100 protein-coding genes and 2 pseudogenes (1 of these 102 running past the window's edge) are annotated in these 115,343 nt (G+C 72.7%); 66 read left to right on the top strand and 36 right to left on the bottom strand.

Translation table 11 applies throughout. The features are described from left to right. From ACFOX0_RS19825 to ACFOX0_RS19840, 4 genes are all read right to left on the bottom strand, one after another. The coding region (locus tag ACFOX0_RS19825; RefSeq protein ID WP_377548068.1) for a non-reducing end alpha-L-arabinofuranosidase family hydrolase at positions 1-763 on the bottom strand (763 nt) is incomplete at its 3' end. A 372-nt stretch (positions 764-1,135) separates the two neighbouring features. Further along, on the bottom strand, positions 1,136-2,707 hold the full coding sequence (locus ACFOX0_RS19830) for a putative Ig domain-containing protein (RefSeq protein ID WP_377548071.1): 1,572 nt from the start codon (positions 2,705-2,707) through the stop codon (positions 1,136-1,138). 251 nt (positions 2,708-2,958) lie between these two features. Beyond that, positions 2,959-3,342 (bottom strand): VOC family protein, encoded by a 384-nt coding sequence (locus ACFOX0_RS19835; protein ID WP_377548074.1) that lies wholly within the window; start codon positions 3,340-3,342, stop codon positions 2,959-2,961. 164 nt (positions 3,343-3,506) lie between these two features. After that, positions 3,507-4,316: a metalloregulator ArsR/SmtB family transcription factor gene (locus ACFOX0_RS19840; RefSeq protein ID WP_377548076.1), complete on the bottom strand. Its 810-nt coding sequence runs from the start codon at positions 4,314-4,316 to the stop codon at positions 3,507-3,509. Positions 4,317-4,415: 99 nt separating this feature from the next. On the opposite strand from ACFOX0_RS19840, the gene ACFOX0_RS19845 reads away from it, so the two are divergent. The 3 genes and pseudogenes from ACFOX0_RS19845 to ACFOX0_RS19855 all read left to right on the top strand — a co-directional run bounded on the left by ACFOX0_RS19845 (position 4,416) and on the right by ACFOX0_RS19855 (position 6,895). Beyond that, a complete protein-coding gene (locus ACFOX0_RS19845; protein ID WP_377548078.1) occupies positions 4,416-5,984 on the top strand; it encodes an MFS transporter in 1,569 nt (522 codons plus the stop codon). A 260-nt stretch (positions 5,985-6,244) separates the two neighbouring features. Next, positions 6,245-6,451: pseudogene (locus tag ACFOX0_RS19850) on the top strand (MerR family transcriptional regulator); the annotation flags it as partial. A gap of 108 nt (positions 6,452-6,559) precedes the next feature. Further along, the gene (locus ACFOX0_RS19855; protein WP_377548401.1) at positions 6,560-6,895 is read left to right on the top strand and encodes a hypothetical protein; all 336 of its coding nucleotides are present in this window, start codon (positions 6,560-6,562) and stop codon (positions 6,893-6,895) included. Between the two features lie 115 nt (positions 6,896-7,010). On the opposite strand, the gene ACFOX0_RS19860 is transcribed toward ACFOX0_RS19855, so the two are convergent. Next, the gene (locus ACFOX0_RS19860) at positions 7,011-8,075 is read right to left on the bottom strand and encodes a tannase/feruloyl esterase family alpha/beta hydrolase (protein ID WP_377548080.1); all 1,065 of its coding nucleotides are present in this window, start codon (positions 8,073-8,075) and stop codon (positions 7,011-7,013) included. A 225-nt stretch (positions 8,076-8,300) separates the two neighbouring features. On the opposite strand from ACFOX0_RS19860, the gene ACFOX0_RS19865 reads away from it, so the two are divergent. Next, positions 8,301-8,777: a GNAT family N-acetyltransferase gene (locus ACFOX0_RS19865; protein WP_377548382.1), complete on the top strand. Its 477-nt coding sequence runs from the start codon at positions 8,301-8,303 to the stop codon at positions 8,775-8,777. Between the two features lie 174 nt (positions 8,778-8,951). Here the strand turns inward: ACFOX0_RS19865 and ACFOX0_RS19870 are convergent, their stop codons facing one another. The 5 genes from ACFOX0_RS19870 to ACFOX0_RS19890 all read right to left on the bottom strand — a co-directional run bounded on the left by ACFOX0_RS19870 (position 8,952) and on the right by ACFOX0_RS19890 (position 13,871). Then, positions 8,952-9,947, bottom strand: a complete 996-nt coding sequence (locus tag ACFOX0_RS19870) for an NAD(P)-dependent alcohol dehydrogenase (protein ID WP_377548082.1) — start codon at positions 9,945-9,947, stop codon at positions 8,952-8,954. Next, positions 9,948-10,610, bottom strand: a complete 663-nt coding sequence (locus tag ACFOX0_RS19875) for a DUF2306 domain-containing protein (protein WP_377548084.1) — start codon at positions 10,608-10,610, stop codon at positions 9,948-9,950. 119 nt (positions 10,611-10,729) lie between these two features. Next, on the bottom strand, positions 10,730-11,401 hold the full coding sequence (locus tag ACFOX0_RS19880; protein WP_377548087.1) for a response regulator: 672 nt from the start codon (positions 11,399-11,401) through the stop codon (positions 10,730-10,732). Next, the gene (locus tag ACFOX0_RS19885) at positions 11,398-12,531 is read right to left on the bottom strand and encodes a sensor histidine kinase (protein WP_377548089.1); all 1,134 of its coding nucleotides are present in this window, start codon (positions 12,529-12,531) and stop codon (positions 11,398-11,400) included. Before ACFOX0_RS19885 ends, ACFOX0_RS19880 begins: the two co-directional genes overlap by 4 nt. 20 nt (positions 12,532-12,551) lie before the next feature. Continuing rightward, a complete protein-coding gene (locus ACFOX0_RS19890; protein WP_377548091.1) occupies positions 12,552-13,871 on the bottom strand; it encodes a COG1470 family protein in 1,320 nt (439 codons plus the stop codon). A gap of 160 nt (positions 13,872-14,031) precedes the next feature. On the opposite strand from ACFOX0_RS19890, the gene ACFOX0_RS19895 reads away from it, so the two are divergent. The 22 genes from ACFOX0_RS19895 to ACFOX0_RS20000 all read left to right on the top strand — a co-directional run bounded on the left by ACFOX0_RS19895 (position 14,032) and on the right by ACFOX0_RS20000 (position 41,304). Further along, a complete protein-coding gene (locus ACFOX0_RS19895; protein ID WP_377548093.1) occupies positions 14,032-14,655 on the top strand; it encodes a response regulator transcription factor in 624 nt (207 codons plus the stop codon). Between the two features lie 147 nt (positions 14,656-14,802). Next, the gene (locus ACFOX0_RS19900) at positions 14,803-18,483 is read left to right on the top strand and encodes a hypothetical protein (RefSeq protein ID WP_377548095.1); all 3,681 of its coding nucleotides are present in this window, start codon (positions 14,803-14,805) and stop codon (positions 18,481-18,483) included. A gap of 4 nt (positions 18,484-18,487) precedes the next feature. Continuing rightward, entirely contained in the window at positions 18,488-19,111 is a 624-nt protein-coding gene (locus tag ACFOX0_RS19905; RefSeq protein WP_377548097.1) for a DUF4255 domain-containing protein, read from the top strand. 24 nt (positions 19,112-19,135) lie between these two features. Next, the gene (locus ACFOX0_RS19910) at positions 19,136-21,136 is read left to right on the top strand and encodes an ATP-binding protein (RefSeq protein ID WP_377548099.1); all 2,001 of its coding nucleotides are present in this window, start codon (positions 19,136-19,138) and stop codon (positions 21,134-21,136) included. A gap of 283 nt (positions 21,137-21,419) precedes the next feature. Further along, complete coding sequence (locus tag ACFOX0_RS19915; protein WP_377548102.1) at positions 21,420-22,193, top strand: eCIS core domain-containing protein; 774 nt, start codon at positions 21,420-21,422, stop codon at positions 22,191-22,193. A 43-nt stretch (positions 22,194-22,236) separates the two neighbouring features. Continuing rightward, a complete protein-coding gene (locus ACFOX0_RS19920) occupies positions 22,237-26,028 on the top strand; it encodes a phage tail protein (RefSeq protein ID WP_377548104.1) in 3,792 nt (1,263 codons plus the stop codon). After that, positions 26,029-26,565: an SUKH-4 family immunity protein gene (locus ACFOX0_RS19925; RefSeq protein ID WP_377548107.1), complete on the top strand. Its 537-nt coding sequence runs from the start codon at positions 26,029-26,031 to the stop codon at positions 26,563-26,565. It begins immediately after the preceding gene. A 24-nt stretch (positions 26,566-26,589) separates the two neighbouring features. Further along, the gene (locus tag ACFOX0_RS19930) at positions 26,590-26,706 is read left to right on the top strand and encodes a WD40 repeat domain-containing protein (protein WP_377548385.1); all 117 of its coding nucleotides are present in this window, start codon (positions 26,590-26,592) and stop codon (positions 26,704-26,706) included. A gap of 200 nt (positions 26,707-26,906) precedes the next feature. After that, complete coding sequence (locus ACFOX0_RS19935) at positions 26,907-28,229, top strand: WD40 repeat domain-containing protein (RefSeq protein WP_377548109.1); 1,323 nt, start codon at positions 26,907-26,909, stop codon at positions 28,227-28,229. Between the two features lie 156 nt (positions 28,230-28,385). After that, positions 28,386-29,921: a phage tail sheath family protein gene (locus ACFOX0_RS19940; RefSeq protein ID WP_377548111.1), complete on the top strand. Its 1,536-nt coding sequence runs from the start codon at positions 28,386-28,388 to the stop codon at positions 29,919-29,921. A 25-nt stretch (positions 29,922-29,946) separates the two neighbouring features. Then, positions 29,947-30,390, top strand: coding sequence for a phage tail protein (locus ACFOX0_RS19945; protein WP_377548112.1), 444 nt, complete (start codon positions 29,947-29,949; stop codon positions 30,388-30,390). A gap of 4 nt (positions 30,391-30,394) precedes the next feature. After that, positions 30,395-30,850: a hypothetical protein gene (locus ACFOX0_RS19950; protein WP_377548114.1), complete on the top strand. Its 456-nt coding sequence runs from the start codon at positions 30,395-30,397 to the stop codon at positions 30,848-30,850. Further along, a complete protein-coding gene (locus tag ACFOX0_RS19955) occupies positions 30,847-31,005 on the top strand; it encodes a DUF6760 family protein (RefSeq protein ID WP_377548116.1) in 159 nt (52 codons plus the stop codon). Before ACFOX0_RS19950 ends, ACFOX0_RS19955 begins: the two co-directional genes overlap by 4 nt. A gap of 4 nt (positions 31,006-31,009) precedes the next feature. Continuing rightward, complete coding sequence (locus tag ACFOX0_RS19960; protein ID WP_377548118.1) at positions 31,010-33,661, top strand: hypothetical protein; 2,652 nt, start codon at positions 31,010-31,012, stop codon at positions 33,659-33,661. Positions 33,662-33,785: 124 nt separating this feature from the next. Beyond that, positions 33,786-34,223 (top strand): phage tail protein, encoded by a 438-nt coding sequence (locus tag ACFOX0_RS19965; protein ID WP_377548121.1) that lies wholly within the window; start codon positions 33,786-33,788, stop codon positions 34,221-34,223. 4 nt (positions 34,224-34,227) lie between these two features. Beyond that, positions 34,228-34,998: a CIS tube protein gene (locus ACFOX0_RS19970; protein ID WP_377548123.1), complete on the top strand. Its 771-nt coding sequence runs from the start codon at positions 34,228-34,230 to the stop codon at positions 34,996-34,998. Next, a complete protein-coding gene (locus ACFOX0_RS19975; RefSeq protein WP_377548125.1) occupies positions 34,988-36,820 on the top strand; it encodes a VgrG-related protein in 1,833 nt (610 codons plus the stop codon). Before ACFOX0_RS19970 ends, ACFOX0_RS19975 begins: the two co-directional genes overlap by 11 nt. Before the next feature lie 13 nt (positions 36,821-36,833). Beyond that, positions 36,834-37,115 (top strand): PAAR domain-containing protein, encoded by a 282-nt coding sequence (locus ACFOX0_RS19980; protein WP_377548128.1) that lies wholly within the window; start codon positions 36,834-36,836, stop codon positions 37,113-37,115. 5 nt (positions 37,116-37,120) lie between these two features. Beyond that, the gene (locus tag ACFOX0_RS19985) at positions 37,121-37,531 is read left to right on the top strand and encodes a GPW/gp25 family protein (protein ID WP_377548387.1); all 411 of its coding nucleotides are present in this window, start codon (positions 37,121-37,123) and stop codon (positions 37,529-37,531) included. Then, positions 37,531-39,486 carry a putative baseplate assembly protein gene (locus ACFOX0_RS19990; RefSeq protein WP_377548130.1) on the top strand — a complete coding sequence of 652 codons (1,956 nt, stop codon included), beginning with the start codon at positions 37,531-37,533 and terminating at the stop codon, positions 39,484-39,486. The genes ACFOX0_RS19985 and ACFOX0_RS19990 overlap by 1 nt, the downstream gene beginning before the upstream one ends. Before the next feature lie 31 nt (positions 39,487-39,517). Continuing rightward, on the top strand, positions 39,518-40,042 hold the full coding sequence (locus tag ACFOX0_RS19995; protein WP_377548133.1) for a phage tail protein: 525 nt from the start codon (positions 39,518-39,520) through the stop codon (positions 40,040-40,042). Further along, entirely contained in the window at positions 40,039-41,304 is a 1,266-nt protein-coding gene (locus ACFOX0_RS20000; protein ID WP_377548136.1) for an NADase-type glycan-binding domain-containing protein, read from the top strand. The genes ACFOX0_RS19995 and ACFOX0_RS20000 overlap by 4 nt, the downstream gene beginning before the upstream one ends. Here the strand turns inward: ACFOX0_RS20000 and ACFOX0_RS20005 are convergent. After that, positions 41,219-44,131, bottom strand: a complete 2,913-nt coding sequence (locus ACFOX0_RS20005; RefSeq protein ID WP_377548138.1) for a BTAD domain-containing putative transcriptional regulator — start codon at positions 44,129-44,131, stop codon at positions 41,219-41,221. The two genes, ACFOX0_RS20000 and ACFOX0_RS20005, sit on opposite strands and share 86 nt — an antisense overlap. 793 nt (positions 44,132-44,924) lie before the next feature. Between ACFOX0_RS20005 and rph the strand changes: the two genes are divergently transcribed. After that, positions 44,925-47,525, top strand: coding sequence for a rifamycin-inactivating phosphotransferase (rph, locus tag ACFOX0_RS20010; RefSeq protein WP_377548141.1), 2,601 nt, complete (start codon positions 44,925-44,927; stop codon positions 47,523-47,525). A 9-nt stretch (positions 47,526-47,534) separates the two neighbouring features. On the opposite strand, the gene ACFOX0_RS20015 is transcribed toward rph, so the two are convergent. The 4 genes and pseudogenes from ACFOX0_RS20015 to ACFOX0_RS20030 all read right to left on the bottom strand — a co-directional run bounded on the left by ACFOX0_RS20015 (position 47,535) and on the right by ACFOX0_RS20030 (position 49,682). After that, a complete protein-coding gene (locus ACFOX0_RS20015; protein WP_377548143.1) occupies positions 47,535-47,972 on the bottom strand; it encodes an arsenate reductase ArsC in 438 nt (145 codons plus the stop codon). Positions 47,973-48,037: 65 nt separating this feature from the next. After that, the gene (locus ACFOX0_RS20020) at positions 48,038-48,517 is read right to left on the bottom strand and encodes a GNAT family N-acetyltransferase (protein WP_377548390.1); all 480 of its coding nucleotides are present in this window, start codon (positions 48,515-48,517) and stop codon (positions 48,038-48,040) included. 104 nt (positions 48,518-48,621) lie between these two features. Continuing rightward, a pseudogene (locus ACFOX0_RS20025) lies at positions 48,622-49,293 on the bottom strand (aquaporin); the annotation flags it as partial. 8 nt (positions 49,294-49,301) lie between these two features. Then, positions 49,302-49,682 carry an ArsR/SmtB family transcription factor gene (locus ACFOX0_RS20030; RefSeq protein WP_377548148.1) on the bottom strand — a complete coding sequence of 127 codons (381 nt, stop codon included), beginning with the start codon at positions 49,680-49,682 and terminating at the stop codon, positions 49,302-49,304. 76 nt (positions 49,683-49,758) lie between these two features. Between ACFOX0_RS20030 and ACFOX0_RS20035 the strand changes: the two genes are divergently transcribed. Further along, positions 49,759-50,250, top strand: a complete 492-nt coding sequence (locus ACFOX0_RS20035; RefSeq protein ID WP_377548151.1) for an ArsI/CadI family heavy metal resistance metalloenzyme — start codon at positions 49,759-49,761, stop codon at positions 50,248-50,250. Positions 50,251-50,415: 165 nt separating this feature from the next. Here the strand turns inward: ACFOX0_RS20035 and ACFOX0_RS20040 are convergent, their stop codons facing one another. Both ACFOX0_RS20040 and ACFOX0_RS20045 read right to left on the bottom strand, forming a co-directional pair. Then, positions 50,416-52,170, bottom strand: coding sequence for an RICIN domain-containing protein (locus ACFOX0_RS20040; RefSeq protein ID WP_377548154.1), 1,755 nt, complete (start codon positions 52,168-52,170; stop codon positions 50,416-50,418). 319 nt (positions 52,171-52,489) lie between these two features. Further along, positions 52,490-53,515: a LacI family DNA-binding transcriptional regulator gene (locus ACFOX0_RS20045; protein WP_377548392.1), complete on the bottom strand. Its 1,026-nt coding sequence runs from the start codon at positions 53,513-53,515 to the stop codon at positions 52,490-52,492. Positions 53,516-53,652: 137 nt separating this feature from the next. On the opposite strand from ACFOX0_RS20045, the gene ACFOX0_RS20050 reads away from it, so the two are divergent. From ACFOX0_RS20050 to ACFOX0_RS20065, 4 genes are read left to right on the top strand one after another with little or no spacing between them, the layout of a single operon-like run. Next, entirely contained in the window at positions 53,653-54,903 is a 1,251-nt protein-coding gene (locus ACFOX0_RS20050) for a sugar ABC transporter substrate-binding protein (RefSeq protein WP_377548157.1), read from the top strand. Then, a complete protein-coding gene (locus ACFOX0_RS20055; protein WP_377548160.1) occupies positions 54,900-55,856 on the top strand; it encodes a carbohydrate ABC transporter permease in 957 nt (318 codons plus the stop codon). Before ACFOX0_RS20050 ends, ACFOX0_RS20055 begins: the two co-directional genes overlap by 4 nt. A 44-nt stretch (positions 55,857-55,900) precedes the next feature. Then, positions 55,901-56,662 carry a carbohydrate ABC transporter permease gene (locus tag ACFOX0_RS20060; RefSeq protein ID WP_377548394.1) on the top strand — a complete coding sequence of 254 codons (762 nt, stop codon included), beginning with the start codon at positions 55,901-55,903 and terminating at the stop codon, positions 56,660-56,662. An 8-nt stretch (positions 56,663-56,670) separates the two neighbouring features. Beyond that, the gene (locus ACFOX0_RS20065) at positions 56,671-58,635 is read left to right on the top strand and encodes a glycoside hydrolase family 127 protein (protein ID WP_377548162.1); all 1,965 of its coding nucleotides are present in this window, start codon (positions 56,671-56,673) and stop codon (positions 58,633-58,635) included. 140 nt (positions 58,636-58,775) lie between these two features. Here ACFOX0_RS20065 and ACFOX0_RS20070 read toward each other — a convergent pair whose 3' ends face one another. From ACFOX0_RS20070 to ACFOX0_RS20090, 5 genes are all read right to left on the bottom strand, one after another. Then, positions 58,776-59,234: a peptidoglycan-binding domain-containing protein gene (locus ACFOX0_RS20070; RefSeq protein ID WP_377548165.1), complete on the bottom strand. Its 459-nt coding sequence runs from the start codon at positions 59,232-59,234 to the stop codon at positions 58,776-58,778. Positions 59,235-59,363: 129 nt separating this feature from the next. Continuing rightward, entirely contained in the window at positions 59,364-61,601 is a 2,238-nt protein-coding gene (locus ACFOX0_RS20075; RefSeq protein ID WP_377548168.1) for an ATP-binding protein, read from the bottom strand. A 48-nt stretch (positions 61,602-61,649) separates the two neighbouring features. Further along, the gene (locus ACFOX0_RS20080; RefSeq protein ID WP_377548170.1) at positions 61,650-62,936 is read right to left on the bottom strand and encodes an ArsB/NhaD family transporter; all 1,287 of its coding nucleotides are present in this window, start codon (positions 62,934-62,936) and stop codon (positions 61,650-61,652) included. Positions 62,937-63,096: 160 nt separating this feature from the next. Beyond that, entirely contained in the window at positions 63,097-63,534 is a 438-nt protein-coding gene (locus tag ACFOX0_RS20085) for a CBS domain-containing protein (protein ID WP_377548172.1), read from the bottom strand. 174 nt (positions 63,535-63,708) lie between these two features. Next, a complete protein-coding gene (locus ACFOX0_RS20090) occupies positions 63,709-63,981 on the bottom strand; it encodes a hypothetical protein (RefSeq protein ID WP_377548174.1) in 273 nt (90 codons plus the stop codon). Between the two features lie 194 nt (positions 63,982-64,175). On the opposite strand from ACFOX0_RS20090, the gene ACFOX0_RS20095 reads away from it, so the two are divergent. After that, entirely contained in the window at positions 64,176-65,273 is a 1,098-nt protein-coding gene (locus tag ACFOX0_RS20095; protein WP_377548177.1) for a sensor histidine kinase, read from the top strand. Positions 65,274-65,275: 2 nt separating this feature from the next. After that, positions 65,276-65,926, top strand: a complete 651-nt coding sequence (locus ACFOX0_RS20100) for a response regulator (RefSeq protein WP_377548179.1) — start codon at positions 65,276-65,278, stop codon at positions 65,924-65,926. An 88-nt stretch (positions 65,927-66,014) separates the two neighbouring features. On the opposite strand, the gene ACFOX0_RS20105 is transcribed toward ACFOX0_RS20100, so the two are convergent. The 3 genes from ACFOX0_RS20105 to ACFOX0_RS20115 all read right to left on the bottom strand — a co-directional run bounded on the left by ACFOX0_RS20105 (position 66,015) and on the right by ACFOX0_RS20115 (position 70,775). Next, positions 66,015-67,391 (bottom strand): glycoside hydrolase family 6 protein, encoded by a 1,377-nt coding sequence (locus ACFOX0_RS20105; protein ID WP_377548396.1) that lies wholly within the window; start codon positions 67,389-67,391, stop codon positions 66,015-66,017. Positions 67,392-67,679: 288 nt separating this feature from the next. Beyond that, entirely contained in the window at positions 67,680-68,456 is a 777-nt protein-coding gene (locus ACFOX0_RS20110; protein ID WP_377548181.1) for a hypothetical protein, read from the bottom strand. Between the two features lie 303 nt (positions 68,457-68,759). After that, on the bottom strand, positions 68,760-70,775 hold the full coding sequence (locus tag ACFOX0_RS20115; protein WP_377548184.1) for an acyltransferase family protein: 2,016 nt from the start codon (positions 70,773-70,775) through the stop codon (positions 68,760-68,762). A 263-nt stretch (positions 70,776-71,038) separates the two neighbouring features. Here ACFOX0_RS20115 and ACFOX0_RS20120 point away from each other — a divergent pair, with 263 nt between their 5' ends. Both ACFOX0_RS20120 and ACFOX0_RS20125 read left to right on the top strand, forming a co-directional pair. Beyond that, the gene (locus ACFOX0_RS20120) at positions 71,039-71,656 is read left to right on the top strand and encodes a helix-turn-helix transcriptional regulator (protein ID WP_377548187.1); all 618 of its coding nucleotides are present in this window, start codon (positions 71,039-71,041) and stop codon (positions 71,654-71,656) included. Positions 71,657-71,677: 21 nt separating this feature from the next. Next, complete coding sequence (locus ACFOX0_RS20125; RefSeq protein ID WP_377548189.1) at positions 71,678-72,136, top strand: DUF3291 domain-containing protein; 459 nt, start codon at positions 71,678-71,680, stop codon at positions 72,134-72,136. Positions 72,137-72,281: 145 nt separating this feature from the next. On the opposite strand, the gene ACFOX0_RS20130 is transcribed toward ACFOX0_RS20125, so the two are convergent. Together ACFOX0_RS20130 and ACFOX0_RS20135 are read right to left on the bottom strand one after the other, a co-directional pair. After that, complete coding sequence (locus ACFOX0_RS20130; protein ID WP_377548191.1) at positions 72,282-73,028, bottom strand: SDR family oxidoreductase; 747 nt, start codon at positions 73,026-73,028, stop codon at positions 72,282-72,284. 30 nt (positions 73,029-73,058) lie between these two features. Next, complete coding sequence (locus tag ACFOX0_RS20135; protein WP_377548193.1) at positions 73,059-73,832, bottom strand: IclR family transcriptional regulator; 774 nt, start codon at positions 73,830-73,832, stop codon at positions 73,059-73,061. A gap of 166 nt (positions 73,833-73,998) precedes the next feature. Here ACFOX0_RS20135 and ACFOX0_RS20140 point away from each other — a divergent pair, with 166 nt between their 5' ends. The 7 genes from ACFOX0_RS20140 to ACFOX0_RS20170 all read left to right on the top strand — a co-directional run bounded on the left by ACFOX0_RS20140 (position 73,999) and on the right by ACFOX0_RS20170 (position 80,468). After that, on the top strand, positions 73,999-74,907 hold the full coding sequence (locus tag ACFOX0_RS20140) for an amidohydrolase family protein (protein WP_377548196.1): 909 nt from the start codon (positions 73,999-74,001) through the stop codon (positions 74,905-74,907). Between the two features lie 26 nt (positions 74,908-74,933). Further along, the gene (locus tag ACFOX0_RS20145; protein ID WP_377548198.1) at positions 74,934-75,680 is read left to right on the top strand and encodes an SDR family NAD(P)-dependent oxidoreductase; all 747 of its coding nucleotides are present in this window, start codon (positions 74,934-74,936) and stop codon (positions 75,678-75,680) included. Positions 75,681-75,682: 2 nt separating this feature from the next. After that, positions 75,683-77,197 carry a class I adenylate-forming enzyme family protein gene (locus ACFOX0_RS20150; RefSeq protein WP_377548201.1) on the top strand — a complete coding sequence of 505 codons (1,515 nt, stop codon included), beginning with the start codon at positions 75,683-75,685 and terminating at the stop codon, positions 77,195-77,197. Further along, positions 77,194-78,306, top strand: a complete 1,113-nt coding sequence (locus ACFOX0_RS20155) for an acyl-CoA dehydrogenase family protein (protein ID WP_377548203.1) — start codon at positions 77,194-77,196, stop codon at positions 78,304-78,306. The genes ACFOX0_RS20150 and ACFOX0_RS20155 overlap by 4 nt, the downstream gene beginning before the upstream one ends. Before the next feature lie 82 nt (positions 78,307-78,388). After that, entirely contained in the window at positions 78,389-79,567 is a 1,179-nt protein-coding gene (locus ACFOX0_RS20160) for an acyl-CoA dehydrogenase family protein (protein WP_377548205.1), read from the top strand. A 44-nt stretch (positions 79,568-79,611) separates the two neighbouring features. Continuing rightward, on the top strand, positions 79,612-80,052 hold the full coding sequence (locus tag ACFOX0_RS20165) for an FAS1-like dehydratase domain-containing protein (RefSeq protein ID WP_377548206.1): 441 nt from the start codon (positions 79,612-79,614) through the stop codon (positions 80,050-80,052). Beyond that, a complete protein-coding gene (locus ACFOX0_RS20170) occupies positions 80,049-80,468 on the top strand; it encodes a MaoC family dehydratase (RefSeq protein WP_377548208.1) in 420 nt (139 codons plus the stop codon). The genes ACFOX0_RS20165 and ACFOX0_RS20170 overlap by 4 nt, the downstream gene beginning before the upstream one ends. Here the strand turns inward: ACFOX0_RS20170 and ACFOX0_RS20175 are convergent. Further along, positions 80,449-81,921, bottom strand: a complete 1,473-nt coding sequence (locus ACFOX0_RS20175) for an MFS transporter (protein WP_377548209.1) — start codon at positions 81,919-81,921, stop codon at positions 80,449-80,451. The genes ACFOX0_RS20170 and ACFOX0_RS20175 overlap by 20 nt on opposite strands. Continuing rightward, complete coding sequence (locus ACFOX0_RS20180) at positions 81,918-82,760, bottom strand: IclR family transcriptional regulator (protein WP_377548212.1); 843 nt, start codon at positions 82,758-82,760, stop codon at positions 81,918-81,920. The genes ACFOX0_RS20175 and ACFOX0_RS20180 overlap by 4 nt, the downstream gene beginning before the upstream one ends. Positions 82,761-82,817: 57 nt before the next feature. Here ACFOX0_RS20180 and ACFOX0_RS20185 point away from each other — a divergent pair, with 57 nt between their 5' ends. The 13 genes from ACFOX0_RS20185 (at position 82,818) to ACFOX0_RS20245 (ending at position 96,953) form a co-directional block, all read left to right on the top strand. Then, on the top strand, positions 82,818-84,101 hold the full coding sequence (locus ACFOX0_RS20185; protein ID WP_377548214.1) for an FAD-dependent oxidoreductase: 1,284 nt from the start codon (positions 82,818-82,820) through the stop codon (positions 84,099-84,101). After that, the gene (locus tag ACFOX0_RS20190; protein WP_377548216.1) at positions 84,098-85,210 is read left to right on the top strand and encodes a cupin domain-containing protein; all 1,113 of its coding nucleotides are present in this window, start codon (positions 84,098-84,100) and stop codon (positions 85,208-85,210) included. The genes ACFOX0_RS20185 and ACFOX0_RS20190 overlap by 4 nt, the downstream gene beginning before the upstream one ends. 21 nt (positions 85,211-85,231) lie before the next feature. Then, positions 85,232-86,119, top strand: a complete 888-nt coding sequence (locus ACFOX0_RS20195; protein WP_377548218.1) for a fumarylacetoacetate hydrolase family protein — start codon at positions 85,232-85,234, stop codon at positions 86,117-86,119. A gap of 97 nt (positions 86,120-86,216) precedes the next feature. After that, the gene (locus ACFOX0_RS20200; protein ID WP_377548220.1) at positions 86,217-87,176 is read left to right on the top strand and encodes an ABC transporter substrate-binding protein; all 960 of its coding nucleotides are present in this window, start codon (positions 86,217-86,219) and stop codon (positions 87,174-87,176) included. Positions 87,177-87,217: 41 nt separating this feature from the next. Continuing rightward, positions 87,218-88,705 carry an aldehyde dehydrogenase family protein gene (locus ACFOX0_RS20205; RefSeq protein ID WP_377548223.1) on the top strand — a complete coding sequence of 496 codons (1,488 nt, stop codon included), beginning with the start codon at positions 87,218-87,220 and terminating at the stop codon, positions 88,703-88,705. Between the two features lie 18 nt (positions 88,706-88,723). Further along, positions 88,724-89,524: an ABC transporter permease gene (locus tag ACFOX0_RS20210; RefSeq protein WP_377548225.1), complete on the top strand. Its 801-nt coding sequence runs from the start codon at positions 88,724-88,726 to the stop codon at positions 89,522-89,524. Between the two features lies 1 nt (position 89,525). Then, positions 89,526-90,671: an ABC transporter permease gene (locus tag ACFOX0_RS20215; RefSeq protein ID WP_377548227.1), complete on the top strand. Its 1,146-nt coding sequence runs from the start codon at positions 89,526-89,528 to the stop codon at positions 90,669-90,671. A gap of 4 nt (positions 90,672-90,675) precedes the next feature. Beyond that, entirely contained in the window at positions 90,676-91,485 is an 810-nt protein-coding gene (locus ACFOX0_RS20220; protein ID WP_377548229.1) for an ABC transporter ATP-binding protein, read from the top strand. After that, the gene (locus tag ACFOX0_RS20225; protein WP_377548231.1) at positions 91,482-93,125 is read left to right on the top strand and encodes a thiamine pyrophosphate-binding protein; all 1,644 of its coding nucleotides are present in this window, start codon (positions 91,482-91,484) and stop codon (positions 93,123-93,125) included. Before ACFOX0_RS20220 ends, ACFOX0_RS20225 begins: the two co-directional genes overlap by 4 nt. Positions 93,126-93,155: 30 nt before the next feature. Then, positions 93,156-94,409 (top strand): flavin-dependent oxidoreductase, encoded by a 1,254-nt coding sequence (locus ACFOX0_RS20230; RefSeq protein WP_377548233.1) that lies wholly within the window; start codon positions 93,156-93,158, stop codon positions 94,407-94,409. After that, complete coding sequence (locus ACFOX0_RS20235) at positions 94,406-95,539, top strand: cupin domain-containing protein (RefSeq protein WP_377548236.1); 1,134 nt, start codon at positions 94,406-94,408, stop codon at positions 95,537-95,539. The genes ACFOX0_RS20230 and ACFOX0_RS20235 overlap by 4 nt, the downstream gene beginning before the upstream one ends. Then, positions 95,536-96,363 carry a fumarylacetoacetate hydrolase family protein gene (locus ACFOX0_RS20240; RefSeq protein ID WP_377548238.1) on the top strand — a complete coding sequence of 276 codons (828 nt, stop codon included), beginning with the start codon at positions 95,536-95,538 and terminating at the stop codon, positions 96,361-96,363. Before ACFOX0_RS20235 ends, ACFOX0_RS20240 begins: the two co-directional genes overlap by 4 nt. After that, positions 96,360-96,953 carry a maleylpyruvate isomerase N-terminal domain-containing protein gene (locus ACFOX0_RS20245; RefSeq protein WP_377548240.1) on the top strand — a complete coding sequence of 198 codons (594 nt, stop codon included), beginning with the start codon at positions 96,360-96,362 and terminating at the stop codon, positions 96,951-96,953. Before ACFOX0_RS20240 ends, ACFOX0_RS20245 begins: the two co-directional genes overlap by 4 nt. A gap of 56 nt (positions 96,954-97,009) precedes the next feature. Here the strand turns inward: ACFOX0_RS20245 and ACFOX0_RS20250 are convergent, their stop codons facing one another. Genes ACFOX0_RS20250 through ACFOX0_RS20260 form a run of 3 tightly spaced genes read right to left on the bottom strand, consistent with a single transcriptional unit; the run spans position 97,010 to position 100,157 of the window. Continuing rightward, a complete protein-coding gene (locus ACFOX0_RS20250) occupies positions 97,010-97,834 on the bottom strand; it encodes a carbohydrate ABC transporter permease (protein ID WP_377548242.1) in 825 nt (274 codons plus the stop codon). Next, positions 97,831-98,799 carry a carbohydrate ABC transporter permease gene (locus tag ACFOX0_RS20255; RefSeq protein WP_377548244.1) on the bottom strand — a complete coding sequence of 323 codons (969 nt, stop codon included), beginning with the start codon at positions 98,797-98,799 and terminating at the stop codon, positions 97,831-97,833. The genes ACFOX0_RS20250 and ACFOX0_RS20255 overlap by 4 nt, the downstream gene beginning before the upstream one ends. After that, the gene (locus ACFOX0_RS20260) at positions 98,796-100,157 is read right to left on the bottom strand and encodes an ABC transporter substrate-binding protein (RefSeq protein WP_377548246.1); all 1,362 of its coding nucleotides are present in this window, start codon (positions 100,155-100,157) and stop codon (positions 98,796-98,798) included. Before ACFOX0_RS20260 ends, ACFOX0_RS20255 begins: the two co-directional genes overlap by 4 nt. A gap of 373 nt (positions 100,158-100,530) precedes the next feature. Between ACFOX0_RS20260 and ACFOX0_RS20265 the strand changes: the two genes are divergently transcribed. Further along, complete coding sequence (locus tag ACFOX0_RS20265) at positions 100,531-101,592, top strand: LacI family DNA-binding transcriptional regulator (protein ID WP_377548248.1); 1,062 nt, start codon at positions 100,531-100,533, stop codon at positions 101,590-101,592. Positions 101,593-101,652: 60 nt separating this feature from the next. Further along, complete coding sequence (locus ACFOX0_RS20270) at positions 101,653-102,615, top strand: family 43 glycosylhydrolase (protein ID WP_377548250.1); 963 nt, start codon at positions 101,653-101,655, stop codon at positions 102,613-102,615. A 36-nt stretch (positions 102,616-102,651) separates the two neighbouring features. Here the strand turns inward: ACFOX0_RS20270 and ACFOX0_RS20275 are convergent, their stop codons facing one another. Continuing rightward, positions 102,652-103,968 carry a hypothetical protein gene (locus tag ACFOX0_RS20275; RefSeq protein ID WP_377548253.1) on the bottom strand — a complete coding sequence of 439 codons (1,317 nt, stop codon included), beginning with the start codon at positions 103,966-103,968 and terminating at the stop codon, positions 102,652-102,654. Between the two features lie 147 nt (positions 103,969-104,115). Continuing rightward, positions 104,116-105,009 (bottom strand): SGNH/GDSL hydrolase family protein, encoded by an 894-nt coding sequence (locus ACFOX0_RS20280; protein ID WP_377548255.1) that lies wholly within the window; start codon positions 105,007-105,009, stop codon positions 104,116-104,118. 142 nt (positions 105,010-105,151) lie between these two features. Between ACFOX0_RS20280 and ACFOX0_RS20285 the strand changes: the two genes are divergently transcribed. The 7 genes from ACFOX0_RS20285 to ACFOX0_RS20315 all read left to right on the top strand — a co-directional run bounded on the left by ACFOX0_RS20285 (position 105,152) and on the right by ACFOX0_RS20315 (position 113,205). Beyond that, positions 105,152-106,720, top strand: coding sequence for an NAD(P)-binding domain-containing protein (locus ACFOX0_RS20285; protein ID WP_377548256.1), 1,569 nt, complete (start codon positions 105,152-105,154; stop codon positions 106,718-106,720). A gap of 7 nt (positions 106,721-106,727) precedes the next feature. Next, a complete protein-coding gene (locus ACFOX0_RS20290; RefSeq protein WP_377548257.1) occupies positions 106,728-107,771 on the top strand; it encodes an alpha-hydroxy acid oxidase in 1,044 nt (347 codons plus the stop codon). Continuing rightward, positions 107,768-109,072, top strand: a complete 1,305-nt coding sequence (locus tag ACFOX0_RS20295; protein WP_377548260.1) for a cytochrome P450 — start codon at positions 107,768-107,770, stop codon at positions 109,070-109,072. Before ACFOX0_RS20290 ends, ACFOX0_RS20295 begins: the two co-directional genes overlap by 4 nt. Then, positions 109,069-110,343, top strand: coding sequence for a cation:proton antiporter (locus ACFOX0_RS20300; RefSeq protein ID WP_377548261.1), 1,275 nt, complete (start codon positions 109,069-109,071; stop codon positions 110,341-110,343). The genes ACFOX0_RS20295 and ACFOX0_RS20300 overlap by 4 nt, the downstream gene beginning before the upstream one ends. 44 nt (positions 110,344-110,387) lie before the next feature. Then, complete coding sequence (locus ACFOX0_RS20305) at positions 110,388-111,074, top strand: response regulator transcription factor (RefSeq protein ID WP_377548263.1); 687 nt, start codon at positions 110,388-110,390, stop codon at positions 111,072-111,074. Between the two features lie 112 nt (positions 111,075-111,186). Further along, on the top strand, positions 111,187-112,458 hold the full coding sequence (locus ACFOX0_RS20310; protein WP_377548266.1) for a sensor histidine kinase: 1,272 nt from the start codon (positions 111,187-111,189) through the stop codon (positions 112,456-112,458). 90 nt (positions 112,459-112,548) lie between these two features. Further along, positions 112,549-113,205, top strand: coding sequence for an alpha/beta fold hydrolase (locus ACFOX0_RS20315; protein WP_377548267.1), 657 nt, complete (start codon positions 112,549-112,551; stop codon positions 113,203-113,205). Between the two features lie 19 nt (positions 113,206-113,224). Here ACFOX0_RS20315 and ACFOX0_RS20320 read toward each other — a convergent pair whose 3' ends face one another. Together ACFOX0_RS20320 and ACFOX0_RS20325 are read right to left on the bottom strand one after the other, a co-directional pair. After that, a complete protein-coding gene (locus ACFOX0_RS20320) occupies positions 113,225-114,508 on the bottom strand; it encodes a serpin family protein (protein ID WP_377548270.1) in 1,284 nt (427 codons plus the stop codon). A gap of 224 nt (positions 114,509-114,732) precedes the next feature. Further along, on the bottom strand, positions 114,733-115,128 hold the full coding sequence (locus ACFOX0_RS20325) for a VOC family protein (RefSeq protein ID WP_377548272.1): 396 nt from the start codon (positions 115,126-115,128) through the stop codon (positions 114,733-114,735). Positions 115,129-115,191: 63 nt separating this feature from the next. Here ACFOX0_RS20325 and ACFOX0_RS20330 point away from each other — a divergent pair, with 63 nt between their 5' ends. After that, positions 115,192-115,343, top strand: the beginning of a protein-coding gene (locus ACFOX0_RS20330; RefSeq protein WP_377548274.1) for a YcxB family protein. 349 nt of this gene lie beyond the right edge of the window; only the first 152 of its 501 coding nucleotides appear in the window; its start codon is at positions 115,192-115,194; its stop codon lies off the right edge, out of view.

A 115,343-nucleotide genomic window follows, 5' to 3' on the forward strand; every position in this document is an offset into this window, starting at 1 on the left:
TGTCGTGGGTGGTGGCGTAGACCAGGTGCTTGCCGTTGTACGGGACGTTGGTGAAGTCCTTGAGCGAGGCCCAGCCCGACTTCGGGTTCGCCAGCGCACCGGTCGAGGTCCACCGGTACGACGACGGAAGGTCACAGGTGCCGCCCGGCGGGGGCGTCGTCGGCGGGGTGGTGGGGCCCCCGTCGTCCGCGCGGACCAGTTGCCACTGCTGGTTGGTGCCGTTCCGGTCGTCGTACTGGATCAGGTTCGCGCCGTCGGCGGTGGAGGCGCCCTCGACATCCACCGCCTTGTTGCTGTTGCGGTTGACCAGTCGGACGTAGCCGCCGTCCGAGTCGGCCAGCCGGAACTGCTGGTTGGTCCCGTTGTTGTCGGTCCACTGCTGGATCACCACGCCGTTGGCCGTCGACCGGCCGTTCACGTCCAGCACCTTGCCGGACAGTCGTGATTTCACCCGGTAGTAGCCGCCACCGGAGTCCACGAACTGCCACTGTTGCTGGTTGCCGTTGTTGCGCGTCCACTGGGCGATCCGCGCGCCGTCGTTCGTGGCCAGGTTGTACAGGTCCATGGCCTTACCGCTGTTGCGGTTGATCAAGACGTACCAGGCGTTCGGGTCCACCGTCGCCGCGGCGGCGGGCGCCGACCCGATCGCGGCTGCGGCACCGCTGATCAGCACCACCGCGGCGCCGGCGGAGACGACCCGCGGCAACCACCGGCGTCGCCGTGACGGTGGCGCGACCGATGGAGGGATACCAGAGGCAAGCATGATTCTCCTTCGATGACCAAGGGTCGGACGGTCCAACCGGAGTCGGGCGGACCGCGACCGCGACGCGTGGCGGACGCACGCGTCCAGTGTGTTAGCGTTAACAGCGGCGTCCACCTGCCCTGGTGCACGCCTCGATAACGGTCCGATGAGGCGGGCTCGCCCGGTGAGCCACCGGCATCGTCGTCCGTGACCATCGACTTTGAGCGATGGGATGTCGTTCGTCAAGGTGTGCCGCTCCGATGTCGGCGGTCGGTGCCGGGCCAGGTTCGCGGCGCCGGTGAGCCGGTGCCGGGCCGGGTGCGGAGGCCGGCGAGCCGGGGCTGTGGGTACGCGGCTGGCTGCGCGCACCCACAGCGCCAGGGGATCACCCGACTACGACAGCGTCAGCGCGGTGTCGTCGATGACGAACGAGGTCTGCGCCGAGGCGTCCTCGACGCCGGTGAACTTCAGGGTCACGGTCGACCCGGCGAACGACGTCAGGTCGGCGGTTCGCTGCACGTAGCCGCTGGCGGCGTTCAGGTTCGAGTACGTCGCCACGGTGGTCGAACCGACCTGGACGGTCAGCTTGTCGTAGGCGGTGCTCGTCGTGGTCTCCGCGGTGTCGATGTGCAGCCAGTAGGTCAGGGTGGCGCGGCAGCCGGCCGGGATCGTCACCGACTGCGACAGCGTGTCGGTGTGCGAGCGGCCGTAGCCGTCCAGCCAGGCCTTGTACGACCCGCCGTGGGCGGCCTGACCGGACGAGTTGCTGATCACGCCCGAACTCGCCGTCCAGGGCGCCGTGCCCGACTCGAAGCCCGGGTTGCCCAGCTTCTGGCCCGAGCAGCCGCCACCGGGTGCGCCGACCGCCCAGCTGAAACTGGTCGTACCGGTGGCGCCGGTGGTGTCCTTGACCGTGACGGTCGTGGTGGTGTTCTGGACCGTCGTCGGCGTGCCGCTGATCAGGCCGGAACCGGCGTTGATCGACAGGCCGGCCGGCAGGCCGGTGGCGCTGTAGGTCAGGGTCTGGCCGCTGCCGGAGGAACTGGCCCTGATCTGCAGGCTGACCGGCACGCCGGTGGTCGCGGCCTGGTTACCCGGGTTGGTCACCGTCACCGTGTTGCCGCTGCCCGGGGGTCTGGTCAGCAGGCAACCGGCGATGGACAGGTCGATGGTGTTGGCGGAGTTGAGGCAGGTCGTGAACCAGTAGACCTGCTGCCCGTAGCTCTGCCCCTGGTACGCGTGGGTGGTGCCGTCCGCGTCGACCTCGCACGGATTGTTCAGCGTGCACATCTGGCCGTTGTCGTTACCGGTGTTGTTGATGCCGACGACCTTGCCGCTGTTCAGGTCGACGATCGGTGAGCCGGAGGTGCCGTGGGTGGTGTTGCACCCACTGCTGTACCGGATCGAGTCGTGGAAGGTCCACGCGTCCTCGCGCAGGGTGGGCACGAAGCCGTTGATCGAGCAGTTCCAGATCTGCTTCCAGTAGCTCGACGGGATGAACATGCTGCTGGCGTCGACCGGGTGGGTGTCGGAAATGGTCAGCGCGTCCACGCCGTAGCTGGACCTGACGGCCCCGAACGTCGTGGTGAGCCGGTAGAGCGCGACGTCGGTGTTGGTCATCGTCGCGTACAGCAGCGTGTCGGCGCGGAGCGTGCCGAGGGAACCGCCGGAGGAGTTGAGCAGGGTGCCCGATCGGGTGCTGGACCTGTTCTGCAGCACCACCCCGGCCCCGGGCATGCCGCCCTCGTAGCAGTGTCCGTTGGTCAGCATCAGGGCCCGGTCGGTGTCCACCGAGGTGGGATACCGGACGAGAGCGGCCGAGCAGTTGTTCAGGGCGATGGTCGCGGTCAGGGTGGCCGCCTGCAGGGTGGGGGCGGGTGCGGCCGCGGCCGAGCCGGCGGGGCCGCTGATCGCGGCCGCGCCGAGCACGAGTGCGCCAAGGGTGCTGGCGATTCGTCGGAACATGAACGCTCCAGGGGGAGTGGGGGATGTCGCCATGAGCTTAGGACTGACCTTGCTCTCAATGAAGACCATGAATGGCGGCATGATTTGGTTGCTATCTGGATAACGCCGACCGGTCGGACAGATCGTGGCGAGCGCGAGGGCGGCGGCCAGTGCCAGCGCCAGCAGCGCGAGCCCGATCGGCACGCTGCGGGCGCCGGGGAGCAGCCTCCGACGGCGCCGGCCGGCCCGAGGAGAAACGAGTGCTCAGTCGGTCAGTCCGAGGTTTCCTGGGTGACGGAGAGGGTGTTGCCGGACGGGTCGGTGAACCAGGCCGCATAGTGCCCCGGCGCGTGGTGGATCGACTGTTCGTCCAGTTCCAGCCCGTCGGGCCGCTCGAACCGCACGCCGCGGGAGACCAGCTCGGCCACCGTGGCGCGGATGTCGTCGACGGTGAAGGTGAGCAGCGTGAAGGACGCGGGTTCGTGGTCCTCCTTGCCGTACAGCATGACCTCCGGGCCGCCGGCGAGCCGCATCATCAGCAGCCCGCCGTTGTATTCCTCGTGTACGTCGAGGCCGAGGACCTCCCCGTAGAACTCCTTGGCCTGCTTGACGTCCCGGACCGAATAGGTCGCCCGCGCAGGGCTCTTACCCAGCATGGTGTGCTCCATTCTCTCGGTGTCTGTCCCGGTGGCTCTCGGTGTCTGTTCCGGTGGTTCAGCAGTCCATAAGGCGGGAACCCCGGCAGTTTGGGGCCGGGAGGAACGCCGTCACGAACCGGGACGTTTTTGGTTTTCGATGTACCGGCGGACGGCGGTCGAGGTCACGGACTGACGGTGGCGGCCAGTTCCCTGCCGAGCGCGTCGAGCCAGCCCCTCGTACCGCTCTCGCGCATCTCGGGCTGCTCATGACCGTCCAGGTAGGTGTCCTGCTCGGTGAGCACCAGCGTGGTGCCACCGCCGGACGGCCGGAACTGCACGGTGGTGACCGAGATGGTCACCGCGCTCTGCTCGACCAGCAGCGCCGAGGAATAGACGATGCGCTCGGCGGGAACGATGTCGTGGTAGCGGGACTCGAAGGTCAGCGGCCTGCCCTCCGGGCTCCGGCCGCGGGTGACCTCCACCCCGCCGGGACGGAAGTCCAACTCGTGGTGTTCGGCGTTCGCCCCGGCGAACCAGCGCGCCTTGGTCCCGGGGTCGGCCCAGGCGGCGAACACCGCCTCCGGCCCGAGGGGGTACGTCCGTTCGACGGCGAACGACGAGACGAGCACGGATCGATCGGTCATGTCGAGCCTCCCAGTGCGATCGGATGGTGCGGTGAGCAGCAGGTCGAGGCGCTCCAACCGGTGCTCCCAGAGGGTGCGCCGCCGGGCCAGCCAGTCCTCGGCCCGTCGCAGCCCGGCCGCGTCGATCCGGCAGGTCCGGACCCGGCCCACCTTCTCTGTTCGCACCAGTCCGCTGTCGATCAGGACCTGCAGGTGCTGCATCACGGCGGACAACGTCATGTCGAACGGTCGGGCCAGGCTGCTGACCGAGGCCGGTCCCCGGACCAGGATCGCCACCAGCCCCCGACGGGTCGGGTCGGCGAGCGCCTGGAACACCTGGTCCAGCGACGGCTCGGGGGCATTGGTCACGTTTTCATGCTAATTCTGGTTGCGCCAATAGTCAAGCCAATGCTTAACTATTGGGGTCCGGATGCGCCAGCGATTCGTCTGATCGAACCGAGGCTTCTGATGAACGACGACGACACGGTGGGTGCCGGACGGCGCGAGTGGCTGGGGCTGGCGGTGCTGGCCCTGCCCGCCCTGCTGCTGGCCCTCGACCTGAGCGTGCTGAGCCTGGCCCTGCCGCGACTGAGCGAGGACCTCTCCGCCTCCAGCACCCAGCAACTATGGATCAGCGACATCTACGGCTTCCTGGTCTCCGGCTTCCTCATTACCGCCGGTCGGCTGGGTGACCGGATCGGCCGCCGCAAGCTGCTGCTGATCGGCGCGGTCGGGTTCGCCCTCGCCTCGGCACTGGCCGCGTTCTCCACATCGGTCTGGATGCTCGTCACGGCCCGGGCGCTGATGGGCGTCGCCGGGGCGACCCTGGCCCCCTCGACGCTGGCCCTGATCAGCAACATGTTCCGCGACCCTGAGCAGCGCGCGTTGGGCGTGGCCGTCTACGTCAGCTGCTTCATGGGCGGCGCCGCGTTCGGGCCGGTGGTCGGCGGGATCCTGCTGCAGTCGTTCTGGTGGGGATCGGTCTTCCTGCTGGGCGTACCCGTCATGGCGCTGCTACTGGTGGCCGGACCGTTCCTGCTGCCGGAGTTCCGCGATGAGAACGCGGGCACGCTGGACGCGCCGAGCGTGCTGCTCTCGCTCGGCGCGGTGCTGCCGATCATCTACGGCATCAAGGAGTCCGTCCGGTCGGGCCTGTCCGCCCTCACCGTCACCGCCCTCGTGCTCGGCGTGCTGCTGGGCGTGCTGTTCGTCCGCCGGCAGCGCCGGTTGGCCGACCCGCTGCTGGACCTCGGGCTGTTCCGCCGGCCCGCGTTCAGCGCGGCGCTGGTGATCCTGCTGTTCGCGGTCGGCACCCAGGGCGGCGTCATGTTGCTGACCAACCTGCACCTGCAGGTGGTCCAGGGCCTCAGTCCACTGTCGGCCGGCCTGTGGGGCATCGCGCCCGCGCTGGGCATGGTGGTGGGATCGATGACCGCCCCACCGCTGGCCCAGAAGTCGCAGCCGGGCACGGTGATCACCGCCGGCCTGGCCATCGCCGCGGTCGGCTACCTGATGATCACCAGCACCCCGGTCAGCGGCCTGGGCCTGCTCATCGCCGGCGCCACGGTCGTGTTCTTCGGCATCGGCCTGGTCGGCGCGCTGGCCAACAACGTCGTGGTCGGTTCGGCCCCGCCCGAGCGGGCCGGCTCCGCCGCCGCGACCGCGCAGACCAGCGGCGACCTGGGCATCGCGCTGGGGATCGCGGTCCTCGGCAGCATCGGCACCGGATGGTACGCGCGGCGGCTGACCACCGGCGGCGACGTACCGGCCGAGGCGCTGGACACCGCACGCACCAGCATCACCGACGCGGCCACGGCGGCCGCGAGCCTGCCCGGACCGGCCGGGCGTGCGCTGCTGGACGCCGCCGGCACCGCCTTCACCGACGGTCTGCACCTGGCCGCGGCGGTGAGCGCCGCTCTGGTGGTCTGCCTGGCCGTACTGGCCGCGCTGACCCTGCGACAACGCGCCGGGGCCGCAACCACCGGGCAGCCGGCCTCCGCCCGGGAGAACATCCACTCGTCAACTACCCACCCATGAATGGGTGGGCTTGTGGGTCTCTTCCACGCCGGCGACGGGGTCAGGCCACGTGTGGTCGGTTGACTGCGCCCCAGCTCTCGACACCGCGTTGGGCGATGTTGAGGGCCGCGTTGTGGCAATCGCGGCAATAAATAGATAGCGCTACGCATCACGACGGGCAGCGCATTTAGCGCGATATCCACTCACGGTACACAGATGGGTGCGGGGGGTGGTGTTACATCGTCGTACATGGAAGAATTTCGACGCACGGGGCAGGACACGTGGGGGGAATCTTGCGCATATCGGAACTGTCCCGGCGCGCCAACGTACCAGTACCGACAGTGAAGTTCTATCTCCGGGAAAGGCTATTGCCGCCCGGCATCCGGACCGCGCGTAACCAGGCCCGATATGACGAACGCCATTACCGGCGCCTGCGTCTGATCCGGGCTCTCACCACGGTCGGTGGCCTCGACATCAGTGCCGTCCGCAGCCTCTTGGAAGTCATCGACGATCCCGACGTCACACTCTCGTCGGTGTACCACGGAATTGAAAGGGCGAAGATTTCCGGGGGCCCGGACGACGCCGGATTCGACGGAATGGAAAACGCCCGCGCCGACATCGACGCGCTGGCCGACCGGCTCGGCTGGTCCGAGGACCCGACCCGACCGGGCCGGGAGTCGATGGCCCAGGTGCTCGCCGCGCTGCGCACGCTCGGGTGCGGGACGGACGTCGAGGTCTTCCTGCCGTTCGCCCGGGCGGCCGAGGCCGTCGTGGACACCGAGATGGACCTGCTGCACACCGGGGGGTCCGACGTCCGCGCGTCGGCGGTGATCCGCGGTGTCCTCTTCGACGTCATGATGTCGCTGATGCTGCGGACCGTCCGTCAACAGCGGGTGGCCGAACGCCTGCACCGGCCGGGTCAGGCGTTGTAGGGCATGGTCGGGGACCGGCCGGCGCGGGCGGCGGCCCGGCCAGTTCGCCGGCGGGTGAGCGTCGACGGACGTGAACGGGCGGGCCCGGTCGGCCGGTGCCCGCCCCCGGTCCCGCCTAGTACCGGCCGACGTAGTGGTAGTCGGCGTTCAGGCTGCCCGGCGCGGCCGTGACCGGGGCGAGCGCGTCGAACGGCGCCACGTCCAGGTCCCGGATCACCTCGGTCAGATCTCCGCTGACCGTCGGTACGTCGATCACCCCCGGCGCGCTGCCCCGCTCCACCCAGTCCATCAGCAACTGGAGGAACTCCGGCACGCCGACCTCCGAGGGACCGCTGCCGGGTTCCGGCCCGAACAGGCAGGTCGGCCGGTCGACCCGCGGCGGGCAGCGCAGCGACGAGGGCCGGAAGCCGCACCGCCGGGGGTCCTGGATGACCTCGCCGCACGTTCGGACCACGGCGTCGTGCAGCGCCGGAATCTTCTCCGGGCCGAGGATCTGGCTGCCGTCCGCGGCGGTGTTGCGGACGGCCACCCACGCCGCCAGCAGCGCCAGCGGCGCCGCGTTGTTGGCCGGCGCCCCGGCCAGGATCCCGTCGAAGTCGGTCGGGAACCGCTGGGCCAGGTTCAGCCCTTGCCGGCCGCCGGTGGAGCAGCCGTCGAAGTACCGGAACGTCGGTCCGTGCCCGTAGTACGCGGTCATCAGCGCGTCGGAGGCCAGCCGCAGCCGGTGCTCGGAGGTGCGTCCGAACTCGACCCGGGCCCGTGGGTCCCGGCCCCAGGTCGCCGGTCCCGCGCCCTCGGGGTCACCGGTGTGCCCGGTATCGTCGGCCGCCACCACCAGGGTCCTGGCCAGCGCCGCCGGGCAGGCGAATCCGAACAGCGGGAACGTCAGGTCCGGCACCTCGCCGCACAGCCCGCCGCAGCCCTGCTGGACGTACCGGCCGGTCCAGCCGTGGACCGGCAGCTTGACGGTGAACCGGGTGGCCGGCTGCAGCACGCCACGGACCTGGCAGTAACCGTCGACGGTGTCGGCCGAGGTGACCGAACCCTGCGGGCCGTGGGCGGTGGCCAGGCCGGCGCAGTCCAGCGGGGCCGGGCCGTCGGCGGCGGCACCCGCCCCACCGTCCAGCACCAGCACCAGCGGTACGGCGACCAGCGCGGTGAGCAGTTTCCGGATCGTCATGGTCTCCCCCTTCGTCGAGGGACGTTAGTCACCCGGGACGGTGCGACGGATCGATCCGCGGACCGGACCCGCCCTCATCCCCGGGACGGAGGAGTCGTGCCCGGGACGTACCCGACCGGTCCCGCCCGCCGGCACCGGCACCGGTTCCAGCTCCGGACGGACTGTCCGACGGCACTGGTACGTTCGCCCGGCCGAGTGACGCTGGACAAGATCGTGGAGGTACTGATGGCTGAGGTGGCGTTGCGGCCGGTCGAGGACTCCGACCTCGACGCGCTGTTCGCCCAGGGCCGGGATCCCGAGTCGGTCCGGATGGCGGCCTTCGTGAGCAGGGACCCCGCCGACCGTGACGCGTTCGACGCCCAGCTGGCCAGGATCAGGTCGTCGCCCGAGGTGACCCACCGGGCGGTCACCCTGGACGGGCGGCTCGTCGGCAGCGTCGGCTGCTTCGTCGTCGAGGGCGACACCGAGGTGACGTACTGGATCGACCGGGCCTTCTGGGGGCGGGGCATCGCCGGCCGGGCGCTCGCCCTGCTCCTGGAGTCGGTCCCGGCCCGGCCGGTGTTCGCCCGCGCCGCGAGTGACAACGCCGCCTCGCTGGCGGTGTTGCGGCGGGCCGGGTTCGCGGTCGTCGGCACGGAGGTCGCGTTCGCCAACGGACGGAACGCGGAGATCGAGGAGACCGTCCTGCGCCTCGACGCGTAAGCGGCGGGGCGGCAGCCCTGATCGTCAATCGTGGATACCGAACTGCAGCCGGACGTCGACCCGCTCGGTGACCGCGCCGACGGTGCGGTCGCCGAGGAGCGGGTGCCCATTCGCCATGCTGCCCGGGACGGGCGTCGGAGGACGAGCGATTCTGCTCAGGGTCGACGTGCGCGGTCAACCATCCGTGTCGACCCGGAGCACGATCTTGGCGCGGGCGTGTTCCACCTCCAGGCGGCGGATCGCCGCGGCCGCCTCGGCCAGCGGGTAGGTCCGCTCCACGATCGGCGTGAGCCGACCGGACTCCAGCAACCCGGTGAGGGCGGCGAGGTTCGCGGCGCTGGGAACGGCGGTGAGCACCAGCACGCGCTGGCGGACGAACCGGCCCACCGCCGTGCCGCGCATCATCAGCCCCATCGGACCGAAGAGGCTGCCGCCGCGCGACACCCCGCCGCCGGAGAGCAGCACCGTCCCCTGTGGAGCCGTCGCCCGCCGCAGGTCGGCCAGGGACCGGTTGCCGACCAGGTCGAGCAGCACGTCGTAGCGTCCGCGGTGGCGGGCGAAGTCGTCCCGGGTGTAGTCGACGACATGGTCGGCGCCCAGCGACTCGACCAGTTCGAGGTTCCGTGGACCGCACACCGCGGTCACCTCGGCCCCGTACGCCTTCGCCAGTTGCACCGCGAACGTGCCCACGCCGCCCGAGGATCCGTTGATCAGTACGCGCTGCCCGCCGCGCACCCCGGCCAGATCACGCAGGCCGATCAGCGCCGTGTTCGCCGCGAGGGGGACCGCCGCCGCCTGTTCATAGCTGAGGTTGCCCGGCATGGCGGCCACCACCCCCGCCGGAGCGCAGACGAACTCCGCGAACGCGCCGTTGGCCTCGCCGTACACGTCGTCTCCCGGGCGCAGGTGATCGACGCCGGCGCCGACCGCCTCGACGGTGCCGGCGAAGTCGGTGCCCCGTACGGTCACCTTCGGGCCGCGCAGGCCGAGTTCCGGGGCGGCCAGGCGGGCCAGGTAGGGATCGCCCCGCAGGAAGTGCCAGTCGCGGGCGTTGACCGAGGCGGCCCGTACCCGGACCAACACCTGGTCCCGGGCCGGGATCGCAGGCGCGACGTCGACCAGCCGGAGCACCTCCGGGCCGCCGTACCGGTGCTGGACGATGGCCTTCATCTACGCCTCCACCAGAATCGTCGCGCGCGCCGGGACGACCCGGGCGGGGCGGCGCCGGCGGATCAGCCACTCGGCGACGGCCAGGTTGACCGTCCACGCCGTACCCATCAGCACCGCCCGGGACAGTTGGCTGGTCGGACCCACCGCCAGCAGCCAGGCCGACAGCAGCACGGCCTGGGTGCCGGCGCCCTGGGCGATCGCGTAGCCGCGCATCATCCAGGCCCGGTGGTCACCGATCCGGCGCCGCCGGACGGCCAGGAAGCCCGCGCCGACGGCCACGAACATGGTCGCCGCGAACAGGTACCGCAGCACCATCAGCAGCGCACCGTCGCTGGGCGGCAGCACGTAGGAGGCGTTCATCCACAGCGCGGTCGCGGCCACCGTCAGCCCGCACAGGACGAGCAGCCGGCCCACCCGGCGGTGCCAGGCCCGGTGACGGTTGCGGAAACCCGGCGCGAACTGGAACGCCCCCAGGACGGTGAACGCCACGGCGGCGACGATGTGCAGCAGCACCGGGACCGGTGCGGCGAAGAAGCGTACGTTCTCCGGCGTCACCTCGCCGCCGGAGAGGGACACCACCCGCAGCGCGCCGCCGAACGCGGGCACCACGCTGAGCAGGATGAGTCCGGTGAGGATGGGCCAGTCCCGTCGTCTTGTCGTCATGACCCGAGCATGGCGACCGTACGGGTGCCGGTTCATCGGTCCACGGGCCGCGGCCGGACCGGTCAAAGGTCGGGGACGCGGGCCGTACTTTCGGCGGGCCTGCCCGCCTCCCGGTGGCCTCAGCCGCCGCGGACCCGGTCGGTCTCGTACGCCCAGATCGCGATCTCGACCCGGTTACGCGCCCCCAGCTTGGCCATCAGGCTGGCGATGTGCGTCTTGACCGTGCTCAGCGTGATGTGCAGCTCGGCCGAGATCTCGATGTTGGTACGTCCCCGGGCCACCGCGGCCAGCACCTGCTCCTCCCGGTCGGTGAGCCGGTCGATCGGCTGCCGGGCCGGGGCCGCCGGCCCGGCGTCGGCGAACGCCTTGAGCAGCCGGGTGGTGATGTTCGGCGCGATCAGCGCGTCGCCGCGGGCCGCCGCGTGGATGGCCTGGGCGAGCAGGGCCGGACCGCAGTCCTTGAGGACGAATCCCTTGGCCCCGGCGCGCAGAGCCGCGTAGACGTACTCGTCGAGGTCGAAGGTCGTGATGACCACCACGGCCAACGGGTCGGCGACCCCGGGCCCGGCCAGCAGTCGGGTCGCCTCGATCCCGTCCAGGCCCGGCATCCGGATGTCGAACAGGCACACGTCCGGGCGCAGCCGCCGGGCCAGCTCGACCGCCCGCTGGCCGGTGGCGGCCTCCCCGACCACCTCGATGTCGGCCTGGGCGTTGAGGATCATCGTCAGGCCGGTGCGGACGATCTCCTGATCGTCCGCCACGATCACCCGTACGTTCCCGTCGCGGGTCATGCCGCGGCCCGGGGCAGCGCCGCGGTGACCGTCCAGCCGCGGTCGCGGTCCGGACCGGCGTCGACCGAGCCACCGAGCAGGCTGACCCGCTCCCGCATGCCGATCAGCCCGAAGCCGCCGGACGCGGATCCGCGCCCGGCCGGTGCGATCCCGTCGTCGCTCACCCGCAGGTGCACGGTGTCCTCGTCCGCGGCCACCCGCACCGTGATCCGGGTCGCGTCCCGGGCGTGCCGGCGCGCGTTGGTGACCGACTCCTGCGCCAGCCGGTAGACCGCGGTCGCCACCGAGGCCGGCAGTCCGTCCAGATCGCCGACCAGTTCCACCTCCACCGCCGGGCCGTGCTCGGCGCGGCCGGCCAGCCGGCGCAGGTCGGCGACGCGCGGGGTCGGCGTCCGTTCGGCCGGCTCGTCGTGGCGCAGGGCCCGCACCATCGTGCGCATCTCGGCCAGCGCCCGGGTCGCCTCGGCCTCGATGACGCGCAGCGCGTCGGCCGCCGCCGAGGGCTGCGTCTCCAGCATGGCCAGTCCCGCCTGTGCCCGGACCGCCATCGCGGACACGTGATGGGCCACCGTGTCGTGCAGGTCGCGGGCCAGCCGCTCCCGTTCGAGCAACGCCACCTGTTCGAACTCGCGGTGCCGGGCCCGGGCCCGCCACCGCAGCGCGGCACCGACCGCGAACGCCGCCGAGACGACGCCCGCTCCGGCCAGGGCGTCACCGGCGCCGATGTATCCCACCGCGGCCGACCAGGTGATCTTCGCGGCGATGACGACCGCCCCGAACCCGGCCTCGCGTCCGGAACCCCACCGCGACAGCGAGAAGACCAGGATCAGCAGGAAGGCCAGCGTGTTCAGCCGGAGGTCGCCGTGCACCAGGACCTCGCCCACGGCGCAGACCGGGAAGGCGACCGCCACCATGAGCAGCGGTCTGGTCCGCCGGCACAGCAGCACCGGGGTGAGGCCGACGCCGATCAGGACCGGCACGACGGCCGGCGACGGCAGGTCCGATCGGAACCAGCCTTCCAGGGCCCCGGCCGCCGCCAACGCGGCCACCAACGCCCAGTCCCGCCACCCGCGCGGCGGCGGGCATGCCGGTCGAGGCTCCCGCCACCAGGCCCGCAGCAGCTCGCGCACCATCCGATCGTATCGGGCGGTTACGGCCGGGGCGTCGCGGCGGGGGTGCGGGTGTAGCCGTTGAGCAGAGCGAAGTCGCGGCAGCGCCCGCCGCCGCCACCCGCGCCGTCCAGCCCGGTGCCCGCCCGTCGGCAGGTGGTCTTCAGGCTGACCACCTTGCCGGCCGGCACCTCGATCGGCGACACCATGTGGTAGTCGAGGTCGCGGAAGTTGTTCAACGCCACGGTCAACACGGTTGTGCCGTCCACCGACAGGTCGAGCCGGCCCTCGTCCCCCTGCGGGTTCTGCAGGAAGATGTCGGTCAGCACGAACACCTTGCGGGACGGCACGATGTAGATGTCGGTGCCGGTCCCGCCGGTGGCCGCCGTGGGGGCGAGCCGCCGGCTGAACGAGTCCGCCCCCGGTGGGACGGCCGGGCGGCCGCCGGGGGTCGGGCTGCTCGACGCGGACGGCCCGGCCGAGGGGCGGGCCCCGGGTGCCACGGCGTCCACCGCCTGCTGGGCCTTGCCGTCCGCCTGCTGCGCCCGGCTGTCGGCGGCACTGGCCTGCTGCGCCACCGGCGCCACCTGCTCCTTCGCCGCCTCCTCCGCCAGGGACTTCACGCTGGGGCGCAGCAACGCGTACCAGAGGCCGAGACCCAGCAGCGCGAGCACCAGCAGGGCGGCCAGCACCCGCGGCAGACCGCGCGGCAGCACCGGTTCCTGCACGGTGGCGGCGTCGAGGCTCGCCGGCGGGGCGTCGTCGGAGACCACGCCGACCTGGAACGGCAGGGTGACCGGGTGCCCGCGCCAGAGCAGCCGGCGGGTACGGGCGCGTACCTGGGCGAAGACCGCCTCGCCGGGCGCGACGGTGAGCTGTGCCGGTCGGATCGCCACGGCGAGCCGGTTGTCCGGGTCGGCGCCGGTGAGCGCCAGTCCGAGCGGGACGTTGCCCAGGTTGGTCACCGACAGCTCGTGCCGTCCGCCCCGGCGCCCCCGCGAGGTGCGGGGCAGGATCTCCGGCGCGAACTCGACGAACGGCAACACCCGTACGGTGGCCTCCGGGACGGCCTGGGCGTCGGGTGTCTCGGTGGGGGTGACCCGCACCGCGAACGGTCGCTCGCCGGCCACCACCGCGGCCGACCGCGGCGGGTGGAAGCGCACGGTGGCCGACTCGGCGGAGCCGGGATAGACCGACACGGTGGCCGGCTCCACGCTGGTCCAACCGGCGGGCTCGCCGAGCACCTCGATCGCGTACGACTCGACGATCGGGCCGCCGTTGCGGATCTCGAGCCGGCAGGTCGCTTCGCCGCCCGGGCTGACCTCGACGAGGTCGGTGTCCAGGATCGCGTCGGTGGTCATGGCCGCGACTCTAGAAGCGGACCCGGCGTTCCAATCAGTCCTAGAGGAAGACATTGGGGCAGCCGAACCGGGCCGTTGAGTCCACGTTGACTGCACGATTGGTGCGTGGGGTGATACTCAGCGCGACGTGTTGTCCGAGCGAGCACAGCTGGGGGAGCGCATGCGACGTCTGCCCGTCCACCTCTACTCCACCGACGTGATATCCCGAGCCGGCGTGGTCAGCCAGCTCCGGCCCCGGCCGGAGGTGCTGCTGCTCGACGAGGCGGAGGCCGACCAGGCCGCCGTCGCGGTGATCATCTCCGACGGCATCGACGACCAGACCCTCCGCACGTTGCGGTCGCTGCGCAGCCGGTACGGGTCCGCGCTGGTGCTCGTGCTCACCCAGGTCGACGACGCCGGTCTGGTGGCCGCGGTGGAGCACGGTGTGGCGGGCATCGTCCGCCGGTCGGAGGCGAGCGCCGACCGGCTGGTCGCGGTGATCCGGTCGGCCGCGGCCGGTGAGGGCGTGGTGCCGCCGGACCTGCTCGGCCGGTTGTTGCAGCAGGTCGGCGCCCTGCAGCGGGAGGTCCTCGGGCCGCGCGGGCTGACCTTCTCCGGCCTGGCCGAGCGGGAGGTCGAGGTGCTGCGCCTGGTGGCGGAGGGCTTCGACACCGCCGAGATCGCCGCGAAGCTGTCCTACTCGCAGCGCACCATCAAGAACATCCTGCACGACGTCACGAACCGGCTGCATCTGCGCAACCGGTGCCACGCCGTCGCGTACGCGTTGCGCAACGGCCTGATCTGACCGGCCTGCCCGTTCGGGCACGCCGAGGTGCCCGCAGGCCGGCACCGAGTGCCCACGCCGCGACCCTGGCCGACGGTCACGGTGGTGGGTGGCACGGGGACGACCAGGGGAGGTGTCGTGCGCTGGGGGAGCCGCCGCAGGGCAGTCATGGTGCTCGTGTTGCTGGCCTGGCCGGGCGTCACCGCGCCCGAACCGCCGGCCCGGTCGGCGGCGGGCGCGGCGCTGGCGGCGGCACGGGCCCCGGCCGGTGCCGGATACCGGCTGGGATACACCAGCGACGAGCGGCCGACCCTGATGGTCGAGCCCGCCGGGGGTCGCGCGGCGCCCCTGTTGTCCGATGTGGAGCGGGGCGACGCCGAGCAGGACGCCGACGCGCGCGCCGGTCGGCTGGTCTGGGTGGGGCGGCGGGCCGCACCGGGCGGCGCCGACCTGGGCGGCGGGCTCTACCTGCGCCGGCCCGGAGCGACGCCGCTGCGCCTGGTCGGCGGACCCGGCACGGTCACGCAGCCGGCCCTGTCCCCGGACGGGCGCCGGGTCGCCTTCACCAGCGACCGGGCCGGCAGCGCCGACATCTGGGTCGTCGGCGTCGACGGCACCGGCCTGCGCCGGCTCACCGACCACCCGGCCGACGACAGCTGGCCGACCTGGTCGCCGGACGGCACCCGGATCGCGTTCGCCAGCAACCGGGCGGACCTGGCCGGTGACATCTGGGTCGTGCCGGCCACCGGTGGCCCACCGACGCAGGTGACCGCCGGCCCGGCGGCGGACGGCCAGCCCGCCTGGTCGCCGGACGGTCGCCGACTGGCCTTCAGCACCACCCGGTTCGCACCCTCGGCGGAGCCGACCCTGCGGACCGTCGCCACCGTGGCCCCGGCGGGCGGCCCGGTGACCCGCGCGGTGCCCGGCCCCGGTGACGCCGCGGAGCCGGCCTGGTCCGCCGACGGCACGCAGCTGGCCTTCACCACCACCCGCGACGACCCCGGCGGCGACGTGTACGCGCTGCGCGCCGGCCGGGTCGTCCCGGTCGCCACCGGGCCGCTGCCGCAGCACGACCCGGCCTGGCGGGGCGCCGACCTGATCTGGACCGGCGCCGACGAGGACGACAGCACCGACGTGTGGACCTCCGACGCCGGCGGCGGCGACCGGCGGGACCACACCGCCCGCCCGGGTCTGTCCGAGAACGGGCCGGCGTTCAGCCCGGACGGCGCCCGGCTGGCCTACAGCGCGCAGCAGACCGACGGCGGCGCCCGGATCGTGGTGGCCGACGCCGACGGCGCCAACCCGCGACTGCTGGCCCCGCCGGGCACCGAGGCGGGCGACTACGACATCGATCCGACCTGGTCGCCGAACGGGGACGCCATCGCGTTCACCCGGCAGCCGGGCAACGATTCGCCGTCCCGGATCCTGGTGGTCGCGGTCGCCGACGCGCGGTTGCTGGCCGAGGTGCCGATGCCCGCGTACCTGCGCGGTGACGACGGTGAGCCGTCCTGGTCGCCGGACGGCCGGCAACTCGCCTTCGCCCGGTACGCCAGCACCCGCGGCAGCGACCTGGAGACCCCGGTGGTGGACCGTACCGCCCCGCCCGGGAGCAGCTTCACCGTGCGGCAGTCCGTGCGGACGCCGGAGATCCCGCCGCGACCGGACATCGTCTTCCTGGTCGACAACACCGGGTCGATGGCCGAGGCGGACAGCACCGGGGTCAGCGTGATCCAGCAACTCCGGGAGCGCCTGCTGCCCGACCTGGTCGCCGACATCCGCCGGACGCGACCCGACGCCCGGTTCGGCCTGGCCACCTTCGGCGCCAGCGACAACGGCGTGTACGACCCGAAACTGTACGACCCGCGGCTGTCGCTGACCAGCATCGACGCCGACATCACCGGCGCGGTCAAGACCCTGGCCGCCGACAGCGCGCACAGCCAGGAGAACTGGTTCTACGCGCTGCGGCGGCTCGCCGCCAACGACCGGATCGGGTTCAGCCCGGACCGCCGGTCGATCGTCGTGCTGATCAGCGACACCAACAGCGTGGACCAGACCAACCCGGACAGGTCCCCGATCAGCAGGGAGGAGGTGCTGGCGGGTCTGCAGGCCGCCAAGATCGCGTTGGTGGGAGTGCCGATCAAGACCAACGCCGGCGAGAACGGCCTGGATTACGACGGGATCGCCAGCTGGCTCGCCGGCCAGACCGGCGGCCTGATCACCCCGGACAGCACCGCCGGCGAGATGCTCCGGGCGATCACCGAGGCGATCGGAAAACTGCAGGTCACCGTCACGCCCTCCGCCAGGTGCGACGACGGCCTCTCGGTCGGCTTCGATCCGGACCCGGCCCGGGTGCCCGCCGGTCAGCCGGCCGTCTTCACCGAGAACGTCTCGGTCGCCCCGGGCGCCGCGCCGGGCACCGTGCTGCGCTGCACGCTGCGGTTCGACCTCGACCCGCCCGAGGCCGGCGCCGACGTCGTACAGGACCTGATCGTCCGGGTCACCCCGGCGGGCCTTCCGCTGGTCCGCGTCGACGACGTCCGGGTGCCGCCCGCCGGGTCCGACGGCGCGCGGGTGACCTATGAGGCGTCGGCCGTCGACGTCGACGGCCGGCCGTTGCCGGTGCGCTGCCAGCCGCCGTCCGGTTCGCTCTTCCCGATCGGGCAGACCGTGGTGACCTGCACGGCGACCGACGGCGCGGGTCGTACCGGGTCGGACACGGCGCTGGTCGTGGTGGCCGACCCGGCGGCGCGGGGCAGCCGGATCTGGCGCGCCCGGCTCGACGGCGACGTGGCCGGCACCCTCACCGTGACCGACCAGCTCGACGTGAGCGCCCGGGTCGGTCCGGCCTGCCCGAGCCGGTCGGCCGACCGGGCGCCGGCCTGGTCGCCGGACGGCTCCGCGATCGCGTTCGCCGACAGCTCGTCCGACCTGTGCGTGGTGGCGCCCGACGGCACCGGGGCCCGGCACCCGCTTTCGACCGGAGACCGGGCCGACCGGCTGGTGGAGGACCCGGCCTTCTCGCCGGACGGGCAGCGGATCGCCGTGGCGCTGCGCCGGCCGGAGCAGGGCCCGTCGCTGCGGACCGAGCCGGCGGACATCGTGGTGCTGCCCGCCGGCGGCGGCCGGGTCGACCCGGTGATCAGCCGGGTGGGCAGCCAACCGACCTTCCAGCGGCTGCCGGTGCCCGACCTGAGTTTGAGCGTGTCGGTGGCCGGCCAGCCCGGCTACCTCGGCGGTGACGTGATCCCGGTCACCTTCACCGTCCGCAACGCCACCCCGTTGCCGGCCGACAACGTCTGGCTGGAGGTGACCCCGCCGCCGGCGTTGCTGCCGCCGACCGGCGCCGACCCGCGCTGCGGCACCGGGCGCCGGCTCTGCCTGCTCGGCACCATGGGCCCCGGCACCCAACAGGTGGTCACCGTGCTGCTGCCCGCCCGCGCCGCCGTCACCGGCACGGTCGCCGGCCGGCTCACCGGCACCGTCCGCCAGGTGCCGGCCGCGCGGACCGCGCAGGCGCCGGTCCAGGTGCTCGCTCCCCGGGTACGCGTCGACCCGGCGATCGGTCCGCCCGGCTTCGTCACCTCGGTGGTCGGTGTCGACTTCCCGCCCGGGGCGCGGGTGCGACTGGCCTGGGCGCCCGGGATCACCACCACCCCGGACACGGTCACGGTGGGCCCGGACGGCGGCTTCCGCACCGCGATCCTGGTGCTGCGCAAGGACGCCCTGGGCCCGCGGTACATCACCGCGGTCCGCGTCTCGGGCCGCGCCTTCGGACCGGTCCGCGGGACCGAACCGTTCCTGGTGGTGCCGCGTGAACTCGGCCCACCGGTCTTCGGCGGCCGGGGGTGAGGTGGTGATCCACGAGATCGACGACGCGCTGCGCCGGCTCGTCCGGGACGAGGCGCTGCCCAGTTCCGGCGTGGACATCGTGCTGGAGGCGCCGACCAAGGAATGGGCGGCCCGCCGCAACGCCCCCACGGTCAACGTCTACCTCTACGACATCCGCGAGGACCTGCGCCGCCGGTCCCGCGGCCTGATCAACGAGTACGACGAGCGCGGTCAGGTGGCCCGTCGGGTCGCCCCGCCCCGGTACGTGAAACTGTCCTACCTGGTCACCGCGTGGACGCAGCGGCCGGAGGACGAGCACCGGCTGCTCTCCTCGCTGCTGCTGTGCTTCCTGCGGCTGGACGCCGTACCGCCGGCCGTGCTGACCGGCTCGGTGGCGGCGCTCGGGATGCCGGTACCGATGACTGTCGCGCTGCCGCCGCCGGAGGACCGCGCCTTCGCCGACGTCTGGACCGCGCTGGGCGGCGAGCTGAAACCGTCGCTGGACCTGGTGGTCAGCGCCCCGGTGGACAGCGGCCGGGTGGTGCCGGCCGGACCGCCGGCCCACGAGGGCCTGGTCGCCGAGGTCGCCGACCGTACCGGCGACGCCGCCGACCGGGTCGGGCACGCCGGCCCGCGGACCGGGCGGTGAGCGGTGGGCGGTGAGGCGCCGCCGGTGCTGCACCGCCTGCAGCACCTGGAACTCGCGGTACGCGCCGCGGTGGCCCGCCGCCGGGAGGGCGACCCGCAGCCGGACGATCCGTTCCGCGGGCTGTACCTCTCCGACGAGGTGGTCGACGCCGCCCTGGCCGCCGCCCGCGAGCCGTTCGACCCGTGGCCGCCCGACCCCGCCCGCCACCCGGACCGGCCCGACGACCGGTTGACCGAACTGGCCCGCGCCGCCGGGCTGAACCCGCTGGACGAGGCGCTGTTGCTGGTGGCGCTCGCCCCGGACGTGGACAGCCGGTTCGAGCAGTTCTACGGCTATCTCAACGACGACGTCACCCGGCGCCGACCGTCGATCGGGCTCGCGCTGCGGCTCTGCGGGTTGCCTGAGGCGGCCGCGCCGGCCCGGCGGCGGCTCGGCACCGGCGCACCACTGATCGACCTCGCGCTGCTGCGGACAGACGCCACCGACCGTCCGGTGCTCACCCGCGGCCTGTGGGTCCCCGACCGGGTCGGCGGCTGGCTGCTCGGCGCGGACGCACCCGAGCCGCTGCTGGTGGGCCTGGCCGAACCGGTCGAGCCGGTCGGACCGGCACCACCGGGCGCCGTACCGCTGGCCCGCGCGCTGGACCGGGCCGGCTCGCGCCTGGCGTACCTGCGGGAGAAACCCGGCGGCAGCGCACCGGCGCTGGCCACTGCCGCGCTCGACGGCGCGGGCCGGCGCGCGCTGGCCGTCGACCTGCCGCGGCTCGCCGCCGATCCGCAGCCGGCGGAACTGGCCACCGTCCTGATCCGGGAGGCGTTGCTCACCGGGGCGGGCCTGGTGGTCGGCCCGGTGCACGGCGGTGAACCGTGGGCGGTGTGGTCGCGGTTGACCGACGGCCCGGTGCCGGTGCTGGCGTACGGGACGCGGCCGTGGGACCCGACCTGGACCGCCCGCGCGCCGCTGCAGGTGGACGTGGAGCCGCTGACCGCGCCGCAGCGGGCCGCGGTCTGGCGGGCGGTGCTGCCGGGCCCGCTCGCCGACGGGCTGGACCCGGCCACCGCCACCGAGCAGTTCGTCCTCGGCGCACCGGCCATCCACCGGGCCGCCTCGGTGGCCGGGCAGCTCGCCGCCGCGGCCGGCGAGCCCGTCGGCGTGGCGCACCTGCGGGCCGGCGCGCGTACCCAGAACGCGGCCGGACTGGAACGACTGGCCCGGCGGATCGTCCCCGAGGTCGACTGGGACGACCTGGTGCTGCCGCCACCGACGCTGTCCCTGCTGCGTGAGCTGGCCGGCCGGGCCCGGCACCGCGACCGGGTGCTGCGCGAGTGGCGGATGCGGCCCGGCGGCGGACGCGGCCACGGGGTGACGGCGTTGTTCGCCGGCGACTCGGGCACCGGCAAGACGATGTCCGCCGAGGTGGTGGCCGGCGCCCTGGGACTGGACCTGTACACGGTCAACCTGGCCACCGTGGTCGACAAGTACGTCGGCGAGACGGAGAAGAACCTGGAACGCATCTTCGGCGAGGCCGCCGGGGTGAACGGGGTGCTGCTGTTCGACGAGGCGGACGCCATCTTCGGCAAGCGCTCCGAGGTACGCGACGCGCACGACCGGTACGCCAACATCGAGAGCGCCTACCTGTTGCAGCGGATGGAAACCTTCGACGGCCTGGCGGTGCTGGCCACGAACCTGCGGGCCAACCTGGACGAGGCGTTCACCCGGCGGCTGGACGTGGTGGTGGACTTCCCGGTGCCCGACGAGGCGGCCCGCCGGGCGTTGTGGGACCGGTGCCTCGGCGAGCGGGTTCCCCGTGGGCCGGACGTGGACCTGGAGTTCCTCGCGGGCGCGTTCGAGCTGGCCGGCGGGCACATCCGGTCGGCCGCCGTGACCGCCGGCTACCTGGCCGCCGCCGCCGATCGGCCGGTGGGAATGGCCGAGTTGATCGGCGCGGTCGGCCGGGAGTACCGCAAGCTCGGCCGGCTGACCCTGGAGAGCGAGTTCGGCCGCTACCTGGACCTGGCCGACTGACCCGATCGGTGCGCCACTGTTGCTGCGACGTCTGCTACGCAACGACCTGCTCACCGCACTTGCACAGGAACGCACCATCGAGGCCGGCGCGCCGATCACGGCGTGCCGGGCGTTGTCCGTGCCGGCCGCCCGGCGGCGGTGGCTGCCGGTTCGTTGCCCCTTCGGGCAGTCGGTGTGCCCTCCCGTACGGTCTGGTTGCCCTTTCGCACGGTCCGGTGGGGATGGCCTCGCTCGCCGTCGTGGGTGGACCGTCGAGGCAGAACCGGGTCGCAGGAGGGTAGCCATGCGCGGACACCGTGAGTTCGACTCCGAGGCGGCGGCACGCCCGACCGGCGACCGTCCGGTGGGCGCCGACCGGGACGGCGAGTCCCTGATGTACGCCGCCGCCACCGCCGGCCGGTCCGACGTGCTGGGCGCCGGTGGGCTGCTCGGCCTGCAACGGGCGGTGGGCAACGCCGCCGTCGGCGAGCTGCTGGAGCCGACCGAGCGGCGCTCACCCGTGCACGACGTGGTCAACTCCGGCGGCGGTTCCCCGCTGGCGCCGGACGTACGCGCCGACATGGAGACCCGGTTCGGCGGCCAGGACTTCGGCGACGTCCGGGTGCACACCGACGGTGCCGCGCACGAGTCGGCCAGGTCGGTCAACGCGCAGGCGTACACGGTCGGGTCGAACATCGTCTTCCAGCGGGACAGCTACGACCCCGCGTCGACTGCCGGCCGGCACATGCTCGCGCACGAGCTGACCCATGTGGTGCAGCAGCGCAGCGGGCCGGTGGACGGCACCGACAACGGCGGCGGGGTGAAGGTCAGTGATCCGTCCGACCGGTTCGAGCGGGAGGCCGTCGCCAACGCCGACCGGCTGATGTCCGCCCCGGCCGGGCCCGTTGCCGCCCCCGTCGCGGCGCCGGCCGGGCCCGTCCAGCGGGCGGTGGACGCCGTCGGCCACGACCAGCCCGCGGTGCAGCGCGAGGAGTTGCCCGAGGAGGACGAGTCGGCACAGACGTACGTCCAGCGGCAGGAGACTGGCGAGGAGGAAGAGGAGACCGCCGCCGGGTGACAGGGCCCGATCGTCGGCGACTCGTCGGGCAGGGAGGCGTGAGGTGAAGACACCGGCCGAGGAGCGGGATGCCGCGCCGCGCCGGGCCGCGCCGGTCGCGCCACCGCGCACGGCCGTCGAGCCCGAGACCGCCACCCCCGGGGTACGCGAGTCGCCCGACCGCCCGCTCAGTCGCGCGACCGTGCAGCGGTTGCAGGCCGGGGCGGGCAACCGGGCGGTGTCCGCGCTCGTCGCGCAACGTCGCGCCGCGTCGACGCGTACCCCCGCGAAGCGAGCCGGCGCGGCCGGTGCGTCGCGCGGACCGGCGGTGCCCGCCCAGCGAACGGCATCGTCGTCCGCCGCCGGCGCGGCCCCGTCCGCGACCTCGGCGACCTCGGCGACCGTCGTGCCGGCCGGTGCCGCACCGGCCGCGGCGGCCCCGGTGCGGCGCCTGGACATCGAGGCCGGCCCGGTGCAGCGGCTGGCCACCGATGCCGGACCGGTCCACCGTCCCGGGCCGGAGGCCGATCCGAAGTTCCGGGCGTTGACGGCGGACGTGCGCGGCAAGCAGAAGCTGCTCGCCGCGCATCCGCCCGCGAAGAGCGAGGCGGCCAGGGCGCAGGGCGCCGCGAAGCCGCCGCAGGACGACAAGCAGGCCCAGGGCAAGGCGGCCAACGCGGAGAAGATGAACGCCGCCAAGCCGGGGGAGTTCGACAAGGCGGCGTTCGTCCGGGCGGTCAACGACGCCATCGCGGCGCAGGCGCCGAAGAACCTCGACGAGGCCGCGAGGTTCGGCGACTCCGGCAAGGCCGACGCGGTCAAGGGTCAGGTGCAGGGCAAGGTCACCGACGGGAAGAAGGCGTCGGCCGGCGCCATCGAGACCACCACGAAGGCGCCGCCGGACACGTCGGCGGCGAAGGAGAAGCCGGTCACCCCGCTGGTCGCGGACAAGCCGCCCGGCACCCCCGGTACGCCCGACCCGGCGAAGGCGGTGCCGGACCGGGCCCCGCCGGAGGCGACCGACTTCTCGGCCGGACCGAAGCAGGTCGACCAGCAGATGGCCGACGCGCAGGTCACCGAGGACCAGCTGGCGAGGTCGAACGAGCCGGAGTTCACCGGCGCGCTCAAGGAGAAGGGCGCCGCCGAGCAGCACGCGGCCACCGCCCCCGGGCAGGTCCGCGCGGCCGAGGCGCAGACCCTGACCGGGGCGAAGGCCGCGGCCGGGCAGGCCGGCGCGGCGGCGATGACCGCGCTGGCCGGGCACCGCAGGGTGGCCGGCGCCCAGGTCTCGGCGGGCAAGGACGGCGCCAAGTCGGCGGACGAGGCGAAACGGGCGCAGGTCACGGCGAAGCTGCAGACCGTCTTCGACGCCACCAAGAAGGACGTCGAGGACATCCTGTCCGGGCTCGACAAGAAGGTCGACGACCAGTTCAGCACGGGCGAGAAGGCGGCCCGGGACGCGTTCACCGCCGAGCACAAGCGGCGGATGGACGAGTACAAGGACAAGCGGTACTCGGGTCTGATCGGCAAGGGCCGGTGGCTGAGGGACAAGTTCGCCGGGCTGCCCGAGGAGGCCAACCAGATTTTCGTGACGGCCCGCAAGGGCTACGTCGACCGGATGCAGCAGGTGATCTCCGGGGTGGCCGACACCATCGGGGCGGAGCTGACCCGGGCCAAGCGGCGCATCGCGGACGGGCGGACGGAACTGCAGGCCGCGGTCAAGGCGCTCGGACCCGAGTTGCAGGCGATCGGCAAGGAGGCCGCTGCCGACTTCGCCGGGAAGTTCGACGAGCTGACCGAGTCGGTCGACAACAAGGGCACCGAGCTGGTGCAGACGCTCGCGTCGAAGTACAACGAGGCGCTGAAGTCGGTCGACGAGGAGATCGCGGCCGAGAAGGAGAAGAACAAGGGCCTGGTGGCCAAGGCCGTCGACGCGGTCGCCGGGGTCATCAAGACCATCCTCGAGTTGAAGGACCTGCTGCTCGGCGTGCTGGCCAAGGCCGCCGCGGCGGTCGCGGCGATCATCAAGGACCCGATCGGCTTCCTCGGCAACCTGGTCAGTGCGGTCGGCGCCGGGCTGCGGGCGTTCCTGGCCAACATCGGCGAGCACCTGAAGAAGGGCCTGATCGGCTGGCTCACCGGGGCCATGGCCGGGGCCGGGCTGGAACTTCCGGCGAAGTTCGACCTGCGCGGCATCGTCATGATGATCGGCTCGCTGCTCGGGCTGACCTGGGGCGCCATCCGTGGCCGGATCGTTCAGAAGGGCATCCCCGAGCAGGCGATGGGCGCGGTGGAGAAGTCCGTGCCACTGGTGCAGAAGGTCCGGTCCGAAGGGCTCGGCGGTCTCTGGGAGGAACTCAAGGAGAAGGTCGGCGACCTCAAGGAGAACCTGTTCGGGAAGATCAGCGAGTACCTGATCCCGACCATCCTGATGGCCGGCATCACCTGGATCATCTCGCTGCTGAACCCGGCGTCCGCGTTCGTCCGGGCGGTCAAGATGATCATCGACTTCGTCTCGTTCATCGTCAACCAGGGCGCCCAGATCCTCGAATTCGTCAACTCCGTGCTGGACGCCATCATCGCGATCGCCGGCGGCGGGGCGGGCGGCGTGCCGGCGTTGATCGAGAAGGCGCTGGCGCGATCGGTGCCGGTGCTGATCGGGGCCCTGGCCGCCATCCTGGGAGTCGGCGGGATCGCCGAGAAGGTCAAGAAGTTCTTCCAGGCGCTGTCCAGGCCGGTCATGAAGGCCGTCGACTGGGTGGTCGGCAAGATCGTTGCGGTCGGAAAGAAGATCTGGGCGAAGCTCAAGAACCGTCGGGGTGACCGTGCAGCCGCGGGCGGGGTACCGACCACCGCCAGGGAGAAGGAGAAAGTTGCCCGGCAGGCCGCCGACGACGGGTACCGAGCGATCACCCAGGTGCCTGTCAGCCAGGTTCCGGCCGCCCTGGACGCCGTCTACGGCCGGTGGCAGGGTCGAGGCGTGAAGCGGCTCGAGGTGGTGCCGCTCGGCAACCACGAGTTCACCGTCGAGGCCAGCGTCAACCCGACCACCCGGTCGCAGAAGAAGGCGTCGGTGGACGTCCCGGTGCCGCCCGAGCAGCTGCAGGTGGAGCAGGTGACCGCGACCAGCTTCGCGTCCAGCACCACCGCGGCCAGCGGCAGCTTCAGCGCCGATTCGGCGGCGGAGCTCACCGAGATCCTCACCAGCGGTGCCAGTCAGCGACAGCTCGCCGTCACCGACAGCCAGCAGGGCGCGCACGCCGAGGAACAGGTGACCAACCACTTCCACCGGAGTTGGGGCCAACGCCGGGAGGAGATCACCGCCGCGCTGGCGGCCCGCCGTCGGCAGGCTCCCACGAAGCTGTTCGACAGCGTCCGCATGTTGATGAACGTCAGCAAGAGCAGTTGCATCAACTGCGCCAGCTACATCGTCCGGTTCACCCGGGAGCTGCGCGGATCGGCCTCCTCGGTACGGGTGGCGATGAAGTTCGCCTCTCTGTACAAGGGGGCGCAGGAGGTACCCAAGTCGAACATGGACGAGCACGGCACGCTGATCCGGCTGTTCCTGGAAAAGGGTCAGCTCAAGGGCACCAACCGGTTGGGTCGACTGTGGGGCCGGATGTCCTTGTTCGGCGACAGGTCGGAACGGGTCACCGAGGTGTCCGGTACCTACAATGCGGGCAAGGCCGGCATCGCGATCCTCAAGGACGCGGGCATCGAGGTCGACGTCCTCGACCAGCACGACGTGCAGGGTAAGGGCAGCGCCGAGCAACGGAACATCCTTGAGCGCCGGAACACCCGGCTCAAGGCGGCGCTCGACGAGGTCGACGAGAAGTTGAAGGTGAGGAAGGGATAGGTGTTGAAGCGCCGCCAGTTGGACCGCTGGTTCCCCGACGACGAGATCGTGACCGTGCCGGACGCTGTGCTACCCGCCGGGATCACCGATCCGGACACCCGGCGGGCGCTCACCGACATGGGCGTCCCCGAGTCGTTCCAGGAGGTCCTGGAAACAAACGTCGACCTGCCGGAACGGATCAGGACCGTCGGACAGACGTACCGCGATCTCGGCGAACCCGTACCGGACGGCGCCGACGACCTCTACCTGTTGGGAAACGCCGGCCAGTCGTTGCTGGCGGTCGACGGGCGGACCGGGGCCGTACGGCAGGTGCACACATCCTTCGGGACCCGACCGATGGCGAGCGGGCTGGAGGCGTTCGTCCGGCTGCTGGGTGCGGTGAGCACGGAGGTCCGTCGCCGCAGCCGTGACGACCTGGGCGAACGGCTGCGCGCGAAGCTCCCCGGCTGGCTGCGGGAACTTGATCCGCCGTCGGCGCCCGCCGCGGAGCCGGCGTGGTCGGCCTTCCTCGCCGACGTGGCCGCCAACGCCGAATGACCCGGCAGACCTCAGGGTCGATGGATAGCCAGTCGTTCCGGGCACCTCGGTCGGGTGCAGGCGCTCGCGTTCACCCCGGACGGCTCCCACCTGCTCAGCGGCGGGGACGACGGGAAACTCCTGCTCTGGACGGTCGGCTGACGGCGCGATGCAGGTACGGTCGCCCCATCGTCCAAAGGTGACTGACTGACCCGTCGGGTGCGAACCAGGATTGCCAGGTGAGGTAGGGTCGATGCCCGTTGGATTTCGGCCCGAGGACGGTCAGGCAATTGGCTGGGAAAAAGTCCACCCGACGACGGACACAGACCCAGGACCGCGAGGCGGCACCGCGCGAGAGATGGGTGTCCAGGGAGAACGACAACACCTGGGTCTTTCCGGCTCCGGTCAGCGCACAGACCTGCCGTGAACCACTGACGGGCACGCTCTTGGACAACCCGCCGCAGGGATCCGCGGAAACCGTTCAGATCGGCTACGACCTCGACCGCGATCCAGTCTTCGCGCAGGAGTCCAAAACGGTGGAGACCGATCCGCTGCCGCAATTGAAGGGCAACTACTTCGCCGGCAGGAAGTACGCGCTCAAGTTGGGCGAGCAGGCCACCTTCCGCCTGAAACTCACCGTGCGGGTCACCTGTTCGGCGGTCGCCGTGGTGCTGGCGGTCGCGTCCTGTTCCGCGGGTGGGGCCGCGAGCCGAGCCATGAAGCGGCTGACGGCACCGCCGCCGAAGGACTTTCGTGTCACCCTGCTGTCCGAGGCCACCAAACTCGCACACGGCGTGGCGATGAGCAGCGACGGCAGGCGCGCCGTCACGAGTTCCGTGGACGAGTACGCCGATCCTCCACACGGATCGGTGTCCCTGTGGGACCTGAGCGATCCACTGCGACCCCGGGCTGCCGCACTCATCCCCGATCGCGACGGCACGGCCCTGAAGGTCGCCCTGAGTGGCGACGGCAGACGCGCCGCGACCTTTCACCGGAGCGGGAAGCTGACTCTCTGGGATCTCGCTGACCCGGCACGACCCGTTTCCCGGGAACTGCCCGCCAAGGGGGTGACGTCCCTGGCCCTCAGCCACGACGGTCGCTACGCCATCTCCGGCGGCGACGACGGCGTCCAGTTCTGGGACCTCGCGGATCCGGGTCAGGTGAGGAAGCGGCAGCTCCAAGGCTCCAGCGAATACGATGTCCGATCGTACGAGGTGGCCCTGAGCGCCGACGCGAAACGCGCCCTGGTGAGTGACCAGGCCGGCGACGGCGGGGGTGGCGTGACGGTCTATGAACTGGCGGACCCGGCCAACCCGGAGGCGCGGCCACTGATCCGGAACGCCGACCACCACTCCGCGAACACCGTTGCCCTCAGCGGCGACGGAAACGTCGCCGTCGTGGGTTACCACCATTGGACCACCTACAACAATTTCCTCACCTACTGGGACCTGCGCACCTGGGACCGGACCGAACTGAGGCCGATGACGGGACGGAAGATCGCGCCGGACACCATGGGCAGCATCGTACGGTGGGAGGTCGCGCTCGATCAGGAAGGCAAGCACGTACTCCTGGCCCAGCGCAACGACTCGCTACCCGAGGACCCGTCGAATCCGCCGCCCTCGACGGTGCAGCTGTGGGCGCTCGACACGTTGTCCGGCTTTCCCCGGTTCTCGCTCCCCAATTGAGCCGCGCGGCCGGCCGAGAGGGCCGGCCGCATCGGCCAGGGACCGCCGCTGCCCGTACGGGCAGTCAAGGCTTCCCGATCAAGCGGCCCGGTGGACGTTTGACCGGCGCCACCCACGCGGGACGCTCAACTCGACCCTGAGGGACGAGGAGGCGTGATGCCCAACTATCTGGCGCCGGGCGTGTACGTCGAGGAGGTGGAGTCCGGCTCCCGCCCGATCGAGGGCGTCGGCACGGCCGTGGCCGCGTTCGTCGGCTTCGCCGCGCAGGGGCCGTTCAACACCCCGACGCTGGTGACCAACTGGAGCCAGTACTCGCAGATCTTCGGCGAGTTCGCCCCGGACTGCTACCTGGGCCACGCCGTCTACGGCTACTTCATGCAGGGCGGCGGCGCGGCGTACATCGTGCGGGTCGGCGGCGAACGCGGCGGCGACGCCGCGCTGCCCGCGGCGCCCGAGCCGGCCGCGATCCTCGGCACCTACCGGGTGGTGGCCCGCGAGTTGCCGGAAGGTACGCCGGACGACCTGACGGTCGAGGTGACCGACCCGCCGGAGGGCGCCGGCGCGGACCGGTTCAACCTGGTGGTCAAGCGCGGCGGCCAGGTGGTCGAGACGTTCGAGTCGGTGACCACCAAGCGGGGCAAGGACAACGTGGTGACCGCCGTCCGCGAGCGGTCCAAGCTGATCACCATCGAGGAGGCGGCGCCGACCGGGCAACTGACCCGCCCCAGCGGTGGCGAGGTGGCGCTGACCGCGCCCCCGCACGCGACCCCGCTCCCGGACACCGTGTCGGCGGACGAGTACGTGGGCGACGCGGCGGAGCGGACCGGCTTCGGCGGCCTGGAGGCGGTCGACGAGGTGACGATGGTCGCGGTGCCCGACCTGATGGGCGCCTACCAGCGTGGCGCGATCGACCTGGAATCGGTGCAGGCCGTGCAGCAGGCGGTGATCGCGCACTGCGAGCTGATGGGCGACCGGATGGCCATCCTGGACCCGCCGCCGGGCCTGTCCCCGCAGCAGGTCAAGGAGTGGCGCACCGACCAGGCTGGGTACGACTCGAAGTACGCCACCCTCTACTACCCGTGGGTGAAGGTGTTCGACCCGCTGACCGGGACCAACCGGTTCATGCCGCCGTCGGGACACCTGGCCGGGGTCTGGGCCCGCAGCGACGCGGCCCGAGGGGTGCACAAGGCGCCCGCCAACGAGGTGGTCCGCGGCGCCGTCGCGCTGGAGACCCAGCTGACCCGCGCCGAGCAGGAACTGCTCAACCCGCTCGGGATCAACTGCATCCGCGCCTTCCCGGGTCGGGGCATCCTGGTGTGGGGTGCCCGCACCCTGTCGTCCGACCCGGCCTGGCGCTACCTCAACGTCCGGCGGCTGTTCAACTACCTGGAGGAGTCGATCCTCAACGGCACCCAGTGGGTCGTCTTCGAACCCAACGACGACATGCTGTGGGCCCGGATCCGGCGCACGGTCAGCGCGTTCCTGGTCAACGAGTGGCGCCGGGGGTCGCTGTTCGGGCTCACCCCCGACGAGGCGTTCTTCGTCAAGTGCGACCGCGAGACCAACCCGGCCGAGGGAATCGACGCCGGCCAGGTGGTCTGCCAGATCGGTGTGGCACCGGTGAAGCCGGCCGAGTTCGTGATCTTCCAGCTGGCGCAGATGTCCGGCGGCACCAGCCTGGTCAGCGAGTAGTCCCGGACAGCTTGAGGAGGCAGCCGTGCCGCTCCCCGATTTCGACTCCGCCGTCGGCCACTCGTTCGGCCTGGAGGTGGACAGCGTGGTGATCAAGCAGATCACCGAGGTGTCCGGGCTCAAGATGGAGCAGGACGTCATCGAGTACAAGTCGAACACCGCCGACGGCAAGTTCGTGGTCCGCAAGGCACCCGGCGCGCCGAAGGCCGGCGAGGTGACCCTGACCCGGGGCCTGACCGGCGACAACAGCTTCGAGAAGTGGGTCAAGGACTGCCGCTTCGGCAAGATGGGCGACGCCCGCAAGGGCGGGGCGATCATCGTCTTCGACTACGAGGGTACGGCGATCAAGCGCTACAAGCTCACCAACGCCTGGGCGAAGAGTCTGGAGATCAGCTCCCTCAAGGCCGGCGACACCAGCGTGCTCACCGAGAAGCTCGTGGTGACGTACGAGTCGATGGAGGTCGAGTAGGCCCATGCGCCGCACCTCGTCGCTCGTACCGCAGGCCGGCGTGGCGCCGCCGGGTGCCGAGCCGCCCGCCGTCGCCCCGCGCCGCGAGACGCTGCGGACGGAGTTCCCGTTCGAACTGCCTCGGGGCTACGTCGACGACACCGGCACGGTCCACCGGGACGGGGTGATGCGACTGGCCACCGCGCGGGACGAACTGGTGCCGCTGCGCGACGACCGGGTACGGGAGAACCCGCCGTACCTCACCGTGGTGCTGCTCAGCCGGGTGATCGTCCGGATCGGCACGGTGGTCGACGTGCACCCCGGCGTGGTGGAGGACCTGTTCGCCTCCGACCTGGCGTTCCTGCAGGACCTGTACCGGCGGATCAACAGCGAGGGGCACACCCGGGCGAGCGTGGCGTGTCCGGAGTGCCGGCACCACTTCGTGGTCGACATCGCCGGCGGGCGCCTGGGGGAATCATGACGTACGCGGCCGAACGCATCTATTCCGAGGTCGCGTACGTCGCCTTTCACTTCCACTGGTCGCTGGACGACATTCTCGACCTCGAACACGGCGAGCGGCTGCGCTACGTGGCCGAGATCGCCAGCATCAACACCCGGATCAGTCAGGGACGGTGACCCGATGTGGCCGTGGCGCCGGCAACCGCGGCGGACCGTGCAGCGGTCCGGCGCGGACGTGCGGGAGCCGACCCCGGCACGGGGGACCGGCGACACCGGCCCGGCCGCGGCGAGCCGCCGGCCCGACCCGCCGGGCTGGGCGGGACTGCCACCGATCCAGCGGGTCGTCCCGGACGAGCCACGGCTGAACATGCCCGACGCGTTCACCGGCTCGCTGGCCGCCTGGCGTGACCCGTCCTACCTGTCCGGCCTCGGGCACCTGGTGACCGGCACCGAGCCGGCCGGCGTGCTGCACGGCGCGACCGTACCGGTGACCGAACCGTCGCGGGCGGACCCGCAGCACGCCGGACGGTCCGAACCGGAATCCGACCCGCTGCCGCTCGCGACACCACCGGCGGCCGGCGGCCCCACCGGGCCGGTGCAACGGCAGGTCGGCGGGGCGTCCGAGCACCGTCAGGCGGCGACCGGCCCGCTCCCGGAGCGGCCCGTACCGGCGCGGCCGTGGCGGCCGGACGGGTCGGACCCGGGGGCGGTGCTGCCGGTCAACCGGCTGCTGACCGCGCCCCACCCCGTGGTGGAACTGCGGCTGTCCGCCGTCGACCAGGCCGCGGCACCGGTCCGGCCGGCCGTCGACGCCGGCCCGGCCGAGCCCGTCGACGTGCCGCAGGTGCCGACGCTGGGCCGCGACGACCCGCCGGGCCACGATCCGGCAGCGGGTGAGCCGGCCGGTCCGGCGGCCGCCGGCCCGTTCACCACCGCCGGACCGGGTCCGGCGGTGGGACCGGTCGCCGCCAGCGGTACGGGACGGCCCGACCTGCCCCTGCAGCGGACCTCGCGGGACGGACCGTCGCCGCCCCGCCGGCTCGGCCTCGGCGAGCCGCTGGTCTCCCCGCTGCCCCCGCCGTCCCCGGCCGGGCCGGCGTACGTGCCGATCGCGCCGCCCGACCCCCCGGTGCCGCGGTTCGAGGCGGCCCCCGACCGGGCCCCGGCGTCGGCCGGTCCCGACCCGGTCGGATGGGTGCAACGCGTCCCGGCCGCCGGCGGGACGACGCCACCCGTCGCGGCCGGAACCCCGGCCGGAACCGGCTTCGACGGCGGCCCGGTCGACGGCGGCCCGGTCGACGGCGGTGATTTCGCCGGGACGCGGGACACCTCGCCGGCCGCCGGCGACCGGGCCGGACTCGTCGGTGAGCTTTCCGTCTCCCGCCTCGCCGGGGACGCCCTCGGCGCGGGCGAGCTGGTCGGTCCCGGCGCCGCCGAGGCGGCGGACCGGCGGGCCGACGGCGCGACCACCGCGGGCACCGCCGGGCAGCCCGGCGACCTGCCCCTGGTGAGCGCGGCGGCCGGCGGGCCGGTGCCGGGCGGGACCGGGCGACCGGAGGCCACCGCCGTCCCGCCGGGTCGGAGCGCCCGCCCGGACCCGGGCGGTCCGACCCCGGTGCAGTCGTTCGTGCCACCCGACGGCGGGGCGTCGACCCAGGCACTGGTGGCGCCGCTGCTCGCCGAGCCACCGCGACCGACGACGGGTGCCGGCGGGGAACACGAGCGGGACGCCGGTGACCGGGGCTCCGGGCAGGCCGGTCCCGACCTGCCGGTGGTGTCCCGCCCGCACACCTCGTCCACGCCGTCGAACCCGGATGCGGATCACGGGGACCCGTGGACCGTTTCCGCAGCACCGGAGGTCACCGCCCGGACCGGGCCGGAAGGCCTGGCCGGTGGTGGGCCGCCGGAGCCGTCCGTCGCCGTCCCGCCGGTCGTGGCCCGACTGCTCGGCGACCGTCCCGCCCGGCTGCTGACCGGGACGGCGCCCGACCTGCCGGTGCCGGCCGGCCCGAGCGTGCAACGGATCAGCTGGCAGCGCGCCGAGGCACCGGCGGCCCCGGCCCGGCCGTCGCAGCCCGGGTCCGTTCCCGCCGCGTCGGCCGTCGACGCCGACCCCGGCACCCCCGTCGTCCCGACCGGTCCCGGCAGCTTCACCAGGTCGTCCGGCCCTGCCGGCCTCGCCGACCTGGCCGGCCCGGACGGTCCCGTCGGGCTGTCCGAGTTGGACGGTCTCGCCGGTCGGCCCGGTCCGGCCGGCCTCGCCGGCCTCGCTGGCCCGGTCGGCCCGGTCGGCCCGGTCGGCGTGGCCGCGGATGCTGGCCCGTTCGGCGTCGCCGCGGCCGCCGGCCCGGTCGGCTTCGCCGACTCGGCCGGTGCCGACCGGGCCGCGCTGCAGACCTTCGTGCCGCCGACCGGCGCGGCCGGTGGTTGGCCGCCGCCGGTGCAACGGTGGGTGGGTGGCCTGCCGCGGCCGGCGGGGCCCGGCACCGGGAGGCACGGCGGCGAGCCGCCGCTGATGGCGTTCGCCGGTTCCGCCGACCGGCCGGTCGGCGGAACCGGGATCGGCCCGCCCGACCCGGTCGCGCAGCGGATCGAGCCCGGCGAGGTGCCCCCGCCGGTCGACGTGGCGGCCCCACCCGGGGCGGTTGGTCAACCGCCACCGGAACCGGCCTCCGGCGGCGCACCGGCGGCCGGTGGCCAGCCGGCGACGCCGGGTCCGACGCCGGAACCGGAGGAACTGCTGAAGAAGCTGTACGACCCGCTGCTGCGCCGGTTGAAGACGGAACTGCGCCTCGACCGGGAGCGGCACGGAGTGCTCGGCGGCCCCGGCTGACCGGCCGACCGGGCCGACCGGCCAACCGGGCAGGGAGATGGCCGGGCAGGGAGATGGCCGGGCAGGGAGATGGCCGGGCAGGGAGATGGCCGGGTGACCGGGTCGACGACGAGGAGGGGACGGGATGGCCAGGGACGAGGTCGCGGTCGCGATCGCCTTCGTCGTGAAGATCGACGACCAGGATCTGGGCGCGTTCAACAGTTGCGACGGGCTCGGCTGCGAGGTGGTGATCGAGCAGCGGGAGGAGGGCGGCAACAACGGCCACGTCTGGCAGTTGCCGACCCGGATGAAATTCTCCAACGTCAAACTGTCCCGGCCGGTCACGGCCGACAGTGCCAAGCTGATGCGTTGGTTCTCCGGCATGGCGAACGGCATCACCCGCAAGACCGCCACCATCGAGGCGCGCACCCTGGAGGGCACCGTGGTGGCCCGCTGGGGCCTGCTCGACGTCATCCCGGTGAAGTGGTCCGGGCCGCAACTGAGTCCGGACAACCCGAAGGTCGCGGTGGAGACCCTGGAGTTGGCCCACCACGGCTTCTTCGGCCCGGGAACCGGAGGGTAGGGCGATGAGTGCTTCCCCGGTCACCTTCACCGCGGCCGGCAGCCCCGCCGGGCGGGGCGGCGGCGCGCCACCCCAGCTCACCCACGCGTACCTGCAACTGCACGAACCGCCGCGCAACGGCGGCGCGGCCGCGCCGGGCGCGCCACTGCACCGGATCCCGTTCCAGTTCAACCCGAAGGAACTGGCGCTGACCAAGACCGCCAAGTGGAAGCGGGACGCGCAGCGCAACGCCAAGAAGAGCGGCGTACCGGAGTTCACCGGGTCGGATCCGTGCAAGCTGAGCCTGGAGATGTTCTTCGACGCCACCGACCGGATGGACAGTTCCGTCGTGAAGCGGGTGGAGGAACTGTTCGCCTGCTGCGTGCCGACCGACGCCAGCCGCCAGCAGAAGAAGGGCTCGCCGCCGTGGGTGGTGTTCCACTGGGGCGGCATGGTCGGCTTCCCGTCCTTCGTGTCCAGCGTGAGCGCCAAGTACACGCTCTTCACCCCGGGCGGCACCCCGGTACGGGCGCTGTGCACGGTCACCCTGGAGGAGATCTCCGGCGAGCAGCCGGGGCAGAACCCCACCTCCGGTGCGCTCGCGGCCCGGGACATCCACGTCGTCGTCGCGGGGGACACCCTGCACTCGGTGGCCTACCAGGCGTACGGCCGGGCCGGGCTGTGGCGGCAGATCGCCGAGGCCAACGAGATCGACGACCCGATGCGGCTGCGTCCCGGCACCGCCCTGCTGGTGCCGGCGCCGGAGGAACTGACGGACGGTGCCCGTGGCCAATGAACAGTTCGCCAACTCCCTCCTGGTCGAGGTGGGCGGCGGCCCGCTGCCGGCGGAGATAGCGGCCCTGCTGACGTACGCGGCGGTGGACGACAGTCGCAACCTGCCGGACCGGTTCGTGCTGCGCTACCGCGACCCGGACCGTTCCGTGCTGGCCAAGGGCGGGTTCGCGATCGGCGCGCCGGTGAAGCTGAGCGTGCAGACCTCCGACCCGGGCGGACCGGCGGCACTGCTCACCGGCGAGGTCACCGCGCTGGAGTGCGAGCTGGACGCAACCGGCACGTTCACCGAGGTACGCGGGCTCGACCTGGCGCACCGGCTGTTGCGCGGGCGGCGGGTCGCGGCGTACCCGGGGATGAGCGTGCCCGACATCGTGCGGAAGGTGGCGCAGCGGGCCGGCCTGAAGGCGGGCCGGATCGATCCGGTGTCCGGCGTCGGCGGTGAGCCGGAGGCGCAGATCAGCCAGGACAACGTCAGCGACTGGCGGTTCCTGCACCGGTTGGCGGAGCTGGTCGGCGCGCAGGTGATGGTGCTCGACGGCGCCCTGCACCTGCGGATGCCCGAGCCGCCCGCCGGCGCGCCCGACCCGTCGGCGCGGGCCACCCAGGACCCGCTGGTGCTGGAGGTCAACCGGAACCTGATCGCGCTGCGGGCCGGCGTCACGGCCACCGCACAGGTGCCCGAGGTGGCCACCCGGGGCTGGGACCAGGCGAACAAGCGGGCGGTCAGCGCGACCGCCACCCCGCGGGTGCCCGGCGCCGAGGGGATCGGCGTGGACCCGGCCAACCTGGGCAGGAAGCTTGGCAGCCCGGCGTACCTGGTGGCCGACCCCACCCTGGGCACGGACGCCGCGGTCCGGGCGGTGGCCGGCGCGCTGGCCGGCGACCTCGGCGGCGGCTGCGCCGAGATCGAGGGGGTGGCCAAGGGCAACGCCCGGCTGCGGGCCGGCGCGGCGGTGGCGCTGGCCAACATCGGCGAACCGTTCCAGGGCAAGTACGTGCTGACCAGCACCCGGCACGTGTTCAGCGAGCAGGCCGGCTACACCACGGCGTTCACCGTCTCCGGCCGGTCGGACCGCTCCCTGTACGGCTTGACCGCCGGCGCCGGTGACCCAGGGCGCACCGCCGACGGGCTGGTCCCCGCGGTGGTCAGCGACGTGAAGGACCCGAAGAAGCTCGGCCGGGTCCGGCTCACCCTGCCCTGGCTGGACGGGTCGTACACCACCGGCTGGGCCCGGGTGGTGCAGCCCGGCGCCGGCCCGGACCGCGGGGCGGTGCTGCTGCCCGAGGTGGGCGACGAGGTGCTGGTCGGGTTCACCGGCGGCAACCTGGACGCCGCGTACGTCCTGGGCGGGCTGCACAACGGCACCGACGCGCCGCCCAAGCTGGACACCGAGCCGGTGGAGGGCAGCGGGCGGATCGCGGCCCGGGCGCTGGTCTCCCGTACCGGCCACCGGCTGGAGCTGCTGGAGGCCGGCAGCGGGCCCGACGGCGTGCTGCTGGCCACCGGCGACCGCAAGTTCACCCTGCGGCTGGATCGGTCCGGGAAGCAGATCGAGATCGTCAGCGACGGCAAGGTCCGGGTCAGCGCCCAGCAGGGGATCAGCATGGACGCCGGCAACGGTCCGCTGGAGCTGACCGGCCAGAAGGTCACCGTCACGGCCAAGAGCGACGTCAGCATCTCCGGAAACGGCCAGGCCAGCCTGAAGGGCAACGCCGGGGCGTCGGTCGAGGGAGCCACCGTGAAGGTCACCGGCCAGGGCGCCGCCGAGCTGACCGCCAGCGGGTCGGTCACCGTGCGCGGCGGCGTCGTCCGGATCAACTGAAGGGAGAGCTGCCGTGCCACCAGCCGCTCGCGTCGGCGACCCGACCGCCCACCCGGGCACGGTCGGCGGGCCCGGCGTGCCCACCGTGCTCATCGGCGGCCAGCCCGCCGCCACCGTGGGCACCCTGCACGCCTGCTCCTTCCCGGGTACGCCACCGCATCCGCCGACGCCGTTGCTGCCACCCGGCTGCCCGACGGTGCTCATCGGCGGCCGCCCCGCGGCGAGGCTCGGTGACCTGGCCGGCTGCGGCGCGCCGATCATCGCCGGCTGCCCGACCGTGCTGATCGGCGGGTGACCGCGATGGCCGTGGACTTCGTCGGGGCCGGGTGGGCGTTCCCGCTGCGGACCGACCCCACCGGCGGGATCGCCCTGGTCCGGGGCGACCGGGAGGTGCTGGAGAGCATCCGGCTGATCCTCGGCACCGCGCCCGGGGAACGGCCGGGCCGCCCCGAGTTCGGCTGCGCCATCCACGACCTGGCCTTCGCCCCGGCCGCGCCGTCCAGCGCGGGCCAGATCGCGTACGAGGTGCGGCTGGCGCTGGAACGGTGGGAGCCGCGGATCGAGCTGGACGACGTGCTGGTCGACTTCGCCGACGCCGCCAGCGGCATGCTGCTGATCGACATCCGCTACCGGCTGCGGCAGGACAACGACCCGCGCAACCTGGTCTTCCCGTTCTACGTCATTCCCAGCCACGAACCCGGGACGCAGTGATGGCCCTGCCCGCGCCGCACCTCGACGACCGTCGGTTCCAGGACCTGGTGGACGACGCGAAGCGCCTGGTGCAACGGCGCTGTCCGGAGTGGACGGACCACAACGTCTCCGACCCGGGCGTGACGCTGATCGAGACGTTCGCGTACATGGTCGACCAGTTGCTCTATCGGCTCAACCGGGTGCCGGACCGGCACTACGTGAAGTTTCTCGACCTGCTCGGCGTCACGCCGTTCCCGCCGGCGGTGGCCTCGACGGACGTGACGTTCTGGTTGTCCGCGCCGCGCTCGGCGCCGGTCGTGGTGCCCACCGGCACGCACGTGTCGACCGTCCGGGCCGAGAACGTCGAGCCGGTCACCTTCGAGACGGTACGCGAGCTGACCGTACCGCCCTGCCGGCTGGACCGGGTGCTGACCGTGCCGGCCGGGGGGCGTCCGGCCGACCGGACCGCCGAGTTGGGCGGCGCGGACCGGATACCGGCGTTCGCCGACCGGCCGGCCGCCGGCGACGCGGTGCTGTTCGGCCTCGACGGGCCGGTGCCGGACTGCGTGGTGCTGCTCGACCTGGACTGGTCGGTCGCCGGGCGCGGGGTGGATCCGACCAACCCGCCGCTGGTCTGGGAGGCGTGGACCGACGACGGCTGGGTGCTGTGCGCGGTGGAACGGGACACGACCGGGGCGTTGAACCGGGCCGGCGAGGTGGTCCTGCACGTACCGGCCGGGCACGTGGCGTCGGTGATCGCCCGCCAGCGTGCCGGCTGGTTGCGCTGCCGGCTGCTGGAGCCGGCCGCCGGGCAGCCGTTCTTCCACGCGCCGCCGCGGCTGGGCCGGGCCGCCGCGGCGACCGTCGGCGGGACCGTCGAGGCCTGCCACGCGGAGCTGATCGCGGCGGAGAACCTCGGCGCATCGGAGGGCGTGCCGGGCCAGCGGTTCACCGTGCAGCGGGCCCCGATCGTGGCGGCCGAGGGCATGGTCGAGATCGAGGTCGCGGCGGGGGACGGCTGGCAGCGCTGGTCGGAGGTGGCGAGCTTCGCCGACTCCGGACCCGAGGACCGGCACGTGTGCGTCGACCGGGCCGGTGGCGAGATCAGCTTCGGGCCCGCCGTCCGCCAGCCGGACGGCACGGTACGCCGGTTCGGGGCGGTGCCGCCGAAGGGGGCGATGATCCGGATCCCGGCGTACCGGACCGGCGGCGGGCGGCGGGGCAACGTGGCCACCCACGCGCTGACCGTGCTGCGCGATCCGGTGCCGTTCGTGTCCACGGTGACCAATCGGGCCCCGGCCACCGGCGGCGTGGACGGCGAGTCGCTGGCCGAGACCTCCGTACGGGGACCGCTCACGCTGCGCAGCCGGGACCGTGCGGTCACCGCCGAGGACTACGAGCAGCTGGCCCGGCAGGCCGCGCCGGAGGTGCTGCGGGTGCGCTGCGTACCGGCCGGGGACGGCGTCGCGGCGGTTCGGGTGCTGGTCGTGCCGGCGCTCGGCGAGCACCGGGACACCGAGGACGACGCGGCGCGGTTCGCCGCCCTGCGCCCCCGGGAGGAAACCCTGGACCGGATCCGCGCCTTCCTGGACTCGCGCCGCTGCGTCGGCGCCCGGGTGCTGGTGGAGCCGCCGTTCTACCAGGGCGTGACGGTGGTCGCCCAGGTGCGGGCCCGGCCCCGGGCCGCCGGGTCGGCGGCCGACCTGCGCCGCCGGGCGGTACGGGCGCTCTACGACTACCTGGACCCGGTGCGGGGCGGCCCGGACGGTACGGGATGGCCGTTCGGCCGGCCGGTGCAGTCCGGCGAGCTGCACGCCGTGCTGCAGCGGGTCGACGGGGTCGACCTGGTGGAGGAGGTCCGGCTGTTCGGGGCCGACCCGACCACCGGGGACCGCGGCGAGGCGGTGCAGCGGCTGGAGCTGGACGTCAGCGCGCTCGCCTTCTCGTACGGCCACCAGGTGCGGGTCACCGGGTGACCGGCCGATCGGGAAAAGTCGGGAGGAAACCGTGAGGGGTTCGGTACCGGGGCTGGTCAGCCCGCACCCGATCGGGCAGCAGTTGCCCGCGATGTTCCTGGAGGACGACTTCGCCCAGCGGTTCACGGCGGGACTGGACGAGGTGCTCGCGCCGATCCTGCTGACGCTCGACAGCCTGGACACGTACTTCGATCTGGAGCTCGCCCCGCCGGACTTCCTGGACTGGTTGGCGGGCTGGGTGGCCGCCCCGGTGGACCCGGACCGACCGCCGGGGGTGCGCCGGGACCTGGTCCGGCACGCGGTCGAGGTGCACCGCTGGCGCGGCACCGCCCGCGGCATCGAGCTGGCGCTGCGGGTGGCCACCGGGGCGCGGGTGGAGGTCACCGACAACGGCGAGGTGACCTGTTCGGTGACGCCGACCGGCGCGCCACCGCCGGACGAGACGCCGCAGGTCCGGGTACGGGTCCACGGGGACGTCGACGCGGCGTTGGTGCGCCGGGTCCTGGCGTCCGCCGTGCCGGCCCACGTCCGGCTGACGCTGGAGATCGAGCCATGATCACCTGTACCGAGTGCGGCGCCAGCAACGCCGTCGGCGACCAGTTCTGCGGTACCTGCGGCGAGTTCCTGCACTGGGACGCCGGAACACCGGCGGCGCCGGCCAACGGCTCCGGCCAGGGCGCCGTCGACGCGGCTCGACCGTCCGGTTCGGCGGGGCGCGCGGGTCCGGCCGGCGCCGGTACGAACCACACCGGCCCGGACGGTCCGTCCGGCGCCCCGGCGGACCCAGCGGAGCCGGCGGCGACCGGCGGGGGCAGCCGGGTCGCCTCGAAGACGGCGCCCCGTGCCTCGGCCGACCGGCCGCCCGCGACCGGTGCCACGGCGACCGGTGCCGTCGCCACCGGATCTGTCGCCGCCGGCAGTGACGCGACGGGTCCTGCCACGAGCACCCGCGGCGTCACCGAACAGGTCGCCGCCGTCCAGCCGGCGGCCCGGCAACCCGGACTGCCGGATCGGCGCGGCTCGCGGGCGGACGAGGTTCCGCCACCGTCGGATCCGGTCGAGCCCGCGCCCGGGCCGCCCCCGTCGACCGTGACCTGCTCCGGGTGCGGCGTCGAGAACACGCCGGGCCGGCGGTTCTGCCGCTCCTGCGGCCGGGACCTGACCACCCCGGCGGCACCCGAGCCGGAGCGGACCTGGTGGCAGCGATGGTGGGACCGTCTGCGTGGGCGGACACCTCGCCGTGCGCGCCGCCGGGACCGCCGCGCCCTCGGTGCCGCCCGACGGACCCTGCTCATCGTGGTGGTGCTCTGCGTCGCCGCGGTGCTGGCGGTTGCCGGACCACCCCTGGTACGACGGGCCGTGGAGGCGGTCCGGGACCGCACCCAGGACCCGGTGTCGCTCGTGCCGGCCGGCGTGACCGCCTCGTCCCAGGCGCCCGACGGTGCCGCGTCCCGGCTGACCGACGGGGCGAACAACCAGTACTGGGCGCCGGCCGGGGCGGCCGTCGACGCCTGGGTGGAGAGCCGGTTCACCGAGCCGGTCCGGCTGCTCACCGTGATCATCACTCCCGGGGTCAGCCCGCGCCGGCAGGCGTTCCTGGCGGCCGGGCGTCCGCGCGGCCTGACCGTCGTCACCATCGACGCCGCCGGGAAGCAGGAGAAGACCGACATCGAACTCAAGGACGAGCCGGGACCGCAGGAGTTCGAGGTGAAGGCGTTCCGGGTGGTCCGGATCAGACTGGTGGTGCGCTCCGCGTACGGGCCCGGACTGGTCCCGTCCGTGGCGATCGGGGAAGCGGAATTCTTCGGTCGACGGTGACCGTCGGGGACGGCGCGACACCCGCCGCGAGGGACGGGTCGAGCCCGAGCGAGGCGAGCACGTCGGCGTAGCGGCGACGGGCGTGCTCGGCGGCGGCGACGTTGCCGGCCCGCTCGTGCGCGGCGATCAGCAGGCGCCAACCGGCGTCGTGCCAGGGGTCGATCTCGACGCAGCGGGCCGCCATCGTTCCCGCCGGTTCGGCCCGGGCACCGCCACCGGCCAGGCTAGCCGAGGCGAGCCGGGCCGCCGCGTCGGCCGCCTGCCGGCGCAGGATGTCCCGCTCGGCCAGCACCCACTCGGCCGAGCCGTCCTCGGGCAGCAGTTCCCCGCCGTACGCGGCGACCGCCAGGCGCAGGTCCGCCTGCGTCCGGGGGTCCCGGTCGTCCCCGCGCCGTGCCGCGCGTTGCACCGCCCGGCGGAACTCGGTGACGTCGCACCAGGCGTCCGGTGGCAGGGCCAGCAGGTAGGCGTCCCCGTCCCGGTGCAGCAGCGTCCCCCCGTCCCCGACGGGCAACCGGGTGTCGAGGAAACGGCGCAGGCTGGACAGGGCGACGTGCAGCGTACGGGTGGCGGTCGCCGGATCGGTGTCCGGCCAGAGCGCGTCGAGGAGCCGGTCCCGGTGCACCGCCCGGCCGGCGTGCAGGGCGAGGATCCGGGCCACCGCCCGGGCCCTGGGCCGCAGCGGCGACCAGTTCAACGGCTCGCCGTGCAGGCACACCAGGAAACCGCCGAAGCATCGTACGGTCAGCGGCGCGCCGTCGGCGGCGGACCCGGACGGCTGGGCCGGCACGGTGAGCCAGGCGGTGACCGCCGGCCGCGGCAACCCGACCTGCTCGGCGGTGGTGTGCAGGGCAGTCAACGCGGTCCGCCGGCCGGGACCGGTGTCGGCCGGGACGCCGGCGGCGAGGGCGAGCACCCGGGCGCCCGGGACCCCGGCGGCGCGGGCGGTCGCCGCGGCCCGGCGTACCTCCACCTCGGCGTCGGGCAGCCGGGCGCGGGTGGCGGCCAGCGCGAGCAGCGACTGTGCCCACGCGGCGAGGACACCGGCGTCCAGCTCGCGGGCCCGGTCGAGCAGCCCGCCCGCCTCCTCGGGCGTCGGCCCGCCGCGCAGCGAGCGGGCCAGCGCGGCGCATCCGGCCGCGAGCAGCGCACCCCAGCGGTCGCCGAGTCGGTCGCACTCCTCCACGACGGCGTCGGCCTCCTTGAGGTCGGCCTCCGCTCCGCCGAGGGCCGGCACGGCCCGGGCGAGCCGGGCCAGCCACGGCAGGCCGTCGCGGTCGGCGTCCAGGCCGACGGCGCCGACCGCCGCGGGCGCGTCCGGATCGCCGCCGGCCAGCCCGACGGCGGCCCGCAACAATCGGCAGCCGAGCCCGAGCAGGCCGTTCTCGGCCTGGACCGGCCGGGCAAGGACCCGCACCGCCTCGCTGGCGTGCCCGGACAACAGCAGCGCGCCCGCCCGGACGAGCACGGACTCGGTGCCGGTCAGCCGGTCCGCCTCGGCGACGACGATCATGGGATGCCGGCGGGTGGCGGTGCGCAGCCAGCCGGACCAGTGGCCCCGCCAGTGCGGGCCGTCCGGGAGCCAGGTCGTCACATCGGCGCGCAGCGACCGGCAGCGCGCGGCGTCGGGCCCGGCGCCGAACATCTCCGCGGCCCGGCGCAGCAGCGGCACCGCGGCCGCCAGTTGGCCCTGGTTGATCCGGTGCTGGGCGTCGGCGAGCACCAACCACGGATCCTCCGCGATGAACCAGGCCGGCAGCAGGTCGGACCACGGGTCCAGGCCGTGCACGGCCACCGCGCTGCCGGCGGTGCCGAGCAGGCGCTGCACCTCGGGCCACTGCTGGGCCCGCGCGAAGCACCGGGCCGCCTCCAGCGCCGCGCCTTCCTCGGCGAGCAACCGGCCCGCGCGGGCGTGCCAGGACCGGGCGGCGGGCTCGCCCAGCTCCTCGGCCAGGGCCGCGATCAGGTGCGCCCGCAACACCTCGTGGTACGCGAACGAGCGCCCGCCGTCGTGGGACACGGTGAACGCCTGCCGGCGCTCCAGCTCCTCCAGCGCGGCCTGCCCGTCGTGCCCGCCCAGCAGCCGGTCGCACCGCCGGGCGGTGAGCACCTCGAACACGCAGGTGCGGATCAGGAACCGGCGCAGGGCCGGGGCCAGCTCCGCCAGCACCGTCCGGGTGAGATAGTCCCGGGACAGCGCCGAGCGGGTGGACAGGGCCGCCACCGCCCGGCGCCGGTCGGGCAGGGGTTGACCGTTGGTGGACAGGTGGTAGAGCTTCAGACCGGCCGCCCATCCGCCCAGGCGGCGGGCGAGCGCGGCCACGTCGTCGGCCGGCAACGGCTCCCGGTAGACGTCCCGCAGCAGCCGCTCCACCTCCCAGGTACGGAAGCGCAACTGCTCGGCATCGATGATGACGCTGTCGGAGAACTCGTGCCGGGCCAGGATGGCCGCCGGGACGCGACGGGTGCCGATCAGCACCCGGACGCCCTGTCCGGTCAGGGCCAGGGCGCGGTCCAGCAACGCGGTCTCGCCCGGGGTGCCCTCGATCAGGTGCAGGTCGTCGACCACCAGCAGTCCGGTGTCGACCTCCGGCAGTGCGAGATCCACTCTGGACAGCACCAGTGCCGGGTCCGCGTCCGCGGGCAGGGTGCGCAACCAGCTCGCCGGTCGGGCCCGGCTCTCCGCGTACTGGGCCAGCAGGGTGGTCTTGCCGGAACCGGCGGGCGCCACCACCAGGCCGAGTGATCGAGGCCGGCCGTTCAGCGCGGCGAGCAGCCTCGACCGTACGAGACCCAACGACGGTTGGTGGGTGTCTTCCGTCGGCATCGCCGCACACCTCCCCCGAGGCCCCGTCGCAGGTGAGGGTTGGCAGCCGTCACCTCGACCCTGGAATGGTAATTATTGAAACGACTTCACCGCTGTCTACGATCGGACATGCCATTTCCATTCGTTTGTTCATTGGCAAGCGTCTGGGCGGATCTCCCGCTTTGCGGGACACCGCCGGTCTCGCCCATGGGGTGGCGACAACGTGACGCTTTCACGGTGAGCTGTCCGCCGGAATCGGTCTTACGGTCGGTACGCGTCACCACCCGCCGGTTCGCTTCCTCCAGTTGGGCTCCGACCGATGCCGATGCCGATGCCGATGCCGATCGTCGGGCGGCCACTATTGGTTCGGCGTGCTACCGGCCTGGCTGGCGGTAGGCGCCGGACCTGGCCGCGCCGGCGCGGGTTCGTGGGTTGCGGTTGGTCAGCATCGTCGGTGGTGGTGGTTGCGCCGGGGTGCCCCAGATCTGCGCGGGCACGGCCGATCGGCGCAGGAACCGCCCTGGTCGTGACTGACACCTCGTGGCTGCCCGACGGGGCGAACGGCGATTCGGCGGCGCGCCGCGGACCTGGCCCGCGGATGGGCGCTCGCCTCCCTCCATCTTCAACGTATACCGGACCAGGGGTCTTGCGGCAAGACCCGGGTCGTACCGCAAAATCGTCGGCCGGAGCCACAGCCCGCGGAAAATGGGGGACAGCACGTGCGTGTCTTGATGACGGCATACGGAACTTGCGGTGACGCCCGGCCAGCGGCCGACGCGGTACACCGGAACGCGACAGCCGCGAAGGTGTCGGCATGACCGGGCGGTACGTGGTGGCCCTGTCCGACGTCGACCGGTCCCAGGTGGCGGTCGTCGGCGGCAAGGGCGCGCACCTGGGCGAGCTGTGCCGGATGGACGGGGTGCGCGTACCGGCGGGCTTCTGCGTGACGACGGACGCCTTCCGACGGATCATCGCGGAGCTGCCGTCGGTCGACGGGCTGCTCGACCGGCTCCAGCAGGTGGACCCGGCCGACCGGGAGTCGATCCGTGCCCTGAGCGCGGACGTCCGCCGGGTCATCGAGGAGGTCGCCGTCCCCGGCGACCTCGCGGTGGCCGTCACCGGCGCGCTCGACCAACTCGGCGCGGACGCCGCCTACGCCGTCCGGTCCAGCGCGACGGCCGAGGACCTGCCGACGGCCTCGTTCGCCGGTCAGCAGGACACCTACCTGAACGTCCAGGGACCGGCCGCGGTCCTGGAGCAGGTCAGCCGGTGCTGGGCTTCGCTGTTCACCGAGCGGGCCGTGACCTACCGCCGGCGCCACGGGATCGACCACCGCGACGTCCGGATGGCCGTGGTCGTACAGCGGATGGTCCTGCCGCAGGCGGCCGGCATCCTGTTCACGGCCGACCCGGTCACCGGGAACCGGAAGGTCGCCTCGGTGGACGCCAGTTTCGGCCTGGGCGAGGCCCTGGTCTCCGGCCTGGTGAACCCGGACGTGTTCACGGTGCGCGACGACACCGTCGTCGGCCGGACGATCGCCGCCAAGCAGCGCGCCGTGGAGGCCGCCCCGGCGGGCGGGACGCGGGTGCTGGCGGTCGACCCACGGCGGCGGGAAGAGCCGGCGCTGACCGACGCGCAGGTCGTCCGGCTGGTACGCCTGGGCCGGCGGATCGAGGCGCATTTCGGCTGCCCGCAGGACATCGAATGGTGCCTGGTCGACGACGAGTTCCAGATCGTGCAGAGCCGGCCGATCACCACCCTGTTTCCCGTGCCCGCGAGCGGCGGCGTGGGCAACCGCGTCTACGTCTCCGTCGGGCACGGCCAGATGATGACCGACGCCATGAAGCCGTTGGGACTGTCGGTGTTCCAGCTGACGGCGGGTCCGCCGATGCACGAGGCGGCCGGCCGGCTGTTCGTCGACGTCACCGATCGGTTGGCCGACCCGGCGACCCGGGCGGGCCTGGTGGAGATCATGGACAGGGGCGACCCGTTGATCGGCGACGCGTTGCGGACCGTCATCGAGCGCGACGACTTCCTGCCCCCAGTGGCGGACGGGGGTCCGGGTGCGCGACCGCCGGCCGGTGACCCGTCCACTCCGATCGAGGCCGACCCGGCCCTGGTCGCCCGGCTGGTCGAACGCACCGAGGAATCCGTCGCCGTCCTGAAACGCGAGATCCGGGAACTCACCGGACCGGCGCTGCTCGACTTCATCCTGGCCGACATCGGCGAGTTGAAGCGGTTGCTCTTCGACCCGCAGAGTCATCAGGTCATCATGGCGGGGATGGAAGCCGTCTGGTGGCTCAACGACCAGTTGCGGGAATGGCTGGGGGAGAAGGGCGCCGCCGACACGCTCACCCAGTCCGTACCGCACAACGTCACGTCCGAGATGGGATTGGCGCTGCTGGATGTCGCGGACGCGATCCGCCCGCATCCGGAGGTGGTGGAATTCCTGCACCGGGTGGACCTGACAAACTTCCTGACCGAGCTGGACCGGCTCGCGGGCGGTCCCGAGGCGCGGTCCGCCGTCGAGTCCTGGCTCGACCGGTACGGGATGCGCTGCGTCGGCGAGATCGACATCACCCGAACCCGGTGGAGCGAACGACCCGAGACGCTCGTACCACTGATTCTCGCCAACATCAGGAACTTCGAGCCGGGCGAGGGTCACCGGCGCTTCGAGCAGGGTCGGCGGGAGGCGGCGAGGAAGAAGCAGGAGGTGCTCGAGCGCCTGCGGGTGCTGCCGGACGGCGAACGCAAGGCCGAGCAGACCAAACGGATGATCGACCGGGCGCGCACCTTCGTCGGGTACCGGGAGTATCCGAAGTACGGCATCGTCAACCGCTACTTCACGTACAAACGGGCGCTGCTGGCCGAGGCCGACCGGCTGGTGCGGGCGGGAGTGCTGCGCACCCGCGAGGACATCTTCCACCTCACGTTCGCCGAACTCCACGACGTCGTGCGTACCCACCGGGTCGACGGGCAGCTGATTCGTCGGCGTGAGGAGGCGTTCAGGTCGTACCAGGCGCTCACCCCGCCCCGGGTGATCACCTCCGACGGCGAGGCCGTCGCCGGGACCTACCGCCGTGACGACGTCCCGGCCGGCGCCCTGGTCGGTCTGCCGGTCTCGGCCGGGACCATCGAGGGGCGGGCCCGCGTCGTCCTGGACCTCGCCCGGGCCGATCTGGAACCGGGCGACATCCTCGTCACGGCCCACACCGACCCCAGCTGGACACCGCTGTTCGTCTCCATCGCGGGCCTGGTGACGGAGGTCGGCGGGCTGATGACCCACGGCGCCGTGATCGCCCGGGAGTACGGCCTGCCGGCCGTCGTCGGGGTGATCGACGCCGTCCGACGCATCGGTGACGGGCAACGCATCCGGGTGCACGGCACCGAGGGGTACGTCGAGCTCCTGTCCTGATCGGGCCGGTCAGGTCGCTCCGGTGTCGTCCCGGACCGTCAACTCCTCGAGGAGCTGAGTGACGCGTTCGCGGATCTGGTCGCGCACGGCGCGGACGACGGAGAGGGGCTGACCGGCCGGATCGGCGAGTTTCCAGTCCTCGTACCGCTTTCCGGGGAAGACCGGGCAGGCGTCGCCGCAGCCCATGGTGATGATGACGTCGCTGGTCCGCGCGGTCTGCCGGTCGAGGAGCGTGGGTTGCCCGGCGCTGATGTCGATGCCGACCTCGCGCATGGCCGCGACGGCGACGGGGTTGACGCGGTCCGCCGGCTCGGAGCCGGCGGAGCGGACCTCGACGGCGTCACCGGCGAGGTGCCGGAGCCAACCGGCGGCCATCTGCGAGCGGCCGGCGTTGTGGACGCAGACGAACAGGACCGAGGGTCTGGTCCGGGGTACGGGACGGTTCATGGTCGGTCCTCGTTCGGGGGCTGGTGGCGGCCGCGCGGCGCTGGTCGCGGCGACCGGCTGGCTGGTCAGGTGATGGCCGGACTGCGGCGTTCGATGAGGACGACGTCGCGCCACCGGTCGTGGTGGCGGCCGATGCGTTCCCGGGTGCCGATGGCGCGGAAGCCGCAGCTCCGATGCAGGGCGAGGCTGGCGGTGTTCTCCGGGAAGACTCCGGACTGGATGGTCCAGATCCCGGCCCGTTCGGTCGAGTCGATGAGTTGGTGGAGCAGCCGCCGGCCGACGCCGCGGCCCCGCGCGTCGGGGTGGACGTAGACGGAGTGTTCCACCACCCCGGCGTAGACGCACCGGTCCGACACGGGCCCGCACGCGATCCAGCCGAGCACCGTACCGGGGTTGCCGGGGTCGAGCGCGACCCAGCGGTGCGCGGGCAGGCGGCCGGCGGTGAAGCGGTCCCAGGTGGGTGGCGCGGTCTCGAAGGTGGCGTCGCCGGTGGCGATGCCGAGCCGGTAGATGTCCAGTACCGCGGTCGCGTGCCCGTCGGTCATCGGCGCGAGCACCACCGGCCGGGGCGCTGCCGGGGTGCTCACGCGGGCACCTGTTCGGCACGGGCCGGCGCCAGGTCGACCGGGGCGGCGGTGCGCGTGCCGGCCGGATACCACCACCTGATCGCGGTGACCGCCAGCGCGGTGGCGGCGAGTTGGGCGGCGATGAACCCGACCGCCGAGGCGGGAGCGATGCCGGCGAAGGTGGCGGTGAACATCCGGCCGATGGTGACCGCGGGGTTGGCGAAGGCGGTGGAGGCGGTGAACCAGTACGCGGCCCCGATCCATGCCCCGACCGCCGCCGGCGCGACCGACTGACGGCGGGTGTGGGTGAGCGCGGCGATCAGCAGGAGCAGCCCACCGGTCGCGACGACCTCGGCCAGCCACAGCCCGGCGCCGTCCCGATGGTCGGTGGAGACGGCGACCGCGGGCAGGCCGAACATCAGGTGCGCCAGCACCGTGCCGCCGATCGCGCCGAGGAACTGCCCGCCCAGGTAGGCGGAGAGTTCCCGGGCCGGGAGGCCGGTGCCGGTGCGGCGACCGAGCCACCAGTCGGCGATCGACACCACCGGGTTGAGATGGGCGCCGGAGACCGGCCCGAACACGAGGATCAACGCGCCCAGGGCCAACGCCGTGGCGATGCTGTTCTCCAACAGTTGCAGTCCCACGTCGTCGGGCGAGAGGCGGCTCGCGGCGATTCCGGAGCCGACCACGGCGGTGACGAGCAGGCCGGTGCCCACCAGCTCCGCCGAGGCCCGGCGCAGCACCGTCCCGGCCACGACGGACGTCACCGGGTCGTCCCCGGCGCGACGGTGGCGGTCGAGACGTCCAGGAGCTGGGACAGGGCGGCGAGACGGGCCGGGATGATCCAGTAGTAGACCCAGGTGCCTCGGCGTTGGCAGTCGATCAGCCCGGCCTCCCGCAGCACCCGCAGGTGATGGGAGATGGTCGGCCCGGTCAGGGTGAACGCGTCGGTCAGCTCGCACACGCACACCTCCCCGCCGGCCCGGGAGGCGATCAGGGACAGCAGCCGCAGTCGTACCGGGTCGCCGAGGGCCTTGAAACCTCGGGCCAGACCCGTCGCCTCCCCGTCGGTGAGCGCCTCGTCGACCAGTGGGGCGCAGCACGCCGGCGCGTCCGGAACGATCGGCAGTTCTTGTCTTGACACTCGTCTAGTTTGACAACCGTCTAGGCAGAGTGCAACTCTCTGCCTAGACGGTCATCTAATCAACCGGAGGTGCGCGATGTCCCGCGTCCAACTCGCCCTGCGGGTGGCCGACCTGGAAGGGTCGATCGCCTTCTACGCCAAGCTGTTCGGCACCGAGCCGGCCAAGCGGCGGCCCGGCTACGCCAACTTCGCCATCGACGAGCCGCCGCTGAAGCTGGTCCTGCTCGAAGGCGTACCCGACCAGCCCACCGCGCTGGACCACCTCGGGATCGAGGTGTTCGACGGTGCGGAGGTCACCGCCGCCACCGACCGGCTCGCCGAGGCCGGTCTGATCACCCTGACCGAGAACGACACCACCTGCTGCTACGCCCTCCAGGACAAGGTCTGGGTCCGCGGCCCGGGCGACGAGCCGTGGGAGGTGTACGTGGTCAAGGGCGACGCGGACCGGTACGGCGCGTCCGCACGGTCCCGGCCGGGCGCCGACGACGACTGCGCGTGCGGCGACACCACCGGTCCCGCCGAGCAGCGGCCCGCCGTGGTCGATTCGACCGGCGGGTGCTGCTCGTAGTCCGGGGGAGATCACCACGGCGTCCTGCGCGCGCTGCGCCTGCGCGCCCGGGTGTGTGCGGATACCGGCCGGGCGTTCCGTGGGACGGGTTCCGTACGACGGTTGTCCGTCCCGGGGAACGCCCGGCCGGCCGGGGGAGAGTGGGACGCTCCCGTCGGCGCGTCGTCAGACCCGGGTCAGGGCCCAGAGATGGTCGGCGGTGCCGTTGTCGCCCCACTGCAGCACCCGGGCGCCGGAGCTGGTGCTCATGTTCGTGACGCCCAGCACCAGGCCGCTGTTGACGCTCCGGATCTTGTAGCGGCCAGCGCCGTCCGGGACCGTGGTCCAGAGGTGGTCGGCGGTTCCGGTGTCGCCCCAGACGAGGGCCGTCGCGCCCTGACTGGTCGAGGCGTTCTGGATGCCGAGCACCAGACCGCTCGCCTGGTTGACGAGCTTGTACTGGTCGTTGCCGGCCGGGACGAGCGACCAGACCTGGGTCGGGCTGCCGCTGGCGGTGGCCTGGACGACGGCGGTGCCCTGCGCGGTGCCGGAGTTCTGCGTGTCGAGAAGCAAACCGCTGTTGACGTTCCCGATCCGGTAGGAGCCCGTCGGGGTCGGGTCGGGCGTGCCACCCCCGGAACCCGGCGTGATCGTGATGCGGTACGCGTCGTTGGTGGCCATCGTGATCGGTACGGAGATCGAGCCGTTGGCCGGCGTGTACGTCGCGGTCGAGACCGTGCTCGGACCGGACGAGGCAACCGTGCGGCCCAGCGACACGGTCTGCTCGACCTTCACGCTCACCGTGTTGCCGAGGCTCAGCGCGTTGAGCCCGTTGACCGTCACCGCGCAGGATCCCGAGCAGTGGCCGGCGACGATGCTGACCTGGTTGCGGCTCGGGGGGACGGCGGCGAAGCCGTCGATGCCGGTCTGCCCGGGTGGCGTCGTGACGACCATGTCACCGCTCATGGCGCCGTACCAGGTGTAGAGCCAGTACGCGGCGTTGGGACTGCCGCCCCGGGCGGTCAGCAGGTCGCCGAGGGTGCCGGACTGGTTCCAGAAGGCCAGTTCGGCGTCGCGGATGCCGAGCCGCTCGAACTTGGCGATGTAACCGACGAGCGGACCGGGGAGGCCGACCTCGCTGGGCGAGGCGTACTCCTCGATCGCGATCGGCCGGCGGGCGATGCCGAGCTGGTCCTCGATGGCCTGTACGGCGGCCACGTCACCGGCGATCTTCGAGGAGGAGGACAACTCGTGCCAGGCGAGGATGTCGGGCACGGTGTTCGTCGCGACGGCGTTCTGCAGGAACGTGCGCATGCCGCTGATGTTGTCCGAGAAGCTCGGGCCCTGGATCGGCTTCGTGGCGTCGATCGAGCGGACCTGACGGAAGGTCGTCGTCCAGAAGTTCTCGTAGCTGCCGTTGGCCGACTGCCACGTGTTGTCCGACTCGTTCCACAACTCGTAGGCGGAGATGCTGTTGTAGTAGGACGACTGCTTCATCGCGGTGATCTGCGAGTTGACGAAGGGCGTCCAGGTATTCCAGCTGAACTGGTAGGGCCAACCGGCGTAGTAGTCGGAGAGCCGGTTGACGAGCTTCGCGCCGACGCTGACCGCCGTCGGTGCCACCACCGAGATGTCACCGGTGGGCTGCTGGCGGCCACCCGCCGGCATCTGGACGAAGGTGTTCGGCTTGATGGCCTGAGCGAGGGACACCGACGGCTGGGTGGCGTTCGCGAGGCCGTACAGGCTGCCGGTCGCGACGTGCGTCACCGGGCGCAAGGTCTGGTTGGCGTTCACCACGAGCGTGTTGGTCGCGGCCGCGGCCGAGGCCGGGGCGAGGACGAAACCGGTGGACCCCAGCCCGAGCGCGAGCGCCGCGACCGAGGCCGCGATCGCCGTACGCCGGGCTGTTCGGTGTCGGTCCGCCTGGACGGTACGCGTCATGCTGCTTGTCCTTCCGTAGCTGTGCGTCCCGTGTCCCGGCGGGACGCGGGCTACTCGTTCCGGAACGGTCGGCCCGTGCGGTGGCGGCAGGAACCGTGACGGCGGGTCGGACCGGGCGGCCCGCCGGGTCGCACCGGCCATGATCGACGGGAACGGGCCGGAAATCGTTTGCCTGAATGTAGTGAGCCTATTTCCGGCATGTCAAGTGGTCGATGTCGATGTCTGCTCCGGCTCGTCGGCCGGACCCGGCCCCCGACGGTGACCGTCGGAGCCGACGCCGGGTACTCGACCGGGTGCGTGGCGGGTGGCCCGGACCGCCTCAGACCGCCGTGGAGGCGCGCGGGATCAGGCGGCTGGGCAGGGTGTGCCGGCCGGGGGCGGGTGCGCCGTTGATGGCACCCAGCAGCAGCTCGGCGGCCGCCCGGCCGATCCCTTCGAGATCCATGTCGACGCTGGTGAGGGCCGGCCGGCAGCCGTCCACCATGACGTCCCAGTTGTCGAACCCGACCAGGGCGACGTCGTCGGGGACGCGGCGACCGGCACCCTGCACGGCCTCGGCGAGGCCGCGGGCGATCTGGTCGCTGCCGCAGAACACCGCGTCCACGTCGACGCCGGTGGACAGCAGGATGCCGGCCGCCTGCCGGCCCCACGCCTCGCTCCACTCGCCGAACTGCACCGGCGCGACCAGTTCCAGGCCGGCGGCGGCCAGCGTCCGTACGGTGGCCGCCGCCCGGACGGTGGCCGAGTGGTGGTGCTCGGGTCCGGTGACGTGTGCGATGCGTCGTCGGCCCACGGTCAGCAGGTGCTCCACCGCCCGACGGGCGCCGTCGGCCTCGTCCGGGACCACGGAGCAGTCCCGCGGGTCGGTCGAGCTGATGAACGCGTAGACCACCGGCACCGGCAGGCCGGCGCCGATCGGTGCCCGGGCCTGCGTGCGGCGACCGGTCACGATGATGCCGTCCACCTGCCGGCTCAGCAGCGTACGCAGGTAGTACTGCTCGCGGATCGGGTCGTCGCGGGCGTCGCAGAGGAACACCGACACCTGCCCGGCGCCCAGGGCGTCCTCGGCGCCGATCAGCAGCGGGATGCTGAACCGGCCGATGCTGTCGGTGGTGATCATGCCGACCGTGTAGGTGCGGCCCGACTGCAGGCTGCGGGCGGTGGCGTTGGCCACGAAGCCGAGCTGCTCGGCCGCCTCCTGGACGCGTTGCCGCGTCTCCGGTCGCAACGTGCCGCGGCCGTTGAGCGCCTTGGACGCGGTCCCCGGGGAGACTCCGGCGAGAGCCGCGACCTCGACGATGGTGGCGGCCCGGCCGGTCGAGGCGGTTCTCCCGAATGTGCCCAGCGTTTCCTCCCCGTTTCCGAGATCGGTAACCAGACTCTAACTTTTGCTTGACATGCCTGCAAGGCATCCATAGCGTTCTCGGCAATCGTTTTCCCTAGCGCCGTCACCACCTCGTCCGCGAGTCAAGGGGTATCGATATGACAGTCTCCCGCCGAGCGCTGAGCGCGATGGCCGCCATCTCGGCCGCCGCCTTCCTGATCACCGCCTGCTCGCACGACGGCGGCGGGCCCGCCTCGTCCGGTGCCGCCGGCGGGACATACCAGATCTGGGATCCGTACCCGCAGTTCGACGGCTCGTCCGACTGGGCGAAGCTGCTGCAGAAATGCGGCACCGACGCCGGTGTCACGGTCAAGCGCACCGGCTTCGACACCACCGACCTGACCAACAAGGCGTTGCTCGCCGCCCAGCAGAACAACTCCCCGGACGTGCTGATCGTGGACAATCCGGTGGTCTCCACGCTGGCCGAGGCGGGCGTGCTCACCACCACCGCGGACACCAAGGTCGACACCTCCGCCGTGGAGCCCAACCTGCTCGCCGCCGGCCAACTGGACGGCAAGACCTACGGCATTCCGATCGGCGCCAACACGCTCGCGCTCTACTACAACAAGAAGGTGCTGGACGCCGCGAAGGTCGACCCCGCCACGGTCAAGGACTGGCCGTCCCTCACCGCCGCCCTGGCAAAGGTGAAGGCAGCCGGCAAGAAGGGCATCACCTTCTCCGCGATCGGTACGGAGGAGGGCTCGTTCCAGTTCCTGCCCTGGTTCTGGGGCGCCGGCGCCAACCTGACCCAACTCGACTCCGACCAGGGCGTCGCCGCGCTGACCCTGTGGACCGACTGGCTCACGAAGGGTTACGCGCCCAACTCGGTGCTGAACAACACCCAGACCACGAGCTGGCAGGAGTTCGCCACCGGTGACTTCGCCTTCGCCGAGAACGGCACCTGGCAACTGGCGAACGCCAAGAAGGCCGGCTTCGAGTACGGCATCATCCCGATCCCCGGTCGGGGTGGCGGCACCGCCCCGGCGCCGACCGGCGGTGAGTTCGTCACCGCCCCCGTTCAGTCCGACGCCGGCCGGTACGCCACCGCGGAGAAGCTGATCGGCTGCCTGACCAGTTCCGACAACGCCTACGCCACCGACACCACGCTGTCCTACGTGGCAGCGACCGAGACGGTGCAGCGCAAGCAGGTCGAGGCGAACCGGGACCTGACCGTGTGGGTCGCCGCGGTCCAGGCGGCGAAGGGCCGCACCAGCGACAACCTCGGCACCAAGTACCCGAAGATCTCCGAGCCGATGTGGACCGCGTTCCAGGGTGCCCTGTCCGGCGGGAAGTCCCCGCGGGACGCGTTGTCCACGGCGCAGACCGCGGCCGCGGCGGCCACCAGGTGACCACGGCGCGGGAGCTGCCGGCCCGGACGGCGACCCCGGCCCCCGTCCGGGCCGCCGCCGTCCGGAGCCGGCGACGCCGGTCGGAGCAGTGGGTGGCCTGGGCGTTCCTCGCCCCGGTCGTGATCTATCTGCTGGCCTTCTACGCCTACCCGCTCTACCGCAACCTCGACCTGAGCCTGCGGCACTACACGGTCCGTTCGTTCGTGCGGGGCGACGCCCCGTTCAGCGGCCTGGACAACTACCGGACCGTGGTGTCGGATCCGACCTTCTGGCCGGCGCTGCTGCACACGGTCACCTTCACCGGCGTCTCGTTGGTCTTCCAGTTCACCATCGGGTTGACGCTGGCGGTCTTCTTCACCCAGCACTTCCGGCTGGCGGCGACGCTGCGCGCGCTGTTCCTCGTACCGTGGCTGCTGCCACTGATCGTCAGCGCCTCGACCTGGTCGTGGCTGCTGAACAGCGATTCGGGGCTGGTCAACGCGGTGTTGCGGGCGGCGGGATTCGACGGGGTGAACTGGCTGACCTCGCCGACCTGGGCGCTGACCAGCGTGATCATCGCGAACATCTGGATCGGCATACCGTTCAACCTGGTCGTGCTCTACAGCGGTCTGCAGGCCATCCCGGACGAGATCCACGAGGCCGCGGCGCTGGACGGCGCGTCCGGTTGGCAGCGGTTCTGGCGGGTCACGTTCCCGTTGCTGCGGCCCGTCTCGGCGGTCGTCCTGCTGCTCGGACTGGTCTACACGCTCAAGGTCTTCGACCTCATCTGGATCATGACGAAGGGCGGGCCGACCGACTCGTCGACCACGTTCGCCACCTGGTCCTACCGCTTCAGTTTCGGCAACCTGCTGCCGCAGTTCGGCCCGGGGGCGGCGGTCGGCAACCTGCTGATCATCATGGCGATGATCTTCGGCCTGCTCTACGTCCGGCTCCAGCGGAGACAACTGTCGTGAGGAAGTCGCTGAAGACCCTGCTCGGTCTCGTGCTGACCGCGATCATGCTGTTCCCGGTCTACTGGATGGTCAACGTCTCCTTCACCAGGGACACCGACATGCGGCGCGACCCGCCCCCGCTGTTCCCGGTGCACGGCACCACCGAGGGCTACCGCGCCGTGCTCGACCAGCAACTGCCCTACCTGGGCACCAGCCTGCTCATCGGTCTCGGCACGGTGGCGCTCACCGTGACGCTGTCCGCGCCGGCCGGTTACTCGCTGGCCAGGCTGCGACCGCGCGGCGGGGGCGTGCTCTCCTTCGTCCTGCTCATGGCCCAGATGATCCCGGCGATCATCATGGCGATGGGGTTCTACGCCATCTACCTGCGCCTCGGCGTCCTGAACAACGCGGCCGGCCTGATCCTGGCGGACTCCACCATCGCGGTGCCGTTCGGCGTTTTGATCTTCACGGCCTTCATGTCCGGGATCCCGGCCGAACTCACCGCGGCCGCGGTCGTCGACGGCGCCGGACCGTTCCGGATCTTCTGGTCGATCATCGTGCCGATCAGCCGGAACGTCATCGTCACGGTGTCGCTCTTCGCCTTCCTCTGGGCATGGTCCGACTTCGTCTTCGCCACCACGTTGGACGGCGGCGGCAGCGCCCAGCCGATCACCCTCGGCATCTACCGCTACATCGGCAACAACAACCAGCAGTGGAACGCGATCATGGCCACCGCGGTCGTCGCGTCGATTCCCGCGACGCTGTTGCTCGTTCTGGCGCAGCGCTACGTGGCAGCCGGCGTCACCGCCGGTGCCGTGAAGGATTGAGGAACCACATGACCGGTCCCGCCGCGCCCACCCCGTCGGCCCTCGCCACCCTGCATCCGCTGCCGCTGTCGGCCGTCCGGCTGCATCCGGACGGACTGCTTGGCGGCTGGCAGGAACGCAACGCGACGGCCACTCTGCCGCACTGCGTCGACCGGATCGGCGCCCACGGCAACCTCGCCAACCTGCGCCGGGTCACCGGTGACGTGGACACCGAGTTCGCCGGCATGTGGTTCGCCGACACCGACGTGTACAAGACGCTGGAGGCCGTGGCCTGGGAGACCGGTCGCACCGGCGGATCGTCCGAGTTCCTCACCGACGTCGCGGCGCTGCTGGAGAAGGCGCAGGAGCCGGACGGCTACCTGAACTCGTACTACCAGGTCGATCGCCGCGACCAGCGGTGGACCGACCTGGGGTTCAGCCACGAGATGTACTCGGCGGGCCACCTCGTCCAGGCGGCCGTCGCCGCGGCGCGCGGCGCCGCCGACGACCTGGCCGCCGGGCAGTTGGTGGCGGTGGCGCGGCGCTTCGCGGACCTGCTGGTACGCCGTTTCGGCCCGGCCGGGGCGGAGACGATCGACGGCCATCCGGAGGTGGAGACCGCGCTCGTCGAGCTGTACCGGCTCACCGGCCACCGGCCCTACCTCGACCAGGCCCGACGCTTCCTCGACCTGCGCGGCCACGGCCGGCTCGGCGAGGGCCGGTTCGGGCCGCGCTACTGGCAGGACGACACACCGATCCGGGAACAGGACGAGGCGGTCGGACACGCGGTGCGGCAGCAGTACCTGCTGGCCGGCGCCGTGGACGTGGCGGTCGAGACCGGGGACGCCGGACTGCTCGCCGCCGCCGAGCGGGTGTGGCGGGCGGCGCTGACCAGCAAGACGTACCTGACCGGCGGCCAGGGGTCACGGCACAAGGACGAGTCCTTCGGTGACCCGTACGAGCTGCCGCCGGACCGGGCGTACGCCGAGACGTGCGCGGCCATCGGCAGTTTCCAGACCGCGTGGCGGCTGCTGCTGGCCACCGGCGGGTCCGGGTACGCCGAGGAGATGGAGCGCCTGCTGTACAACGGCATCGCGGCCAGCACCGCGGTCGACGGCAGGGCGTTCTTCTACTCCAACCCGCTGCAGCTGCGCACCGGGCACGACGGTTCGCACGAGGACACGCCGTCCCAGCGGCTCGGCTGGTACTCCTGCGCGTGCTGCCCGCCCAACCTGGCCCGGCTGATGGCCTCGCTGCACGCGTACGCCGCGACGGGCGACGCCCGGGGCATGCAGATCCACCTGTACGCGGCCGGCACGATCACCGCGGCCGGACGCACCGTCCAGGTCCGTACCGACTACCCGTGGGACGAGCGGATCAGCATCACGGTGACCGAGGTGGCGGACGGTCCGTGGACCCTGGCGCTGCGGGTGCCGGCCTGGTGCCGGGACGTCCGGCTCGCCGTGAACGGGTCACCGGCCCGGGTCGACGTCCGGGAGGGTTACCTGCGGCTGACCCGCTCCTGGCGCGGTGGCGACCAGGTCGAACTCGTCCTGGCCATGCCGCCCCGGCTGATCGCCGCGCACCCCCGGGTGGACGCGGTCCGCGGCAGCGTGGCGATCGCCCGTGGCCCGGTCGTCTACTGCCTCGAACACGCCGACCTGCCGGTTACCCTCGACGGGACGTCCTTCGAGGAACTGGAACTGGATCCGGCGTCGCCGCTCGCCGTCGCGACCGGCGACGATCTCGCGCCCGTCACGATCGACGTCCCCCTGCGGGTCCGTACCGCGTCGGCCGACGCGCTGTACTCGGCGTACGTGCCGGCGGAGCGCGGCGGCACGCCGAGCCTGACCGTTCCCGCGATCCCGTATTTCCTGTGGGCCAACCGGGAACCGGGGCCCATGCGGGTCTGGATCCCGGTGGCGGCGGGGAATGCGCTTCCGGATGCCCACGGGAAGGTCCGCGGCACCACCGTCAGCCGCGACGGGCGGTGACGAAAAGGCGCCCTGAGGGCCCGATTGGCGGTGTCGCCATCGGCCGGGCACCGGGTGTGTCGCGACGAGCGGGCCACCGCCCCGGCCGGAGCCGAGGCGGTGGATCGCGAAGCCCCCGTCATGTCCCGCTTCGCGCCTACTCAGTGGTTGTTGTTGAGCCAGATGCAGGAATTGTCGCTGCCCGTCCACCGCCAGCAGATGTGGTCGCGGGACTGCGGCCCGTACTCGCCGTCGACGGAGATCCCGAGGGCCGCCTGGACGTTGCGCAGCGCCGTCCGGGTGTAACCGCCGAAGTCGTTGTCGACACCGTTCGGGCCGAGATTCTGGCCGTAGATGCCCTGCAGCGTGCGCTGCAGCTCGCCGACCCCGGAGTTGTGGTCGCCGCGGGTCAGCAGACAGTTGAAGTTGATGGAGCCGGTGACGTACGCCGGGATCCAGGCCGTCGCGCCCGGGGCGCCGGACCACGTCGAGGTGTAGACGCCCGCGCCGTTGCAGTGCGGCAGGGCGGCGTGGGCGGGTGTGCCGACCGTCAGTGCGGCACCCGCGGTCGGGACGGCGAGCGCGACCGCGAGGCCGAGGCGGAGAAGACGTCGGAGCAAGGCAACCTCCTGGTCGAAGGACCGGTCGTACGCGCGACACTGCGGCGCGCGGCTTGCCGGACCATCGTTTCGTCCGCCGATCGCGGGAAACAGGAGCCGGACCGGAGGTTGACCGGCAGTTTCGACCGCTCAGCGGAGGGTGGCGAGTCTGGCCTCGACCGGGTTCGGGTCGGCCTCGCGCAGCGAGCCGAGAATGTCCAGCGCTCGTTGCCAGGTCAGCCGGGCCGAGGCGGGATCGCCGGAGGCGAGGTGGGCGTCGCCGAGGCTGGCCAACGCGTCGGCCTCCAACCGTCGGTCACCGATCTCGTGGCGGAGCCGTACCGCGTTCTCGTAGCAGGCGACGGCCCGCGACGACGCGCCGAGCCGGAGGTGGGCGTGCCCGAGGCTGCCCCAGGTGACCGCCTGGCCCAGCAGGTTGTCGGCCGACGTGAACAACTCCAGGGCCTGTTCGCAGGCCCCGATCGCGGCCTGCTGGTCGCCGAGTTGCGCGCACGACCAGCCGACCGCGTTGAGCGCGAAGGCCCGGCCGTTCACGTGCCCGGCCGCGGCGTGCAGGCGCAGCGCCTCCCGGGCGTGCCGGAGCGCCTGCCGGTGCTGGCTGTTCCGGTCGCAGAGCCAGCCGAGGTTGAGTTCGACCCGGGCCTGCCCGGCGAGGTCGCCGAGGTGGCGGTACCGGTCGGCGGCCGCCTCCAGATGGTGCCGCGCGTCGGCGTACCGGTCGAGCGAGATGTCGGCGAAGGCGAGCGTCCCGTGGGCGTACGCCTCGGCCCGGGGGTCGGCCAGCCGACCGGCCGCCGCCAGCGCCGTCCGCAGGCTGTCGGTCCAGTCCTGCCAGTAACCGCACCGGTTGAGGTACGTGGTGATCGTCCAGGCCAGGTGGCAGGCGTGCCGGTCGAAGCCGTGGTCGACGGCCAGCCGCAGGGCCGACAACAGCACCGGATACTCGTCGGTGAACCAGCCCACGGCCCGACCCCGGTCGGCCAGGGCGATCGGCGCGACCCCGGGCCCCGGCGGGTCCACCGGCAGCCGGTCCCGCTGCGGGTAGAGCAGTTCGTCCGCGGCGTACGCGACGGACAGGTAGTGGTCGAGCAACCGGGAGCGGGCCGCCTGCCGGTCCGCCTCGCTGTCCCGCGCCGACGCCAGTTCGGTCGCGTACGCCCGCAGCAGGTCGTGGCAGGTGTACCGGCCGGGGCGGTGCTCGGTGAGCAGGTGCGCCCGGGCCAGCCCGGCCAGCTGACGGCGCGCCTGGGCGGGTGTGCCACCGGCGAGGCTGGCTGCCGCCGGGACGGCGAGGTCCGGTCCCGGGTGCACGCTCAGCAGCCGGAACAGCCGGGCGGTGGACGCGTCGAGGAGGCGGTACGACCACGACATGACCCGTCGCAGGTCGGTGACGGCTTCGCCGCCGTCGAAGGCGTCCAGCCGGCCGATCGCCGGACTTAGGTCTGCGGCCAGGTCGGCCAGCGGGAACCGGTTCTGGATGGCGGCCCGGGCGGCCACCACGGACAGCGCCAGCGGCAGCCCGGCCGACGCGCCGACGATGGTGTCGGCGGCCGCCGGCTCGGCCGCCACCCGGTGGACGCCGAGGCGTCGGGCCAGCAACTCGTGGGACTCGGCCGGTGACAGCACGTCCAGGGTGATCGGGTGCGCACCGTCCACACTGACCAGCCCGGCTAGTTGGTCGCGGCTGGTGACGAGGACGAGGCAGCCCGGCGCGCCCGGCATCAGCGGGCGGACCTGACCGGCGTTGGCGGCGTTGTCCAGGACGATCAGCATCCGTCGCCGGCCCAGCAGGCTCCGGAACCGGGCCACCTGCTCGTCCAGTGTGGTCGGGGGACGGTCGCCCGGCCCGGCCATCGCGTTGACGAACCCGGCGAGCGCCGTGCTCGGGCTGACCGGCGTACCGCCGGGATCGAAGCCACGCAGGTTGACGTAGAGCTGGCCGTCGGGGAAGCGTCGGGCGACCCGGTGCGCCCAGTGCACGGCGAGCGCGGTCTTGCCCACCCCGGCCGTGCCGGACACGGTGACCAGGGTCATCGCGGTGGGCTGGTCCGCGGCCAGGGTCAGGATCTCGTCGAGCCGGGCCAACGCGTCGGCCCGGCCGACGAAGCCGAAGGCGGCCGCGGGTAGCTGCGCGGGCGCACCGTCGGCGCCGGTGCTGCCCGGCGGGCCGGCGAGGAACCGGTCGCGCTCCGGCCCGACCAGGGCGAAGGCGTCGGCCAGCAGCCGCATGGTCGCCGGTCGCGGCCGCGCGACGCGGCCCGACTCCAGGTCCCGGATGTGCCGGACCGACAGTCCCGTCCTCGCGGCCAGTTCCTCCTGGGTCAGCCCACCCCGCCGTCGATGCCCCCGTACCACCTCCCCGAACACGCAAAGACCGTAACGACAGGGAATCGACGGGGACAATCGGTCAGCCGGTCAGACGAAGTACCGGAGCCAGACGTACAGCCAGGCGATCAGGCAGCTCATGATCGTGACGATGATTCCGTAGCGGGTGAACTGCCAGAACGAGATTCGATGCCCGGTCCGGGCGGCGATGCCGATGGCCACCACGTTGGCGCTGGCGGCGACCGCCGTACCGTTGCCGCCGAAGTCGGCACCGAGGGCGAAGGCCCACCAGAGCGCCTGCCCGGTGCCCGGGTCCGGTGCCTGGGCCACCAGCCCTTCGACCACCGGGGTCATGGTGGCGACGTACGGGATGTTGTCGAAGAACGCCCCCAGCACCGCCGAGCCGAACAGCAGCGCCGTCGCCGCGCCGAAGAAGTTGCCGTCCACCTGCCCGATGACCCACTCGCCGAACGTGTTGATCACACCGGTGTGCACCAGGCCGGCGACCATCACGAACAGACCCACGAAGAACACCAGGGTGGGCCACTCCACCTCCTGGAGCACCTCCGAGACGTCCATCCTGGACACCAGCAGCATCACCCCGGCACCGACCATCGCCACCACCGACGGGTCGACGTGCAGCACGGAGTGCAGCGAGAAGCCGACGATCACCAGGCCGAGCACGACCAGGCAGCGGGCGAGCAACCGACCGTCGGTGACGGCCCGCCGTTCCTGCAACGCGAGTACGGCGTCGACGTGCTCGGGGTTGTAGCGGAAGGACTTGCGGAACAGCACCCGGGTCAGCAGCACGAAGGCCACGAAGATCACCACGACGATCGGGGCCATGTGCACCAGGAAGTCGGTGAAGGTCAGCCCGGCGCGGGCGCCGATGATGATGTTCGGCGGGTCGCCGATCAGGGTCGCGGCGCCGCCGATGTTGGAGGCCAGGATCTCGGCGATCAGGTACGGCTGGGCCGGGATGTGCAGCCGGTTGCAGACGACCACGGTGACCGGGGCGACCAGCATGATCGTGGTGACGTTGTCCAGGAACGGCGAGGCGACGGCGGTGATCAGCATCAGCATCACCATCAACCGGTACGGCCGGCCGGACGACTTCTTCGCGGCCCAGATCGCGATGTAGTCGAACAGGCCGGTCTGCTTGAGCACCCCGACGATGATCATCATCCCGAGCAGCAGGAAGATGACCCGCCAGTCGATGCCCGCGTGCTCGGAGAAGTAGACCTCGGCACCGGGTGCGAAGCCGAACACCAGCATCACCGCAGCGGCGACCAGCACCACCTTGACCTTGTCGACCTTCTCGGTGGCGATGAAGAAGAACGCGACTACGAAGACGACGAGCGCCGCGATCGCGCTCACCGGTCGTACCCCGGTGGCGGCGGGACCGCGACGGGCCCGGCAGCCGACCGGCGGCCGGACCCGCCGCGGAGGGCGGTCTTCGGGGTACGATCGGCGGCACCGTCAGGTCGACCCGAGGTGCCGGGCTCAGCCCGGCGCGCCGGGGTCGCGCGGGCCGGGATCAGACCTCCGGGTCGGCCACCGCGTACTCGGCGAGGACCCGGTCCAGGGTGATCGCCCCGACCAGTACGTTGGCGTGGTCGACCACCGCCACCAGCGGGCTGCGGTGCCGGGCCATCAGGGCGGCCACCTCCAGCAGCGTGCCGTCCAGGCCGACCGTGGTCACCCGCGGCGGTTCCCGCAGCAGGCAGTCGCCCACGGTCAGGTTGCCCACCTCCTCCCAGAAGAGGTCGGCGTGCGCCTCGTCGATGGCCCGGGCCAGCACCGGGTCCTCTCGGTAGCTGCCGGGCACCGCCATCCGGAGCACCTGCGTGCCGGGCAGCACGGTCCGGGGCCGGCCGAGGTCGTCCACGACGATCATCCCCGGCAGCCGGCGCAGGGCCATCAACCGGACCGCCCGGGCGACGGAGTCCCGGACGGTCACCGTCGGTACTGCCACAGCGATCTGCCGCGCCTGCATGCCACCAGCTCTCCGGGCGCGGGTCGGCGTCGGCCGGCGCGCCGCAACGGTTGGATCGGAGGACGTTGTCCACAAGGTGACCTCCCGATGACAAACAGCCGGCCCGCCGGCCGGGGATTCGGCCGGTGTCCCGGCAGCTCCGGGGTGTCCCGGTCACGCGGTCCCGCCGTGCAGCTCGACGAGGCGACGTTCCAGGGTGGCGAGCCGGTCGGCGATCGGGGCGCTGTGCAGCACCTCGGCCACGTGGTCGGCCTCGTCGTGCTCCAACGCGATCCGGTCCACCGGCAGGTCCGGGTCTTCCTTACCGTACAGCAGCAGCGACCGCTGACCGGTCCGGTCCAGCAGTACGCCAAAACGTTGCCCGCCCCGGGTCAGGAAGTGGTGCACGACGCCGATCCCGGGAACGGTGGTCCGGGTGCTGTCCACTGGGTCCTCCTCGGGTGGGGAGCGGCTGCTGGTGTCAACCCTTCGCGATTCCGGTGCGCGCGACCATCGGGTCCGACACCCATCTCCACCGGGGCGGAACATGCAGGTGACCGGGTTGCCGACCGGTCGTCGCCGGTCACGGTTGGGTGTCCGACAGGTGGACAAAACCGCACCTCCCGGGCGAGGCTGGCGGGGTGACCGACACTGCCGACCGGACAACCGCCCCCGAACCGGACGCCGAGGGGCGTTCCGGTCGCCGGGCGCCCGTGCGGGCGTTGTTCCGCCGGCTGTTCCTGCTGAACGGCCTGGTCTTCACCGTGGGCACGCTGGTGCTCGCGCTGTCGCCGGCCACCGTGTCGTCACCGGTGCTGCTGACCGAGATCCCGGTGCTGATCATCGGGCTGGCGGTCATCCTGGCGGCGAACGCCCTGCTGCTGCGGACCAGCCTGGCGCCGCTGGACGCGCTGACCACGCTGATGCGCCGGGTGGACCTGCTGCGGACCGGAGACCGGCTGGTCGACTCCGGCAACGGGGACCTGACGAACCTGATCGAGACCTTCAACGCGATGCTGGACCGGCTGGAGCGCGAGCGCAGCGCCAGCAGCGCGCACGCGCTCGCCGCCCAGGAGGGGGAGCGGCAGCGGATCGCCCGGGAACTGCACGACGAGATCGGGCAGAGCCTCACGGTGGTGCTGCTCGGGCTCAAGCGGGCGGCCGACCGGGCCCCGGCCGAGTTGCGTGCGGAGCTGCACGTCGTGCAGGAGACGCTGCGGGCCAGCCTCGACGACGTGGGACGGGTGGCCCGGCGGCTCCGGCCGGACGTACTGGAAGATCTTGGTCTGCTCAGCGCGCTGAGCGCGCTGGCCACGGAGTTCTCACAGGCCAGTGGGGTTCCGGTGGTGCGCAGGGCGCAGCCGGACCTGCCGGCCCTGAGCGCGGAGAAGGAACTGGTGATCTACCGGATCGCACAGGAGAGCCTGACCAACGTGGCCCGGCACGCGCGGGCCGGCCAGGTCGAGCTGTCGCTGCGGGCCGAGGCCGGCGCGGTGGTGCTGCGGGTCGTCGACGACGGACTCGGCCGGATCGGGCTGGAAGGGGCCGGCATCCGGGGGATGCGGGAGCGGGCGCTGCTGATCGGTGCCCGGCTGACCGTCACCGCGACCCCGGGCACCGGAACCGAGATCCGACTGAGCGTGCCGGTCGATGATCATGGTCCGGTGGGGGAGACGTCGATCGTCGGTGCGTCGGCGGAGCGGACGTCGCCGACCGGGGAGAGGCGGGAACGATTATGACGGTGACCAAGACCCGGATCCTGCTGGCGGACGACCACGCGCTGGTCCGCCGGGGTCTGCGGCTGATCCTGGACGCCGAGCCGGACCTGACGGTGGTCGCCGAGGCGGCCGACGGCGCCGAGGCGGTGGAGGCGGTCCGCGGCGCGGAGATCGACCTGGTCGTCCTGGACATCGCGATGCCGAGGATGACCGGTCTGCAGGCGGCCCGGGAGATCTCCCGGCGGGCGCCCGGGGTCCGCATCCTGATGCTCTCGATGCACGACAACGAGCAGTACTTCTTCGAGGCGCTGCGGGCCGGAGCCTCCGGGTACGTGCTCAAGTCGGTCGCCGACCGGGACCTGCTGGAGGCGTGCCGGGCGGCGATGCGCGGCGAACCGTTCCTCTATCCCGGCGCCCTCACCGCGTTGATCCGGGACTACCTGCACCGGGCCCGGCTGGGCGAGAAGCTGCCGGAGAGCATCCTGACGCCCCGGGAAGAGGAGATCATAAAGCTGATCGCGGAGGGAAACACCGCCAAGGAGATCGCCGAGGCGCTGGTGATCAGCGTGAAGACGGTCGACCGGCACCGGGCCAACATTCTGCAGAAGCTCGGCATGCGGGACCGGATCGACCTGACCCGGTACGCGATCCGGGCCGGCCTGGTCGAACCGTAGGGCCCGCTGCTGGGCGCGCGGCCGGACCCGGCGGACAGGAGGTGTCTCGGGTACCTCCTGGGCGCCGGGCCCGGGATCGTGCGGCAGGTCAGCTACCGGCGCAGGTGGGGGTCACGCCGGAGAGGCTGCCGTTGCCCTGGAAACCGAACTGGGTCGACTGTCCGGCGCCGAGCCGTCCGTTGTAGCTCACGTTGGTGAACCGGACGGTGCCCGAGCTGCCGCTGGCCTGGGCGTTCCAGGTGTTGGTGACCGAGGCGCCGCCGGGCAGCGTCAGGGTCGCGGTCCAGCCGTTGACGCCCGCGGAGCCGGCGGTGACGGTCACGGTCGCCGTGAAGCCGCCGGTCCACTGGTTGACCGACACCGACGCGGAGCAGCCGTTGCCGCCGGGCGGCGGCGTGGTGGGCGCGGCGCTTGTCGGCGGCGTGGTGGGCGCGGCGGTTGTCGGCGGCGGGGTAATCGACGGTGGCGCCGTGGACGGCGGGTTCGCCACGCCGTTGGCGAGACTGTAAGCCAGGTCGGGCTGGAACGAACCGGCGGTGTACCGGCAGCCGTCGGCCTCGCCCGGCGGCTTCACCCACAGGTACGCGTCGATGTTGCCGTCGTTGGTGTTCGTCGTCGGGTACAGCCCGATGCGCCGGTCGGTGTTGTCGTCGGCGCACCAGTCACCGCTGGCGCCGCCGTTGCGGCTGGTGTCGATGATCTGGCGCTTGTTGGGAATGCCCATGCCGGCGAGGGCGGAGATGATCGCCCGGCCGTAGTTCGCCTCGCTGGAGGTGGGGTTGAAGTTCGACACGTTGGTGAAGAAGCCGTCGGCGTACTGCACGCCGGCCGCCTTGAGCCGGTTGGCCTGCTCGTTCGCGCTGTTCCAGGTGGAGTGGCCGCCGTCGAGGTAGACCTTGGCGTTCGGGTTGCCCGCCTTGATGGTCTGGGTGGCGGTCGACAACGCCTGGTTGCGTGCGTTGAGCTCGTTCTGACTCAGGCAGGTGGTGAGGGCGAGCGAGTCGGTCTCCAGGATGATGATGACCGTCTGGCCGCCCAGGCCGCCGGCGAAGTTGGACACCCAGTTCTGGTACTGGCCCAGATCCGGCGCACCGCCGGCGCTGGCGCCGCCGCAGTCGCGGTTGGTGATCTCGTACACCGACAGCACCGGTATCTGCATCATGGAGTTGGCGGCCCCGACGAACGAGGAGACCTCCGACCGGACCGTCGAGGGATTGAAGTTCGCCAGCCAGCGCGCCTGTGGCTGGCTGGCGATCTTCTCACGGATGGTGGTGGCCCGGGAGTCGCCGGGGTTGGCCGCGACCCACTTGACGACGGCGGAGTTGGGGTCCCGGTACAGCGTGCCGGAGACCGTCCCGGCGGACGCGGTGCCGGCGACCGACCAGGCGCCGGCTGCGGCGGCTACGCCGGCGACGGCCGCCGCGATGGCGACCGTCGATCTCCGGCGGTGGGGCGACAGGGACAGAGTCATGTTTCCTCCGGGTTGCAGTGATGTATTCAAATGTATGGGAGCGCTTCCATGAGACGGTAGCGAAGGACCGCCTCGCTGCCAAGGGTGGAGATGCCCGTCGTCGCTTCCGGATCCTGCTCAACCGGCCTTCGGTCGCCCTGCGACAGGCTCTGAGCATCGACTTTCTTCTATGAAAATATTGCAGCCCGGGGTGTCCGGGTGTTCACCCACCGATGACCGCCGGGTTTCGACCGGGGCGTGGCGTCGAGGGCCGCTCGCCCAGCGGCCGGAGCGCGGTCCGGGTCAGCAACCGATCCGCCGGCCGGACAGGGCGATGTCGTCGATCCAGAGGTCGAACGCGGCCGGTGTGGTACCGCTCTGGTAGAGCTGCCAACCGATCTTCACGGTGTTCACCGCGGGTAGGACGAACGGTACGTCGTTGCCGCCGTGTTCGGTGGTGGAGGCGGTCAGTTCCGGCCTCGCCACCCCGTCGATCCACACGGCGACGCGGTTGTCGGCCGGGTCGAGCGTCCACTCGACGCACTGCCAGGTGCCCGCGGTGACCGGGGCGGCCTCGCGCCAGTTGGTCCAGTCGCCGGTCGGACCGCCGTCGGCGCCGACGCCCCAGAACGTACCGGGGACGGTGGGTGCGTACTGGCCGCCGATCGGCCGGACGACCTCCGAGCTGCCGGTGCCGGTCGCCTCCACGAGGGTGAAGTGCGCCCAGTCGGGGGCGGTCGGGAAGGCCGCGACGCGCAACCGCATCCGGCCGTAGAAGCGGTTGCCGGGCGCGGCGAAGTCGTCGACGCGCAGAAAGGCGCGTCCGTTGTCGCGGGTGTGCACGTGCAGGACCTGGTTGCCACGGCGGGCCCGCTCGACGGTGAGCGTGCCGTTGCGGGTGTCGACGCCCCAGTTCAAGGTGCTGGGACCACCGGTCGGCAGCCGTTCGAAGTCCTCGCAGAAGAGCAGGCCGCGGGTGCAGGAGCCGGACGGGGTGGCACCGGCGGCGCCGGCCGGGCCGCTGCCGGCCGTGGCGCCGAGCAGCAGGGCGGCGGTGAACACGGCGAAGAGCTTGCGCATGATCCTCCTTCAGGAAGGCGGGGCGGAGTCCGCCACGTGGTCGTCCGCGTGGCGGCGCTCCCATCATGCCAATTGATCGACACATGGCAAATGATCGATGTGCTTTCGGACGCGCCGACCGACCGCGCCCGTGACCTGGTCGCCGTGCTCAACGGAACCTGCCGATCGAGGGTGGCAAGGTGGTCTGGGCGGCCATCGACGTCAGCCCGCGCCCAGTGGTTGCCCGCCGAGGGTTTGCGCACCGCGTCGTGGACCCGGTCGGCCGCCTCGAATCCGGCGGCGGCGACGTCCGCACCGGTGGGGTCACCCTCCTTTCACGGCGATCCGGTAGAGCTGGGGCAGCAACCAGGGCGCGATCCACCGGCCGACGCCCTCGGGGGTGAAGTGCAGGCCGTCGCTGCGCAGCCGTACCCCACCGGCGTCCCAGGCGAAGCGGCCGTCGGGGCAGGCGCGCCGGTTGAGGTCGAGCACCGTGGCGCCGTGCCGGTCGGCGGTCGACCGCAGCAGCCGGTTCCAGGCGTCGACCCGGCCGGGTTCGTCCTCGGGCCACAGCCCGCCGTCGGGGCGTTCCGCTCGGTGCGTGTATGGCGCGGTGAGCAGGGTGACGTGGGCGCCGCGCTCGCCGGCGACCGCGACGGCCCGGTCGAGTTCACCGGTGAGGTACCGGTCGAACGCCGGGTCGCCGACATGCTGCCAGCGCCCGTCGAGTTTGCGATCCATCAGCTCCCAACGGTCGAGCAGGATCACCGCGACGTCCGGTGCGTCCGAACGCACCCCCCGTCGCCAGCGCTCGTCCCACCGGTCGCAGCCAGGGTAGTTGGGATGCGGGTCGCCGACGTAGCGCAGCTCGGGCAGCCGGGCGATCCCGCAGCCCTGCACCGCCCGTACGGTCACCGCCAACTCGTCCTGCGCGGGCAGGTAGGTGCCGAGCGACCAGGAGACCGAGTCGCCGAGGAAGACGACCCGTGGCTTGCCCGGTGGGCGCCCCGGGCGGCGTACCGGTGGCACCGGGGCGGCGGAGCCGGGCCCGGTGGAGCCGGACGCGGCCGGTCCCGCCGCGCCGGCAGCCGTGGCGTCCAGGGCGACGGGTGGTGCCGGCGCGAGCGCGGGCGGCACGGTGGCGAACACCGCCACCGCCGCCGCCGTGACGGCCGCGGTGGCGGTGACCGCCGCGCCGGCGCGGACCGGCAGCCGCCGGGCCCGCCGGATCGGCCGCTCCACCAGCAGGTACGACGCGGTCGCGGCGATCATGGTGGCCGCGCACCGCGCCCCGAGCAGGGCGCCGCCGGTGAGGCCGACCCGTTCGGCGGTGAGCCACTGGAACAGCGGCCAGTGCCACAGGTAGATGCCGTAGGAGATGCGGCCCAGCGCGACCAGCGGTGGCAGGGCGAGCACTCGTGCGGTGGGCGAGCGGGGGCTCAGCACGACGTGTCCCACGACCGCCGCCGTGGCCAGCGCGGCGACGGTCAGCCCGCCCCGGTACAGCCAACGGCTCCCGCCGTCGGCGGTCGTCCACAACAACGCCGTCGCGACGGCACCGAGCGCCGCGAGAGCACCGAGCACCGGGTGAGGTACCCGGGGTCGGGTCGCCGGCGACGGGTCGGCCACCGGGGTCCGGGTCGCGACCAGCGCGGCCAGGGCGGCGCCGACCAGCAGCGCCACGGCCCGGGTGTCGGTGCCGTAGTAGACCCGGTCCACCGATCCGGGGGAGAACAGCACCGCCGCGGTCACCGCCGAGACGACCGCGCCCACCGCGGTGACCAGCAGGAGCCGGCGTGGCCCGGCGCCGTCCGGCCGGTGCCGGTCCCCGCGCCCGGCCGCCCAGCCCAGCAGGACCGCCACCAGCACCGGCCAGAGCAGGTAGAACTGTTCCTCGATCCCCAACGACCAGGTGTGCTGCAACGGGGACGGGCTGCCGGTGGCGGCGAAGTAGTCCCCGTCGCGGTCGGCCATCCGCCAGTTGGCGACGTACCCGAGCGCCGCGAGCGCGTCCCAGCGCAGCGCCCCGATCTCGGTCGCCGGCAGCAGCCGCCGGGAGACCAACAGCGCCACGACGAGGACGACCAACAGCGCCGGCAGCAGCCGCCGGACCCGTCGGCCCCAGAAGGCCACCAGGTCGAGTCGACCGGTGGCCCGGTGCTCGGCCAGCAGCAACGAGGTGATCAGAAAACCGGACAGCACGAAGAAGGCGTCCACCCCGAGGAATCCGCCGGGCAGGGCCGCCACCCCGCCGTGGAAGGCGAGCACGGCGGCGACCGCCAGTGCCCGGAGGCCGTCCAACGCGGGCTGGTAGGTGAACCGTCGACCGTGGTCCGACATGGGCGGGCCGTGCCCATCGCGGCGGCCTTCACACCTCGGCGCCGCGACTTTCCCGCCGGAGCGTCCAGGTTTGCCGTCCGTCGATGGGGTACGCGGGCCGGAAGGGACCCGAGGGCGTCAGGGGTAGGCATGGGACAGGCCACGGTCGGCGTAGGTGCCGGGTGGTCGGGCGTCCGGTGAGACCGATCGGACCGTCCGGCCCGGACCTTCGCCCCCGCCCCTGAGGTCCGGGCGCCGGCCCGCGTTCCGGTAGCGTCGGCGACATGTCGATGGAGGCCATCGGGGCGTTGCGGGAGCCGGTGCGCCGGGCGGTCTACGAGTACGTCGTCGGGCGGGCCGAGCCGGTGAGCCGCAACGAGGTGGCCGAGGCGCTGGGCCTCGGCCGTACCCTGGCGGCGTTCCACCTGGACAAGTTGGCCGGGGCGGGGCTGCTGGAGGCGGCCAACGCGCCGCGCACCGGCGGGCCGGGAGCGGGCCGGCCGGCCAAGGTGTACCGCCGGTCGGCCGTCGAACACGCGGTGACGTTGCCGCCGCGCGACTACCGGCTGCTGGCCGAGGTGCTGGCGGGTGCGGTCGAGCGGGCCGGCGTCGAGCCGGCGGCCTACGCGGTGGCCCGGGAGGTGGGGACGAGGCTCGCCGGGGGAGAGGTGATCGCGCGTCTGGCGACGCTGGGCTACGAGCCGGTCGAGGACGCTGACCGTACGGTCCGGTTGCGTAACTGTCCGTTCCACGTCCTGGCCGAGTCGCACGGCGGTCTGGTCTGCGGGTTGAACCTCGCGCTGATCGAGGGCCTGCTGGGCGAGAGCGACCGGGGCGCACGGCTGGACCCGGGCCCGACCGGGTGCTGCGTGGTGATCGGCTCTAAAAACAATAAGAATTGACATAGAAGATATCCTGACCGCATGACCGACCACCACCTCGCCCAGCTGAACATCGCCCGGCTGCGCGCGCCCATCGACAGCCCAGTACTCGCCGACTTCGTCGCCCGGCTGCCCGAGATCAACGGCCTGGCCGAGCGCTCGCCCGGCTACGTCTGGCGGCTGCAGGACGAGTCCGGCGACGCGACCGCGCTGCGGCCCTTCGAGCCGGACGTCATCGTGAACCTGACCGTGTGGCACTCGGTCGAGGCGCTGCACGGCTTCGTGTTCCGGACCGCGCACCTGGAGCCGATGCGTCGGCGCCGGGAGTGGTTCGTGCCGTTGGACGGGCCGCACCTCGTGCTGTGGTGGATCCCGGCCGGCACCCTGCCGACCCTCGCCGACGCCGCCGACCGGCTGGACCTGCTGCGCCGCGGCGGCCCGTCGCCGCAGGCGTTCACCCTGCGCGAGCCGCACCCGGCCCCCGGCATGCTGACCGCCTGACCGGCCGGCCTTTCCGGCCTCCCGGGTGGTCGGCCTCCCGGGAGGCCGACCACCCGGGCCCGGCTACCGGCCCGGGGGCTGCGCCCCGACCCGGCCGGGCGTGTTCATCTGGGTCGAATCGGCGGGACGGCGAGGTCGGCCGCCGTCACACCGCCCCGGCGGCGAGCCAGTCGTCGAAGCTGGTCGGCCCGATCCGGGCATCCGCACCGGGCAGTTGCACCTCGCCGGCCATCGAGACGTCGAACGTCCCCCGCCAGGTGGGGACGAGCCTGATCTGCCGGCCGCGCGCGGCGAACGTGCGGCGGGCCATGTCGACCAGGTCCTCGGTCTGCGGCCCGGCGAGGTCGAGCCGTCGGCGCTGCGGTTCGCCGGCCGCGATCTCGGCGAGCGTGTCGGCCACGTCCGCGGGTGCGACCGGCTGCACGAGCAACGGGGCGATGGTCGCGGTGCCGTCCCGTTCGGTCCGGCCGGCGACCATGGCGGCGAAGTCGTGGAACTGGGTGGCCCGCAGGATCGTCCAGGGTACGTCGCCCTCGCTGACCAGCCGTTCCTGCTCGCGCTTGGCGTCGTAGTGGGAGTTGCGCTGCCCGCGGTCGATCCCGACGATCGACAGCAGGACGTGGTGACGTACGCCCGCGGACCGTTCGGCGTCGAGCAGGTTGCGGGTGCCCGTGGCGAAGAAGTCGAGCACCTGGGCGGGGTTGGTGGCGCCGGTGTTGGACGAGTCGACGACCGCGTCGACCCCGGCCAGCGCGTCGGCCAGCCCACTGCCGGTGTGCACGTCCACGCCCAGCGACCGACTGATCCGTACCGTCTCGTGGCCGGCCCGCTCCAGCGCCCGCACGGTGAGCGCCCCGACGCGACCGGTCGCCCCGACGACTGCGATTCGCATTACTACCTCCAGGAGACGTCAGCTGTCTGGCTACCGGCCGGCGATCAGCGCGGCGGTACGGGCGGCGGCCCGACCGCAGCGCTCGATCTCCTCGGCGGTCATCCGGCTGGCCGGCGCGGAGACCGCGATGCCGGCCTGCACCTGGCCCGGGTCCTGCGGGATGCGCGCGCCGACCGCCACGATGTCGGGATCGCTCTCGGTCCGGGCCAGGGCGAAGCCGGTCTCGCGGACCTCGACCAGCGCCCGTTCCAACTCCGTCCGGGTGGACAGCGAGTCGTCGGTCATCACGGTCAGCCGCTCCTCGGGATAGAGCGCGCGCAGCTCCCGGGCGGACAGCGCGGCGAGGATGGCCTTGCCCGCGGAGGTGCAGTGCGCCGGCCGGCGCAGCCCGATCCGGCCGCCGACCCGCAGCGCCCGCGGGGTCTCGATCGCGTCGATGAACCGGACGCTGTCGCCTTCGAGCAGGACGAGGTTGACGGTCTCGCCGACCTCGTCGCACAGGGCCTGCATGTGCGGGCGGGCCCGGGCCCGGATGTCGAGGCTGCGGATGGCGTTCAGGCCGATGCTCAGCAGTGCCTCGCCCGTGCGGTAGGTGCGGGTCACCGGGTCGCGGCGGAGGAATCCGTGGTGGTCGAGCATGGTGAGCAACCGGTGCGCGGTCGACCGGGCCACGCCCAACTCCGCCGCGCAGTCCATCACCCGCAACTCGTCCCGGTCCCGCAGGAGCAGCAGCAGCCGCAGCGCGTTGCTCACCGATTCGATCGGGTAGGCGGGACCCTCGCGCGGCTTCTCGTCCTGCGTCACGCAGCTCTCCGTTCGGTGTCCGCGGCTCGTCCACGGCGGTGCGGCGAACCCCGGTGAGGTGGTGAAACGTTCTCGCCCAGGCTTGACGGGCCCGCCGACCGTGTGATCGCATGTTGTGTATAGCAGAACTCAGTTCTGCAGGCAAGAATTCTGGAGGGAGTGGCCGGTGGTCCTCGAAGACGGTATCCGTCGATTCGCGGCGCGATCCGCCATCGACATGCATGTGCACGTCACGGAGGGCACCGGCGCGGCCGGGCGGGACCCGGCCAGCCGCTCGTTCCAGCAGGCCGCGGCGTCGTACTTCGGCAGCGACGCGCAGACCACCGTCGGCGCCATCGCCGACTACTACCGCGGCATCGACATCTCCTGCGTGGTGTTCGCGGTCGACAGCGAGAGCGCGACCGGCCGCACCCCGGTGCCGAGCGAGGAGATCGCCGAACTCGCGGCCGAACACGCCGACGTGATGATCCCGTTCGGCAGCGTCGACCCGTGGCGGGGCGCGGTCGCCCTGCGTTCGGCCCGGCGGCTGATCGAGCGGTACGGCGTCAAGGGCTTCAAGTTCCACCCCTCGACCCAGGGTTTCGAGCCGAACGACACCCGGTTCTACCCGCTGTACGAGGTGATCCAGTCGGCCGGGCTGCCGGTGGTGTTCCACACCGGACAGACCGGCATCGGGGCGAAGATGCGCGGCGGTGGCGGCATCCGGCTGAAGTACTCCAACCCGATGCTGCTGGACGACGTGGCCGCCGACTTTCCGGACCTGACCATCATCATGGCGCACCCGTCGGTGCCGTGGCAGGACGAGGGGCTCGCCGTCGCCCTGCACAAGCAGAACGTGTACATGGACCTGTCCGGCTGGTCGCCCAAGTACTTCGAGCCCAAGCTCGTCACGTACGTGAAGCGGATGCTGACCGACAAGGTGATGTTCGGCAGCGACTACCCCCTGATCACCCCGCAGCGGTGGCTGACCGACTTCGCGGGGCTCGGCATCGACGAGGACGCCACCCGCAAGGTGGTCAAGGACAACGCGTTGCGGGTGCTCGGCCTCGCAACGGCCAACCCCGACCAGCAGTGACGCGACCGGAGACAGGTGAGGAAAAGATGGGTCGTTTGGACAACGTGACCGTGATGGTGACCGGCGGCGGCAGCGGCATCGGCCGGGCCGGCGCGATCGCCATGGCCGCCGAGGGCGCCCGGGTCGCCGTACTCGACATCGACGACGCGCTCGCGACCCGGGTCGCCGACGAGATCACCGGCGCCGGTGGCGCGGCCCGGGCCTGGCGGGCCGACATCACCTCGCCCGACGAGATGACGGCGGCCGTCGACGGGGCCCGGGACTGGGCCGGCGGCGTGGACGTGCTGTTCCACTCCGCCGGCATCGTCGCGCCGGCCATGCTCAAGGACATGACCGTGGAGTCCTTCGAACGGGTCGTCTCGGTGAACCTGACCGGCGCGTTCGTCTGCCTCAAGGCGGTGCTGCCGCATTGGATCGAGGCCAAGCGGGGCAAGTTCATCGGGGTGACCTCGCCGGCCGGCGTCCGCGGCCAGGTCGGCGGCGGCAACTACGCGGCGGCCAAGGGCGGCGTCATCGCGCTGGTCAAGACGGCCGCGGCCGAGCTGGCCCGGTACGGGATCACCGCCAACGCCCTGCTGCCGATCGCGGCGACGGCGATGTCGGCCAAGGTGCGGGAGGACCCCAAGCTGGAGGAACGGTTCCTCAGCATGATCCCGCTGCGCCGTTGGGCGTCCCCCGAGGACATCGCGCCGAGCGTGGTCTACCTCGCCTCGTCCGACTCGGACTACATGACCGGCAGCATCCTGTCGGTCGACGGCGGACGGACGATCTAGCCGTGTCCGCCGCGCCGTTCACCTGGACCGTCGCCCGGCAGTTCGACTGGGTGGCGGGCCGGCACCCCGGCTCGACCGCGCTGGTCGACGACGCGGGTGAGCAGTCGTACCGGGAACTGGCCCGCCGGGTCGGGGCGCTCGCCGGCCACCTCGGCACCGCGGTCGGCGGCGGCCGGGTCGGCATCTACGTGTCGAACCGGCGGGAGTGGGCGGAGACGTTCCTCGCCGGGCAGCTCGCCGGGGTCGGCGTGGTGCCGGTCAACGAGCGGTACCAGGGCCAGGAGCTACGGCACATCGTCGAGGACGCGGGCATCGAGCTGCTGGTGTCGGACCTTGCCGGGCATCGCGGTGACGTGCTGGCCGGCCTGCGCGGCGACGTGGACGTCCTCGCGGTCGGCCCGGACTACGAACGGGCGCTGACCCGGGCGCCGGGCGCCCCGGCGGGACGGGACAACCCGGAGTCGTCGGTGCTCTACACCTCCGGCACCACCGCGCTGCCCAAGGGCGTCTGGCTGAGCCAGGCGAACCAGGCGCTGGGCACCTGGCTCGGCCCGTCGGTGCTGCTCGGCCTGACCGCCGCCGACACCGTCCTGATCACCACCCCGCTGGCGCACCGGGTCGGCCAGGTCCGGCTGCTCGGCGGGCTCCTCACCGGCTGCCGCACGGTGCTGTCCGCCGACGCCCGGCCGGGCACGTTCGTGGACACGGTGGCGCGGCACCGGGCCACCGTCACCGGCATGGTGCCGACCATCGCGCGGGACATCGCCGTCTCCGGCCGGGCCGGCGACCGGCTCGCCTCGCTGCGCGTGTTCAGCGTCACCGGCGAGGCGATGACCGCCGAGCTGCGCGAGAGCGTCGCCCGGATGCTGCCGGACACCGAGCTGTGGACGTTCTTCGCCTCGACCGAGACCGGGCTGGCCACGGCCCTGCCGCCGAGCGAGTTCACCCGCCGGCCCACCTCGTCGGGCCGGCCGCTGCCCGGCGTCGAGGTCGCGGTGCTCGGGCCGACCGGCACCGCCGTACCGGTCGGGGAGGGGGAGATCCTGGTCCGCTCCGGGCCGCCCGGCAGCTTCGCCGTCTCCGGCGGGTACGTCGGGCACGCCGCCGACACCGCGTTCGTCGACGCGGACGGGTGGTTCCACACCGGCGACATCGGCCGGCTCGACGAGGACGGCTGGTTGGCGGTGACCGGCCGGAGCAAGGACATGATCCTCTCCGGCGGGTTCAACATCGCCGCCCAGGAGGTGGAGGGCGTGCTGCGCCAGCATCCCGCGGTGCGCGACGCCGCCGTCACCGGGGAACCGGACGAGCGGTTCGGCGAGCAGGTCGTGGCCTGGATCGTCACCGACCCGGCGTACGGGCACCGGGTCAGCGGGGACGAACTGCGCGACTTCACCGCCAGCCGGGTCGCGTCGTTCAAGAAGCCACGGGTGGTCCGCTTCGTGTCCGAACTGCCCCGCACCGCCACCGGCAAGGTGGCCAAGTGGCAGTTGCGGGGCGACGGGACCGCGTCGTGACCGGGCACGCGGAGTTCCGCCGGCGGGCGCGGGCCTGGCTGGCCGGGAACGTACCGGCCGACGGCCTGCCGGACCCGGACACCGACCACGGATTCCGGGCGCACCGGGAGTGGGAGCGACGCCTGTTCGACGCCGGCTACAGCGGCCTCAGCTGGCCGGTCGAGTACGGCGGGCGCGGCGGCGACGTCCTGCACGAGGCGATCTTCGCCGAGGAGTACGAGCGCGCCGCCGCCCCGGTGCGGATCACCCGACCGGCGCAGCGCTTCCTCGGCCCCACCCTGATCCACTACGGCTCGGCCGAACAGCGCCGCAGGTGGCTGCCGGCGATGCTGCGGGCCGACGACATCTGGTGTCAGGGCTTCTCCGAGCCGGACGCCGGCAGTGACCTCGCCGGCCTGCGCACCCGGGCCCGGTGGGACGGCACCGGGTTCGTCGTCGACGGCCAGAAGACCTGGACCACGTACGGGCGGTTCGCCGACCGGATGTTCACGCTGGTCCGTACCGGCGAGCCGGGCGGGCGGCACCGGGGCCTGAGCGCCCTGGTGATCGACCTGCGCAGCCCCGGGGTGCGGGTGCGTCCGGTGCGGCAACTGCACGGGCAGACCGGCTTCGCGGAGGTCTTCCTCGACTCGGTGGCGGTGCCGGCCGAGAACCTGGTCGGACCGCGGGACGAGGGATGGCGGGTGGCGTTGACGCTGCTGTCGTTCGAACGCGGTCCGGACGCCGGCGCCCCGGAACGCACCGCGCGACGGCTCGCCGCGCTCGCCGGCGACGTTCTGGCGGCGGACGCCGCGCCCGGCACGGTCCGCGAACTCGGCGACCGGTACGCCCGGCTGGCGGCCCTGCGGGCGTACGTCCACCGGCGGGTCGGCTCGCGCCTGTGCGGCGAACCGGTCGGCGCCCAGTCGAGCCTGGTGAAGCTCTTCTCGGCCCGGCTCGACGCGGACATCGTGCGGCTCGGCGTCGAGGTGTTCGGTGACGAGCGGCTCGCCGAGGGGACGCCCGAGTTCCTCGACTACTGGCACTCCCGGGCCGGGTCCATCTATGGCGGAACGGCCGAGATCCAGCGCACCGTCGTCGCCGACCGGATCCTCGGGCTGCCCCGATGACGCGGCCGACCGACGACGCCGGGGCGGTGCGGCCGCCGGGCGGTCGGCCACGCCCGGGTAACCGGTACCGGGGGTGGTTCCGATGCGGGAGTTGACCGAACAGGCGGCCCGGCTGCTGGTGCCGACCGAAGAGCAGCGCCACCTCGCCGCCGCCGCGGCGGACGCGTTCGCCCGGTCGAACCCCGGCCCGGCCGGGCCGTCCGCCGCGGACACCGGCGCCACGCCGGACACCGGCGCCATGCCGGACACCGGTGACGCGCCGGACACCGGTGACGCGCCGGGCGCCGATCCGGACGGCGGCTTCGACCGGGCCCGGTGGGCGGAGCTGGCCGGAACGGACCTGCTCGGCGCGGCGGTGCCCGAGGAGTCCGGCGGGCTCGGACTGTCCGTACCCGATCTCGTGGTGCTGACCGAGCAGGCCGGCCGGGCGTTGCTGCCCGGCCCGGTCGTCGAGTCGATCTGGGTCGTCGCTCCCGCCTTGGCCGCGCTCGGCCCGCCTTGGGCGCCGGCGCTCGCCGCGCTGCTGCGCGGCGATCTGGTCGGTTCCGCGGTCGACGGCACGCTGCGCGGCCCGGACCTCGACGTCGCCGGATACGTCGTGGTGCCGACCGGCGGGGCCGACCGGTTGTACGACGCCGCCGAGCTCGGCCCGATCGCCCGGGTGCCCACCCAGGACCGCGCGGAACGGTCCTTCCGGCTGACCGGGCTGCCCGACGTCGGCGGCGACCCGACCGGCGGCGACGTGCCGGTAGTTCCCACGGCGCCGCCGACGGACGGGCTGGGCGGGCTCGACCGGGGCCGGCTCGGCGCGGCCGCCTACCTGCTCGGCGTCGCCGACGGCCTGCTCGCCCAGGGCATCGGGTACGCGCGGCTGCGCGAGCAGTTCGGCCGGCCGATCGGCGCGTTCCAGGCGGTCCGGCACCGGCTGGTCGACGCGTACGTCGAGCTGGAGTTCGCCCGGAGCGCGGTGTGGAGTGCCGGCTGCGACGTGGCGGCGGGCGATCCGGCGGCCCGGGTGGCGATCCGCTGTGCCAGCGTGGCCGCGAAGCGGGCCTTCGCCGAGGTCGACCGGCACTGCCTCCAGGTGCACGGCGGCATCGGGTTCACCTGGGAACACCCGTTGCACGGCTGGCTCAAGCGCGGCGCGACCTTCGCTGCGCGCTACGGACTGCGCCGCGAGCTGGAGACCGACCTCGGCGAACTGTTGCTCGCCGAGGTCGCGGGCCGGCCACCCGGCCGGCCACCGCGCCCGCACATCTGACGGCACCAGCGAGGACAACCGCAACCCCCCGAGGAAGGAACAGCGTGATCAACAAAGCCAGGGCCGGGCACCGCTATCCGAGCTACCGGTACGAGGTGAGCCGCGCGAAGATCGAGGAGTACGCCGCGGCCACCGGCTACCGGCTGCCGCGGGACTCCGAGGGGGCACTGATCGCCCCGAACATGTTCGCCGCCTGCTTCACGGTGATGTACGGCGCGCGCCTGCTCCGCGAGGACGCCGAGCTGGGTGGCTCGGGTCCGGTCGTGCACGCCGGCCAGGACTACGACTTCCACCGACGGGTCGCCGGCGGCGACGTCGTCGAGTGCCGCCCGCAGGTGCGGGAGATCCTCGACCGGGGTCGGCACACCTATCTCACCCTGGCGATCGACTGCGTCGACGCGACCTCGGGCGACCCCGTGGTGACCAGCCGCCAGACGATCGTCTACCTGAACGCGGCCCCCGCCGCGGCGGAGGAGGCCAAGTGACCACCGACCGTACGTTGACCCCGGGCGCCACCATGCCGCGTCACGAGCAGCGGATCGAACAGCTCGACCTGATCCGGTACGCCGGCGCGAGCGGCGACTTCAACCGGTTGCACTGGGACGGCGAGTACGCCGCGACGGCCAGCCCGACCGCCGGCGTGATCGTGCACGGGATGTTGAACATCGCGCTGCTGCTGCGGGTGGTCGGCGACTGGGTGGGCGGCGACGACCGGATCGTCTCGACCTCGGTGAGCCTGCGCGCACCGTGTCCGGTCGGCGCGCTGGTGTCGTTCCACGCCCGGGTGGCCGAGGTCGACGAGCGGGCCGGCAGCGCGGTGCTGGCGGTCGGCGCCGAACTGCCGGACGGCGCCCCGGTCATCGACGCCAAGCGGTCCCGGGTCACCGTCCGGCTCGGCTGACCGCCGCCGCGGCACCGGGACGGGTCGGCCGCCCGCCGGCCCGTTTCCCGGGCAGGGCCAGGCTGAGCACGGCGGACAGGGCGCACACCCCCACACCCACGGCGAATCCGACGGTGTACCCGGTCCCGGTCGGCAACGCCCGCCCCGGACCGGTGTACGCGTCGAGGATCACCGCGCTCACCGCGCTGCCGGCCGAGTAACCGACGCTGCGCAGCACCTGGTTGAAGCTCGTCGCACTGCCGGTCTCCGCGGCCGGGACGGCGCCGACCAGCAGCCCGACGACGGCGGCGAAGGTGATGCCGACGCTGACGCCGGCCAGGCCCATGCCGGCGAACGGCTGCCACAGCTCGTCCCGGCGCACCAGCAGCAGGGCCGTCGCCGCGAGGAACACCAGGGCCCCGACGGTGATGCTGCGGAGCGCGCCGATCCGTCGGCGCAGCGCCGGGGTGACCCGGTTGCCCAGCACGCTGCCGACCGAGAACGGCGTCAGGACCAGTCCGGCGAGCACCACCGACGCGCCGAAGCCGTACCCGGTGGCCGGTGGCGTCTGGACGAACCTGATGACCAGGGACATCAGCAGGTAGACGCCGACCCCGGCCAGCAGCGTGGCCAGGTCGGCGGTCAGCACCGTCCGGTCGCGCAGCAGCCGCAGGTCGACCAGCGGGTACGGGCACCGCAGCTCGCGCCGCACCCAGAGCGGGAACAGGATCGCGGCACCGGCCAGCAGCCCGAGCACCGGCGGCGACGACCAGCCCCACCGTTCGCCCTGACCCAGTCCGATCAGCGCCATGACCAGCGCGCAACCGAGCGCTACGGTGCCCAGCACGTCGAACCGGCGGCGCGCGGTCGCCCCGGGGGACGGGACGACCAGCCAGGCGAGGACGAGGGCGGCGGCGCTGATGCCCGCGCCGAACCAGAACCCGGCGCGCAGCCCGAGGTGGTCGGTGATCAGGCCGGTGACCGGGTAACCGAGACCGACCCCGGTGACCGTGACCACCGACAACGCGGCGATCGTGCCGCCGGCGCGGTCGGCCGGCAGGTGTTCCCGGGCGACCGCGATGACCAGCGGGACCAGGCCGAGGCCGACGCCCTGCAGGGTCCGCCCGGCCAGGAGCTGGCCCAGGCCGCCGGCGGTGGCGGTGAGCAGGCCGCCGGCGAGGGTGAGCCCGAGGCAGCCGAGGATGACCTGCCGCCGGCGCGGCCCGTCGCCGAGCCGACCCATCGTGGGGGTGGCGACCGCGCCGGCCAGCAGCGCCACGGTCAGCGACCACTGGGCGGTCCCGACCGGTACGCCGAAGACGTCCGCGACGGTGGGGACCAACTGCGCGCCCAGGCTGCTGATGACGGCGGTGACCAGACCGATGGCGATCAGGGCGGCCGGCAGCACGGCGAGGTGCCGGCGGGACAACCGCTCCGGGTCGCCCTGCGGGCCGACGGCCGCGGGGGTCCTCACAGCTCGGCGCGCAGCAGCTCGGTGATCGCGGCCTGGGCCTGCTCCAGCGCCGGGGCGAGTTGCCGGGCCGCGTCCGCGTTGCCCATCCGGCTGGTCGGCACGGCGACGGCCAGCGCGGCCAGCGGTGCCCCGATGAGGTCGCGGACGGCGGTGCCGACCGCGCTGATACCCTTCTCGCCCTCCTCGATGTTGACGGCGTAGCCGGCCGTCCGGATGTCGGCCAGTTCCGTCTCCAACTGCTCCCAGGTCTGGATCGACGACTGGGTACGACTCTCCAACAGGCGGTCGGGGTAGCGGCGGGACAGTTCGGTACGCGGCAGCGCGGCGAGGATCGCCTTGCCCCCGGCGGTGCAGTGCGCGGGCAGCATCAGCCCGGTCCGGCTGCCGACCCGGACCGACCGGGGACTCTCGACGCAGTCCATGAACCGGACGTTCTGCCCTTCGAGCAGGAGCAGCGAGACGGTCTCCTGGGTCTGTTCGCGCAGCTGTTCGAGGATCGGCCGGGCCACCCGGCGGATGTCGATGCGACCGATGGCGGCCAGTCCGATCTCGTTCAGCGCGGAGCCGGGCCGGTAGACGCCGTTCGGCTTGTCCTGCATGACGAAGCCGCGGGCGCGCAGGGCGGTCAGCAGCCGGTGCGCCGTGGACCGGGCGACGTCCAGTTCCTCGGCCGCCTCGGCGACGCGCAGCACGCGACGCTCCCCGATGAGCTGCAACAGATGCAGGGCGTTGTCGACCGATGACAGTCCGCTGTCGCCGGGGGTGCGCGGTGGTGGCGGGGTGCCCGTACCCGGCTGGCGGCCGGTCTCGCCTCGTCGGGGCGGAAAGGAATTCGACATGGAGGAAGAGTAGATCAGACTCTTCTGCTCTGCGGAAGCTGTCTCTATGGTGGCGGCATGAACGTCTCGCCTGGAGAAGCCCAGCTCCCCGTGGCCGTCGTGGGCGGTGGCCCGGTCGGAATGACGGCGGCGGTGGCCCTCGCGCAGCAGAACGTCCCGGTGGTGCTCGTGGAGGCCGAGCCGGTCCCGAAGACGGACTGGCGCGCCTCGACGTTCCACCCACCGACCCTGGAGCTGCTGCGGGAACTCGGGGTCGTCGACCGGATGCGCGCCGAAGGGCTGCCCGTCCCGCGCTACCAGTTCCGCGACCGCCGCGCCGGCCTGGTCGCCGAGTTCGACTTCGGGGTGCTGCGGGACGAGACGGCCTATCCGTACCGGTTGCAGCTCAACCAGCAGCACCTGGTGCGGATGCTGGCCGAGCGGTTGGCCGAGCTGCCCGCCGCGGACCTGCGGTTCGGTTGCCGGGCCGTCGCGGTCGAGCCGGAGCGCGACGGGGTGACGCTGACCGTCGAGACCGGCGGCGGCACCGAGCGGTTGCGTTGCGCGTACCTGGTCGGCGCGGACGGGGCCGGCAGCACGGTCCGCGGGCTGCTGGACATCCCGTTCGACGGCTTCACCTATCCCGAGCGGTTCCTGATCGTGAGCACCTCGGTGAACTTCCGCGAGCTGCTGCCCGACATCGCCGACGTCAACTACATCGCCGATCCCGAGGAGTGGCTGTTCCTGCTCCGGACGCCCGAGTCCTGGCGGGCCGTCTATCCCGTGCCGGCGCGGCAGAGCCGGGAGCAGGCCACCGACCGCGACGAGATGCAGGCGCACCTGCAGGGCATCGCCGCCCACCCGCCGGGCTACCCGATCGAGGACCACCAGCTCTACAACGTGCACCAGCGGGTGGCGGCCACCTTCCGGCTCGGCGACTGCCTGCTGATCGGCGACGCGGCGCACATCAACAGCCCGCTCGGCGGCGTCGGACTCAACAGCGGCATCCACGACGCGATGGACCTGTCCCGCCGGCTGGTGCGGATCCTGCGGCACGGCGCCGACCCGGGACCGGAACTGGACGCCTTCGCCGAGCTGCGCCGCCGGGTCGCCGTCGAGTACGTGCAGGCCGACACCCGGCGCAACACCGAACGGCTCAACGAGCGGGACGAGGCCAAGCGGCGGGCGCACCACGACGAGCTGCGGGCCGTCGCCGCGGATCCGGACCGCTCGCGCGCCTGGTGCCGGCGGGCGTCCCTGCTGGAGTCCGTGCACCGCTTCGGCATCGGCGAACCGCCGGCCGGGCCGGGCGGGTCGCCGGCCGCCGCCGGGGACCGAACAGCAGAGGAGACGAGAGCATGACCGTTGAGCAGTCCGTACCCGAGGCCCCGACCGTCGAGCCGGAGCTGGCCGCCCTCTACGCCGACCTGTCGGCGGTGCACCTGCACCCGCTGTGGACGATCACCAAGCAACTGTTGACCCCGACGCCACAACCCCGGTCGGTGCCGTGGCTCTGGTCGGCCGGTGTCCTGGCCCCGCTCGCCGACCGGGCACTGCGCCTGGTGCCGGTGGAGCGGGGCGGTGAGCGCCGGGTGCTGAGCTTCGGCAATCCCGGGCTGGGTGGCCTGCCGTACGCGGCGGGCACGCTGTGGGGAGCCGTCCAGTGCCTCGGCCCGGGGGAGACCGCGCCCGCGCACCGGCACTCGCCCGGCGCCGTCCGGTTCGTGCTGGAGGGCAGCGGGGTCTGGACCACGGTCGACGGCGACCCGTGCGACATGGCCCCGGGCGACCTCGTCCTCACCCCGGGCTGGAACTGGCACGAGCACACCAGCGACGGCAGCTCCCGGATGCTCTGGTTCGACGGACTCGACCTGCCGATGGTGGAGGCGCTGGACGCGGTCTTCTTCGAGCCCTACCCGCAGGACCGGCAGCCGGCGCGCGCCGAGCACAACCTCTCCGAGGCCCGGTTCGCCGGCGCCGGCCGGCGGCACGTCGAGGGATCGGTCACCGGCGCGCTCGACCCGCGGCACTCGCCGTTGCTGGTCTACCGCTGGACGGACACCGACGCGGAGCTGACCCGGCTCGCCGCGGCGCGGGACACCGCGATGGTCAGCCTGGAGTTCGTGAACCCGAACACCGGCGCGAGCGTGCTGCCGACGCTGAGCTGCGGCATGCACCGGCTGCGCCCGGACCGGCGGACCGAGGCGGTACGGCGTACCGGGAACACGATCTTCGTGGCGTACCGGGGCAGCGGCAGCTCGGTCATCGACGGCGTCCGGTTCGACTGGTCGCCCGGCGACGTGTTCGTCGCACCGTCATGGTCCGCCGTCGAGCACCTGGCGGCCGAGCCCGCCGACCTGTTCAGCCTCGGCGACGCGCCCGTGCTGCGGGCGCTGAACCTCTACCGCGAGCAGGCGCTCGACGGTCCCCAGGACGTGCGTCGGGTGTTCGAGCCCGACCGCGTGCCGTGACCCGTACCGGAGGAACAGCGGATGAGACTGGCGATATTTGACGAGACCCGCCTGGGAGCGGTGGTGGCCGGCGGCGTCGTCGACGTCACCGCCGCCCTGCCCTGGGCGTACGACCCGGATCCGGCGACCGCCGGGTGGTGGCGGCGACTGTGCGGCGAATTCGACGAGGTCCGGGACCGGCTGGCGGCCGCGGCCCGGGACGGTGAGCCGGTGCCGTTGGACCGGGTACGGCTGCGGGCGCCGGTGCTCAACCCGTCCAAGCTGCTCGCGGCGGCGTCGAACTACGCCGACCACGTCGCGGAGATGCACGGCGTGCAGGAGCGGACGCTCGGCCGGGTCGAGCACTGGATGATGGACTTCGACGTGTTCCTCAAGGCGCCGTCGTCGGTGATCGGCCCGGCCGACGACATCGTGCTGCCGCCCGCCGTGCTCGCGGCCGGGCACGAGGTGCACCACGAGTCGGAACTGGTCGTCGTGATCGGTCGGGGCGGTCGGGACATCCCGGAGTCGGCCGCGCTGGAGCACGTCTTCGGCTACGCGATCGGACTGGACATCACGGTACGTAGTGACGGCGACCGATCCCGCCGGAAGAGCTACGACACCTTCAGTCCGATCGGCCCGTGGGTCACCACCGCCGACGAGGCGGGTGACCCGGCCGACTTCGACATCGAGCTGACCTGTTCCGGGCAGCCGCGCCAGAAGGTGAACACGGCCGCCCTGATCACCCCGGTTCCCGCCATCATCGCGTACGCGTCGTCGGTGATGACGCTGGTCCCGGGGGACGTCATCTTCACCGGGGCGCCGCCCGGCGTCGGTCCGATCGTGGCCGGTGACGTGCTCGACACCTCGATCAGCCGGCTCGGCGAGATGCGCATACAGGTCAAACAGCCCACGTTTCCACAATATTAATTCCGTGTGAAGGAATCGTTATCCCAAAGAGTTCCACACACTGGACAGTCCCGATAAGCCCTGCTTACCGTACGTCACACTCCACCGGAGGACCCCCATGCGAAAGATCGTTTCCGCTGTCGTCGCCGCGGCGATGACAGCCGTGTTCGCCGCCGGCTGCGGCGGCGGTAGCGGTGAGACCAGCGGTGGCCTCACCACCGTCAAGGTCGGCATCGTGCCGTTCTCGCCCAACGCCGTCCTGTTCCACGCGATGGACGGCGGCATCTTCGCCAAGCACGGCCTGAAGGTCACCACCGTCTCGGCCGCCGCGCCCACCCCGATCGTCGCCGCGATGGTCAGCGGCCAGCAGCAGTTCGGCTTCGTCACCACCCCGGTGCTGCTGAACGTCAACGCCGAGGGCACCGCCGTCAAGTGCGTGTCGCCGGTCGACGGCCAGATCAGCAAGGACCGCGACGCCAGCGCCCTGGTCGCCTCCGCCAAGAGCGGCATCACCGACATCAAGGGCCTCGCCGGCAAGAAGGTCGCGGTCGTCCAGCTGTCCAGCATCAACCTGATCGGCGCCAAGAAGCTCGCCGAGCAGGCCGGCGTGACGAACATCGAGTGGGTCGCCATCCCGTTCCCGCAGATGCCCCAGGCCCTCGCCGACGGCCGGGTGGACGGCGCGGTCGTCACCTCGCCGTACCTGGACACGGCGGTGGCGGCGGGGGCGAAGAAGCTCGCCTACCCCAGCTCCCAGCTGTGGCCGGAGGGCACCATCTACTGCTACGGCGCCACCGACAAGTACCTGCAGGAGCACCCGGACGTGGCGAAGAAGTTCCACGACGCGATGACCGAGGCGATCCAGTACGGCAAGGACCACGAGGCCGAGATCAAGAAGACGCTGGAGACGTACCTGAAGCTGTCGCCGGAGGAGGCGCAGAAGCAGATCCTGCCCACCAACTACGTACCCGAGATCAACGTGCCGTCCATCGCCAGCATCCAGGACGTGATGGCCCAGCAGGGCTCGGTCAAGAAGAAGGTCGACCCCAAGGACCTCGTCTGGACCCCCCAGGGCTGAACCCGTCCCCGTCCCGCGCCTCGGAAAGTGGAGGGCACGCCATGAGTCAACTGGTCAGCACGGACCGCGCGGCCGTCGTCGTCGCCGGCAAACCGGTGGCCTCGCAGTTCCAGCCGGTGCACAACCCGGCCCGTACCGACGAGGTCGTCGGTGAGGTCGCCGTCGGCACCGCGGCGCACGTCGAGCGGGCCGTCGCCGCAGCGGCGGACGCCTTCCCCGGCTGGTCGGCGACCCCGGCAACGCGCCGCGCCGAGCTGCTGCTGGCGGCGGCGGACGACCTCGCCGACCACGTCGACGAGCTGGCCACCCTGCTCACCCGGGAGCAGGGCAAGGTGCGCTGGGAGTCGATGATCGACGTCGGCGGCGCGGCGAAGATCCTGCGGTACTACACCGGCCTGGCCGACCGGCTCGCCGCCGACGAGGTGTTCCGCCGGGACGACCGTGGCACGGTCCACCTCGGCCGCCGGCCGGTCGGCGTCACCGGCATCATCGTTCCCTGGAACAGCCCCGTCTACCTGGCCTTCCTCGGCCTCGCGCCGGCCCTGCTGGCCGGCAACACGGTGGTCGTCAAACCCTCGGAGTACGCCCCGCTCGCCCTCGGGCGGGTCCTGGACGTGCTCGCGGCGCACCTGCCGCCCGGCGTGGTCAACACCGTGCCGGGCGGGGCCGAGGCGGGCTCGGCCCTCGTGGCGCACCCCCGGGTCCGCAAGGTGTTCTTCACCGGCAGCACGGCGACCGGGCAGCAGGTGATGCGGGGCGCCGCCGGCAACCTGAAGAATCTCAGCCTCGAACTCGGCGGCAACGACCCGGCGATCGTGCTGCCCAGCGCCCGGGTCGACGACCGGCTCGTCGACGAACTGGTCCGCGCCGTGTTCACCCTCAGCGGCCAGATCTGCTTCGACGTCAAGCGGATCTACGTGCACCGGTCGCGCTACGCCGACTTCGTCGAGCGGTACCTCGACGCGGTCGACCGCATCGTCGTCGGGGACGGACTCGACCCGGCCAGCACGATCGGCCCGGTCAACAACCGGCCGCAGTTCGAGCGGGTCCGGGACCTGATCGAGCGGACCCGGGCGGCGGGCGCGACGGTGCGTACCGTCGGCCGCAAGCTCGACCCGGAGGGCTGGGACCGGGGCCTGTTCCTGCTGCCCTCGGTGGTCACCGACGTCGAACCGGGTGCCGAGATCGTCGGCTGCGAACAGTTCGGCCCGGTCGTCCCGGTGCTGCCGTACGACACCGACGAGCAGGTGGTGGCGTACGCCAACGACACCGAGTTCGGCCTGAGCGCCTCGGTCTGGGGCGAGGACCGGGAGCACGCGCTCAGCGTGGCCCGGCGGCTGGAGTGCGGCAGCGTGTTCCTCAACGTGCACCGGCTGGGCGCGTCCGACATGACGATGCCGTTCGGTGGTTTCAAGGGCAGCGGGATCGGCCGCGGGCACGGGATGTACTCGCTGGACGCGTGCACCGAGTTGCAGGTCATCGCCGACTACGTGGACGTGTCGGGGTTCCCCGGCCCGCCGCCGAGCTGAGAAGGGGAGGTCCCCGGGATGCACGTACTGGACGCCAGGTGGTTCCGGCTGGCCGCGAAGGTCGCGGTCTTCGCCGTCGCGCTCGGCGCGTGGCAGCTGCTGACCACCACCGGAGTGCTCTCCACCGACTCGTTCCCGACGATGGCCGACACGGTGACCGAGCTGGGCCGCCAGCTCGGCTCGGCGGAGCTGTGGCTCGCGGTCGGGCAGACCCTGCGGGGCTGGGGCCTGGGCCTGCTGATCGGCGGGTCGCTGGCGATCGCCACCGGCACGCTGCTGGGCTTGAACCGGTTCGCGTACCGCAGCGTGATCCCGGTGATCGAGTTCCTCAAGACCGTACCGGCGATCGCGATCCTGCCGCTGGCGGTCGTCGTGTTCGGCCCGACGCCGGAGATGAAGGTGTTCATCGTCGCGTTCGGCGTCTTCTGGCCGTTGACGATCCAGGCCATCTACGGCGCCCGGGCGGTCGACCCGGTGGTCCGGGACACCGCCACGGCCATGCAGCTTCGCGGCGCGCGCCGGTTCGCGACGGTCACCCTGCCCAGCGCCGCGCCGTTCCTGGCCACCGGGATCCGGGTGGCCGCGGCGGTGGGCCTCATCCTGGCGGTGATCGCCGAGCTGATCGGCGGCTCGACCGGGCTGGGCCTGAGCATCCTGACCGCCGAGAACGCCGGCCCGAGTCAACTCCCCGCGATGTACGCGTTCATCCTCGTCACCGGGATCACCGGTGTCGTGGTGACCGCGCTGTTCACCGCGATCGAGCGGCGGCTGCTGCACTGGCACGAGAGCCAGCGCAACGCCGCCGGGAAGGCGGCCTGACATGACCACCGGCCAACGACCGGACCTGGCGACGCCGGCACGGACCGACCCGCCGCGGCGACCTCCGACCGTCGTACCCGATCCCGATCCCGATTCCGGCCCGGAGCCCGCCGGCGGTCCGGACCGGGCCCCCGACGCGGCCCCGGCCGGCAGCACGGCCCCGGCCGGCAGCACGGCCCCGGCCGGCAGCGCGGCCCCGGCCGGCAGCGCGGCCCCGGCCGGCAGCGCGGCCCCGGCCGGCAGCACGGCCCCGGCCGGCAGCACGGCCCCGGCCGGCAGCACGGCCCCGGCCGGCAGCGCGGCCCAGGTACGCACCACCGGCCCGGTCCCCGGGACCGAGCCGGTGGCCCGGCGGTCCCCGGGCGCGTCGGTGGCGAGCCGGGCCTGGAACGTCATCTCCCGGGTGTGGTTCTTCGCCGCCGCCCTCGTCCTGTGGTGGGTGCTGTCGGCCGACAGCACGTCGACGTTCTTCCCACCGTTGCGGGACATCGTGACCCGGCTGTACGAGCTGTGGATCGTCGGCGACACCAAGCGGATGCTGTGGCCGAGCCTGGCCCACTTCGCCATCGGGTACGGCACCGCAGGCGTGCTCGGTGTGCTGCTGGGTGCCCTGCTGTGGCGGTTCCGGCGGACCAACGACGCCGTGTCGCCGCTGCTGTACTTCGTCTACGTCATCCCGGCGCCGGCGATCCTGCCGGCGGTCATCGCGGTGATGGGCATCGAGTCCGGAATGAAGATCACCATCATCGTGCTGGCCGCGATCTGGCCCACCCTGCTGAACACGATCGACGGCATGCGCGGCATCGACCCGATCAAACTGGATACCGCCAAGGTGCTGCACATGTCGCCGCTGCACACCGTCCGGTCGGTGGTGCTGCCCGGCGCCCTGCCGCAGATCATGGCGGGCCTGCGGCACAGCCTGCAGATCGCCGTGATCATGATGGTGGTCAGCGAACTGGTCGCCTCCACCTCGGGCATCGGCTTCTTCATCCTCGACGCCCAGCAGCGGTTCGCGTTCACCGACATGTGGACCGGCGTGGTCGTGCTGGCCCTGATCGGCAGTGCCCTGACGTTCCTGTTCATCGCGGTCGAGCGGGTCGTGCTCGCCTGGTACATCGGCGCCCGCGCCGTCGAAGAGAAGGGTTGAGGACATGTCGCAACCACAGACGAGCACGGGGGGCGGCACCGTGGCCGACCAACCCGTACTGGCGATCCGCGATCTGCGGAAGGTCTACAACGCCGGCCGGCCCGACGAGCGCGAGGCGGTCGCGGACGTGTCGTTCGAGGTCAACCGGGGTGACTTCGTCTGCGTCGTGGGACCCAGCGGCGCCGGCAAGACCACCCTGCTGCGCTGCCTCAGCGGTCTGCTGCCGGCCACCACCGGCGAGGTGCTGTTCGAGGGTACGCCGCTGCGCCGCGTCCCGGACCGGCTCAGCGTGGTCTTCCAGGACTACAGCCGGTCGCTGTTCCCCTGGCTCACCGTGCCTGGCAACGTCGCCGTACCGCTCAAGGTCGCCGGCTACGACCGGCAGCGGCGCCGGCAGCGGGTGGACGAGGTGCTGCACGCGGTCGGGCTCGGCGACGTCGGCCGGCGCTACCCGTGGCAGCTCTCCGGCGGCATGCAGCAGCGGGTGGCGATCGCCCGGGCGCTGGTGCAGCAACCCGACCTGATCCTGATGGACGAACCGTTCGCGTCCGTCGACGCGCAGACCCGCTTCGACCTGGAGGACCTGATCCTGCGGGTACGCAGCGAGTACAACGTCACCGTCGTGCTGGTCACCCACGACATCGACGAGGCGGTCTACCTGGCCGACCGGGTGGTCGTGCTGTCCAGCCCGCCGAGCGTGGTCAAGGAGATCGTCGACATCCCGCTGGACCGGCCCCGCAACCAGCTCACCACCCGCTCCAGCGAGGTCTTCGGCCGACTCCGTCGGCACCTGCTCGAACTGGTCACCGGATGACGACGGACGAGAAACCGGCGGTGTCCCGGCCGGTCGCCGACGCGCTGCTGGACGTACTCCGGGCCTGGGACGTGCGGCACATCTTCACCTGCCCCGGCAGCACCGAGGCCGCCGTCCTGGACGCGCTGGTGGTCCGGGACGACCTCGACCTGGTCCTGACCACCCACGAGGGGGTCACGGTCTCCATCGCCGACGGGCTGTCCCGGGCCACCCGGGGCCCCAGCGTGGCCTACCTGCACGCCAACGTCGGCCTGACCAACGGGCTGAGCAACCTGTACGCCGCGCAGCTCGCCTACTCGCCGGTGGTGGTGCTCAACGGCCTGAAGGCCAGCTCGATCCAGGCGCACGGCGGCTTCACCACCGGCCGGCGGATGCGCGACCTGGTCCACCAGTACGTCAAGTCGGACTGGCAGTCGCTGACCGCGGACGCCATCGGAGAGGACGTCAACCGGGCGTTCCGGACCGCGGTGACCGAGCCGGCCGGGCCGGTCTGGGTGGGCCTGAGCCAGGACCTGACCGAGCAGGAGACCACCGCGACCGTGCCCCCGGTCGCCGGGTTCCGGTTCGACTCGCGGACCGCGCCGTCACCGGCGGGGCTCGCCGAGGCCGCCAGGCTGCTGGCCGAGGCACGCCGACCGGTGCTGGTCGCCGGCAGCGAACTGGCCCGGGTCGGCGCGATCGACGCCCTGGTGCGGCTGAGCGAGAAGCTGGGCGTACCGGTGCTGCACGAGGACCGGCGCGGCCTGGAACGGCCGGGTTTCCCCACCGACCATCCGCACTTCCACGGGCAGTACACCCCGCAGCACCCGCTGGTCGCCGAGGCCGACCTGCTGGTCTTCCTCGGCGCGCGGCTGTTCAACGAGTTCGAGACGCCCCGGACGCCGCAGCTCCCGCCGGGCGTACGGGTGGTGCACGGGCACACCGACCCGCAGCACGTCGCCGCGATCCACGGCGTCGACGTCGGGCTGGTCGGCGACCAGCGACTGCTCGTCGAGGCGTTGCTGGACGCCGTCCCGCCGCCGACCGGGCCGCGGCCCGTCCCGCCGTACGCGCCGGATCCGCAGCCCGCTCCCGCCCGCGCCGCCGCCGGTGGCCGGCTGCGGGCCGCGGAGGTGGTGGACGTGGTGACCGACGCGCTGCGCGGTGCCGCCCTGGTCGGCGACGCCACCACCGCCGGCGGCGTGCTGCAGCAGCGGGCCGAGCAACGCGGCGGCGACGACTACTTCGTCTCCACCTCCGGCTCGCTCGGCTGGGGGATGGGCGCGGCGCTCGGCGTCAAGCTCGGACTGCCGCACCGGCGGGTGGCGGCGGTCCTCGGCGACGGCGTGTTCCAGTTCGGGATGCCGGCGCTCTGGACGGCGGCCCAGCGGCGCATCCCGGTCACCTACGTGGTGCTCAACAACGAGCGGTACGCCGCCGTCGGTGCCGCGCTGCGCCGGTTCGGCGGGCAGGCCGTACGCCGCGACCGGTGGCCGGGCACCGACATCGCCGGCCCGAACATCGCCGACATCAGCAGCGGCTTCGGGGTCCCCGGCCAGCGGGTCGACTCGCTGCGCGACCTCCGCGAGCGCCTGGACGCGGCGCGCGCGGTCGAGCATCCCACCCTCATCGAGGTGATGACCGCCACCGACGAGTTCTGACCGGAGCCGTCCGTTCGACCGGGGAGTGACATGTCCAATCGCATGGCCGGCGAGGTCGCCGTCGTCGGCGCAGGGATCGGCGGGCTGGTGCTCGCGCTGGAACTGCACGACGCCGGGATCCCGTGCCGGATCTACGAGGCGGTGCCGGAGATCCGCCCACTCGGGGTCGGCATCAACATTCTGCCGCACGCCACCGGGATCCTGGCCCGGCTCGGCCTGACCGACGACCTGGCCCGGGTCGCGGTGACCACCCGGGAGTCGGCCTTCTTCAACCGGTTCGGCCAGCTCATCCACCGGGAGCCGGCCGGCCGGTACGCGGGGCACGAGCACCCGCAGTTCTCCGTGCACCGCGGCGACCTGCAACGGGTCCTGCTCGACGCGGTGCGCGCGCGGCTCGGCCCGGACGCGGTCCGGCTCGACCACCGCTGCGTCGGGTTCGACCAGGACCGGGACGGCGTACGGCTGCGGTTCCGCCGCTCCGGCGACGGCGCGTCGCTGCCGGACGTGCCGGCGGCCCTGCTGGTCGGCTGCGACGGCATCCACTCGGCCGTCCGGGCCCAGCTGCACCCGGGGGAGGGGGAGCCGCGCTACAGCGGGGTGAACATGTGGCGGGGGACGACGGTGGCGCCGCCGATCCTGACCGGCGCCAGCATGGTCCGGGCCGGCTGGCTCAGCCACGGCAAGCTGGTCGTCTACCCCATCCGTCGGGACGTCGACGGGCACGGCAACCAACTGGTCAACTGGGTCGCCGAACTGGAGACGCCGCGGCACGGCCGACGCGACTGGGGGCGCCCCGGCCGGATCGAGGACTTCATCGGTGCCTTCGCCGACTGGCACTTCGACTGGCTGGACGTCGCCGCGCTGCTGCGCGGCACCGAGCGGGTGCTCGAATACCCGATGGTCGACCAGGACCCGCTGGACCGGTGGACGGTCGGCCGGGTGACCCTGCTCGGCGACGCGGCCCACCCGATGGTGCCGCGCGGCTCCAACGGTGCCGGCCAGGCGATCCTCGACGCCGCGGCGTTGCGCCGGTGCCTGTGCGCCGACGACGATCCGGAACGGGCCCTGCGGGCGTACCAGGACGAGCGGCTGCCGGCCACCGCGCGGGTCGTGCGTACCAACCGCAGCACCCCGCCGGACATCATCCTCCGCGAGGTCTGGGCGCGCACCGGCGACCGGCCGTTCGGCCGCGTCGAGGACGTCATCGGCCCGGACGAGCTGACGACCATCTCGCGCCGCTACGCCGAGGCCACCGGAAACCCGTCAGGAAGGACGAGTCATTGACCACGACCAGCCACCGCCCGGTGCGGATCGTCGCGACGGATGGCCCCGGCCAGCCGGACCGTACGCCGGCGCTGGACGACCTCTACCGGGGATTCGAGGCCGAGTCGCTGATCCCGCTGTGGACCGAGATCGGTGACCTGATGCCGCCACAGCCGCGGTCGAGGGCGTTGCCGCACGCGTGGCGGTGGCGCGACCTGCTGCCGCTGGCGCGCCGCGCGGGCGACCTCGTTCCGGTGGGGCGCGGCGGCGAGCGCCGGGCGATCGCGCTGGCGAACCCGGGCCTGGGCGGTGCGCCGTACGCCACCCCGACGCTGTGGGCAGCGATCCAGTATCTCGGGCCGCGGGAGGACGCGCCGGTGCACCGGCACACCCAGAACGCCTTCCGGTTCGTGGTGGAGGGCGAGGGCGTGTGGACGGTGGTCGACGGCGATCCGGTGGCGATGCGTCGCGGTGACTTCCTGCTCACCCCGGGCTGGCGGTTCCACGGGCACCACAACCGCAGCGACGCGCCGATGGCCTGGCTCGACGGGCTCGACATCCCGTTCGTGCACCTGACCGAGTCGGCGTTCTTCGAGTTCGGGCCGGACGCGGTGGCCGACCGCGGCACGCCCGCGCGGTCGCGGTCCGAGCGGCTGTGGGCGCACCCGGGCATCGCCCCGGTCTCCCTGGCCGGCCGGCCGACGTCGAGTTCGCCGATCGCGGCGTACCGGTGGGAGTTCACCGACCGGGCGCTGCGCGACCAGTTGGAGCTGGCGGACGACGGGCATCCCGGGGTGCTCGGGCCCGGTCACGCCGCGGTGCGGTTCACCAACCCGACCACCGGCGGCGACGTGATGCCGACGATCCGCGCGGAGGTGCACCGGCTGCGCCCCGGCACCCGCACCCGGACCCGCCGGGAGGTGGGCTCCTCGGTCTACCAGGTCTTCTCCGGCGCCGGGTCGGTCCGGGTCGGTGACCGCGAGTGGACGGTCGAGCGCGGCGACCTGTTCGTGGTGCCGTCCTGGCAGCCGCTGACCGTCGCGTCGGAGACCGGCGTCGACCTGTTCCGGTTCAGCGACACCCCGATCTTCGAATCGCTGCACCAACACCGGCAACACGTCGGCGACGACCCGGAAGGAGCCGGCCGGTGAGGCTTGCCACCCTGCGTACCCCCGCCGGCACCCGGGCCGTGCGGGTCGACCGGGACGGTTACGTGGACACCGGCGCGGCCGACGTCGGCGACCTGCTCGGCCGGGACGGCTGGGCCCGAATCGCCGCGGCGGCGACCGGCCCGACGTACCCGTTGGACGGCGCGGAGTTCGCGCCGCTGGTGCCGCGGCCGAGCAAGATCATCTGTGTCGGGCTCAACTACCGCAACCACATCCTGGAGATGGGGCGCGAACTGCCGACCTTTCCGACCCTGTTCGCCAAGTACCCCGAGGCGCTGGTGGGTGCCGGCGACCCGATCGTCCTGCCGGCCGAGTCGGCGGCGGTCGACTGGGAGGCCGAACTGGCCGTCGTCATCGGCGCCCCGGTGCGGCGGGCCACCGAGGAACAGGCGGCGGCCGCGATCGCGGGCTTCGGCGTGCTCAACGACGTGACCGCGCGGGACTGGCAGTACCGGAGCGCGCAGTGGTTGCAGGGCAAGACCTTCGAGGCGACCACCCCGTTCGGGCCGGTCCTGGTCACCCCCGACGAGCTGCCCGGCGGTGTACGACCGGCGCTGACCATGACCGCCTCGGTGGACGGTGAGGTGGTGCAGCGCGCGGACACCGCGGACCTGGTGTTTTCGCCGGTCGACCTGGTCCGGTACGTCTCGACGGTGCTCACCCTGCGGCCCGGCGACGTGATCGCCACCGGCACCCCCGGCGGGGTCGGGCACGCCCGCACACCTCCCCGCTACCTCACCGACGGGGCGCGACTGGTGACCGAGATCGCCGGCATCGGCCGGCTCGACAACCGGGTGGTGCGATGAGGGACGACGTACGCGGCTGGCTGGCCGACGGGACCCGGCTGTTCCTGTCCGGGCTGGACGCGCTGGACGACGCCGGGTTCGACGCGCCCACCGGACTGCCCGGCTGGACCCGGCGGCATCTCGTGGCGCACGTGCACCACAACGCCGAGGCGCTGAGCCGACTGGTCCGCTGGGCGCGCACCGGCGAGGAGACCCGGATGTACGCCGACCGGGCCCAACGCGACGCCGAGATCGAGCGCGGCGCCCGGCTGCCGGTGCCCCGGTTGCGCGAACTCGTCCGCGCCTCGGCCGCCGCGCTCGCCGCCGACTTCGCCTCGTTACCGGCAACCGCCTGGCACAACGAGGTCGTCACGGCGCAGGGGCGCACCGTACCGGCCACCGAGATCCCGTGGCTGCGGGTCCGCGAGGTGACCGTGCACGCGGTCGATCTCGGCACCGGCGTCGGCTTCGCCGATCTGCCCGACGACCTGAACCTGGCGCTCGCCCTCGACGTGGTGCGCAAACGCTCGGCGGGTGGCGAGGCAGCGGCCCTGGCCGGCTGGCTGACCGGGCGGGTCGTCGAACCGCCGGCCCTGCGACCGTGGCTCTGACCGACCGCGATCGACATCGGGGCGGGTGGCCGTGACTTCTACGCCGGACCGTCGCGCTATCCCTTCAGCGAGCCCTGCAGGAGGGCCTTGATGAACTGGCGTTGGAAGATGAGGAAGACGACGAGGGTGGGGGTGAGGATGAGCAGCGACCCGGCGCAGAGCAGCACCTGGTCGGTGCCCCACTGGCCCTGGAAGGCGCCCAGGGCGCCGGCCATGGTCCGTTTCGCCGGGTCGTCGATGAGCACGATGGCGAGCAGGAACTGGTTCCAGGTCCACAGGAACAGCAGGATCGTCAGCGACGCGATCGCCGGCCGGGCCAGCGGCACCTGGACCCGCCAGAAGAGCTGCCAGGTGGTGCTCCCGTCGACCCGGGCGGCGTCGGCGAGTTCCGGCGGCACGTTGACGAAGTGGGCACGCATCCAGAAGACGGCGAACGGCATGTAGAGGCCGATCAGCGGCAGGATGATCGCCCACCGGGTGTTGAGCAGGCCGAAGTCGCGTACCTGGTAGTAGATCGGCGTGATCACGGCCTCGAACGGCAGGGTGAGGCCGAGCAGCAGCAGGCCGAACGCGACCCGCCCGCCGGCGACCCGCAGCTGCCCGAGACCGAAGCCGGCCATGGTCGCGATCAGCACCGAGACCGGTACGACACCGGCGACGATGAGCAGGCTGGACCGCAGCAACGCACCCATGTTGGCGACGGTGAACGCACTGGCGAAGTTGCCCCACTGCGGGTCGGTGGGCCAGGTCAGGCCGGTGGGTACGCTGCCGCGTGGTTGCAGCGCGGCCGACAGCATGCTGACGAACGGCAGCAGGGTGACCAGGGCCAGCAGGACGAGGAAGAGTCGACCCGTGAGCTGTTCCCCGCGGCTCAACCTCATCCGTCGGTCCTCCTGGTGAGTCGCTGGATCGGTAGTACGCAGATCAACACGAGCGCGGTCAGTACCACGCCGAGGGCGGAGGCCAGGCCGACCTGACGTTGGGCGAAGGCCAGCCGGTAGATCTCCAGGCCGGGCACGGTGGTCTGCCGTCCGGGACCGCCGGCGGTGGCGATGTAGACGATGTCGAAGCTGGCCAGCGCGGCGATGACGGTGACGGTGAGGCAGACACCGATCTCCTGGCGCAGGCTGGGCAGGGTCACGGCGAGGAACTCGCGGACCGGTCCGGCGCCGTCGAGCCGGGCCGCCTCGTACAACGTGGGATCGATCTTGCTCATGCCGGTGACCAGCAGGATGGTGCACAGGCCGAGCATCACCCAGGCGCCGATCACGCCCACCGACGGCAAGGCGGTGTCGAAGTCGCCCAGCCAGGCCCGGGCCAGCCCGTCCAGGCCGACCCCGCGCAGCACCTGGTTGACCAGGCCGGTCGAGGAGAACAGCCAGCTCCACGCGATGCCGGCGGCGACCAGCGGGATCACCTGCGGCAGGAACAGGATGATCCGTACGGCGGTGCCGAACGGGCCGGTGGTGATCCGCCGGACCACCGTGGCGACCAGCAGACCGAGGCCGACCGGGATGAAGCTGAAGAAGACGATCAGGACGAACGCGTTACCGATGATCTTCAGCAGGTCCCGGTCGGTGAAGACCGCGACGTAGTTGTCCAGCCCCGCCCAGCGCGCCACGCCGATGCCGTTCCAGTGGTAGAGCGAGTACTGGACCGTCAGGGCGAGCGGGCGGAGCACGAAGACGGCGTAGAAGAGCAGGGCGGGCAGCACGTAGAGCCAGCCGCTCCACCGGGTGGCCCGGACCGCCCGCAGTCGCCCGGCCCGGACCGGTGTCGACGGCCGGGGGTGGGCCGGCCCGGAGCGGCCGGCCCACCCGGTGGCGCCGCCGGGGGCAGACGTCACCGTGACAGTTCCTTCTCGTACTCGGCCTGGACGGCCTTCACGTACCCCTCGGGGGTCTGCTGTCCGACGACGAGCTTCTGCATCTCCGGGGTGATCGCGGAGGCGAAGATCGCGCCGGTGGCGTTGGCGGTGAAGTCGATCGCGCCGTTCTCCGCGCCGAGCTGCTGCGACGCCTTGAGCGTCTCGGCCAGCACCGTGCCCGCCTCGGCGGCCGGCACGGCCAGGTCGGCGGGGCCGCCCGGGCTCGATCCGCCCTGCTTCACGACGATGTCCCGGGCCTTGGCGTCGGTGTGCACCCAGTTGAGGAAGTACACCGCGGCGTCCGGGTGCTTCGCCTTCGCGCCGACGCCGAAGGTGTTCGGCGACGACATCGCCACGTGCTTGGCCCCCGCGCTCTCGCCCGGGAAGAGGAAGAAGCCGACGTTGCCCGGCATCGCCTTGTCGAGGTTGGCCGACTCCCAGTCACCGTTGAACATGAACAGGCCGCCGCCCTTCTGGAACTGGCCCATCATGGCGGTGTAGTCGAGCGCGTTGGCGTCCTTGGGGAAGTAGCCGGCCCGCGCCCAGCTCTGGATCGTCTGGGTGGCCTTCAACGCGGCCGGGGTGTCGAAGGTGGCGCCGGGCTTCTGGAAAACCCAGTCGGCGATCTTGGCCGGGTCACCGTACTGGTTCTGCAGGGCCTGGTGCGGGAAGTTGATCCCGGCGGTGTTCTTGTTGAACTGCATGATCGGCTGTACGTCCGCCGCCTTGGCCTTGGCCAGCAGCTGCTCGAACTCGGCCACCGTGGCGGGCGGCGCGGTCATGCCGACCTTCTGGGCCAACTGCTTGTTGTAGAACACGCCGGTGACGCTGTAGCCCAGCCCCATCGCGTAGAGGGAGCCGGAGCCGCGCGGCCGGCCGCCTTCTGCCACCCGTAGCTGGGTGAGCTGGGAGGCGGGGAACCGGTCCCACTTGTACGCGGTGGCGTACGGGTCGAGGTTCTTCAGCAGGCCGTCCTTGACCAGGTCGACCATCGTGGGCAGCCGGATGATGTCGGGCGCCTTGTCCGAGGCGAGCACCCGCGGCGCGTTCTCCACGATGACCGTGAATTGGTCCTCGCGGATGTTGAACTTCACGTGGGGGTGCTGTCGGGTGAACTCGTCGGCCAGCGCCTTGGCCAGCGGGAAGCCGGTCTCGGCGTACATTTCCAGGGTGATCTGCTCGCTGCCCAGCTCGGTGCTGACCGGGCCGCCGGCCCCGCCGGACGCCGGCTCCTTGGCGCCGGGCGCGCTGCATCCCGCGGCCACCAGCATCGCCAGCAGCGGCGCGGTCACCACCACGCCACGCCGGGAGAACCGCCTTGCTGCGTATCGAGGCATCCTTGACTCCTTGCTCGCTCGGCGCCCCGCCGGTCTCGCCACGGCGGGGTGCCTTCCAGTGCCACCTCGGGTGCGCCGCGATCCTGGCCGGCGCGGGTGGCCGTATGTCGACCGGGCGCCGATCGACTCCCGGTCACGGTTGCCCCTGGACGGGGCGGTTCACATAGCTAAACTGATTTAGCACGAGCATGGCCGGGGCCGTCGACGGTGTCAAGAAACACTTCGGCCACAAGCTGGAAACGACCGATTCATGGCCGGTCGTCCCGGACCAGCGGTGCGGCCGGCGACACACCACCCGGCGCGGCTTCCCCGGCGGGACGCGTCGCACCATGATGAGGCGAAGCGGCGTCCAGCCGCCTGATTCGGAGGACTGATGGGGCACAACCGGGCGACCCTGGCGGATGTGGCGCGTCGCGCCGGGCTGTCCAAGACCGCGGCGTCGATGGTGCTCAACGGGCGGGAGGGCACCCGACTGTCCGCCGAGGCGCACCAGCGGGTCTTCGCGGCGGCCGAGGAACTCGGCTACCGGCCCAACGTGGCCGCCCGCAGTCTACGTACCCGAAAGACCGCCACCATCGCGTTCGTCTCCGACATCGTCGCGACCACCCGGTTCGCCGGCGACCTCATCCGCGGCGCGCTGGACGCCGCCCGCGAGCGTGATCATGTTCTGCTCATCGCGGAGACCCAGGGTGACCCGGCCTTCGAGCGACATGCCATCGACGCCATGCTCGACCGCCAGGTGGACGGGGTCATCTACGCGGCGATGGCCACCCGCCGCCTCACCGTCCCGCAGGCGCTGCGCGCCGGCCCGGTGGTGCTGCTCAACGCGACCAGTCCGGACGACCTGCCGTGCGTGCTCCCCGACGACGAGGGGGCCGGCCGGACCGCGACGACCACGCTGCTGGACAGGGGCCACCGGGACCGGATCGCGGTGATCGGCCGCAACCGGCTCAAGGAGACCGACCCCGAGGTGTCGCTGGCCGCCGCCGCCCGGCTGCGGGGGATCCGGGCCGCGCTCGCCGACGTCGGGGCCGGCGTTCCGCGTGAGGTCTTCTGCCAGGACTGGCTGCCGGAGCACGGCTACGCCGCGATGCGTACCCTGCTGCGCAGGCCGGACCGGCCCACCGCGGTCGTCTGCATGAACGACCGGCTCGCGTTCGGCGCCTACCAGGCGCTGGCCGAGGCCGGGCTGGAGGTGCCGCGGGACGTCTCGGTCGTCTCGTTCGACGACGACCCGATCGCCGCCTGGCTGCGACCGGGCCTGTCCACCGTCGCGCTGCCGCACGAGACGATGGGCCGCCGCGCGGTGGAGCTGCTCCTGGACGACCGGGCCATCGGGTCCACGGTCGTGCCGATGTCGTTGCGCCGCCGCGGTTCCGTCGCGCCACCCGCCGATCCCGGCCCGCCGGACGCCGCCGGACCGGGCCCGCGCTGAATCCGGGCCCGCGCCGACCTGGGCCCGCGCTAAACCGATTCACCTGGTACGTTTCGCCGCATGCTTCGACTGCCGGACCACTGGGTGTGGGACAGCTGGTACGCACGCGACGACGACGGCGCCTGGCACGCGTTCTTCCTGCGCGCCTCCCGCGCCCTGCTCGACCCCGAGCGACGGCACCACCGGGCCACGATCGGCCACGCCGTCTCCACCGACCTGCGCTCCTGGCGCCTACTGCCCGACGCGCTGGTCGCCGCCGACGCCCCGGCCTGGGACGACCTGGCCACCTGGACCGGCTGCACGGTCCGTGGCCCGGACGGGCGGTGGTACCTCTTCTACACCGGGGTGGGCCGCGCCGAGCGGGGTCTGGTCCAGCGGATCGGGCTGGCGGTCTCGGACGACCTGGTCAGCTGGCACCGGCACGGCACCGATCCGCTGGTCGAGGCCGATCCGACGTGGTACGAGCTGCTCGACCCGACCGCGTGGTACGAGCAGGCCTGGCGCGATCCGTGGGTCTTCGCCGACCCGGACGGCGACGGCTGGCACATGCTCGTCACCGCGCGGACGAACACCGGGCCGGCCGCGGGCCGTGGCGTCATCGGCCACGCCACGTCCCCCGACCTGCTCCACTGGACGGTCCGCCCGCCGTTGTCCGCCCCGGCCGGCTTCGGTCACCTGGAGGTTCCCCAGGTCGCGGTCGTCGACGGCCAGCCGCTGCTGCTGTTCTGCACCAACTCCGACACGCTCACCGACCGCGTCTGGGTCGTGCCCGGGTCGAGCGTCACCGGGCCCTGGGACGTGTCGGCCGCGCGGCCGTTCGCCCACCCGCACCTCTACGCACCCCGCCTCGTCCCGCTGGACGACACGGGGTGGGGCCTCATCGGTTTTCTCAACTACGTCGACGGCGCGTTCGTCGGAGAGATCACCGACCCGCTGCCGGTGGCCTACCACCCGGCGGCGGGCCTGGTCGCCCACGCGCCGGGTCGTGCGGTACTGACCGCCTCGACCGAGCGCGAGCCCTGATCGGCCGATCAGGGCCCGCGCGGCCGGTTCGCCGGGTCAGGGCTTGCGCTGCTTCAGCAGCCAGCGCAGGGCCGAGCCGTCCTCGTAGGTCGGTCCGTACGCGGCGTGGTAGTCCGGGAGGGAGAAGGCGGCGTCGTCGTACTCGACGTAGTGCAGCAGCGCGGCCGTCTGCTCCGGGGTCTTGCCACGGGCCGCGTACGCGTCCTGCAGCAGCGTCCGGGTGGTCCGGGCCAGGCTGATGTTCAGTAGGTGGTCGTGCACGCCGTGGGTGACCCAGAGCGGGATCTCGGCGGCCGCGATCGCCTTGGCCTGGTCGGCGTTGACGGCGAAACCGCCGGTCACCAGGCCGCCGGCGAACAGGTCCGGCCGCTTGGCGTAGGCGTTCCAGAGCAGTTGCGAGCCGTACGAGACGGTGGTCGCGTAGACCCGCCGCTGGTCCACGGCGAAGTCCTTGGCGAACTGGTCCAGCAGCTTCACCAGCAGGTCCGCCTCGGCCGGGCCGCCCACCCGCTGGTGTTGCGGGGCCAGCACGATGACGTCCTCGGTGCTGCCGGTCCACTCCGGTTGCAACCATGCGGTGGCGGGGATGTCGGCGGCCACCTGGACCAGCGAATTGTCACCGTCCCAGCCCATGCCGTGCCCGGGCAGGACCACCATCAGCGGGTACTTCTTCGCCGGGTCGTAGTTCTTCGGCAGGTGGTAGTGGTACGGCAGGACCATGCCGCCGCTGAGGTACGAGCCGTACCGGAACTCGTCGACCAGCTGGTTGACCGCCTGCGCGGTCACCTTCCGGGACGTGTTCGGCGTCGCCTTCGCCAGCACCGGTCCCTTGCCGAGACCGAGGGCCGGCTGGCCGTGCACGGCCTTGCGCTGCGTCACCCTGGTCGGCAGGTCCGGGTTCACCTTCACCGTGCACATGAAGGTCGGGCACTTGGAGACGATGACGGTCCAGCCGGCGTTCTGGTCGGGGTCGAGTTCGACGATGACGTACCGGCCCCGGACCGAGCGGTGGTCCGCCCGGGTGGCGGCGGTGTCGTTGACGTACGTGCGGGTGACCGTGCGATCGGTCAGCTTGGGCAGGTCCTCGATGGGGTTGAACCGGAAGTTGTAGCTGGTGTCCTGCACGGAGAACGTGGAGTTGTCCAGCTCCCGCGGGTTGACGGGCGCGCCGTACTCGACCGCCACCGCGGAGACCTTCTGACCGTACGTGTAGACGGTCGTGATCGGGGTGATGCCGCGGATTCCCTCGTCCGAGCCACCGCCACCGCCGCCCGCCTGCGCGTCGTACGTCAGACCCGATATCGCCAATGCCAGGGTCGAGGCGATCGCCACGACCCGTCTGCCTAACCGCATCCGGCTCTTCCTTTCAGCCGCTAAACTGATTTAGCAAGAGCATGCGCGCGGCCTTTCAGGCATGTCAAGCACGGTGGGAAACGATCCGGAAACATGGCGCGGGTCCCGTCGCGTCGCGACGGGACCCGTCCGGACCGGTCGCCGGTGTCAGCCGGTCAGTCTGGCCAGCAGGGCGTCGGCCATGCCCTGCTCACCCCGGGCGTTGGGGTGGAACGGGGCGGCCGAGTTCTGCGGGACCAGCCCCTCGACCCACCGGGTGCCGCTGCCCTTGCAGGTGTCCCGGCCGATCGACGGGGTGTAGACGTCGACGTAGCTGGCGTTGTTCGCCGCCGCCGTACCGGCCAGCATCGCGTTCAGTGCCTTCTCGACCCCGCGCAGGTACGGCACGTCCTGGTAGGCGATCGGGACCACCGGCCAGCAGCCGTAACCGCTGTCCGGCAGGATCGCCGGGTAGCCGAGCACCGCGACCCGCGCGTTCGGGGCGGCGGCGCGCACCGCCCGCAGCACGGCGGTCACCTTCGGGACGGTGGCGTCGATCCGGGCGCGCAACTGGTCGGTGCCCCCGGCGGTGTACCGGTCCTTGCACGGCGACCCGAGCGGGCTGCTCAGGCTGGCCTGGGCGCAACTGCTGATGATGTCGGAGAAGCCGATGTCGTTGCCCCCGATCTGCACGGTGACCAGAGCCGTGTTCGAGGTGACCGCGTTCAGTTGCGGTGGCACCGTGATGCCGAGCTGCCCGCTGCCGGCGTGGAGGATGTCGTCGGTGGTGGCACCCGAGCAGCTCACGTCGACCAACGGCGAGGAGCCGGCCGATCCGGCGACCAGGGTCGGATAGTTGCGGTTGGAGCGCAGGCAGTTCAGGTCGACCTGCGCCGGGATGAGCGGCCCGGCGGTGTACGAGTCGCCCAGCGCGACGTAGCGCCCGGTGGGTACGGCGGCGCTGGCGGGTGGGGTGAGGGCGAGCAGCACCCCGGCGACGGCGGTGGTGACCGCGGCCAACCGGGTGGCCGTCCGCAGCAGCGGCAGGCGGGGACGGGTCATGGGGGCTCCCGGGGGTGAGGGGTGCCGTGATTGTGTCGGTGTTAACGTCAGTGGTCAATATTTACGAACGCGATACTTCCGGGCCGCGGTCACCATGGGTCGTCCTGATATTTCTCTGAGTTGAGCGTCGTACGTTCGGCCGGTGACTGGGAACCCGCTGGACTACCTCATCGTCGGTGCCGGACCGGCCGGGCTGCAGCTCGCCGCGTTGCTGGAACGGGACGGCCGGCGTGACTACCTGGTGCTGGAGGGTGCCGACGGGCCGGGTGCGTTCTTCACCAGATTCCCGAGGCACCGGACGCTCATCTCCATCAACAAGCCGCACACCGGCTCCGACGATCCGGAGTTCAACCTGCGGCTGGACTGGAACTCGCTGCTCGGGGACGACCGGACGCCGCGATTCACCACCTACACCGAGCGGTACTTCCCGCCCGCCGACCTGATGGTGCGCTACCTGGCCGACTTCGCCGCCGAGACCGGGGTGCAGGTACGGTACGGCGCCCGGGTGGTCCGGGTGGGCCGGGACGACGACTGCTTCACGGTGGCCGACGCGGCGGGGCGGGCGTACCGGGCCCGCCGGCTCGTGGTGGCCACCGGGGTCAGCCGGGCGTACCTGCCCGCCGTCCCGGGCATCGAGACGGCGGAGCGGTACGACACGATGTCCGTCGACCCACGGGACTTCCTCGACCAGCGGGTGCTGGTGATCGGCAAGGGCAACTCGGCGTTCGAGACCGCCGACAACCTGATGGAGACCACCGCCGTCATCCACGTGGCCGGACCCGGTTCGGTGCGGATGGCCTGGCGGTCGCACTACGTCGGGCACCTGCGCGCGGTCAACAACAACTTCCTCGACACGTACCAGTTGAAGGCGGCGAACGCGATCCTGGACGGGCACGTGCGGCACATCCGGCGCGACCCGGACGGCTACCGGGTCACCTTCAGCTTCACCCGGGCCGACGAGGTCGTCCGGGAACTGCACTACGACCGGGTCCTGGTCTGCACCGGGTTCCGCTTCGACCCGGACATCTTCGCCGACGACTGCCGGCCGGCGCTGACCATCGACGACCGGTTCCCGGCGCAGACCGACGAGTGGGAGTCGGTGAACGTACCGGACCTGTTCTTCGCCGGAACCCTGTCGCAGGCCCGCGACTTCAAACGGTCCACGAACGGTTTCATCCACGGCTTCCGGTACGGCGTCCGGGCGCTGCACAAGATGCTGGAGCGCCGGTACCACGACACGCCGTGGCCGGCCGAAAAGATCGACGCCACCCCGGAGGCGATCGCCGACGCGATCATCGCCCGGATCAACCGCTCGTCCGGACTCTGGCAGCAGTTCGGCGTGCTCGCCGACGCGGTCACCGTCGCCGGCCGGGCCGCCCGCTACCACGACGAGGTGCCGGTCGACTACCTCGCCCGGGTCGGACTGTCCACCGACGACCACCGGGCGACCGACGTGTTCGCGGTGACCCTGGAGTACGGACCCGACCACGACAAGGTCGATCCCTTCGACGTGTCGGTGCGCCGGATCGCGCAGGACGTGCCCGGGCAGGCGCACGCCGCGGCGTACCTGCACCCGGTCGTGCGGCACCACCGCGGCGGCGCGGTCCGGGCGGTGCACCACCTGGCGGAGAACCTGGACAACCGGTGGGACCGGCCGGACGTGCACCGCACACCGCTGGTGGCCTTCCTGACCGATCGTCTCGCGTCCTGAGCCGGCCGTGTTCAGCCTGCCGGACGTGGCGGCGGCGGCCGCCGGGCGGCTGGCCGCCGCGCACTACGACTTCTTCGCCGGTGGCGCGGACGACGAACGGACGCTGCGCGCCAACACCGACGCCTTCGACCGGTACCGGCTGCGGCCCCGGGTGCTGCGCGGGGTCGGCGAGCGCGACCTGACCGTCACGGTGCTCGGTCAGTCGCTGTCGATGCCGGTCCTGATCGCACCGACCGCCTTCCACCGGCTGGCCCATCCGGACGGCGAGGTCGGCACCGCGCGGGCCGCCGCGGCGGCCGGGACGGTGCTGGTGCTGAGCATGGCGGCCACCCAGCCGGTCGAGCAGGTCGCGGCCACCGGCGTCCGGTTCTGGTTCCAGCTGTATGTGCAACCGGACCGGGCGTTCACCGAGCGGCTGGTCCGGCGGGTGGCGGCGGCCGGCTGCGGGGCCTTGGTGGTGACGGTCGACTCGCCGGTGTTCGGTCGGCGCCGGCGCGACCTGCGCAACGGGTTCCTCGACCTGCCCGCCGGCCTGGCCTGCGAGAACCTGCGGGATCCGGCGGGGTCCGGGCCGCCCCGGGCCATCGGGTGGGAGCCCGGTCTGAACTGGGACGTGCTCGACTGGCTGCGCGGGATCACCTCGCTGCCGATCGTGCTCAAGGGCATCCTGCACCCGGCCGACGCGGTCCGCGCCGCCGAGCGTGGCGTCGACGCGATCATCGTGTCCAACCACGGCGGTCGGCAGCTCGACGCCGCGGTGACCGGCATCGACGCGTTACCGGCCGTGGTGGACGCGGTCGGTGACCGGCTGCCGGTCCTCGTCGACGGCGGGATTCGACGGGGCACCGACGTGCTGACCGCACTGGCGCTCGGCGCGAGCGCGGTCGCCGTCGGTCGGCCGGTGCTCTGGGGGCTGGCCGTGGCCGGCGCGGACGGCGTACGGCAGGTCCTGGAACTGCTGCGCGACGAGCTGGACCGGGCGATGGCGCTGTGCGGCGCGGACCGGGTCGCCGCGCTCGGTCCGGACCTCGTCGAGACGGTGGGGAGGTGACCGTGCGGTTCCTGCCGGGGTTGCTCATCCACGCCCGGGAATGGATCTTCAGGCGGATCAACGGCACCGAGGGTGTGCCGGTGCCCGGACCGCTGGTGGGCGTCGAACACTTCGAGCGGATCTACGCCGACGCCGCCGCGGACGGGCGCAGTCGCGGCGCGGGCCTGTCCGACCTGTTCTGGTACTGGCTGGCGCCGGGCCCGCAGCTGCACCAGGAGCACCTCGAACCGGGGGAGCGGTACCAGGCGGTCGCCCGGACCACCCGCCGGATCCTGGCCGTGCCGCACCAACGGTCGGCCGACCTGGCCGCCGCGGCCACCCGGCGGGCGCTGGGTCGGCTGCCGGCCGACCGTACCTCGCTGGTGCGGTTGCGTGACCTGATGATGCCGGTGTGGGCCGAGGTCTACCACGAACTGGTCTTCGGCGAACCGTGCCCGGCCGACGCGCGCGACCTGATCGTCGCCAACGCCGACGACGTGGTCACCGCGCTCAAGTGCTGCTCGCTGCGGCACATGGACCGCCGGGACCGGCTCACCCGCCACCTGCTGGCCCGGATCGAGGCCGGTACGGTTCCGGTGCTCCTGCCGCCGGGGTTCACCGCCCTGGAGAACGCCTGGTACCTGCAGGGCGCGTTCTTCAACACCGCGGTCGTGCAGATGTCCGAGGCGATGGCGCACCTGCTGCTCGCGGTCGCCCAGCACCCGGCCGTGCAGCGTGACCTGGTCGCCGGGCTGGACGACGACGCCGCCGTCGACCGGGTCGTCGACGAGACGCTGCGGGTGCACCCGCTGTTCGGGGTGGCGCACCGCGTCACCTCGGCCCCGATCCGGGTCGACGACCGGGTCACCCTCCCGGCCGGCTCGGTGCTGCTGTTCAACTACCTGGCCTACCAGCGGACCGGACCGGCGGCGGACGACGCGTTCGACCCGGACCGGTGGCGGGACCTGGACCGGCGGCGGGCGCACTTCATCCCGTTCGGCGTGACCGCCAACCGGGCCTGCCCGGCCCGCGGCGCGGCACCGGTGATGCTGCGCGCGGCCGCCCGGGAGGTGCTGCGCCGGTTCACCCTGGCCTCCACGGTGGCGCATTCCCGGTCGTTGCCGAGCCGGGGGCCCTGCTACCTGACGCCGCCCGGGGCCGTCGGACCCGGTCGGGTCCGGCTGTCCCTGATGCGGCACCGGGACGCCGTCGCAGACGTGGGGCGCAGCCTCGTGCAACTCGTGCTCGGCACGCTGATGGTGATCCACGCCCGTCGCCAGAGACTCTGTGCGACCTACTTCGCGGAGGTGCCGCGACCATGACCCCCACCGAACTCGCGCCCCGGTTCTTCATCGCCGTGGTGATCATCCTGCTGGCCTGCCGGGCGGTCGCCTGGCTGCTGGGCAGGGTGGGTCAACCGCCCGTGGTGAGCGAGATGCTCGCCGGCGTGCTGCTCGGCCCGTCGCTGCTGGGCCTGCTGCTGCCGCGGGCGCAGGACGCGATCTTCCCGCCGCCGCTCTACCCCATGCTGTACGTCGTCGGCCAGGTCGGACTGGTCATCTTCATGTTCCAGGCCGGCTACGCCTTCCGCCAGCACGAGGTCACCGGGCTGGTCGGCACCGCCGGGGCGGTCTCCCTCGCCGGGGTCACCGCCCCGCTGGTGCTCGGCGTGCTGCTCGTGGTCGGTTTCGGCGCGCCCGCGCACATCCTGGCCGAGGGGACTGCGCTCGGCGTGTCGGCGGCGTTCGTCGGGGTCGCGCTGGCCATCACCGCCTTTCCCATGCTCGCGCGGATCATCACCGAACGCGGCCAGGCCGGCACCCGGCACGGGTCGCTCGCGCTGGCCAGCGGCGCGATCGACGACGCGGCGGCGTGGATCATGCTCGCCTTCGTCATCGCGGCGGCCTCCGGCCACACCGGACCGGCGCTGCGTACGGTCGCCGGCGCGCTGCTGTTCGTCGTGTTGATCTGGTACGTGATCCGCCCGGCCGCCACCGTGCTGATGCGGACCGACCGGTTGGCCGACCCGGCCCGCCTGCTCGGTGTGGTGGCGCTGCTGTTCGCGGTCGCCTGGTACACCGACGAGATCGGCCTGTACGCGGTCTTCGGCGCGTTCGCGGTCGGTGTGGTCATGCCGGTGGGCGAACGCACCGACCACGTGGTGGGACTGCTGTCGCCGGTGTGCCAGACGGTCTTCCTGCCGCTGTTCTTCACGTACTCCGGGTTGCGCACCGAGTTCGGACTGCTCGGCGACCCGGCCGTGCTGCTGTTCGCGCTCGGTTGCGTCGTGGCGGCCATCGCCGGGAAGTTCGGCGCCTGCTGGGCCGCGGCGCGGCTGCGCGGCGAGCCGAGCCGGGTGGCCCTGCGGGTGGGCGCGCTGATGAACGCCCGGGGGTTGATGCAACTCATCGCGCTGAACGTGGGCCTGGAAGCCGGGATCGTGAGTCCCGCGCTGTTCACCGTGCTGGTGCTGGTGGCGCTGGTGACGACGTTGATGGCCACGCCGTTGCTCGACTGGTTCGAACGCCGGGACCGGATCCGCGCGCGTCCGGTGGCCGAACGGCCCGAGCCGGTTGACCAAATACAACGATAGTCATCACTATCCCAATGCGGTCCCTCCGTGTGATTCTAGGGGTCGTGAGTGGAATCGGAGTGCGGGAGACGGCCACCTACCGCCTCCTGCTGGTCGAGGACGACGGCGAACTGGCCGAGTTGCTGGCGGACGCGCTGACCGCCGAGGGGTACGTCGTCGACCTGGCCCGCGACGGCCAGCGCGGCCTGCACCTGGGCCTCACCCGGCGCTACGACGTCGTGGTCATCGACCGGCTGCTGCCGGCGCTGGACGGGCTCGACCTGTTGCGGCGGCTGCGGTCCAGGGCGGTGCAGTCCCGCGCCCTGCTGCTGACCGCGCTGGGCACCGTGGACGACCGGGTGCACGGCCTGGACGCGGGCGCCGACGACTACCTGGTCAAACCGTTCCACCTGGACGAGCTGAGCGCGCGGTTGCGGGCGCTGTGCCGGCGTACCGCCGACGGGGCCGAGGCGCTGCGGATCGGCGCGGCCCACCTCGATCTCAACCTTCGGGACGTGGTGCTGCCGGACGGGCGTCGGGTGGCACTGTCGGCCCGGGAGTTCGAGCTGCTGCGGGTGCTGGCGGTCCACCCCAACGCCGTGCACTCCCGGTCGGAGCTGCGCCGCCGGGTCTTCGAGGAAACCACCGCCCCATCCATTGTGGACACGTACGTCTACTATCTGCGCCGGAAACTGGGCCGGGCCGTGGTACGGACGATCCACGGCCTCGGTTACCGGCTGGGGACGCTCTGATCGACCGCAGGAGGTGCCAGTGAACCTTTCTCAACCTCCCCTTGCGGGCCGTCGTCGGTCACGGTCGAAGGCGGCGCGTGGGCACCGCGCGGTTCAGGTTGAAAAAGGTTCAGTGGCGCAGCCGTTGACCGTGGCCGACCGGGCGGTGGTGAAGCGGGCCCGGTACCGGGTCGGCGCGGTGGTCGGGTTGGTCATCACCGTGCTGGTCACCCTGGTCGGGGTGATCGCGTACGCCATGATGGCGCGCGCGCAGGACAGCCAGGTCCAGCGGGAGCTGTGGTTCAGCGTGACGTTTGGCAAGACGGCCACCCCGCCCGGCTGCGTCTGGCTGTTCGCCGTCGAGAACGGCGCCGTGACCGACAGCCCGATACCGGCCCCGGCCGGCTTTCCGCTGATCGAGGATCTGACCCAGGTCTCCGACCCGCCCGCGTTGCGGCTGCGCGAGGTGACCCGCAACGGCACCGTCTACCAGGTGCGTACCGAGACCCGGGCCGACGGCCGCCGGGTGCAGGCCGTCTTCGACACCCGCTACCAGCTCGCCGACCGGCGCAGCCTGCTGCTGGCCCTGGCCGTAGCGGAGTGCGTGGGCCTGCTGGTGGCCTGGGCCACCGCGCTGCTGGTGGGACGCCGGGCGGTGGCCCCGCTCACCGAGGCGCTGGCCCGGCAGCGCCGGTTCGTCACCGACGCGAGCCACGAGCTGCGGACCCCCATCACCCAGGCGTACACCCGGGTGCAGGTGCTGGCCCGGGCGGCGGCCACCGCCGATCTGCCGGCCGACCACCGGGCCGGGTTGGACCGGCTGGCCGTCTCGGTGGCCCGGCTCGGCGCGATCGTCGACGACCTGCTGCTCTCGGCCCGGTTCGCGGCCACCCCCGACGGGCGCGACGCGGGGGTCGTCGACCTGGCCGCGCTCGCGGAGTCGGCGGTGGCCGCCGACGCCGACCGGGCGGCCGAGCGCCAACTGACGGTCACCGTCGACCGTCCGCCCGAGCCGCTGCTCGTGCCCGGCATCGAGTCCGCGTTGCGCCGGGCGGTGGGGGAGTTGCTGGCCAACGCGGTCAACCACACCCCGCCCGGTGGTCGGGTGGACCTGACGGTGTCGCGGGGTGCCGGTGGCCTCGTCGAGCTGACCGTGACGGACACCGGCGTCGGGTTCGACCCCGGCGAGGCCGACCGGCTCTTCGACCGCTTCCACCGGGGACCGGGCGGCCACGAACGGCGGTACGGGCTGGGCCTGGCGCTGTTGCGCGAGGTGGTGACCGGTCATCGCGGCACGGTCGAGGCCGCCTCGACCCCGGGCGCCGGGGCCAGGTTCACCATCCGCCTCCCGGCGGCGCAACCGGCCGACTCGGACCGCCGTCGGGTCACCGTGGCCGCGCGCTGACCGCACCCGGCGGCGCCGACGGACGCCCGGGGCAGGTGTAGCCGGCCCGGGATCGGGTAGGCCGCGAACCGCTTCGGTCAGCGGGGGGCGATGGGCGGCGGGCGGGTTCCGGATTCCTTCACCGAGCAGACCGCGCGGATCGGTGACGTCACGATCAACTATGTCCGCGGCGGGCGGAGGAGCACGCTGGTCCTGCTGCACGGCTATCCCCAGTCGTGGTACATGTGGCGCAAGGTGCTGCCGGAACTGGCCGGGCAGCACACGGTCATCGCACCGGACCTGCGCGGCTCCGGCGGCAGCGACGTCCCGACCGGGGGCTACGACAAGAAGACCCTGGCCGCCGACGTGCACGGGCTGCTGACCCAGCTCGGGCTCGACGACGACGTGAGCGTCGTCGGACACGACATCGGCGCCGTGGTCGCGTACGCGTACGCCGCCGCGCACCGCGACCGGGTCCGCAAGCTCGTGCTCACCGAGGCACCCATCCCGGACCAGAGCCTGTACCAGTTGCCGACGCTGACCACGCGGGGCCCGGGTCTCTGGAACCTCGGCTACTTCACCGTGCTGACCATGCCGGTCCTCGCCCTCGGCGCCCGCGCCAGCCTCGGGGACGCGGTGGCGACCCAGGTCGCGCGGTACGCCACGACGGTGACCGGGGACGTCGTGGAGGACTGCGGCCACTGGCTCTTCGAGGAACAACCGACCGAACTCACCACCCGCCTGACCCGGTTTCTCCAGCGGCCCTGAGCCGGGCGGTGTGCCGGGCTCAGCCGGTGACCAGCGGGTCGTGGACCCGGCCGACGAACAGCGGTACGCCGGTGGACCGGTCGTGGATGACGTACAGGAACGGCCGGTTCACGAAGAACTGCGGCCCCTGGGGGATCGACGGTGGCCGGACGATGACGGCCGACGCGGCCGCGGCCTCGGTGCCCTTCTCGTCGACCGCGATGAAGGTCTCGTGCACCACGTTGTCGACGCACAGGTCCGGTTCGGTGCTCATCGCGGTGAGGTCGGCGCTCGGCGTGAACGCCGTCGGCATGCCGAGGTCGCTCAGCGCGGCCCGCAGCTCGACCGGGAGGCGGAACGTCCACCGGGGCAGGCGCAGTTGCACGGTGGCGGACCGGAAGCCGGTCAGCAACGCGCCCAGCCACGTCGCGTCGAGCCGTGCCTCGACCGCGGCGAGATCACCCCGGGTCGGCAGGACGACGGCCATGGCCAGCCCGCCACCCGCGTACGGGACGTCGACCGCGCGCCACCCGTCCCCCTCCAGGTAGCCCATCGGGTCGAACGGCCCGCGCATCGTCGGGACGTCGATCACGGTGCCGTCGTCCCGGGTGAACGGCTCCGCCGCCGTGGCCGTCGCGGTGAACGGGTACGTCCAGGCCGCCCTGAGGTACGTCGTGTTGGTCAGCATCAGGCTGGTGTCGGCCCGCACGGTGTCGGGCCGCAACAACTCCGGGATCTTCGCGTTGGTCCGGTCGGACACCCAGGTGTTGATCTCCTGACGGGTCGCCTCCGGCGCGCCACGGAAGTCGACCGGGTGCGGCGCGGCGCCGTAGTAGCCGGCCAGAGTGTCCCGGAACCCGGGCCGTAGGTCCAGATCGAGCCGGGTCCACAGGGCGTTGGCGGTGGTCAGCCGGGCCTGCTTGATTCCGTCGCCGTCCTGGTACCGGCCGGCGAGCAGTTGGTCGACGGTGTTCAACCCGCTGTCCAGCGCGCCGGGTCGCGGCTGCGGCGCATGCAGCACGGTGTCCATCTCGTCCGCCGTGGTCGAGCGGGCACCCGCCCTGGTCATCGCGAGCGCGAGCGCGACCGAGTACGGCGCGCACACCACGTTGCCGCCCGCGCGGGCCGACGCCAGCCGGCGGTAGAGGTCGGCCGTGAAGCCGCACACCGCGGTCGCGGCGCCCTGCGTCGTGGCCGGGTCCGGCGGTACGCGTACCGGATCCGTCGACGTGGCGGACCCGTCGGCCCGGCGGGGGAAGCTGGGGGCGGTGGCCAGGGCGGCGGCGACCGGTGCCACCCGCAGGATCGATCGTCGCGAGACCATGGCCCGACGGTAGGGCAGTCCTGCCGGGACCCACCAGGTCGAGAGGCCAGATTTATCGAAGTCTGGCAATGTCCGGCACGCGCGTCCGTGTTCTGGATGCTCGCCGTGGCGGCCGGGATCCTGCTCGCGGTCGCCGTACTCGCCGCCGTGCCCGCCCTGACCGCCAGCCGGCGCCCGGTCGCGGACGCCCTCCGGTCCGCGCCGACCTGACGGGTACGGACGCCTCAGGCGCGCCCGGCGGCCACCTCGGCGTTGCTGCGCAGGATGCAGAACTCGTTCCCCTCGGGATCGGCCAGCACCACCCAGCCGGTCCCGTCCGGGTTGCGCCGGTCGTCGACGGTGGTCGCACCCAGCTCCACCAGGCGGGTCAGTTCGTCGTCGCGGGCGCCCTCGACCGGACGCAGGTCGAAGTGAATCCTGTTCTTGACCTGCTTCGGCTCCGGCACCTCGATGAAGAGCAGGCGATGGGTCCGGTCCCGGGACATGATCAGGCATTCCTCGTGCCCCGGCTCGTTCGGGTCGTCGGGGTCCTCGACGTAGTCCAGGACGCCCTGCCACCAGCGGCTCAACGGGTAGGCGTCGGCGCAGTCGACACTCGTGTGGGAGATGAAGGAGGTCATCCGGGCATGGTCGCAGGACCGGCCGGGATGATCCAGCGGATTGCCGGGCACTATCGTTCTGGCGTGCACATCCGTTTCGACGTCCCGGCCGATCCGGCCTACCCGGGCCGGGTGGCCGCCGTGCTCAGCGACGTCCGGCTGCGGAAGTACGGCTACATCGGCGCGGCGCTCGCGGCGGCCGGGGCGATCGGCCTCGTCGTGTCGCGCGGGTACCC

The organism is Micromonospora zhanjiangensis (assembly GCF_042650605.1).
Lineage (GTDB): Bacteria > Actinomycetota > Actinomycetes > Mycobacteriales > Micromonosporaceae > Micromonospora_J > Micromonospora_J zhanjiangensis.

What these genes read in the sequence shown, in the direction of transcription:
- ACFOX0_RS20315 (WP_377548267.1), top strand. Translation starts at nt 112,549, where the DNA reads ATGGGCGGCGGGCGGGTTCCGGATTCCTTCACCGAGCAGACCGCGCGG.
- ACFOX0_RS20325 (WP_377548272.1), bottom strand. Translation starts at nt 115,128, where the DNA reads ATGACCTCCTTCATCTCCCACACGAGTGTCGACTGCGCCGACGCCTAC.
- ACFOX0_RS20210 (WP_377548225.1), top strand. Translation starts at nt 88,724, where the DNA reads ATGCACGTACTGGACGCCAGGTGGTTCCGGCTGGCCGCGAAGGTCGCG.
- ACFOX0_RS19855 (WP_377548401.1), top strand. Translation starts at nt 6,560, where the DNA reads ATGGAAAACGCCCGCGCCGACATCGACGCGCTGGCCGACCGGCTCGGC.
- rph (WP_377548141.1), top strand. Translation starts at nt 44,925, where the DNA reads ATGACCGGGCGGTACGTGGTGGCCCTGTCCGACGTCGACCGGTCCCAG.
- ACFOX0_RS20265 (WP_377548248.1), top strand. Translation starts at nt 100,531, where the DNA reads ATGGGGCACAACCGGGCGACCCTGGCGGATGTGGCGCGTCGCGCCGGG.
- ACFOX0_RS19845 (WP_377548078.1), top strand. Translation starts at nt 4,416, where the DNA reads ATGAACGACGACGACACGGTGGGTGCCGGACGGCGCGAGTGGCTGGGG.
- ACFOX0_RS20220 (WP_377548229.1), top strand. Translation starts at nt 90,676, where the DNA reads ATGTCGCAACCACAGACGAGCACGGGGGGCGGCACCGTGGCCGACCAA.
- ACFOX0_RS20115 (WP_377548184.1), bottom strand. Translation starts at nt 70,775, where the DNA reads ATGTCGGACCACGGTCGACGGTTCACCTACCAGCCCGCGTTGGACGGC.
- ACFOX0_RS20225 (WP_377548231.1), top strand. Translation starts at nt 91,482, where the DNA reads ATGACGACGGACGAGAAACCGGCGGTGTCCCGGCCGGTCGCCGACGCG.
- ACFOX0_RS19900 (WP_377548095.1), top strand. Translation starts at nt 14,803, where the DNA reads ATGGTGCTCGTGTTGCTGGCCTGGCCGGGCGTCACCGCGCCCGAACCG.
- ACFOX0_RS20120 (WP_377548187.1), top strand. Translation starts at nt 71,039, where the DNA reads ATGTCGATGGAGGCCATCGGGGCGTTGCGGGAGCCGGTGCGCCGGGCG.
- ACFOX0_RS20195 (WP_377548218.1), top strand. Translation starts at nt 85,232, where the DNA reads ATGAGACTGGCGATATTTGACGAGACCCGCCTGGGAGCGGTGGTGGCC.
- ACFOX0_RS19955 (WP_377548116.1), top strand. Translation starts at nt 30,847, where the DNA reads ATGACGTACGCGGCCGAACGCATCTATTCCGAGGTCGCGTACGTCGCC.
- ACFOX0_RS20185 (WP_377548214.1), top strand. Translation starts at nt 82,818, where the DNA reads ATGAACGTCTCGCCTGGAGAAGCCCAGCTCCCCGTGGCCGTCGTGGGC.
- ACFOX0_RS20145 (WP_377548198.1), top strand. Translation starts at nt 74,934, where the DNA reads ATGGGTCGTTTGGACAACGTGACCGTGATGGTGACCGGCGGCGGCAGC.
- ACFOX0_RS20205 (WP_377548223.1), top strand. Translation starts at nt 87,218, where the DNA reads ATGAGTCAACTGGTCAGCACGGACCGCGCGGCCGTCGTCGTCGCCGGC.
- ACFOX0_RS19880 (WP_377548087.1), bottom strand. Translation starts at nt 11,401, where the DNA reads ATGACCCGCGACGGGAACGTACGGGTGATCGTGGCGGACGATCAGGAG.
- ACFOX0_RS19985 (WP_377548387.1), top strand. Translation starts at nt 37,121, where the DNA reads ATGGCCGTGGACTTCGTCGGGGCCGGGTGGGCGTTCCCGCTGCGGACC.
- ACFOX0_RS20300 (WP_377548261.1), top strand. Translation starts at nt 109,069, where the DNA reads ATGACCCCCACCGAACTCGCGCCCCGGTTCTTCATCGCCGTGGTGATC.
- ACFOX0_RS20280 (WP_377548255.1), bottom strand. Translation starts at nt 105,009, where the DNA reads ATGACCCGTCCCCGCCTGCCGCTGCTGCGGACGGCCACCCGGTTGGCC.
- ACFOX0_RS20040 (WP_377548154.1), bottom strand. Translation starts at nt 52,170, where the DNA reads ATGACGCGTACCGTCCAGGCGGACCGACACCGAACAGCCCGGCGTACG.
- ACFOX0_RS20130 (WP_377548191.1), bottom strand. Translation starts at nt 73,028, where the DNA reads ATGCGAATCGCAGTCGTCGGGGCGACCGGTCGCGTCGGGGCGCTCACC.
- ACFOX0_RS19915 (WP_377548102.1), top strand. Translation starts at nt 21,420, where the DNA reads ATGCGCGGACACCGTGAGTTCGACTCCGAGGCGGCGGCACGCCCGACC.
- ACFOX0_RS19865 (WP_377548382.1), top strand. Translation starts at nt 8,301, where the DNA reads ATGGCTGAGGTGGCGTTGCGGCCGGTCGAGGACTCCGACCTCGACGCG.
- ACFOX0_RS20060 (WP_377548394.1), top strand. Translation starts at nt 55,901, where the DNA reads ATGCTGTTCCCGGTCTACTGGATGGTCAACGTCTCCTTCACCAGGGAC.
- ACFOX0_RS19970 (WP_377548123.1), top strand. Translation starts at nt 34,228, where the DNA reads ATGAGTGCTTCCCCGGTCACCTTCACCGCGGCCGGCAGCCCCGCCGGG.
- ACFOX0_RS20015 (WP_377548143.1), bottom strand. Translation starts at nt 47,972, where the DNA reads ATGAACCGTCCCGTACCCCGGACCAGACCCTCGGTCCTGTTCGTCTGC.
- ACFOX0_RS20215 (WP_377548227.1), top strand. Translation starts at nt 89,526, where the DNA reads ATGACCACCGGCCAACGACCGGACCTGGCGACGCCGGCACGGACCGAC.
- ACFOX0_RS19950 (WP_377548114.1), top strand. Translation starts at nt 30,395, where the DNA reads ATGCGCCGCACCTCGTCGCTCGTACCGCAGGCCGGCGTGGCGCCGCCG.
- ACFOX0_RS20275 (WP_377548253.1), bottom strand. Translation starts at nt 103,968, where the DNA reads ATGCGGTTAGGCAGACGGGTCGTGGCGATCGCCTCGACCCTGGCATTG.
- ACFOX0_RS20065 (WP_377548162.1), top strand. Translation starts at nt 56,671, where the DNA reads ATGACCGGTCCCGCCGCGCCCACCCCGTCGGCCCTCGCCACCCTGCAT.
- ACFOX0_RS20250 (WP_377548242.1), bottom strand. Translation starts at nt 97,834, where the DNA reads ATGAGGTTGAGCCGCGGGGAACAGCTCACGGGTCGACTCTTCCTCGTC.
- ACFOX0_RS20260 (WP_377548246.1), bottom strand. Translation starts at nt 100,157, where the DNA reads ATGCCTCGATACGCAGCAAGGCGGTTCTCCCGGCGTGGCGTGGTGGTG.
- ACFOX0_RS19830 (WP_377548071.1), bottom strand. Translation starts at nt 2,707, where the DNA reads ATGTTCCGACGAATCGCCAGCACCCTTGGCGCACTCGTGCTCGGCGCG.
- ACFOX0_RS20020 (WP_377548390.1), bottom strand. Translation starts at nt 48,517, where the DNA reads ATGACCGACGGGCACGCGACCGCGGTACTGGACATCTACCGGCTCGGC.
- ACFOX0_RS19875 (WP_377548084.1), bottom strand. Translation starts at nt 10,610, where the DNA reads ATGACGACAAGACGACGGGACTGGCCCATCCTCACCGGACTCATCCTG.
- ACFOX0_RS20035 (WP_377548151.1), top strand. Translation starts at nt 49,759, where the DNA reads ATGTCCCGCGTCCAACTCGCCCTGCGGGTGGCCGACCTGGAAGGGTCG.
- ACFOX0_RS19835 (WP_377548074.1), bottom strand. Translation starts at nt 3,342, where the DNA reads ATGCTGGGTAAGAGCCCTGCGCGGGCGACCTATTCGGTCCGGGACGTC.
- ACFOX0_RS20270 (WP_377548250.1), top strand. Translation starts at nt 101,653, where the DNA reads ATGCTTCGACTGCCGGACCACTGGGTGTGGGACAGCTGGTACGCACGC.
- ACFOX0_RS19940 (WP_377548111.1), top strand. Translation starts at nt 28,386, where the DNA reads ATGCCCAACTATCTGGCGCCGGGCGTGTACGTCGAGGAGGTGGAGTCC.
- ACFOX0_RS20200 (WP_377548220.1), top strand. Translation starts at nt 86,217, where the DNA reads ATGCGAAAGATCGTTTCCGCTGTCGTCGCCGCGGCGATGACAGCCGTG.
- ACFOX0_RS20050 (WP_377548157.1), top strand. Translation starts at nt 53,653, where the DNA reads ATGACAGTCTCCCGCCGAGCGCTGAGCGCGATGGCCGCCATCTCGGCC.
- ACFOX0_RS19890 (WP_377548091.1), bottom strand. Translation starts at nt 13,871, where the DNA reads ATGACCACCGACGCGATCCTGGACACCGACCTCGTCGAGGTCAGCCCG.
- ACFOX0_RS19860 (WP_377548080.1), bottom strand. Translation starts at nt 8,075, where the DNA reads ATGACGATCCGGAAACTGCTCACCGCGCTGGTCGCCGTACCGCTGGTG.
- ACFOX0_RS20000 (WP_377548136.1), top strand. Translation starts at nt 40,039, where the DNA reads ATGATCACCTGTACCGAGTGCGGCGCCAGCAACGCCGTCGGCGACCAG.
- ACFOX0_RS20245 (WP_377548240.1), top strand. Translation starts at nt 96,360, where the DNA reads ATGAGGGACGACGTACGCGGCTGGCTGGCCGACGGGACCCGGCTGTTC.
- ACFOX0_RS20125 (WP_377548189.1), top strand. Translation starts at nt 71,678, where the DNA reads ATGACCGACCACCACCTCGCCCAGCTGAACATCGCCCGGCTGCGCGCG.
- ACFOX0_RS19895 (WP_377548093.1), top strand. Translation starts at nt 14,032, where the DNA reads ATGCGACGTCTGCCCGTCCACCTCTACTCCACCGACGTGATATCCCGA.
- ACFOX0_RS20160 (WP_377548205.1), top strand. Translation starts at nt 78,389, where the DNA reads ATGCGGGAGTTGACCGAACAGGCGGCCCGGCTGCTGGTGCCGACCGAA.
- ACFOX0_RS20180 (WP_377548212.1), bottom strand. Translation starts at nt 82,760, where the DNA reads ATGTCGAATTCCTTTCCGCCCCGACGAGGCGAGACCGGCCGCCAGCCG.
- ACFOX0_RS20005 (WP_377548138.1), bottom strand. Translation starts at nt 44,131, where the DNA reads ATGCCGACGGAAGACACCCACCAACCGTCGTTGGGTCTCGTACGGTCG.
- ACFOX0_RS19960 (WP_377548118.1), top strand. Translation starts at nt 31,010, where the DNA reads ATGTGGCCGTGGCGCCGGCAACCGCGGCGGACCGTGCAGCGGTCCGGC.
- ACFOX0_RS19965 (WP_377548121.1), top strand. Translation starts at nt 33,786, where the DNA reads ATGGCCAGGGACGAGGTCGCGGTCGCGATCGCCTTCGTCGTGAAGATC.
- ACFOX0_RS20110 (WP_377548181.1), bottom strand. Translation starts at nt 68,456, where the DNA reads ATGCGCAAGCTCTTCGCCGTGTTCACCGCCGCCCTGCTGCTCGGCGCC.
- ACFOX0_RS20190 (WP_377548216.1), top strand. Translation starts at nt 84,098, where the DNA reads ATGACCGTTGAGCAGTCCGTACCCGAGGCCCCGACCGTCGAGCCGGAG.
- ACFOX0_RS19990 (WP_377548130.1), top strand. Translation starts at nt 37,531, where the DNA reads ATGGCCCTGCCCGCGCCGCACCTCGACGACCGTCGGTTCCAGGACCTG.
- ACFOX0_RS20320 (WP_377548270.1), bottom strand. Translation starts at nt 114,508, where the DNA reads ATGGTCTCGCGACGATCGATCCTGCGGGTGGCACCGGTCGCCGCCGCC.
- ACFOX0_RS20230 (WP_377548233.1), top strand. Translation starts at nt 93,156, where the DNA reads ATGTCCAATCGCATGGCCGGCGAGGTCGCCGTCGTCGGCGCAGGGATC.
- ACFOX0_RS19870 (WP_377548082.1), bottom strand. Translation starts at nt 9,947, where the DNA reads ATGAAGGCCATCGTCCAGCACCGGTACGGCGGCCCGGAGGTGCTCCGG.